Source organism: Streptomyces sp. NPDC020983 (genome assembly GCF_044333485.1).
Taxonomy (GTDB): domain Bacteria; phylum Actinomycetota; class Actinomycetes; order Streptomycetales; family Streptomycetaceae; genus Actinacidiphila.
Map to the genome: position 1 here is coordinate 514,499 of NZ_JBIRRA010000004.1, position 109,858 is coordinate 624,356.

The window sequence follows — 109,858 nt, forward strand, 5'->3', positions numbered from 1 at the left end:
CGGGCACCACGTGCGCGGCCACGCCGTCCGCGCTGACGTACCTCCCGCCGAGCAGCGCGAGGATGTCGGCGAGCTGCTCGTCGTAGGGCTGGGACTCGGCGCCCGGCAGCGTCAGCAGCTTCTGGTGCAGGAGGAAGCGGGGCGAGGAGAGCAGGCCGGCGGGGGAGAAGCGGGCCGGTATGCGCAGGCCGTTGGGTGTGCGGCCGTCGACGACGGGGGTGCCGCCGCCGGCCGGAACGGGCACCTTCGGCTCGGCTCCCGGCTTGCCGCGGCCCCCCGAGCGGCCGAGGCCCAGGTCGAAGCGGCCCGGGTGCAGGGCGTCCAGCAGCCCGAACTCCTCGACGGTCGCGAGCGCGGTGCGGTGCCCGAGCTGAACGGCGCCGGAACCGAGCCGGATGGTGCGGGTCGCGGCGGCGGTGAGGGCGAGCAGGACCGCCGGGGAGGTGCCGGCCACCCCGGGGTTGAGGTGGTGCTCGGCGAACCAGTAGCGGGCGTAGCCGGACTCCTCCGCCCGCCGCGCGAGGTCGATGCTGTTGCGCAGCGCCTGCGGGGCGGTGGAGCCGGACGGGATCGGGACGAGGTCGAGGACGGCGAGCGGGGTGGGTGCCACGGGCGGCGCTCCTTGTCGGTCAGGCGGCGGGGGCCGCTGCGGTGGCGGGGCCGGGATCGGGGGCGGTGGCGGGATCGGGGGCGTCCGGGAGCCCGGCCGGGGCCCAGGGCCACGGCGGGTCGGGGATCTCCTTGCGCAGCACGGGCGCGATCTCCGCCTGGAAGAGCTCCAGCGCGTCGCGGTGCTGCGTCTCGGTGAGGCCGCCCGCGTCGGCGTGCAGGTGCAGCACGGTGTGGCCGAACTGCTCGTGGTAGCGGTGCACCTTCTCGATGACCTGCTGCGGGCTGCCGATGAGGGCGGAGCTGCGCTCCACGTAGTCCTCCAGCGTCGCGAAGACCGGTTCGACGCCCAGCCGCTTCTGGAAGGCCAGTTGGCCCTCGAAGACCGGCCGGTAGGCGGCGACCGCCTCCTGCGAGGTGCGGGCGGCGTAGTAGCCGGCGGTCCCGGCGCCGACGGTGGCGAGCGCCGGGTCGTGCCCGTAGTGCGCCCAGCGCTCCCGGTAGTACCGGACCAGCTCGGCGTACGGCTCGATGGGGTTGGTGACGTTCGCCGAGAACAGCGGGTCGCCGTAGCGCGCGGCGAGGTCGACGGACTCGCGGCTGGTGGCGCTGCCGTGCCAGACGCGGACGGGCTGCTGGTACGGCTCCGGCCACACCTCGGCCTCGACCAGCGCGGGGCGGAAGCGCGGCTGCGCGGTGACCTTGCGCTCGCGCCAGATCCGCCGGAAGAGCTCGTAGCCCTCGGCGTTGCGGGCCCACTGGTCCTGCGTCGTGACGTGGAACAGCTCGCGCTGCGCGCTCCCGTTGCCCTTGCCGACGATCAGCTCCAGCCGCCCGCCGGACAGGTGGTCGAGCGTGGCGTAGTCCTCGTAGGCGCGCACGGGGTCGAGCAGGCTCAGCGTCGTGACCGCGGTGAAGAGCCGGATGCGGGAGGTGAGGGCGGCCAGGTGGCTGAGCACCACCGGCGGGGAGGAGGAGATGAAGGGCCGCTCGTGCCGCTCGCCCACGCCGAAGCCGTCGAAGCCCAGCTCCTCGGCCAGCAGGGCGTTGCCGACGACCTCGCGGAAGCGGTCCTGGGTGGACTTCAGTTCGCCGGTGACGGGGTGCGGGGCGTGCACGACGAGGGTGACGAGGAGGAATTTCACGACGCCGCCTCCGCGTGCGCGAGACCGCCCGGCGCGGGGGCCAGCGGTGGCAGCCCCAGGTGGTCGCGCAGCGTCTCGCCCTCGTACTCGGTGCGGAAGACGCCGCGTTCCTGGAGCAGCGGCACCACCGTGTCGGCGAAGTCGTCGAGGCCGCCGGGGATGAGGTGGGGGACGAGGATGAAGCCGTCGCTCGCGTCGGCCTGCACGAAGTCGTCGAGCTGGGCGGCGACCTGCTGCGGGGTGCCGACGAAGGACTGCCGGCCGGTCTCGGCGATGACCAGCTCGCGGATGGAGAGCTTGTCGCGCTCGGCGGTCTCCCGCCACCGTTGCACGGTCTCCAGCAGCTGCCGGCCGCGCGCGTCGGCGCGCCCGCGGGCGATGGGTTCGCCCTCGTACAGCGGCTCGACGTCCGGCAGCGGGCCCTCCGGGTCGTAGCCGCTCAGGTCGCGGTTCCAGACCCGCTCCAGGTAGGCGATCGCGGTGGCCCCGCTGACCTGCTGGTGGCGGATGACGTCCGCCTTCTCGGCGGCGTCCGCCGGGGTGTCGCCGAGCACGTAGGTGACCCCGGGCAGGATCAGCAGCTCCCCGGGGGAGCGGCCGTACTTCGCCAGCCGGCCCTTGACGTCGGCGTAGAAGGCCTTGCCCGCCTCCAGCGTGCCGTGCCGGGTGAAGATCGCGTCGGCGGCGGAGGCCGCGAACTCCCGGCCCTGCTCGGAGTCGCCCGCCTGGAAGATCACCGGCCGCCCCTGGGGGCTGCGCGGCACGTTGAAACGCCCGCGGATGTCGAACTGGCTCACCCGGTGCGCGAACCGCCCGGCGTCCGGATCGCGCAGGAAGGTGCCGGACTCCTTGTCGGCGGCGATCTCGTCGCCGCGCCAGGAGTCCAGCAGCACCTTGACGGCGGTCAGGAACTGCGACGCCCGCTCGTAGCGGTCCTCGGCGGCCAGGTAGCCGCCGCGGCGGAAGTTCTCGCCGGTGAACGCGTCCCAGGACGTGACGACGTTCCAGGCGGCGCGCCCCGCCGAGAGGTGGTCGAGGGACGCGAACTGCCGTGCCACCTCGTACGGTTCGTTGAAGGTCGAGTTGATCGTGCCGGCCAGGCCGAGCCGGTCGGTGACGGCGGCGAGCGCGGCCAGCACCGTGAAGGTGTCGGGGCGGCCGACGACGTCCAGGTCGTAGATCTTCCCGGCCTGCTCGCGCAGCCGCAGGCCCTCGGCGAGGAAGAGGAAGTCGAACTTGGCGCGTTCGGCGGTACGGGCGAGGTGGACGAAGGAGGCGAAGTCGATCTGGCTGCCGGCTGCCGGGTCGCTCCACACGGTGGTGCTGTTCACACCGGGGAAGTGCACGGCGAGATGGAGCTGTTTGCGGGGCTTGCCGGACTGGTCGCGGCTGCTGACGGGCGCGGTGCTCATGGCGGGTGGCCCTCCTGGGGATGGCGCGGACGGTGCGGGTGGCGGGGACGCCGGGCGTGCGGCCGGCGGTCAGGCGGCGGCGTAGCGGCTCGCCGGGCGCGGCAGCCCCAGCCGGTCGCGCAGGGTGCCGGCCGTGTACTCGGTGCGGAAGACGCCGCGCCGCTGGAGCTCGGGCACCAGGCCGCCGGTGATCGCCTCCAGGTCGTACGGCAGTTCCGCCGGGCGCAGCCGGAAGCCGGTGAGCCCGGCGGTGGCGAAGTCCTGCAGCACGTCGGCGAGTTCGGCGGGCGTCCCGGCGAAGACCAGGGCGTCGCTCTGGTACGGGGCGTCGAGCGCCGCGTCCAGCCGCGCCCGGCGCTCGGCGGCCCGTCCCGGTTCGGCGTCCAGGAGGACGACGAGGTCGGCGAAGACGTGCACGGTCTCACCGCCGCGCCCGGCGCGCTCCTGCTCGGTGCGGATCACCTCGACGGTCCGCGCGGCCTGCGCGGTGTCGTGCGGGGTCGTGAAGGCCAGGTCGGCGGAGGTGCCGACGAGTTCGAAGGGGACGGCGGAGTGCGCCAGCGCCGCCACGACCGGCTGGCCCTGCGGCGGGCGCGGCGTGATGGAGGGGCCCTTGACGCTGAAGTGCCCGCCCGCGAAGTCGATGTAGTGCAGCTTGTCGCGGTCCACGAAGCGGCCGGTCACCACGTCGCGGATCACCGCGTCGTCCTCCCAGCTGTCCCACAGCCGCCGCACCACCTCCACCGCGTCGGCCGCCTCCCCGAACAGCTCGCGGAACAGCGCCCGGCCGCCCTCGGAGTCCAGCCGCCCGCCCGGCACGCGGGGCAGCTCGCGGCGGCCGAAGTGCGCGGCCTCGTCCGGCCGCGCCGACACCCTCACCTGCACGCCCGCCCGCCCGCCGCTGACGTGGTCCAGCGTGGCGACGGCCTTCGACAGGTGGAAGGGCTCGGTGTGGGTGACCACCGCGGTCGGCACCAGCCCCAGGTGCCGTGTCAGCGGCGCGATCCGGGCCGCGGTCAGCACCGCGTCGAGCCGCCCGCGCACGAGGTCGGTGCGGTCGTCGGGGCCGGTGAACGAGGTGGACTGCGGCCCGAGGGAGTCCTCGATCGTCACGAGGTCCAGCAGGCCGCGCTCGGCGCGCGCGGCCAGGTCGGCCCAGTAGCCGGCGCTGAAGAGGTCGGCGGGCCGCGCGCCGGGCTCGCGCCAGGCGGCGGGGTGCCAGCCGGCGCCGTCCAGGGCGGCGGCGAGGTGGAGGTGGGCGGGGTTCCGGGGCATGGGCGGCTACCGCTTCCTGCTCGGAGGGGCGCGCGGGGCGCGAAGGGACCGGCCGCGCGGGGTCGCCCGCGGGTACCGGGCGGCGCGTCGTGCGCCGGTGCCGGGTACGCGGGGGCGGGGCCGTGCGGGGCCGGGAACGGGATGGTGCGGGGTGGGGCGGGCGCGCGGGCACGGGGCCCGGTGCGCGGCGGTCCGGTGGTCAGGCCCCGGGGCGGCCGTTCGCCAGGCCCGGACACAGGGCGGTGGCGACGCGCTGGAGGTCGATGTGGCGCCGGGAGTACGTGACGAGAGCGGGCAGCATGCGCCGGTTGGACCGCATCGCTCCCGCCTCCCTTCCCGCCCGGACGGGCCTCGCGCCGCGTCCGGTGCACATCGTGGGGCCCGCTCCGCACCCCGGTGGGGCCGGCGGCACTCGTGGCCTCCGTCCGCACCGTAACTCCGCCGTACGGCCCGGCACAATCCCCATCGGCCGCACGTGACGTGCGTCGCTTCCCGACTCCGCTGCCCCCCAAGGGGATTGTCCGAACGGCGCCCGCCGGTTAACGTGCTGGCCCACAGGCCCCGTACGGCGTACGGGGCGATGCGCGCCGAGACGAGGAAGCGAGGGGAAGGCCATGACCGCCGCAGCGCAGCGCCACCGCACGACGCACCCCCGCGGCTCCTTCGCGGTCCGGGTGGAGCGGCGGCACGTCGACCTCCTCCGGGTCAGCAGCGCCCTGTGTCCGGCGGCCCGCGCGGCCCTCTGAGCCGCACCTTTCCCCTTCGCAGGGCCGGTTCCACCGGTGTGCGCCCGCGTTCGTGACGGCGCCGCCTGACCGCGCCCTCCTCCTTCCGGCCTCCCGGCTCCCCGGGCGGCGCCGCGGCCGCGGCGCCGCCTCCCGCCCCGCGCCGCCTCTCCCTGCCGCATGTCCGGCAGCGCGCACGCCCGTACACCGCCGTACGCGGCCCGGCGCCGCCGTGCTCCCGACCAGACGGGACCCGCCATGCCCCAGCACGACACCCCCGCGCCCTCGCTCCGGAAGGACCCGGCCCCCGCCGGCACCGACCCCGGCCACCCGCCGCCCGGCGGGGACGCACCGCCCTCCCTGTCCGCCCTCGACCACCGGCCCGCCGACCGGGAGCTGCTCACCGCGCGGCTCGTCCCCCTGCGCCATCCCGGCCAGTGGGTCTCGGCGGCGGCGCTGCTCGTCCTGCTCGCGATGGCCGGCCACACCCTGGTGGCCAACAAGCGCTTCCAGTGGGGCATCGTCGGCGACTACTTCCTCAGCCACGACATCCTGCACGGCCTGGAACTCACGCTGTGGCTCACCGCCGCCGTGATGACGAGCGGCTACCTGCTGGGCATCGCCGTCGCCGCGATGCGGCTGTCCGGCAACCCCGTGCTGCGCGCGGTGAGTTTCGGCTACGTGTGGCTCATCCGCTCGGTGCCGCCGCTCGTGCAGCTGCTCTTCTGGTTCGAACTGGCCTCGCTCTACCCGCGGTTGTCGGTCGGCGTGCCCTTCGGCCCGGAATTTGTGCACTTCCGCACCGCGCACCTCTTCAGCGGCGTCCTGGCCGCCTACGTCGGACTCACCCTGGACGTCGCCGCCTTCAGCAGCGAGATCGTCCGCGGCGGCATCCTCGCCGTCGACCCCGGGCAGCGCGAGGCCGCCAAGGCGCTGGGCCTGGGTGAGGCGCGGATCTTCCGCCGGATCGTGCTGCCGCAGGCGATGCCCGCGATCGTGCCCGCCTCCGGCAACCTGCTGATCGGCATGCTCAAGGCCACCTCGATCGTGAGCGTCATCGCGGTGGAGGACCTGCTCTACTCCGCGCAGCTGATCTACAACCAGAACTTCCTGATCATCCCGCTGCTGCTCGTCGCGACGGTCTGGTACATCATCCTCACCACCGTGCTGTCGATCGGGCAGTTCTACGTCGAGCGCCACTACGCCCGCGGCTCGCGGCGCGGCGGCCGGGCCCGGTCCGGCCCCTCCGCACGCGGGTTCTGGCAGCTCACCCGGGCCAACCTGCCGCTGTTCGGGCGCACCAGGACCGACCTGGCGGGGCTGTCATGAGCGGCGGCAGCCCGCTGGTGCGGGTGCGCGGTCTGCGCAAGGGCTACGGCGGCACCACCGTCCTGGACGGCATCGACCTCGACGTGCGCGAGGGCGAGGTCACCGTGCTGCTCGGGCCCTCCGGCTCCGGCAAGTCCACGCTGCTGCGCTGCGTCAACCACCTGGAGAAGCCGGACGCGGGCTTCGTCGAGATCGCCGGCGACGTCGTCGGCTACCGCCGCGACGGCGCCCGGCTGCGCGAGCTGCCCCCGCGCGTGGTGACCCGGCAGCGCGCCCAGGTGGGCATGGTCTTCCAGCAGTTCAACCTCTTCCCGCACCTCACCGTGCTGGAGAACGTCACCGAGGCGCCCGTCGCCGTCCGCGGCAGCTCCCGCCCGCAGGCGGCCGCCCGGGCCCGCGAGCTGCTGGAGCGCGTCGGCCTCGGCGGCCGGGAGGGCGCCTACCCGCGGCAGCTGTCCGGTGGCCAGCAGCAGCGCGTGGCCATCGCCCGCGCGCTGGCCATGGAGCCACGGCTGATGCTCTTCGACGAGCCGACGAGCGCCCTCGACCCGGAACTGGTCGGCGAGGTGCTCGGCGTCATGCAGGACCTGGCCCTCAGCGGCATGACGATGATCGTCGTCACGCACGAGATCGGCTTCGCCCGCAAGGTCGCCGACACCGTGGTCTTCCTCGACGGCGGCCGGATCGTCGAGTCCGGCGCCCCCGCGGACGTCCTGACCGCCCCGCGCCACGAGCGCGCCCGCGCCTTCCTCTCGGCGGTCCTGTGAGCCCGCCGCGGCCCGCCCCCCTCCGCCGTACCCGCACCGCCGCACCGCATCCCGCCCCGTCCGCCAGCTCCCGCCGTACGAAAGGCACGCCCGTGACCAGCGCCCGCACCCGCCGCCACCCCGCCCGACCGCCCCTCACCGGGCGCGGACCCCTCGCGGCCCTCGCCGCATCGACCGCGGCCCTGCTGCTGCTCGCCGGCTGCGGTTCCTCCGGCTCCGACGGGGGCTCCGGCAAGGGCTCCGGCACGGGCGGGGCCTCCGGGGGCACCCAGGCCGCGCCCGCCAAGCCCGGCGACTCCGGGGCGGTCCCGGCCCAGGACGTGGTGTCGGCGATCGCCACCGATCCCACCCTCGCCGCCGAACTCCCCGCGCAGACACGGCAGTCCGGCAAGCTCACCCTCGGCACCACCCGCGCGCCCGGCACGACCGGCCTGCCGCACGTCGGCGAGGTGGACGGCAAGCCGGTCGGCCTCGACGTGGACCTGCGCAACGCCGTCGCCAAGGTGCTCGGCGTGGAGTGGGACATCCAGTACGGCACCTTCCCCACGGTCATCCCCGGTGTGCAGAACGGGCGTTACGACGTCGGGCAGGACAACTTCGGCGTCACCAGGGCCCGCGAGCAGGTCGTCGACTTCGCCACGTATCTCAACGACGGCCAGGCCTTCCTCGGTTCGAAGGACTCCGACCTGAAGGCGGTCTCGCAGATCACCGACGTGTGCGGCCTGACCGTCGCCACCGGATCCGGCTCGACCTTCCAGCAGATCCTCGACAGCAACAAGGACAAGTGCGCCGCGGCCGGCAAGAAGCCGTACACCGTGCAGTACGTCACGGACCAGGCCGCCTCGCTGCTCGGTCTGCGCAACGGCCGGGTGGACGTGGTGTTCGGCCCCACGCTCGGCATCAGGTACGAGGCCGCGCACATCCCCGGGACCCGCTTCCTGGGCGAGGTCTCCAGCACCACGGTCGGCTTCGTCACCGCCCGCAACTCGCCGGTGGCCAAGGCGCTCAGCGACGCGGTGAACAAGCTCATCGCGAGCGGCGACTACGCGAGGATCTTCGCCAAGTGGGGCCTGACCGGCAGCGGCATCCCGCGGTCCCAGGTCAACCCGGCCGCCACGCTCTGAGCCCGCGCCGGACGCCGCCCGCGGCCCGCGGGCGGCGTCCGCTCAGCGTCCGGCGCGGGCCGGGATCGCCCGGTCCAGCACGCTCATCAGCAGCACCAGCACCCCGAGCCCCGCGATGACGTACGACACCTCGTGCAGGCCCGAATCCGTCGCGGTGCGGCCGAAGGCGATGGCGATCAGGCTGGAGGAGAAGATCGCGCCGACGTAGGAGAAGGTCCGGTAGAGGCCGGACGCGACGGCTATCTCGTCGGCGGGCGCCTGCACGTACAGCGCGGCCTGGTTGGCGAAGCCGGAGAAACCGTTCGCCAGGCCGAAGAGCGCCGACATGCCCAGCAGCACCGGCACCGGCGAGGCGTGCGTGACGAACAGCATCACCGCGCCGGTGGCGACCAGCGACGCCCCCGTCAGCACGAGCGGCGTCCGCACCCACCCGCGCCCCGACACCAGCCGGGCCACCACGATGCTGATGCCCGACAGCGGCAGCATGATCAGGCCCACCTGCGAGGCGCTGTAGCCCGCGCTCTCCTCCATCCACTGGCTCAGCCCGTACAGCGCGGTGTACGTGCCGAGCGCCACGACCGCCTGCCGGATGTACGTGCGCAGCAGCCGCCGGTTGCGGCCCAGCATCCGCACGTCGATGAGCGGCCGCTCCGTCCGACGCTCCCACACCGTCAGCGCCGCGCCCAGCAGCACGACGACCGGGGCCAGCCACCAGACCGGCGACGTCAGGTCGGACAGGAAGAGCAGCAGGCCCACGACGGTCGCGGAGAAGAGCACGATACCCGGCACGTCGACCGCGGTGAACAGCGACGCGCGCGACCGCTTCGCCACCGGCTCGTCCGGTGCCACGCCGGCGAAGGTGGCGACCAGCGTGACGAGCGCCAGCGGCACGTTCACCAGGAAGAGCGCCCGCCACCCCCACGCCCCCGCGAGCAGCCCGCCGAGCGGCAGCCCGACGACGATCGTGACCTGCGAGGCGATCGAGAAGTTGCCCAGCACGCGGCTCGGCACCCCCGTGCCCGTCTCGTCCGCGCGCCTCCTGACCAGCGCCATCGCCGTCGGATACGCCGCCGAGGTGCCGATGCCGATGAGCGCGCGCGACACCACGAGGAAGCCGAAGGCGGGCGCGGCCGCCCCGACGACGCCCGCGAGCAGCAGGATCGCCACGCCGCCCACGAAGACCCTGCGCGCCCCGAGGATCGTCGCGAGCTTGCCCATCGTGGGCTGCGCGATCGCGCTGCACAGATACAGCACGGAGATCAGCGAGGCGGTGGTGCCCGCGCCCTTGTGGAAGTCCAGCCCGATACCGACCAGCCCGGTCGCGATCATCGAGCTGTTGATCGGGTTCAGGGTCGAGCCCAGCAGCAGGGGGCTCACGAAGCGGGCGCCGAACGGCCTGCCGCCGCCGGGCGCCTGCGGCGGGGTCGTCGTGGTGCGGGACGCGGCGCTCACGGCCGGCCGGCAGCGGGGCCGCTCACCGGCAGCGAGGCGAGCGCGTCCAGGACGTCCTGGGTGGTGCCGGTCTCGGCGATCCGCGGGAAGACCTGGAGCACGCTGTGGTCGTGCCGTTCGGGGCTCCGGTCGGTCATGGCGTCGGCCGGCAGTGTGACGTGGAAGCCCAGCTCGTGCGCGGCCCGCGCGGTCGACTCGACTCCGCCGCTGGTCGCGATGCCGGTCACCACCACCTGCGTCACACCCCGCTCGCGCAGGGTGCCGTCGAGCCCGGTCCCGGTGAAGGCGCTGCGCGCGTGCTTGGTGACGAGGATGTCGCCCGGCTGCTGCTCCAGCTCCGGTATCAGCTCCGTCCACCCCTCGGGCCGGTCCAGCACGACCGGCCCGGCGTCCGTCCGCCCCTGCGGGGTCCCGGCGACGTTGACCAGCACGACGGGCAGTCCGCGGTCGCGGAAGGCCCGCGCCAGCTTCGCCGAACGCGCCACGACGTCCTCGACGGGATGGGCGAGGGGCATCGTGACGACACCCTTCTGGAGATCGATGACGACGAGCGCGGTGGCCTCGTCGAGCGTGGTGACGGGCATGCGGAATCCTTCGGTCGATCGGTGTGTGGGAAGCGCGTACGCGCCGGGCGCCCGCAGCGGCGTCAGGGGAACTGGGCGAGCCGCCGCAGCAGATCCGTGACCGACGCCAGCCGGTCGATCTCCTCGGCCGTCAGCGTCGTGTCGAGCGCCCTGGCCAGCCAGTCCTGCTTGGCCAGCCGCCCGGTGCGGTACTCCTCGCGGGCGGCCTCGGTGATGCTCAGCAGCGTCTTGCGCCCGTCCTTCGGATCGGGCGCACCGCCGACCAGTCCCGCCGCCTCCAGGGCCTGCACGATCTTGGCCATCGACTGCGGCCGCATCCCCTCGGCCCGCGCCAGCGCGGTGGCCGTCGCCGGTCCCTCCCGCTCCAGCCGCAGCAGCACCGACGACTGCGACCGCGTGAGGTCCATCCCGCCCGCCTGCTCCCGCAGCCGCCGCACCAGCGCGGCCAGTGCCACCCGCAGCTCCCCGGCCAGCTCACTGGTGTCGGCGTGCGGGGGCGGTGTGCTCATGGCTCCACGGTAGCACTTGGACAGCCAGCTGTGCAGCTGGCTGTCTATTTCCCGCCCTCCCGCCCCTCCCGTCTCTTCCGTCCCTCCCGCGGCTCAGGGCTCCAGCACGATCCAGGTGTGCCCCGGCCTGAGCGGCAGCGGGGCGCCGTCGAGCGTGTAGGACGTGCCCGCGCCGGGGGAGGGGCGGTCCCAGGTGGCCGCGTACGAACGGCCGTCGCGCAGGATTTGGGCCCGGCCGTGGCCCACCGTCCGTGTGAAGGGGACGAAGCCGGTGCGGCTGTGGTAGCGGGACTCCTGGACGTCGACGTGCTGGATGATCACGTTGTCCGCCGACCACGGGGACGCCCTGCCGTCCATCGAGACGCGGTAGCGCCCGCCCTCGTAAGTGAAGGAGAAGCGCGCGGACGGCATCCTCGCCGACGCCGTGGTACCGGCCGCGCCGCCGGGCGGGACGGCGGCCGCGAAGCGCAGGCCGATGTCCTTCGCGGTGCCGCCCTTCGCGGCGGGGCCCGCGGGGTGCAGGTACTCGTTGTGCGGGGCGCGGCGGGCGGAGTCGCGGAAGAAGTCGCGCGTGCCCGTCACCGCCGTCAGGTCGCCGCTCGCCCGCAGCACCGGCAGCAGCCTGCTCTGCGCGCCGGAGAAGGCCAGCGCGGGGTGGTCGTACTGCGCGAGCAGCTGGAGGTCCGTCTCGCGCGCGCTGCGCACCGGCCCGACCTTCCCCGGCAGGTGCCGGTCGTCGTAGACGGCCATCAGCCGGGACAGCCCGCCCTCGACCTCGATGGCGTACACGACCGCCGCGTCGTCCAGCCCGGTCGCGGGCCTGGCCGCCGCGACGTTGTCGATCTTCACGGCCAGCACGTGCCCGGCCGCCCCCGGCTCCCCGGTCAGATACGACGTGGCCGCGGGCGCGCCCGAGCGCGCCCCCTGCCCGTCCGACGCCCCGCCCTTGTCCGGCGGCTGACACCCCGCCAGCCCCACGAGCACGGCGGCCACCACCCCCGCGCCCACCGCCCGCCGTCTGCCGCTCATCGCCGTACCCCCCGTCCGCCGAGAACCCGCTCCCTCCATAGTGCGCCCGCCCGCCGTGAATGGGCCCGGCCGTGGAACGGTCCGCGGCGGCAGGACGTCCATGTCGTGTGGGGCCTGGTACTTGGATAGTCTCGGGCGTCACACGAAACGGGGCCGTGGACCGAGTGCGCGGGGGGAGTGCGCCGTTGTGCCCGGTTCGGCCGCCCTTCGCCGAACGAACGGGGAGTCTGTTGACCATGCGCGCACCGCTCGCGCTCGCCGCCACCTGTGTGGCCGTCTCTGCCGCGCTTGCGCTCTCGGCCTGCGGCGGCTCGAAGAAGAGCGACGACAAGATCAAGGACCAGGGTACGGACGTCTCCACGTCCGCGCCCGCGCCGACGACGACGTCCGCCGCGCCGTCGCCGACGGCGCCGGGGGTGAAGCGGCCGGTGATCACCCTTCCGTCCGACGCGAAGGACGTCTTCGAGGACGAGCACACGGGTGACCCCGTGAAGGACGCGGTCCTCGCCGACAACGCCGGGTACGTCCTGGCCACGGACGAAGGGATCTTCAAGGGGAAGACGACGGAGAACCTCGGGTTCTACGCCACCGAGAAGGGCCTCGCGAACGCCATCACCTACGTCCAGGGCGTCCATGCCAAGGGTCTCGTGTGGACCGGGACGGTGCGGTTCTTCGACCGCAAGGTCACGATGGAGGGCACCGGCGACGCGTCGGTGGTCTACTGCTCCGACGAGAGCAAGGCGTTCCCCAAGCACGTGAAGACCGGAAAGGTCGATAACGTCGCCACGACGTCCGAGAGCTACGTCCTGTACAGCACCCACGCGAAGAAGAACGCGCAGGGCGTGTGGCAGACGACCGACATCGTCTCCGATCGGGGGTCGAAGCAGTGCCAGCCCTGATACGGCGGCTGCGCCGCACCGCGCTCGCGGCCTCGACGGCCGTCCTGGCGACCGCCCTGCTCCAGGCCCCCGCGTCCGCGGGCGGCCTCGGTGACCTCGGCCCGTCGGTCGGCGGGGGCGGCGACGGCGCGAACATCACCGCCACTGCCGGTGTCCAGTACAACAAGAGCAACAACGGGACCCCGTCGTCCGGCCACCCCGCGGGTCCGCTCAAGCCGGTCGGCAACTGGAAGCCGCCGGCGTGCTGGTACGAGCCGTACTACACCCCCGCGCAGCTCAAGGCGGAGCGGGAGGGCGTGTGGGCCCAGCCGTCGGTCGGCAACGAGTGGGTCGTGGGCCAGCGGGACCACTACGTGAACGGGCAGCCGTACACGGACTTCAACATGGACAAGACCGGCAAGGGCTACTGGTGGTACGGCTACGTGCCGAACCCCGGGGCGCCCGGCTGGGACCAGTGCCAGGACCCGCCCTTCTGGGTCGACAAGGGCGACACCCCGCCCGCCGCGCACCACAACGTGATCACGCCCGAGGTGCTGGCGGAACTGGCGTACAACCAGATCCTCATCCCCACCGGCGACGCGACGATCAACCCCGCGGGAGACCAGGGTGTGAACATCCCCACCTGGGTGTGGATGGACCCCACCGTCTTCCACCCGGTCTCCGTCACCGCCTACCTCCCCGACTACAACGTCTCGGCGACGACGACCGCGAAGCCGGTCGGCATCCGGATCGAGCCCCACACCCCGTACGCGCAGACGTACCCCGCCTCGGGGAACTGCGCGGGCACCGGGAGGGCCTGGAAGCCGGGGGCGGGCAACGTGCCGCCGTGCGGCGTGGTCTTCCTCAAGGACTCCGGCAACGGCACGTACACGATGGACGTCACCGTCAGGTGGCAGATCAGCTGGACGGGCACCGGGCACCCGAACCCCACGGCGCTGCCCACGGGCACGTTCACCAGCCACCAGACCGTCACCGTCCGGGAGATCCAGTCCGTCAACCGCTGAGCGGAAGGCCGGGCACGGTGGGGCCGGGTAGTCTCCGGTGTCCGGCCTGACGGCGCGTCAGGATGATGGAAGGCGTACGGGGAGAGGCAGTTGAGGGCGCTCGAGAGCGGGGACGGGAGGCGGGTCGGGCCGTACCGGGTCTGGTCCGAGGTGGGGCGCGGCGGGATGGGGCGCGTGCTGCTGGGGACGGGGCCGGACGGGCGGTGCGTCGCCGTCAAGGTGGTGCGCGCGCAGTTCGTGGAGGACGAGGGCTTCCGGGCGCGCTTCCGGCGGGAGGTCGCCGCGTCGCGGCGGGTGTCGGGGGGCGGGCCCGCGGTCGCGGTGCTGGACGCCGACGCGGACGCGCCGCTGCCGTGGATGGCCACCGAGTTCGTGCCGGGGCCCTCGCTGCGGGAGGTCGCCGACGCGCTCGGCGCGCTGCCGGAGGACGCGGTACGGCGGCTCGCCGCGGGGCTGGCGGCGGCGCTGGAGGAGATCCACCGGGCCGGGCTCGTCCACCGGGACCTCAAGCCGTCGAACGTGCTGCTGGCCGCGGGCGGCCCGCGGGTCATCGACTTCGGCATCGCGCGGGCCACCGACAGCGAGGGCGGCACGGAGATCACCCACACCGGGTGGCTCGTCGGCTCGCCCGGCTTCATGTCGCCGGAGCAGGCGGAGGGGCGGCCGGTCGGCCCGGAGAGCGACGTCTTCTCGCTCGGCGCGGTCCTGGTGCTGGCGTGCACCGGGCGCAGCCCGTTCGCGGGGGCGTCGACCCCGCAGACCCTCTACAACGTCGTCCACACCACGCCGGACCTGTCCGGCGTCCCGTCCGGCCTGCGGGAGCTGGTCGGCGCGTGCCTGGCCAAGGACCCGGCGCAGCGGCCCGCCCCGGCCCGGGTACGCGAACTCGCCGGGGAGCCGGCGGCGGCCTGGCCCGCGGGCGTGGACGAGCTGATCGCCCGGCGGCAGGCGGAGGTCGGGGAGGCGCTGCGGGAGGCGGGGGTGGCGGCGGCCTTCCACGAGTCCACGACCGTCTCCGCCCCGCCCCGTCCCCTCGCCCCGCCGCCGGGACCGCCGGTGCCGCCGCCGGGACCGCCGCCCGCGCCCCACGGGGGGACGCCGGGCCCGCCGGCCCCGGCGCCCGCGCCGCGGCCCGGCCGCCGGGCGCTGCTGCTGGGCGGAGCCGCCGTCGCCGTGGCCGCCGCGGTCGGCATCCCGCTGGCCCTGCGGGACGACGGCTCGGACACGCCGTCCGCCGCGGGTGACGACGCGCCGAGCACGTCCCCGACGCCGGACGCCGAGCCGGGCACGTCGGCCCCCGGCACCACGTCCCCGGCGCCCACCACCCCCTCCGGACCCCAGGCGAAGATCAGCCTCGAACAGCAGGGCACCGTGCAGGCGGTGGCCTTCAGCCCGGACGGCAGACTCCTGGCCAGCGGCGGCGGCAACGGCGCCCTGATCGTGTGGGACCCGGCCGCGATGCGCGAGCTGCACGTCCTCCACCCCGGGTCGGAGGACGACCTCGACGGCGTCGGCGCCGTCGCCTTCAGCCCCGACGGCAGGATCCTGGCCAGCGCGGAGAAGGTCTCCACGACGCTGTGGAACACCGCGACCTGGAAGCGGATCGTGACGCTCACCGACAGCCAGGTCGATCCGGTCACGGTGCACTCGCTGTCGTTCAGCCCGAACGGGAAGGTCCTGGCCTGCGGCAACGCGCACGCGACCATCACCTTGTGGGACACCCGCAGCCACCGGAGGCTGGCCACCCTGGTCGACCCGATCGGCTACACCGACGACGACAGGAAGTCGGTGGAGGGAGTGGCGTTCCGCAAGGACGGCACCACGCTCGCGGCCGCGGTCGAGAACGACAGGATCCGGCTGTGGAACACCACCACGCACAAGATCGCCGCCACGATCACCACCGACACGATGGTGCACCAGCTCGCCTACAGCCCCGACGGCCGGCTGCTGGCCGGCCCCGCCGCCGACGAGGTCCTCCTGTGGGACGCGCGCACCCGCAAGCACCTCGTGACGCTGACGTCCGGCGCCATCGGCGGCAGCGACGCCCTCGACTCGTACGTCGACACGGCCGTCTTCAGCCCGGACGGCAGGAGCGTGGCCGCCTCCGTCGCCAACGGGAAGATCGTCGTCTGGGACACCGGGACCTACGAGCAGACCCTCGTCCTGGACGGCAACGACCCCGAGGCCCCTCCCGGCAGTTCCACGATGGCCGGGTCGGTGTGCTTCAGCCCGGACGGGAAGAAGATCGCCGCGGCCCTGCTGAAACAGGTCGCGGTCTGGACGCTGCCCTGACGCACGGGCCGCCGGAGGTGCCGGCCGCCGGCGGCCCGTGCGGACGGCTCAGTCCACCTCCGCGACCGCCTGCGCGAACTGCGCCGCGTACAGCCGGGCGTACGCGCCCTGTGCCGCGAGCAGCTCCTCGTGCGTGCCCTGCTCGACGATGGCGCCGGACTCCATCACCAGGATGACGTCCGCGTCGCGGATCGTGGAGAGCCGGTGGGCGATCACGAAGCTCGTACGGCCGTGGCTGAGCCGGGCCATCGCGCGCTGGATGAGCACCTCGGTGCGGGTGTCGACGGAGCTGGTGGCCTCGTCGAGGACCAGGATCACCGGGTCGGACAGGAAGGCCCGGGCGATCGTGATGAGCTGCTTCTCGCCCGCGCTGACGCCCGAGCCCTCGTCGTCGAGGACGGTGTCGTAGCCGTCCGGGAGGGTGCGGATGAAGCGGTCGGCGTGCGCGGCCCGGGCGGCCGCCTCGATGTCCTCGCGGGTGGCGTCCTCGTGGCCGTAGCCGATGTTCTCCGCGATCGTGCCGCCGAAGAGCCAGGTGTCCTGGAGCACCATGCCGATGGACGCCCGCAGGTCCTCACGGGACATCGCCGCGATGTCCACGTCGTCGAGGGTGATGCGGCCGCCCGTCACCTCGTAGAAGCGCATGAGCAGGTTGACCAGGGTGGTCTTGCCCGCGCCCGTGGGGCCGACGATGGCGACGGTCTGGCCGGGCCGGACGCTCAGCGACAGGTCGTCGATGAGCGGCTTGTCCGGGTCGTAGCGGAAGGAGACCTTCTCCAGCGCCATCCGCCCGGTCAGCTCCACGGGGTGCGCGGGGACGGCCGGCTCCGGGGACTGCTCCTCCGCGTCCAGCAGCTCGAAGACGCGCTCGGCGGAGGCGACACCGGACTGGATCATGTTCGCCATGCTCGCGACCTGCGTCAGCGGCTGGCTGAACTGCCGCGAGTACTGGATGAAGGCCTGCACGTCGCCGATCGACAGCGCCCCGGACGCGACCCGCAGGCCGCCGACGACGGCGATCAGCACGTACTGCAGGTTGCCGATGAACATCATCAGCGGCTGGATCGTCCCGGACAGGAACTGCGCCTTGAAGCCGGCCTCGTACAGCGCCTCGTTCTCCTGCCGGAAGGTTTCGGCGGACTCCTGCTGGCGGCCGAAGACCTTCACCAGGCTGTGGCCGGTGTACATCTCCTCGATGTGCGCGTTCAGCGAGCCGGTCGTCTTCCACTGCTTGACGAACTGCGGCTGCGCGCGCTTGCCGACGCGCGTCGCGACCAGCAGCGTCACCGGCACGGTCGCGAGCGCGACCAGGGCCAGCAGCCACGAGATCCAGAACATCATGGCCAGCACGCCGACGATGGTCAGCAGCGAGTTGATCAGCTGGCCCATGGTCTGCTGCATGGTCTGGCCGATGTTGTCGATGTCGTTCGTGGCGCGGCTGAGGACCTCGCCGCGCGGCTGCCTGTCGAAGTACGACAGCGGCAGCCGGGAGATCTTCGCCTCGACGTCGCGGCGCAGCCGGAAGACCGTGCGGTTGATGACGGTCGTCGCCGTCCGCATCTGGACGACGCTGAGCAGCGCCGCCGCCAGGTACACCGCGAGGGCGAGCAGCAGGACGGAGCCGATCGCGCCGAAGTCCATGCCCTGGCCGGGGGTGAAGTCGATACCGGAGAGCATGTCCGCGACGCCGCCCTTGCCGTGGGCGCGCAGGTAGTCGAGGGCCTGCTCCTTCGAGCCGCCCTTGAGCTGCTTGCCGACGACGCCGGCGAAGATCAGGTCGGTCGCGCGGCCGAGGATCCGGGGGCCGGTCACGGCGAGGGCGACGCTGACCGCGCCGACCGAGAGGACGGCCCAGAGCAGGGCGCGGTCGGGGCGCATGAGGCCGACCAGGCGCTTGAAGGAGCCCTTGAAGTCCATGGAGCGCTCGATGGGGCCGCCGCCCATGAAGCGCGCGGGGCCGCCCATGGGACGGGGGCCGCGCTGGGCGGAGGCCATGACGCCCTTGCCGCCGGGCGCCCCCTTGCCGGGACCGCCGGGACCGCCCTTGCCGCCGGGGCCGCCGGGCCTGCCCGGTGCGCCGCTGGGACCGCCGCTCATGCCGCCGCCTCCTGCTCGGTCAGCTGGGACAACACGATCTCCCGGTAGGTCTCGTTGGTGGCCATGAGCTCGGCGTGGGTGCCGGTGCCGACGACCCGCCCCTCGTCGAGGACGACGATCCGGTCCGCGTCACGGATCGTGGACACCCGCTGGGCCACGATCACCACCGTCGCGTCCGCCGTCTCCGCGGCGAGCGCACGCCGCAGCGCCGCGTCCGTCGCGTAGTCCAGCGCGGAGAAGGAGTCGTCGAAGAGGTAGATCTCGGGGCGCCGCACGAGCACCCGGGCGATCGCGAGCCGCTGCCGCTGCCCGCCGGAGACGTTGCTGCCGCCCTGGGCGATCTCCGCGTCGAGGCCGCCCTCCAGCCGCTCGACGAAATCCTTGGCCTGCGCCACCTCCAGCGCGTGCCACAGCTCCTCGTCCGTCGCGTCCGGCTTCCCGTAGCGCAGGTTGGAGGCGACCGTGCCGGAGAACAGGTACGGCTTCTGCGGCACCAGGCCGACGGTCTCCGCGAGCAGTGCCGGATCCAGCTCCGCCACGTCCTCGCCGTCGATGAGCACCCGGCCGCCCGTCGCGTCGTACAGCCGCGGGATCAGGCCGAGGAGGGTGGACTTCCCGCTGCCCGTCGAACCGATCACGGCCGTCGTCTCGCCGGGGCGGGCGATCAGGTCGATGCCGCGCAGCACGGCGGCCTCGGCGCCGGGGTAGGCGAAGTCGACGTCGAAGAGCTCCAGCTCCCCGCGCCGCCCCAGCGACGTGATCGGCGCCTTCGGCGGGACGACGCTGGACTGCGTCCCCAGCACCTCCTGGATGCGCTCGGCGCACACCTCGGCGCGCGGCACCATCATGAACATGAAGGTGGCCATCATGACCGACATGAGGATCTGCATCAGGTAGCTCAGGAAGGCCGTGAGCGCGCCGATCTGCATGCCGCCGCTGTCGATGCGGTGGGCGCCGAACCACAGCACGGCCACGCTCGACAGGTTCACGATCGCCATCACGGTCGGGAACATCAGCGCGAGCAGCCGCCCGGAGGCCAGCGAGACCTCGGTGACCTCCTCGTTGGCCCGGCCGAAGCGGCGCTGCTCGTAGCCGTCCTTGACGAAGGCGCGGATGACGCGGATGCCGGTGATCTGCTCGCGCAGCACCCGGTTCACGGTGTCGACGCGCTTCTGCATCGTCCGGAAGATCGGGCGCAGCTTGCGGATGATCAGGCTCACGGCGATGCCCAGCACCGGCACGACGGCCAGCAGCAGCGACGACAGCGGCACGTCCTGGCCGAGCGCCATGACGATGCCGCCGACGCACATGATCGGCGCGGACACCATCATCGTGAACGTCATCAGCACCAGCATCTGGACCTGCTGGACGTCGTTGGTGGTGCGGGTGATCAGCGAGGGCGCGCCGAACTGCCCGACCTCGCGCGCGGAGAAGCTCTGCACCTGGTCGAAGACCGCCGCGCGGATGTCCCGCCCGATCGCCATCGACGTCCGCGCTCCGAAGTACACCGCGCAGATCGCGCACAGCACCTGCACGACGGTCACGCCGAGCATGGTCGCGCCCATGCCCATGATGTAGCCCGTGTCACCCTTGACCACGCCGTTGTCGATGATGTCGGCGTTGAGGGTGGGCAGGAAGAGGGCGGCCAGGGTCGAGACGAACTGCAGGGTCACCAGCGCGCCGATGGGGCGCTTGTACGGTCCCAGGCGGGACCGCAGGAGTCGGATCAGCACACTGACTACCTCGGGTCGGTCGGTACGGATACGGGCGGCGGCCCGGGCTCCGTCGTCGGACGGTCCAGCGGTCTGACGTCCGGAGCCGCGGTGGTGTGACGGGGCGGCCCGGCACCGGCGTGTGACGACGGCACCTTGCCTTTTCCCCTGGGGACGCCGTACCGCCCGCGCAGGGTTGAGCGGCCGCCCCCGCGGCGGCGCGCAACCTTATCGTCGGTCATCGCGCCGCCGCATCCGGTTAAGGAGAGGCAAAAGCTCCCGCGTCGCGGGGGTCACGCGGGTCGCACCGGTCGCACGGACCGCGCCCGGGAGGCCGCCGGCGAGCCGTGGGCGCCCCCGCCGGGCCCCATGCGAGCCGCGGGCACGCCCCGGCCGCCCGGCCCCTCACAGCGCGGCGAAAGCCCCCGGATGGGTCTGCTCGCGCACCGCGATGAACTGCTGCCGCACCGCCGAGCCGACCGCCGGCCCGCCTCCGCCGTGCCCGGGCTCGCCCGGCCCCGTACCGTCCTGGCCCGGCCCGTCCGGCTCCACGGCGTCCTCCGGGTCGAGCACCTTGGTGCCCGCGGGCTGCGGCCAGGCCGGCGGCTCACCGTGCGTGTGCGAGCCCAGCACCGCGCCCAGCGACCACGCCGCCTGCCGGGCCGCGCCGATCGCCGCGTACTCCGCCGCCGGCGGCACCACCACGAGGGTGCCGAAGATCGACGGCGCCAGCGCCTGGACGGCCGGCAGCTCCGCCGCCGCTCCCAGCAGCACCACCCGGCGGATCTCCACGCCCTTGCCGCGCAGCACGTCCAGCGCGTCGGCGAGCCCGCACAGCATGCCCTCGAAGGCGGCCCGGGCCAGGTGCTCGGGCTTCATCGACTCGCGCCGCAGCCCGGCCAGCGTGCCCGCCGTGTGCGGCAGGTCGGGGGTGCGCTCGCCCTCCAGGTAGGGCAGCAGGACGAGGCCGTACGCGCCGGGTGTCGAGGCCAGCGCCAGCTCCGAGAGCCCGGCGAGATCGGTGCCGAGCAGCTCGGCGGTGCCGCGCAGCGTCCGTACCGCGTTGCGCACCTGGAGGACGGGCAGGTGGTGGCCGGTCGCGTCGGCGAAGGCGGTGACGGTGCCGGTCGGGTCCTTCAGCGCCTCGTGGTGGACGGCGAAGACGCTGCCGCCCGCGCCCAGCGACACCACCGCGTCGCCGGGGCCCACGCCCAGGCCCAGGGCGGCGGCCATCGTGTCGCCGGTGCCGGCCGAGATCAGCAGGCCCTCGGGCGTCTGGCCCGCGGGTTCGGCGGGACCGAGCACGTCGGGCAGCGCCGCGGCATGGCCGAGGGCGCGCTCGACGAGGTCGGTGCGGTACTCGCCGGTGGCCGCCGACCAGTAGCCGGTGCCCGACGCGTCGCCGCGGTCGGTGGTGCGGCGGGCGGGCTGGCCGAGCAGCTGCCAGACCAGCCAGTCGTGCGGCAGCATCACCGCCGCGACCCGCGCGGCCGCGGCCGGCTCGTGCTGGGCCAGCCAGCGCAGCTTCGCCACCGGATAGGCCGCCTGCGGCTGCGTGCCCACCGCATCCGCCCAGCCCGCGGGCCCGCCCAGCTCCTGGAGCAGGTCCGCGGCCTGCGTCTGCGCGCGGTTGTCGCCCCGCAGCATCGCGGGCCGCACGGTCACACCGCCCGCGTCCAGCGCGACCAGCCCGTGCTGCTGGCCGCAGACCCCGATCGCCTGCACACCTTCGAGCACCCCGCCCTTGGCCGCCTCGCCCAGCGACAGCAGCCAGGCCTGCGGGTCCAGCTCGGACGGCTTGCCGCCGTCCGGCACCTCGTGGGGTGCGTAACCCTGCCGCAGGATCTCACCGGTGTCCGTGTCGCAGACGACGACGGTGGTACCCGCGGAGGAGTTGTCTATACCGGCCACTTTGCCCATAGGGCCGATGATGCCGCACCGGGCGGCCCGCGCGCCGCGCGGCCCGCCGTCCGGTGCGACGGGGCACGCCTCAGGTGTTCGAGGTGCCCCAGTCGTCGTCGGGCGCGCTGCCGTTGCGCATCGCGCGCACCTTGTGCGCGAGCGGCTCCGGCAGGCGCGGCCCGACCTTGACGACGACCGTGTCCGCGGCCCGGACCGCCGCCGTACGGCTCTGCTGCGCGGCGGTCTCGGCGGCGTTGCGCACCGCCGGGTTGTGGACGAAGGCCTGCCCGGCCTTCACCAGCTGCTCGTACCGCTCACGGCCCGCCCTGGCACCGATCACGAACCCGACAGCGGCTCCCGCGATGAACGTCAGCTTGTAGCGCATGGCTCCACCATCCTCGCTGCGGCCGTACGCCCTGGCGGCCGCGTTGCTCGACATTGCTGGTCGTGCTCGTCGTGGCTGGGCGCCTACCCTCCGCACCCGAGCCGCAACCCGGCAGACAAGGGTTGGCGGAGCACCCCCCCACTTGCGCTAATGTATGTGTCGCACCGAACGCGCGCCTTCCGGGAAGCCTCCGGCAGGTGCATTCGGTGCACGCGAGGCGATCCCCTGTAGCTCAATTGGCAGAGCAGCCGGCTGTTAACCGGCAGGTTACTGGTTCGAGTCCAGTCGGGGGAGCTTCGGTCCCCTGTAGCTCAATTGGCAGAGCAGCCGGCTGTTAACCGGCAGGTTACTGGTTCGAGTCCAGTCGGGGGAGCGCAGGACCCGGGACCCCGTTGGGGTCCTTTTTCGTGCCCGCGGGAACCATCCGCCCGCCCCGGGGAGTCCACCTGTTGCCGCGTCTGTGACCCACGAGGGCGACAGATCGTATGAGCAGCTATGCTGCGGCAGACGGCGCACGCCACGCCGTACGGGGCGGTAGCTCAGCCGGTTAGAGCAGCGGACTCATAATCCGCCGGTCCTGGGTTCGAGTCCCAGCCGCCCCACCGAAGAAGGGTCGAGGACAGGTTCCCGACCTGCATCGGAGCCCATCAGGGAACCATCCCCCTGGTGGGCTCTTCGTCTGAGTGATCGCTAGCTGGCCCGCTGCTGGCCCGAACGGATAGCGATCATGGTTCGTGCTTCCTACCAACCTTCGGCGATGCCAGTGCGGGCACAGCGCCGTCCCGCGACCGGACGGGCCGCCAAGGGTCAGCACGATCTGCTGACCAGCGCCCGCGCGTGGGGCGGACCTGCTTTCGGTCTGGGCGAAACCAGCCTGGTCACCGTCTCGCCCCGCGCGGGGCGGACCTGACCAGGCTTTTTCCCGGAGTCAGGAAAGTTTCGGCTCCCGTGGGCCGAGCCGTCTCGACTACCGACTTAGCCGCCAGGCCGCGTACCTCGTCGCGGTGAATGGCCCCTGCCCACACGGGGCGGACGATTTGCCAGGTCCCCGAAGGACCTCGCAAAACCCCTGGTCCCTGCCCGCGCGGGGCGGGCCCTTCGAGAGCGGGCATGCCGAAGGCCCCGGTCGCCGCGGTGTTCGCGACGGCCGGGGCCGGGTGCTGCTGGGGGTCAGCGGCTGCTGGTTGGGGCGGTGAGAATGAAGCCCCGCACCGGGCGGTCGTCACCCCGCTGCGCGCGCAGTTCCCGAGCCGCCTTCAGGCGCTCCATCAGGTCCGCATACCGGGGGTCGATCCACTCCACGGCAAGCCCCTCTCCTACGCCGCGCCGGCGAGGACGACGTCGCTGGGCTCGATCGGCCCGCACCGCGGCGAGTGCCCGCAGCTCGCCGCCACCGGCACGCTCGTGTCCGAAGGGGGCATCCACAGGTCCGGGTCTGGCGCGTAGCCCTCCGCGGCCAGGAGCGCCACCGTCCGCTCGATGACGTCGTGCCCCTGCCGGGCTGTGTCCGGGCGCTCCGGGTAGTGGTGCACGAACGCCCCCAGGCGGTCGCACAGCCGCGCGTACACGGCGGTGTGGAGGACCAGGGCGTGCCAGCCCTCGTCGACCGTCCGGGACGGTGCGATCGGCACCAGCGGGTTGCGGGCCGCGGTGGCGACGAACGCGAGGGCCTGGTCGAGGATCCGGCCGGCGGTGTCCTCGGTCATGCCGGGGTTGTTGTCCATCACCGTGGCGGTGACGGCCGCGTGGTCGGCCGCGGGCAGCAGGGCGGACGGTTCCGCTACGAGCATGTACTTCTCCTCAGGGGTTGGTGACGTCGGCCCAGTTGGGCGGCCTGCTATCGGATTTGGGCGTTGGGCCAGCGGTCGTTGAATCGCTGGTGGTCCTCGGCTACCTGCTCTGGCGTCGGTGTGGCGTCGGCCTCGGGCTCCTCGGGCTCGCTGGACTCCTGCGTGGGCGTGGGCATGCTTGTCTCCTCGGTGTGGCGGCAGGCGGTAGGGGCCCTGCATGGGGGCGCTGGGCCGCACAGGCGGTAGGGGCCCGGCGGCCACCGTCGCGCCGGACCCCGCATGGGGTGGGCTAGCTCGAGGTGCGCGCCCGGGCCGCCCGCGGGTTGCACAGCTCGCGGTGCAGCAGGACGTCGGGCGACGCGCTCGTTGCCTGCTCCACGGGCAGGCGCGCCTCGTCGCCTGCGCGTATCGGCTGCTGGCAGCGGTGGCACAGGCCGCGCGTCGCGGCGCCCCGTTCGGCGGCCATCAGGGGCGTCCCAGGGCCACGGACTCGGCGGCCTCGCGAGCGAGCATGCAGTCCTCCGGGTCGCGGCACCACGTCACGGTGATCTCCCCGTCGTCGCTATCCGGGTCCGGCTCTACGGAGATCGTCCAGTCGGCCGTCTCGCGCCTGCACAGCTCGCAGCGGCGCACCTCCAGCGTCACGACCCGGCCTCCGGGGGCAGCAGCCGCACCAGGTGCTCGACCAGCGCGGCGGGGAGCGGCGGCACGTAGACGTACTCTTCCGACTCGCTCCAGTTCGTCCAGCGCGTGATGCGGCGCACCAGGTCGGGGTCCGCGCCGAGCGCCGTAAGGGCGTCCTGAAGGTCCGCCGCGGCCTTGCGGCCGGCCGTCATCTCAGCGCTGTCGGAGGATAAGGTCTGCATGCTGCGCCCCTTCCGGCGTGGCCACACCCCGGGCCGGTCGCACGGCCGCGGGGCATTTTGCTGCCCGCCCCGATCGGCAACAGGGCGGCCAGCCCCTCGACGCTAGGGCTCCTATTTGCGGGGCGGCGAGCGATGTGCAGTTCTTTGCAGATGTTCACTCCCACGTCGGCGGGAAGCCCTGTGCGGCCTTGACCGAGGACGACTTCGCCTGGACCGTGGGGCAAAGGACTGCACACGACTGGGGATGGAGCACGCTGTGTCGTTACTGTTCGTTGGGATCGATCCCGACACCGGCAAGACCAACAGCCCGACGGTATGGGTTGACCAGGACAGGCAGGAACTCGTCCTCCAGGGATGGGACCCCGACGGGCAGACACTGGCCGAGTGCGCTGCCTTCGAGGTCCCCGGCCACGCAGTGGGCATTCCTGACGGCGAGTCCGTGATCCGTATCCCCGCCAGGATGGTGCACATGATCAGGAAGGCGTGCGATGTCCTCGACGGACACCCCGACGTTCGATGAGCTGATCGAAGCGTGCACGCGCTCGGCCGTGCACCTGGAGATGCGCGACGCCTATGGGGTCGCCGATGAAGCTGCTGACTTCGAGCGCTGGCGGGCCACCGGAGAACGGGACACTGACCCGGCTTCCGAATACTGGGCGCCGTGGGTGGACCTGATCAGCCGGACCCGCGCCCGGGGAGTTGTGGTGCGCCGGGCCCGCATTGTGTCCGAGCCGGTCACCGACTACATCCGCTACGAGCACGCTGGGACGACCGTCAACGTCGCAGCTGGCGAGCAGGTCCGGTGGCTGCCCCGCCGACAGGCCAGCGACGTCGCCCTGCCGGGCAACGACTTCTGGCTGTTCGACGGGCAGGTCGTCCACTGGAATCACTTCACGGGTGATGGCGCATCCGCAGGCGCGGAGATCACGGACGCCAAGGAGGCCGCCAAGCTCTGCGCCAGCGCGTTCGAGGCGGTCTGGGACCGTGCCATCCCGCACGACCAGTACAAGCTCTGACGAGACGCACCGGTAGCCAGCCCATGCCCACATCCCCGTCCTCCTCCGCGCAAGCCGCACGCATCGCGGTAGCTCAGCGCCTGCGCGAGCTACGGAAAGAGGCGGGCTTGACGATCGTGGAGCTGGCTACCGCGTGCGGCTGGCACTACTCCAAGACCTCACGTGTCGAGAACGGCCAGACCGGTCCCTCGGCGAAAGACATCCGCCTGTGGTGTGCAGCCACCAAGGCGGAGGAAGCCGATGCCACCGACCTGATCGCCCAGTCTCTCAATGCAGAGGCCATGTACCGGGAGTGGCGTCAGCAGATGCGGGTGGGCCTCAGGGCGGTCCAGGAGAGCATCGTCACCCTCTTCCACGAGACGCACCGGTTCCGCGTCTACTCCTCCACCGTCGTGCCGGGCCTCCTCCAAACTGAGGGATACGCCCAGGGCGTGCTCGCCATCGCATCAGCAGTGCACGATCTTCCGGCCGAGGACATCGCGGACGCCGCCCAAGCCCGGCTTGAGCGGTCCCGGATCATCCACGCGCCGGGCCGCCGCGTTGCGGTAGTCATCGAGGAGAGCGTCCTCCGCCACCAGATGGCCGACGAGGATGCGATGGCTGCACAACTCGGCTCGCTCCTGGCCGCCGGCGCGCTGCCGGCCGTGTCGCTCGGGGTCATCCCCATGTCCACGCGACGGCGCACGCAGTGGCCTGAAGAGACGTTCGCTGTCTACGACGACAAGCTGGTGACGGTTGAGCTTGTCTCGGCTGAGGTGTCGGTGACCCAGCCGAGCGAGGTCGACCAGTACCTCAAGACCTTCGAGCGGCTGCGGAGCATGGCGGTGTACGGGGCGGATGCACGGGCTCTGATCGTGGCCGCCATTGACGCGCTCGGCTGATCCCGGACATGACGAAGCGCCCCGCCCGGCACACGGCCAGACGGGGCGCTTCCCCCAGTCAGCGGCGCTTCTGCGCCCGGATCACCATCCATGTCCGCTGCACCAGCAGCCCTGCCAGGCCGAGGACCACCACCACCCGGGCCACCCGCAGAACCGTCGCGGCCGTCCCGTCCGGCCACAGCGTCACCGCCACCGTGTACGCCCCCAGCGCACCCACCGCGGCGGAGAACGTCATCACGTGCCGGCCCGTCGCGCTGGCACGCCACGGCGCGAGCGCGTGGTACGTGGCCACGAACGCCACCGCGGCCAGCGCCACCGCCCCCGACGCCACCGCGTTGGCCACCTCTGCCCAGCTCATCCCTGCCCCCCACGTAGTGCAGCGGAGATCATCTCCGCGAAGTGGTTCCGCTCCCTCAGCTCGCGCAGCCTCCCCGTGACGGCGGCCACCTCCGGCCGCCGCTCCCGCGCCTCCTGCCGTGCAACCTGCGTCCGCGCGAGCGCGAACTCCGCCTGCTGTGTCCGCGCCGCCCGCCTACCGCGCCGCGTCCGCATCCGCGCCAGCCACCCCATGACCCACCTCCCCCGGCCGGGGCAGAGACGTCAGCACGTGGTCGGCGACCCGCGCCACCTCGAGCAGTTCGCGCGTCTGCGCCCGCTCCTCCGCACGTGCGGCCTCCGATTCGCGGTGCGCCTCCTGCCAGGTGTCCCGCTGGTGCTGCACGTCCCGCAGGACGGACAGGGGCACGAGCCGGCCGGTGAGGACGAGCATCACGGCGGCCGCGAGGATCCCGGCGGCGCCGCCCTGGATGGCTATCAGCCCGTCCATGCGCTCACCTCCAGCCCGCTTCGTGCCCTACCCATCAGGCCCCCGGCATCGCGGACGGCGGGACCACCGCGGGGGCAGGGGTCGCCTTGGCCGGGTACTGGGGCGGCCGGGCCAGCCCGAGCAGCCAGCCCCACCGGCTGGAGACGTGGGCCTCCAGGACGCGGAAGAAGGCGTAGTAGGCGGCACCGAACGCGCTACCGAGCCACACCGTGGCGGCCGCGGAGTCGACGCCGATCCCGGCGTGCGCGAGAGCCGCGACGAGCGCGCCCACGATCATCGGCACCACGGTGCGCCAGAGACTGGCCAGCGTGTCGTACAGGGTCATGGTGAAGATCCGTTTCTGCTGGTAGGGATGAGGGTTGTCAGGGGCGCCAGGTCAGGGCGCGCAGCACGCGGTAGGCCACAGTCGCCGGCGAGGCCGCGAAGAGCTCGACCTTCAGCTGCTCGTTCTTGTCGAGTGCGCCCGGCCGGCTGAGCGCGGCGTTGAGGATGCCGTCCGCGCCGATGACGCCCAGGTCCACGGGCAGGTCGGAGCTGTGCCGCTTCGTGGCCAGCGGCAGGTCGTAGAAGCGCCCGGTGATCCGGGTGCCCGGGGTGCCCTTGACCGTGACGTAGGCGGTCAGCTGGTACGTGCACGGGCCCTGGAGCAGCGCGGTGTCCGCGGCCATCGCGATCGTCGTCCACTCGCCCGCGGGCACGGGGGTGTCCTTGTCACTGGACTCGGTGAGCAGGGTCGGCGGCATGTCGTCCTCCCGAACGGTGGTGGTGTGCGCGGCCGGGACGACGCTGGTGGGCTCGGTCGCGGGCGGATGCCCCGGCGTCCACTGGCCGTAGTCGGCGGCCATCGCGGTGTCCTTGTCGCAGCTCACGCCTGCGATCGTCACCGTGCTCGCGTACTGCCGGATGTGCGCCCGCGCGTCCCACCGGCCGCCGGACCAGGCGACCGTCTGCCACGCCCACGACGCGAGCTTGTGGTCGAGGAGGTAGTCGACGACGCGGTACCCGCCGTACACCCCCGTCCGCGCGAGGCCGAGCACGCTGACGACGCCGCCGAAGTACGCCGCGACCGCGCTCGGGCTGGCGTCGTAGTCCACCGCGAAGTAGATCGGGCGCGACTTCGGCATGCCGCACGCCGCCGCCTGCTGCGCGGCCGCCTTGGCGTCCGCGATGCCCGCGGCCCGGCCCGCGCCCGCGCGCTGCGCGGTCGTCTCCCAGACCACCACGCAGGACACGCCGTGCGCCGCGAGGTCGTCAGCCTCCGCCCGCGTCAGATTCTTGCCCTCGCTGTGCGAGAGATAGCGGGCCGCGAAGCGTGCGCCCGCCTTCGCGAGCGCGGCGCCGCCAGGCCGCCCATACGAGTAGTCCAGGCCGTCCGTCATGCTGTGCCCTCCGGGCATGCGAAAGCCCCGGCCAACGGGCGCGGGGCGGGTGAAGATCAGTTGGTGCCGTCGAGGAAGTCGGCTCCGACGATGAGCCGGATGATCCCCTGCATCTGCCGGGTCAGGGCTGGCACCTGGGCGATGTGCGTGGCTGTCGTCGCGGTCCCCGCGTTGACAGCGGCGAGGTACGTGGTGTTGGTGGCGTAGGCGTTGCGGGCCTGGGTGAGCAGCGTCGCTTCGTTGGTGTCCCGTGTCTGCTGGGTGATGGCGGCGGTCACGTCGGCGTTCTCGGCGTCGGTGAAGGGCCGCTCTTCGAGCAGGGTGCCGTTTTCGTAGCAGCGGTAGGTGCGGGTGGTGATGTCCCACTGCTGGGTCATGGTCGCGTCTCGCAGCTCGACGATGTTGTCGGCGCTGTTGTCCGGTGGGGTCGTCATCAGAAGTAGGTGGTGACGATGACGATGCCCGCGGCGCCGTTGCCGCCGGAGCGCTGGGCCTGGGACGCGGTGTTGGCGGCGCCGGATCCGCCGCCGCCGTAGGTGCCGCCGGCGACGCCGACGCCGTTGGTGGCGACACCGCGGGCACCGCCGCCCATGTGGCTGGCCCCGCCGTGGCCGCCCGCCGCGCCGGCCGCACCGAACTTCACCCCGGCGCCGCCGCCTTGGCCCTGGTGGGCGATGTCGCCGACGATCGTCTGCGTGGCCCCACCCCCGGCGACCGCGGTGGCGGTCCCGTCCGCGCCGCTCGTGGCGCCACCAGCACCCCCGCCCGCTGTCACGTAGCTGCCGAAGCTGCTGTCGCCGCCGGCGCCGCCGCCCGCCACGCCCCCGGCGCCGACGGTAACGGACACGGTGCTGCTGACGGCTGAGGCGAGCAGCAGGGACTCGCCGTACCCGCCGCCCTGCCCGCCGCCGCCGCACGAGGTCTGGCTGGTGCTGGTCGCCGCCGCCACGTGTCCGGCGCCGCCCCCGGCCTGCACCTGCACACGCAGCCACTTGGCGTTCGCAGGCATCGACCAGCTGCCCGAGCTGGTGAAGATCTGCCTGCTGGGTGCGCCGAGCTGGGGGTCGATGGCGTTGGCGAGGGACTCGAAGTGCTCCCAGAGCCTCGTGCTGTCGGTCTCCTCCGGGTACGGGATCCCGTTGGGGGTGGTCTGTGTCACGGGCTCTCCTCAGGAGCGGCGCCAGTAGAGGGTGAGGGTCCAGGCGGCGGACCAGGAGCCGCGCCCGGCGAGGCGGATGTACGGGGTGTCGCCGCTGATGACCATGCCGATGCCGCCGCGTGTGCCGTCGATCAGGGCCTGGCCCCATGACGTGGGCAGCGTGAACGTGGCCTCACTGGGCGAGACCTGGCCCTGCACGCCGAGGGACGGTCCGGCTGTGGATTCGTTCAGAGTCGGGGCGCCGGACGGTCTGGTGGTCTGGGTGACAAGGCGGAGGGTGGGGGCCCGCAGCCCGTAGTCGCCGGACGACAACCGCCGGAGCTTCACCGTGGCTTTCGTGCAGGTCGCACCCGACAGCGTGTGAGGCTTACTGCCATAGAAGACGTACCCGGACGACGACCCATAGCTGCTTCCGGAGTAGCGGCCCTGGATGGTGTCTGCGGAGGTGGACGGGCCGATGTCGGTGCGCCAGTGCCCGTCGCGGTAGGAGCTTGTCGCGACCGGCGCGACCACCAGGGAGCCGGTGGTGGTGACCGGTTTCGGCGGCGGCGCCGCGTCCCCGGAGTCGCCGTCCGGAGGGGTGGCCGTCGCCGGAGGCACGCTCGGGGCGGCCGCCGCGGCGGCGACCGCCCACCACGACGACCCGACCCGTTGCAGCATCAGCGGTGTCCCCGACGCCACACCCGACAGGCCCGCGACCGCGCGTGCCGTGATCAGCACGCCGCTGACGTACACCGGGACAGCCCCGGAGGCGACGGGGCCACCGGCCATGCCCATGAGCGCCCCACGCCCCGCCAGGCGCACTTTGCGATCGCGCCAGTCGGCCATTTCAGCCCCCCGCCAGGATGCGGACCGTCATGGTCATCTGGCCCGGCGCATACGGGAGTTCCAGCGTCTCGATACTCGCGAGCGCCCCCGCGAGGCCGTTGTCGGCGCTGGTGACGGAGACGATGTCGCCGGGGACCAGCCCCGGGTGCGGGTGGCAGGTCACGTCCAGGGTGCGTGACGCGGTGCGCCGCAGCGTCGTCAGCCGGGTTGACGCAGCGGCCCGGCACTGGGCCACGGTGGTCAGCAGGCTGCTGGAGTAGAAGTACGGCACCATCAGCGGACTGAACGGCCCGCCGATCCGGTACGGGCTGTTGCCGTCCGTGTCATAGGCGACCCCGGTGATCTGGGCACCAGTCGCGTCCTCGCCCTGGGCCACGACCGCGGTGAACGCGCCATCCCTCGTCGTGGACCCGGACCAGCGGACCACCGTCCCGCCGACACCGTCCGTCAGCGCCAGGACCGGGGAGCCGGGAGTGCCGTCCGTGACCGGCTCGACCAGCAGCAGCCCGTCCTCGGTGACCCGGGCGGCGGCCGGCCACGCCGTCAGCACCTCCTGCAGCGCGGCCATGCGGTCGTCGTCCCACTCCAGGCCCAGCGGCACGGTGCGGTCGGTCAGTGCCCCGTCTACCTGCACGGTCAGGGCGGGCTCGACGAGCGCACGGACGGTGCTGGCCAGAGTCCCGCTGGGCTGGAACGGGGCCGCGAGCCGCGCCTCGTTGATCAGCGACAGCAGGCCCTCACACGCCACCGACACGGTCATGTCGTCCGCGCTGGAGTCGGTGATCAGAAAAACGCCGCGACGGATCCACTCGAAGTGCCCGCCGACGTCCACCCCGTAGTCCACATGCAGCTGCTGCCCGTAGGCGGCGAGCGGGTCGGTGGGCTGTACCGGTTCCCACGACACCCCGTTGTCGCGGCGGGGCACAGACAGGGTCAGCTGCTCGGGTACGGCCAGGGACCGGTCACGGGTCTCGGTGCCATCCGCGATAGGGATCACGTCCGCGAGGAGCTCGTCACCCAGCCAGCTACTGACCCGCATCTCCATGGTGTACGACCCGGTGACGACCTCCAGGGCCTCGGTGGACATGTCCAGCACGGTGCCCCCTTACGCGCCGAAGTCGTACTGGGCGAGGTCGAGCAGCGTCTGGCCGGAGAACGCGGCCGCCAGGTCGGCGAGGGTGCCGGGGAACGCGGCCGCCAGGTCGCCCAACGTGAATCCCGTCGCCTCCAGCCCCGCCGGCCACGACGTCGACTCAGCTGTGGTCAGGTCCCACCAGGTGTACTCGTCGTACCAGTGGGGCCGCTCGGTGTCGTCGGTGACGGCGTAGTAGCCGTCGACCCGCGACATGGTGACCTGCTTGCGGATCTGCAGCACGCCCTCGGTCGCCCCCTGGAGCACCTGGTGCATGGCGTCGGATTCGGCGTCGGATTCGGTCCGCACGGTGATCGTGGCGGTGGCGCCGCCGCGGCGGCGGCTGACCGTGATCAACCTTCCGGCGATGTTCGACGTGGAGGCGTCCCGGGAGCGGGTCTTCTCCCATCCGGCCTCGATGACGCACAGCGCCCCGATGCCCTGCACGGCGTCGGAGATGACGTCACCGCCGACCGTCGAGGTGATCGAGCTGGTGGTGGTCACCGTCCACGTGGCCCCGTTCACATCGGTGAGGTCTGCCGCGTAGGCGACCGGCACCCCGAGGGGCTGTTCGGCGTCAACGCGGAGGGCCACGTCGTGTCCGGTGACGTCCACGCTGGTCCCGGCCCGCACCGCGGTGCGGGTGTCGCCGACGACCTGGTAGATGCTCGCGGTGACGATGTTGTCCGCCGCCAAGCCGCCCACGGTGACGAGGTTGCGGGGAGGGAACGTCGTCTGCGCGGCCGCGCTGATGGTCGCGGACGCCTCCCGAACCCGCAGCACCCCCGCCACACCGGTCGCGGCGGCCGCGAGAGTCGCCGTGATTGTCGGCGTCTGCGTGCCCGCACCGGACGACACTGTGCAGGTGGCGAGGGCACGCCGGGCAGCATCACCCGTCGCTACCGCGTCGTCAGCCCGCTCGGTGACCGTGCCGTAAGTGATGCCCGTCGCCGCCACAGCCTCCGCCGTGAGGGACGCCGTGGACGCGCCGAGGGCGTACCCGAGCAGGGCCATGTCCCCCGCCGCCCAGGTGAGCGCAGCACCGCCCACCGCGGAGAATCCGGTGCCGCTGGACGTGTCGGCGCCGACGCTGACCGCCCACCGCCACCCCGTGCCTGCCGACCGGGTCAGGACGTGGATGCGGCCGGAGATCAGCGACCCGGACGACCCGGAAGGGATCGCCGTCGTCGGCGCCGTGTCCCCGCCGGCCGCGACGCGCACGAACCACGTCAGGCGCCGCGGGCCGACGCCTGCCCCGAAGGATCCGCCGCCGCCGGATGTGGAGTCCACGAGCGTCCACCCGGACGGGGTGGACGGCGTCGGATCGTCCGTATGCCCCGACGTGACGACCAGTACAAGCAGTTGCCCCACGGTCGGGGTGGCCGGGTACGCGGGGGTGATGCTGGACGCCGCCGAGCTCAGCGCACCCGCCGCGCTGTACGAGATCGTCACGACGTCCCCACCTTCGCCCGGAACGCCGACCGGGTCTCCCGGGCCCTCGTTCGCGCCTCGGATGCCTGCACTACGGGTTCGATCTCCACCCGGATGAGGTCCCGCAGCCGTGGATCGTCCGTGTGGATGTGGATGACCGGCTGCACCACCACTGCGCTGCCCCCGCCGGCCGGAAGGCCACCGGCGACGTTGCGGGCCCGTACCGCCGCGGCGGTGTCGGCCATGCGCTGGGCTTCCCGCTCAACATGCGGGGTGTACGCCCGCATGCCGCTGACGACGCCGAGCGCGGTCTGCTTGCCGACCTGCTCGTGCATCACCCGGCTGGGGCTGTGGATGCCCAGCCGCCGCTTGATGGTCGACACCATCCCGGCTGCGAGGCGGTTCATCTCCGCCTGGAGCGCCTTCTCCTGCGCCTGGAGCCCGCTCAGGAAGCCCTTCCCGGCCTGGGCGCCGGAGTCGTACATCGCGTCGGCCATCGTCTTGCCGAAGCTGGTCGTGAGCGCCGACTGCGAGGCCGCCAGCTTGTTCAGGGCCTTGATGTCGCTGGACGAGGCGCCTGAAAGGATCTTCGCGAGCTGACTGCCCGGCCCCGCATCCGCCAGTTGCGTCAACAGGGTCTTGTTCAGCCCGCGCTTCGACAGGCTCGCGGTTTCCTTCGCGAACGCGGACGCCCCGGCCTGCCCCTGCCGCATCTGGGCGATGAGACCACTGATGCTGGTCGCCGACGTGTCGGTGACGCTCAGCAGGTCAGCGAGGCTCTGCGCCTGGTCCGTCACGGCCTGCCGCGCCTGGGTGATCTGCGCCGCGATCGACGCCCGCCGGTTGGCCAGGCCCTGCATCCGTGTGGACGTCCGAAGGTTGCCCGCGACCAGCCCCCCCGCCCCAGCGTGCTGGAGCTTGGTGTTCATGGACTTGATCGCCGACGCGACTCCCGACGCGGTCCCGGTCTCCAACGCCTTCAAAAACCCGTTGGACAGGGCACCGCGCACCGCTGCTGCCAGGTCACGCGCGATCGTGCTGGACTTCGAGGTGCCGCTCGCGTACCCCGGCAGCTTCGTGCCCGTGGTGCCAGCCAGTGCCATCGAGTCGGCGTGGTTGTAGATGCGGGTGCCGGTCGAGCCGACCCGCATCAGCTCCGGGCCCTTCTCACCCACCCACGCCAGGGTCCCGGGGCGGGCCACACCGCCGGACGCGAAGCCGGCGACCTTCCCACCGAGAGCACCAGCGGAGCCACCAGAGCTCCCAGTCGTCGCCCGTTTCACGGTGCCGAGGAAGTCCTTGACGCCCTTGAAACCGGCCCGCAGCCCCGACAGCAGCCCGGACATGACGTCCTTGCCCTTGCCGTACAGCCAGTCGCCGGCGCCATCGAAAGCACCCTTGATCGGGGAGACGAGGTGGCCGTACAGCCACTTCCCGATTCCCGCGACAGCCGAAGAGATGCCGGACAGCAGCCCACGCACCAAATCCCCACCGATCGACGCGAACACCGTGGAGGGGCTGTGGATCCCGAACAGGGACTTCACCGCCCCCACGATCGGGGAGACCATGTGCGAGTACAGCCACTTGCCGACCCCGAGCAGGCTGGTGCCGACACCGTGGAGCAACCCGTTGACGAGCGCGGCACCCGCAGCCACCAGCCACGTGCCAGACCGCATGAACGGCTTCACCAGGTTCCCCGCAAGCCGGCCGATCGCGGTACCGACGTACACGCCACCACGGACGATGCCGTTGCCGAGGCCCTGCACGAAGCGGATCCCGGCGGCACCGGCCCGCGCGCCGTACCCGAAGACCTTGAGCACGAGCTCGTCCAACTTCGCCAACAGGGTCCGGCTGGCCTCCGGGAAGACCCGCTCGAAGCCCAGGACGAAACCGCGCCCGACACCGCGGACCACCGCACCCACCCCCTTCAGGATCCCGCCGAGGGGCTTCTCGACAAGCTTCCCGAGCCCGCCGAGGCTCTTCAGGAGAGGGGCGAACATCTTCAGGACGGGGATCTTCTCGAACACCTTCGCCAACGCCCCGCCGATACGGCCGACCGGCACCAGCGAAACCACCGCAACGATGGTGTCCAGCCAGTGCTTCCGCCAGAAGTCCGCGGTGAACAGCGGGTCGAACAGCGACCGGACGAACCCGATGGACAGCGGAATCGCCATCTTCCCGAAAGACTTGCCGATCTTGACGTAGTCGAGTTTCCCGAGAGCCTTGATGACTCGCGTGGTGAGATCCGACAGGTGCTGCCCAACCCAGCCGATGGCCGTAGCCAGGCCTGCGCCGATCTGGCGTCCGAGCTTGCCCCAGTCGACGCCCTTCACGGCGTCACCGATGCCGCCGGAGATGAGCTTCCGCAGCTGCTCGCCGAACTGCCGCGCTTCCGACTTCTGCGGCTTCGGACGCGCAATCATGCTCGGAATCGTCGGGGCCTTGATCTGCGGCGACGGCATCCTAGGTGCCTTCTTCGGGGTGAGCCCGTCGAAGAAGTCCGACACCAGGCCACTCGCCGTCGTGAAGCTGCTCTTGATCTGGTCGACCGGCACGAACTTCGTCACCAGCTCGTGCCCGAACCGGTCGACCGCAGGTAGCGCCGTCTTCGTGATGTACGTGACGAAGCCGGTCAGCGGCGGCAGCAATACGTTGCCGGTCTTGATCGCGAACACTTCGAGGTTCGACCGGATGATTTTGAGCTGTGCTGCCGCGGTCTTCCGCTGGGCCTCCACCGCAGGCCCGTACTTGCCCATCGAGCTATTGATCTGGACCTGCTTCTTCTCCAGCACGTCCAAGTTGTTGACCATGGACAGGATCGCGGAGCTGGACTTCCCGCCGCCGAACGCGCGCGACAGCAGGGCCGCCTGGTGGGTGGCGTCCAGCCCCGACTTGCCCAGGTGCTCGGACAGCAGCTTGATCGCGCCGATGATGCCGTCCTTGGACCGCATCGCCTTGCCCAGCATGTTGCCGGTCAAGCCGATCTTCTTGAGCTGCTTCTCCGCCGCCTTGGACGGAGCCGCCAGCAGCGAGATCGACATGCGCAGCCTCGTCGCCGCACTCGCACTGTCGATACCCTCGTCCGTGAACAGCGCCAAAGCGCCACCCACCTGCGCAAAGGTGAGCCCGAAGGTCTTCGCGGTCGGCAGGATTCCGGTGCCGAGCGCGGCGACCATGTCCTCCATGCGCATGTTGCCGGCGCCGATGATGGCGTTGACAGTGGCCGCGGTCTTGCCGAAGTTGTCAGCGCCCTTGATGCCGGTCCGCCACGCGCCGGCCAGCGCGTTGGTGGTGGCTTCGAGGTCGCTGCCTCCGACCGCCGCCAGATCCGAGGCGGTCTTCAGCGCCGTCATCGCCTCGACGTTGTCCATACCGACGCTCTTGAGGTGGTACAGGCTTTCGGCGAGCTTCTGCGGGCCCTGCTGGGTGGACTTGCCGAGTTCCAGCACCTGCTTGGAGAGGGTTCCGACGTCCTTAGCGCTGGCCCCGGCCTGCGTCTGGATCTTCTTCATCTCAGCCTCGAAGGCGACAGCCTTCTTGGTGCCCTCGGCGAGACCGACCGCGACGCCCGCAGCCAGGGCGGCGCCCGTGGCGAGCCCGGCCTTCGCGAGCTTGCCCAGCCTGCGCTCCAGCTTGGAGGCTGAGCCGCCCACGCGGCTGAAAGTCCGGGACGCGGAGTCTCGGGCGATGAGGTCGTACCGGACACCCGACGTGCGGATCGCCACAGCACCCACCCCCTTGCCTGTGCCGGCCGGGCGGGACCCGGGATGGAAGAGGGGGTGCTACGTGTCGGCTTCTGCGGCGCGTTCGGCGGCCTCAATGCGGTAGAGCGCCATCCAGTCGGTCAGCTCCTGGGAGCTGATCCGGGCGAGCATCTCCGCCCGGGTCATGCCTCCGAGGTCTCGGGCGAGGACGAAGGTGAACCGTCGGAAGGCTCCTTCGTCTCCTCGGAGTTTCCCTCCGCGTCCTCGGCCGCCTCGTCGGTCATGCCGGACAGGCGCGCGGCCACGTCGTAGAGACGCTCCAGGACCGCGGCGTTCTTCTTGCCGAGGGCCATAGCGTCCTGGTCGGCGAAGATCCTGGTGCCGTTCTCGTTGACGAGGACCCGCACGAGCAGCCGGGCCCTCGCGTTCCGCAGGTCGAGCTGCCCCTTCTTGCGCAGCCCGTTCTCGTACTCGTCTCGCTCGGCGCCGGTCATCGAGCGGATGTTGACGTCACCACCCCACTCGGGGCACGGCACCGTCTCGGTACGGGAGTCGACCGCGGCGATGATGGCGTCACGGGACAGGGTCATGTGTGGTGCTCGCTTCCTAGGTGATGTCCTTGCTGACCTGGTCGATGACCCGGTTCACGGCGACGCGCGCCCGGGGGCCGGAGGCCCGCATGACGGTGAAGAAGTACGGGTGCGGGGACTGCTGCACGATGACCTTGCGGTTGCCGTACACCGGGTGCCGCCAGCGCGGTTTGGTGCCCTCCATGTACGCCTGGAGGCTCTTCGCCTTGGTCGGCATCTTGCGGCCGTCGACCCGGATGATGACCGCCGCCTGACGGCCCGTGGTCTTGGCTTCCAGCCCGGTGGCCCGGCTGAGCTGCCCGCGCAGCCCCGCCGCGGTGTAGGGGCGGCTGGAGGGGATGGCCCGGATGGATGCCCGCACGGCCGGCACCAGCGGTTTGGCTGCGGCCCGCAGTTCGCGGCGGAACCGCTTGAGCAGCTCCTTGTCGTCCATCCTGCGGAGCTCGCGGCTGATGCGTGTCAAGTCCCGGCCGTGCCGCAGCTCGACGCTCACGGCTCAGGCGGGGATGACGACGTTCTCGGCCGGCTCGCGCAGCGTCGCGAAGTTCACCATGATCTCGGCGACCGCGGTGATGTCGCGCTGCTTCGGTACGCCGGTGACCTGCACGGGGAAGATGTCCATGAGGTACCCGGCGACGTCGCCCTCGTCCATCCACACGATGTTGCCGAAGTCGCCGCGCAGCAGGACCGCGCGGACGTCGACACTGGTGGCGTCCGCGAAGAACGTCAGGCTGGAGTCGCCGGCCTCGGTGTTGCTGGGGACCTTGCCCGTGAAGCGCGAGCCCAGCGCGTTGACGTCCTCGGTGTTGCCGGTGACCTCCCACCCCGACGTCGCGCTGATCTCCGGGGACAGGTCGATGCCTGCGTTGATCTCCGACCGCGTCGGCGCCGACAGGGTCGCGATCGAGGGCACCCACAGCACCTTCGAGATGCCCTGGCGGTAGTAGCGGGTGGACTGGCTGATCGGGGTCGCGCTCATGACGGCGTCGCCTCCTTGTCGGACGTGGAGCGCCGCCTCTTGGGCGAGTCGGGCTCAGGGGTGGGCTCGGGTGCCTGCGGCTCGCCGGAGGACTCCGGTGCGGAGGCTGCCTTCGCGGGCACGGGACGCGCCGGAGCTGCGGGGGCGTCGGTCTCGACCCAGCCCGCGGCGGCGTAGTGCGGGACCTGCAACCGGCCCACCTGGATCGGCGGGCTGTCGGGCAGCTCCGGGTGGCTCATCCACACGCGGTCGCTCATGACGCCGCCACCCGCACCACGGCCACCGACACGGAGGTGACACCGTCGTAGGTGATGGCGGCCCGCCCCGTCGCCGGGTCGCGGTACCGGTCGGTTACCGGGATCAGCTCCGTCTTACCGGCGGCCACCGACACCGTGCGGTCGGAGACCGTCAGGTCCCCGTCGACGGTCTGCGGCGTCGCCAGCGTCACCGTGTGGCTCGACGCGTCCGCGTTCTTGATCGCGAGGAAAACACCAGCGCCGGTCTGGCAGGTGTCACCGCCGGACGTAGCCGCGACCAACTGCGCGTCCAGCTGCAGCCCCTGCAAAGGGACCACGTGGGTGGTCAAGGCGGCCATGAAATCTCCGTTCGTGGAGTCGTGGGAGGGTTGTGGTGCGACCATCGGCCCGACCAGGGACAGGGAGATGGCAATGAACTTGAAAGACGCCCGCGATCAGGTCGAGCGCGAGCACCCGGAGCTGAAGGGGACCGCGCGCATGCTGGCCATCAAGGCGCTGCGCGACCAGTCCGACGCCGTTGCAGGGGCGAAAGAGGATCCGCAAGCTGCGACGAAGTCATCCCAGGGCGACGTGTATTGCCAGAACTGCGACCAGCCTGTCCGCCCAGTCGTCCGAAACGGCTGGGGCAAGCTCGCCACGTTCATCGCGCTGCTTCAGTTGGCCGCCGTCGTCGTGTCGGTAGTCGCCTGCTTCACGGACGTGGAGCCCGACGGGGGCGCGTTGCGGAGCCTCGCGGCGTGGCCGGCCGCAGTCCACCCTGTCGGGGTGGGCGTCATCACTGCCCTCGTCGCCTTCTTCGTAGCCGTAGGAATCGCGGGGACCCTCACTCGGCGGGCCGAGCGCAACGGCACGTGCCCGAAGTGCAAGAGCACCCTCGCGGACCAGGCAGCCGGCTAGCGGCGGGTGAAGGCATCGATCTCGACGGCGAATGCGACGGTGGCTGCGGCCCCGGTCTCGTCCTGGACCTGCGTGAGGGTGCTGGTCCCGAGCCGGGCCATCATCACGACCCCACCGAGGCGCTGGTCAGCAGCGAGGACGCCGCCGACCTCCCCGAGCAGCTGGTAGACGCGACGGCGGGCGGCGGGCATGTTCCCCGCACCGTTCAGGACGAGCGCCGCGCACCGGATCGTGTACTGCTCCCGGTCGGGCATGGGCGCCAGGCCCTCGCGAGCGTTCTGCCCCTCGACCGCCGTCGGGTCCTCCTCGTCCCCGGCGCCGACCGTGATGGCCTCCACCTGCCCAGAGGCTGTCACCACGGGCCCGTCGAAGACCGTCACGTCCGCCAGACCGGGCGCGGCACGCAACGCCGCCACGAGGGCGTCCAGGGCGTCCGGGACCGTCGACTGCCAGACCATCAGCCCACCACCGGCCGCGAGGCGCCCAACCATTCAAGGGCCTTGCGCGGGATGGTGTAGGACCAGCGCGGGTCGTAGGTCTCCTCCGGGCCGACCACGCCTGCCCGCCGGCCGCCGACACCGCGCTGCGTCTCCCAGGTGTGCTGCAGCACCACCGCGGCCCCCCGCTTGTAGTGGTCCGGGATCACCTCGTACCCGGCCTCGTACACCGCCTCGGCCAGGCAGGTCAGCGGGGGCCCGGACAGGACGCGCACCAGTCCGGTGTCGCGGGTCACCCGCAGGCCTGCCGGGTCCCACGTCTGCCCCCCAGCCACCGCGGTCAGGGACGTGATGGAGATGACCGGCACCGACCACAGCCGGAACCGGCGCCCGCCCTGCGACACCCACTCGATGTCCTCGGTGACCGTCCGCTGCACGATCACCTCGCGCTTGTAGTCCTCGATGACGGGCGTGATGCCATCGCAGTACGCCTGGATCTCCGTGTCGGCACTGGTGTCGTCAGCGGGGATACGCAACTGCCGCTTGGCCTCGTCCAGCGTCAGGATGGAGGGCACGTCACGCCCCCTGGTGGGCCGCCACGTATGCGTCCGTGACGTCCTGCGGGACGGCGCCGCGAACGGGCACCTCGATGCCCTGTTCCTTCGCCCACGCCCGGACGTCCTTCGCTGCGGGCTGTTCCACCGGCGCGTTCTTCTCCTGCTTCTCGGGTGCGGGGGTCTGCCCGTCCTCACCGTCGACCTCGAAGTGAACGAAGACCGGCTGGAACATCTCGCCGGCCGCGTCGAGGATCGGGTGGCCCTCGCGGGCCATCGTGGACCCTTCCTCGATGAACACGGTCTTCCCGGCGAAGACCAGCGCCGCCGACTTCCGTGCGACGTAGATGCCGCCTGCCACGGCGACCTCCTCTCTGTGGTTGGCGCCCCGCCCGTTGGAGCGGGGCGCCGGTCGGGTCAGGCCGGGGAGACCACGTTCAGGACGCGGAACGCGTTCGGGACGAGGATCTTGCAGTTGTTCGACCAGTACGCGTAGATGCCGCGCTGACCGGTCGGACGCCCGTTCGCGCCGAACAGGTGCGGCACCAGCTCGATGCTCATGCCGATCCGGTCCACGATGAGGAAGCCGCGCTTGAAGTCGCCCAGGACGGCGACGTAGTTGGCGACGGCCCCGGAGGAGGCGATGGCTCCGTCCATCGCGGACGCCTCGTAGGCGGGGTAGCCGATCAGCTCCGGCGGCATGCCGGGCTGGAGCCGCGCCCACAGGTCGCCGGCCAGACCGCCCTTGGACTCCGCGGCGCCGCGGACCTTGTTGTAGATGGCCTTGTTCGCCATCCACGTTGCGTTCCTGCGGAACCGCGGGCCGAGGGCGTTCTCGACGGCGAACAGGTCGTCGGGGACGGTCAGGGCGCCCGCGCTGCCGGTCTGGCCGACGCGGGAGCCGGACGGCATGGTGCCGATCAGGCCGTTCGGGTTGTCGCCGGTGCCGTCACCGAGGATGAAGCTGGACGCCTCCTCGTTGTCCTTGGCGTCCTGCAGCAGCATGGTGACCTCGCCGCGCATCGCGTTCCAGGAGGCCTCCAGCTCGACGGTGAAGGGCACGAAGCCCTGCACGCGCTGGGTGTCCACGGACGGCTGCGCCAGGGTCGGGGTGGAGTCGGGGGCCTCGTCACCCTCCGCACCGCGGGTCACCGTGACCCCGGCGGAGGTGACGCCCTCCCACTTCTTCCCGACGACCTGCACCTGCCGGGCGACCTCCCGCAGCGGGTTGATCGACCCGTCCGAGGTGAGGATGACGGTCGGGTCCAGCTGCATCGGGACTGCGAAGCCGCCGGCCGCGTCCACGCCCAGCGACAGGGCGCGGGACTCCTCCGAGGTCAGGCCGTCCCGGGAGAACTGCGTGAGCATCTTCCCGAACGCCCGGTTGTAGATCGGGCTGCCGGTGGCGAGCATGCGGCGGGCCAGGGTGCCCTCCTCGTCGTCCACGCGGGTCAGCAGCTGCTCGGCCCGCTCCTGCGCGGCCTCGCGGCTCTCGACGCCGGGAAACTCGCTGGTCTCGATCGCGCGCATCGCGCGGTCCCGGTACAGGTCGGCCATGTCGTCGATGCTGCGGGCCTGCTGGCGGACCTCGGCCAGGTTGTAGATGTCGTCCGGGCGCCGGATCAGCGCGGGCGCCTGCCGCCCGTACCCGCCGGCGCGGGTGGCCCCGCCCACGGTGGCGCGCTCGGTCCCGCCCGGCACCGCGGCCAGCTGCCGCAGGCGCTCGGCGCGCTCGGCCGTCGCGGCGATGGCCGCCTCGTGCCGGTCGTGCTCGCCGTTGAGGTCGTCCCACTCGGCCTGCACGTCCTCGGGCAGCGTCGCACCGCTGAACTCGGTGTCGATCTCCTGCAGCCGCACACTGATCTCGCCGAGCCGCGCGGTGCGCTCCTCGACGGTCATGCGCTCGTCGGTCTCTCGGGCCATGCCCGTACTCCTTGTCTGGTCGGTGTGGTCCGAGTGCGTGCGCGGCTCGGTTGCGGCTCCGGGGCCGGGCGCGGGCGTGGGGGCGGCTGCAGTGCCCTGGGGGGCGGCTGGAGTGCCCGCGGCCGGTGCGCGGCTCGAAGTGCTCGTGCTCGTGAGGGTGATGCTCTCCCGTGGCGCAGGGGTCTCGGCCGCCGCGGGCTCGGGCGCCTGCGGGGTCTGCTCCTCCTCGGAGCGGACCCCGAGGATCGCGGCGTCGGAGTAGGCCGGGATCGGGGTCGGCCCGTACTCCAGCAGCGCGATCTCCTGCCGCGTCACCAGCGTGCGTGCCCCGGAGCGGGCCGGTACGTAGGGGCCCTTCGGGTCGGACTTGATGAACCGCCCGCTGAAGGACTGGCCCTTGATGTCGCCGTTCTTGATGGACTCCAGCACCGCATCGGCCAGCGCCGAGCGGTTGTACCGGGTCACGGTCAGTAGGCCGCGCCCGTCCGCCCGCGGCGGCTCGACCGGCGTACCGATCGGTACCGACCCCAGGTCCGAGGGTGACCCGTGCAACGTGCGGGCGTGGTGGTAGAACACCCCGATCCGGCCCGCCCGCTCGCGCAGCGTCTTGTCGAACGCGGTCCGCGCGATCTGCTCGTCGTACTCGCCGTCCTGGTCGACGATGTGCGTCGGGGAGTCGAAGACCGCGGCGTAGGCGGTGACGGTGCGACCGTCGCCGCCGGCGCGAATCTCGATGTCGTCGAGCGCGAACACGCGCTGATACAGCTCACCGGTCACTGCCCGGCTCCTTCCGCTGGGGTCTGGCCAGGCGCGGCGCCGGCTGCCGGGGGCGCCTGGCCGCTGTTCTCGCCGCTGATCGGCTCCTGGCCGTCGGTTGGCGGCTGCAGCTGCACCGACGTCAGGCCGGTGTGGACCAGCAGGGACATGTCGTTGTTCATGACCGCGGCTGTCGCCGACTTCGCGGTGAACCCGTCGCGGACCAGGGCGGTGATGGTCTGCGCCTGTGTCTGCTGGATCCGCGCGAGAACCTCCGCGTCTTCCCGCATGAACGCCACAGACCGGGTCGTGTACCAGAGGCTCGACCCGGAGTCCGGTGGGGTCAGCAGCACCTCCAGGGAGGCCGCCGCGTTTGACCACAGGTGCTCCAGCGTTCCGTCCGACAGCCGGCGGCGGGCGGAGGAGAAGTTCCCGGCGTTCAGCGCGCTGCCCTGGAGTCCCTCGGAGAAACCCACCCAGGACGGCGGCACGCCCGCGGCCGCGGCAAGCCGTGACTCGCCCTTGCCCTGTGTGGCTGCGAAGTCCAGCTGGCGCATGTCCGCGCCGATCACCTTCGGGTCCGCACCGCCGCCCATGTACAGCGTCCGGTACGCGTTCGCGACCCCGGTGTGCTCTTCCTCCATCAGGGCCTTGAAGGCCTTGACCTGCTCCAAGCTCACCGACGGGTCGTACTTGATCGCCAGATTCGGTGTCGCAGCGTTCTGGAAGAACCGGTACTTGTGCTCGGTGGCCATGCCGTCGGCCTGCAACTCCCGCAGCACCGGGGTGATCCACGACATGCCGAGGAAGTGGAAGTCCGGGTCGGGGATCGGCGCAAAGTGCGCGATCCTGCCGTTCGAACCGTCAGCGGGGTAGAACTGCATGCGCCCCGACGGCGGGTCGTACACATGCCCGGCGACCTCGACGTCCGGGGCCTCCGCCGGATGCTCGGCGTCGGTCTGCGACCCGAGCACGATGATCACCCAGTGCGGGTGCAGCACGTTCAGCCGGTCCGCGGCCGTGCGCCGCACGTAGGCGTTGCCGGCCGTGGAGACGTTCCACTCCATCCGCCCCAGCAGGTCCCCTGTCGTGCCGCCCGGCCATGGGCGCTCCAGCACACCCAGCTCGGACGAGCCGAACAGGTCCGTCGGGGCACCGGCCTGGAACCGGGTCCACTGGAACCGCGCCTGGGAGAAGATCTGCTGCCGCGCCAGAACCAGCGAGAAGATCGGCCCATTCGACTTCGCCGCCGCCGTCGCGGTCAGCGCGACAGCCTCCTCGTCGATGTTGCCCATCGTGGTCTGCACGATCGGGTAGTCCAGGCCGCCGAACTGGAAATACTGCGCCCACTGACCCAGGCCCAGCGCCGCGTCACGGCGGCTCGGGCCGGGCTGGGTGGCCCGTGCGGCGTTAATGCGGTCGATCAGTCCCACGCCGCGCCTCCCGCCATCCCATCTGCGCCGCCGTCGCCATCCAGGCGACCGCCAGCCACACCAGCGCGCACGCCTTCGCCGCGACCCAGCCCGCCCCGAACAACAGCCCCGCCAGGGCCGTCAGGACCGTCCGCCAGAACCGCACCTGCCGGGCCCGGGCGGTGATCCGATCCAGCGGAATCTCCACACTCGGCACCGCCACAGCACCCACCTCCCTCACCCGAACAGCACGAAAGGCGCCACCGGCTCCACCACCCCGAACGTGGCGTGCCCATGCCGCGCCAACGTCACCGCGACCAGCGGAGCGATCGTCGCCCCGCTCTTCGGACGGGACCACGCCCACGCCTCCGCCAGCGGCCGGGTCTGCACCCCGTCCACCGCCGTATCCAGCGGCGCCTGCCCGATGTGCCGGAACTCGCCGTTCGCGACGTCGTCGGCCAGCGCCCCGCATGCCTGCGCGTACTCGCGGGAGCCGACGAAGTGCAGCCGCCACTTCCCCCCCGGCACGTCCTTGTCGGTGACGAAGCCCCGCTCCAGCAGCTTCTTCTCCAAGCTGCCTGCCGGCCCTGCGGGATCGATCACCAGCGCCACCGGTGTCGGCTGGACCGTCCGGAACAACTCGACCAGGCGCTCGATGACCCATCCGGTGCCAGCCCGGTGCTCGATCACCTCGCCGTGCACCAAGCCGTCCGCCCGGCGCCCGGCCACCGCGATGCTGGAAACCGACCGGTCCGGGGTGATGTCCACCGCCAGCGCGACGGGTCCCGTCCGCCGGGACTCCTCGTCCAGGCACGCCGTCCAGTCGCCGGGCTTGATCGGGACCTCGCCGCCGATCGGGTCGTCCCACCAGCCCATGCGCTCCCGGGCGTACTCAGCCGGCGGCAGCGCCCGGCGCTCGCCCATCACGTAGTCCAGGCTGATGCGCTTGCCGACCGCGGGGTTGGCTGCCTTCACCAGTTCCAGGTTGTCGCACCCGCAGCCCTCGACATCCAGCGCGTGCGTGCACGACTCCCCGTCCGCACACACCTCCTTCGGCGGCGGCGCGCACCACTCGAAGTACGCCAACCGCCGCTCACCGCCGGGCCGACCCCGGTCCCGCACGCCCCGCAGCACGCCGGACTCGACCTTGCCCGCGCTGGAGGCGTACACCACCTGCGGATCCGGCCGGGCCGCCAGCGTGGGGAAGAGACTGCCCATGTGGCTGGGCTGGAGCGCGAACCCCTCATCAAGAATGATCTTGTCGCCGGTGAGCCCACGACCGCCGGACTTCGTCCGGGCCTTGAACATCAACCGGCGGTCGCCATGAAGCTCAATCGCCTCGTCACCGTTCCCGCGGTGAATGTCCTTCACCCGCCTCGCGAACTGCGGCGTCCCCATGATCAGCTCTTCCATGTCCCGGAACGCTTCCTGACTGGTCCGGAACTCGTGCGCGCTCCACACCACCAGGCGCTGATCCGTCAGGAACAACCAGCCCAGCACGGCCATCTTCAGCAGGCCCGTCTTCATGTTCTGCCTGCCGACGATGACCGCCGACTCCAGCGCCACCGCCCGGTCGGCCTCATCGACAGCGAACAGTGCGTCGAGGATCAGCTGCTGCTCGGGATCCGGGGCGAACTTCGCCAACCGACAGAGCTCGGCGACCTGCGGGCCGTAGGTGTCCACATGCTCCGGCACCCAGGAGAACGACGGCTCAACCAGCCCGGCCACGCCGCTTCTCCTCCCGCTGCCGCCTCAGCCGGTCGATGTCGTCGGACTGCTCGGCGCCCGCCACCGCGGCCGCCAGCGACGCCCGCAACTCCTTCGTCAGCGCCGCGAAACCGGACCCGGTGTCGTCCGGGCCGGCCTGGTCGATCCGGCGGGCCAAGGCCAGCACCACGCCGCCGGCGAGCGTCTCCGCCCGCCCGACCGCCTCCAGTTCCGCCAGCGCTGCCGACTCCAGCGGCCCCCGCTCCGGGGCTCGCTCCGACGGTGGCGGCACGGCCGCGAGCCCGAACGCGATGACCGTGCCGTCACCGCTACCGGCACGGCGCTGTGCCTGTACGCGGCACCGGTCGGAGCAGTATTTCGCTGTGCTGCGCTTTGCTTCGAACGGGTCCCCGCAGGTCGCACAGTTCTTTTTCATTTCGACCCCCGGAGCCCTTGACGTCCGGCCTGACCTGCGGGAACCTTCAGACAGGCGAGAGAAGCCCGAAGACGAGCAAACCGCCGAATGCGAAATCCCGAAGCCCTTCTGCCGGATATCCGGTCGAGGGGCTTTCTGGCGTGTGCCGCTACGAAAAACGTCGGGGAGGGATTTTTGACTGTGGGGCGGGGTCCGGGCATGATCGTTTTCCCGTGCCCGACCCGCCCCCCTATCCCCTGTCTGCCCATCTATGTCCGTTTTGCCTGGCTCACCAGGTTTCCGAGGTTCGCAGGGCCTGTGACCTGCGGCGACGCGCGTTACCGCGCCGTGCACCGTCGCGACGGTTGCAGCTGGCGTGAGCGAACCCGCGGTATCCGGCGCGGTCAGCTGTGTGGTCGAGATCGAGAGCTTGACCTTCCAGCATCGGGTGACCGCAGTGGTGGCAGGGCTGGCCGTAGGCCTCACCGATCGTGGCCTTCCGCAGGGCCTGGTGGTCGGCGCCGTAGCCGCGGTCGCTGGTGCTGGCCATGATCACCTCGCAGTCGCCCTGGACGCCTGGCGGGTCAGACCCGCGGCGGCCAGGTCCAGAAGCCGGGGCCGTCGCCCTCGGTTCGGCTGGTGGCCCAGTAGGTGTCGTTGCCGTCGAGGAAGACCTGGAGGTTCGTGGCCGGGCCGCCGAAGGTGGCGACGATCATGGCGGGCAGGTAGTCGCCCGCCGTGGCGTGGTTGCCGACGTGGATCTGCGGGCCGAGCTCCTGGCTGGCCAGGGTCACTCCGGCGGCGTTGAGGTTCTTCGCGTCGGCGCGGCGCTTGTTGATGGCGTTGGCGTCGGCCTGGGTGAGCGCGTAGTGGACGATGCGGCCGATGGTGGGCTGCACGGTGGCCTCCTGGTGGTCGGCGGCAGGGGTGGCTGGGCCCGGACATGCCGCAGGCCCCGGACCGTGGTGGTCTCGGGGCCTGCGGTGTGGCTTGTGCCCGGGCATACCGGGTCTGCTGCAGTGAGTGTTACAGCACGTGATGGTGCTGGTCAAGCGGCTCTGTTGTGGGCGTGGTTCTGGACTTCGGTGAGGTCGACGAGGGCGCGGCCGCGGCGGTCGTGTCCGTGGTGGGTGAGCTTGCCGCGGTGGAGCAAGACGCGGATGGTGGCGGGCTTGATGCCGGTGGCGGCCGACGCGGCGTAGGCGTCAATGAGGGTCAGCGCGGGAGCGGTGCTCATGTCCCCATGATGCCGCGGCGGCCCGCCGGGGTCTGCCCGGCGGGCCGTGGTGTTACCGGTTGCCGCCTTGGCAGCCGTGGCCGATGGGCATCCAGGTGCCGCACGCGGCGCAGTAGGTGGTGGTGTAGGGGCGGAGGTCGGCGGCGAGGATGCCGAGCCGGGCGAGCGTGCGGCGGATCATCGGCGGGCCTCCTGGCGGATCGCGGGGCCGTGCGTGGTGGTCCACGCCCCTTGCCCGATCGGGGTCTTGGTCGGGGTGTTGTCGCTGTTGTTGTTGCCGTGTTGACCTGCGGCAACAACCCCAACAGGGGCGCCCGGAAGGGGCTGGGGGAGCGGGGGCAGGTCGCGCCGGTGGATGCCGGTGGTGACGGCGGGGTCGGCGCCGGGCACCCGTACAGCCCGCGTGGGGATACCGGCGGCGCGGCACAGCGCGAGGACGTCCCACTGCCGACCCGTCTCGGCGGCGAGCTGCGCGCCGATGGCGGTGAGGTGGACGTTGCCGCCAGCTGCAACGTGGTGGAGGAGCTCGGCGAAGTCCTCGGCGTCGAGCAGCTGCTCGTCGTCCGGCTCGCTGCCGTCCTCGGTGGGCTCGTCGTCCGCGTCGTCCTGGTCCTCGTCGGCCTCGGCCTCGGGGGCTCCGGCGACGAGGACGGACAGGACGGCGAGCGCGCCGGCGCTCCCCCACGCGATCGGGCCCAGTTCGTAGGCCACTCCCCCGACCACCCATGCGGCGATGCCGCCGCCGATGGCGCGGCCGAGGGCGGCGCGTGTGCGGTGCTCTTTGACGTCGGCGGCGCCGAGCCAGGCCGCGCCGGAGCGGGCGAGCTGGTCGATGCCGCGGGCGATGCGGGTTTCTGCGGGGCTGAGGTCGGTGTCGGTCATCAGGCCATCGCCTTCGTGAAGGCGGCGCCGAGGGTGTTGACGCCGTCGCCGAGCGGGACGGCGGCGGCTCCAGCGACGGTGCCGGACAGGGCCAGGCAGATGCCGGCGACCAGGCCGACGGCGAGCTTCCATGAGCGGAGCTTCTTCGCCCACTTCCACAAGCAGATCAGGACGACGGTGACGAGTAGGACGACGACGTGGCCGCCGGGGTCGAGGACGAGTGCGCGGGCGCGGGTGACGTCCATGGTGGTGCCGCCGACGCCGTACTTGAGGGTCTTGTCGCCGACCTGGTTGGCGCCCCAGAGGGTGGTGCGGGCAGCCCAGCCGAGCAGGCCGCCGCCGGAGAGGGTGAGGAGCATCCCGTAGGCGGCGGCGAGGATGAACGGGACGAGGGCCCCGCCTTTGTGGCTCTCGCGGAACCACCAGTACACGGTGTAGGCGGCCACGCAGGAGGAGCCGACGGTGACGCCGCCGAGGGTGACGATGTGCGGAATGGTCATGGTGGGTGCGTCCTTAGAGCGCGAAGAGGAAGGCCACGTAGCCGCCGGCGACCAGGACGAGCGCGGCCGTGGTGAGCACGGGCGGGAGCGCGTGGCGGTCGACGCGGAGCAGCCCGAGGGCGGCTCCGGCCATGACGGCGAGGAACAGGGCGAGACACAGGGCGTTGCCGGTGTCCATGGCTGTCTCCGGGGTGGTGTGGCGGGTGGCGCTCGCGGTCTGCTCGCCGGGTCTGCACGTGGTGCTCGCCGGGTCTGCTCGCGGTCTGCGGGCTGCTCGGGCAGCCTCGGCCGTCGCCGCGCCGGGTGGGCGGCGGCGACCGAGGCGGTCCGTCAGCGGGCGGCGGTGCCGTCTTCCTCGCGGGACATCAGGTCGCCCCAGGCCCGCCGTACACGCTCCTCGGACCCGACGTACCCGGCGTCACGGAAGGCCGTGACGGCGGCGCGGTACGAGCGGGGCGGGTCCTCCTGGTACCGCAGCCATCGCAGCACTACGACGAGCTGCTCGGCGGCGAGCTGGTCGCCGGGGGCGGGCGTGGGCACGCCCGCGACCACGGCCAGCTCGGCAAGATCGGCGGCGGGCGGCTCCGGCTCGCTGGCCTGCGTGACGGCGCCGGGCATGGGTGTGCTGGTCTCGCCCTCGTCGGGCCGCTCGGTGTCCGCCCCGGGCCCGGCGGCGTGGGCGGGCGGCACGGTGGCCGTCACGGCGTCACGCTCGACCGTGCCGGGCGTGACGGCCCACGGCGCGGGCAGCGACATCGAGGCGAGGTCGGCGGCCCCGCGGTACGCGGCCAGGCGGTCGAGGAGTACCGCCCGCTGCTCGGGGAGCACGCCCGCATCGGTGCGGTCTACCGCGGTCGCGAGGCGACGGCGGGCCCGGGCGACGCGGCGAGGGCCCGCGCCGGCGGCGATGAGGTCGGCCAGGCGTGCGGCGCGGCGGGTCGCGGTCCGGGTCCACCGGTCGCGGGTGATCTGCGCGGCGTCGCGGCCCCGGCGGGACAGACCGAGGTACGACAGCAGTCGCTCCCGCGCTTCCCTGACCAGGACTGCGGGCAGGGACCGCGACTCCTCGCCCGGCTTGTGGTGGCGCAGCTCGATACCCATGGCCAGGTGCCACAGCAGGGCCGCGAGGCCGGGACCGACGAACGCACGGACTGTACCCGCGACGATCCCGGACTCGGAGTACGCGGGGATCACCTGTACCCCGGTGATCAGCCAGACGAGCGTGCCCGGTGTTCCCGGGGCACCGGTGGTGCCGAGGTTCTGCCGGGCCATGAGGGCGACGGCGAAGAGGGCCAGCTCGGCGGCGGCGAACATCACCGCACGTTCGGCCACGCCGTGCATGGCGAGGTGGTCGCGGGCGAAGTTCCAGGACGTGTCGCCGGAGTACGCGGTGCACAGCAGGGCACCCAGGGCGGCCACGATTACGGCGGCCGGGGTGCGCCTGCGGGCACGCCGCACCCGGCGCAGTACCAAGGCGGCGAGGGCGAGCAGCGCGGCGAGGGCGGCGGCTGTGGTGCGGGGGTCGGTCATGGTGGTCACTGGCCACCGTCCCGGGGCTGCTGCAGGGCGAGCACGTTGGAGAAGGTGCGGATCTGCCGGGCGGCGTCGTACATGGCGTCGGCAAGCTGGTCGAGGCCGGCCACGTCGAGGTCGACGGCGTCGTTGCTGACCAGGGTCGCGACGGCGTACACGCGGGTGCCGTGCGACCAGTTCGGGTCGGGGAAGATGTCCTGCCACAGCGCCAGCTCCACCAGGACCTCGGTCCCGGCGGGGGTGGTGACGGTGACGTTGACGGGGGCGCCCTGGTGGGTGAGTTCGGACCGGCGCGGCCGCGCGTCGAGGCCGGCCGTGGGCGGGGGCGGGGTGTGGGACCCGCGGGTGCACCAGGCGGGCTCGGGGAAGGTGACCTCGCCGTGGTCGGCCGTTTCAACGGTGATGGTCTTCACGCGGCGGCCCCCAGGGTGGGCAGGGCCGGGGCGTAGCCGACGAGCTCCACGGTGGCGCGGGCGAACGTCGTCCGGGCCTTGAGGACCATGTGGGTGCTGCGGGGGCGCTGCTGGTGGTCGACGTCGCCCTCGGCGATACCGAGGGCGGTCCGCCACTGCTCGAACGCGGCGAGGTCGTCGTGCACGGACAGGACGATCTCGCCGGGGTAGATCGGGCTGAGGTTGATGGTGATGGCGGGCAGGTGCGCGAAGGTCCGGCCGATGACGATGAGGGCTTCCAGGGCGGGCAGCTGCTCGGCGGTGGTCTTGGCGGTCACTGGGAGGCCTCCGCGGTGGCGTAGTCGGCCAGCGTCTCGGCGCGGTAGGCGTGCAGGGCCGAGGCCGTGTCCCGGGCCTTCCTGGCGGTCACGCCGAGCAGGCCGGTAAGGGCTTCGACGACGTCCGCGACGCGCAGGGCCTGCATGTCGGCCCACGCCTGGCGGGCGGTCTCGTCGCCCTCGGCGTAGAGCGGGAGGTTGAGGTGATCGCGGATCGCGGTGAGCAGCTCGACGGCCTCGGGCTGCAGCACGCCCGGGGCGGGCAGCGGGCGGGAGGTCACTGGGCCACCGCCAGTCCGCGGTCGCGGCGGAGGCGGCGCAGGGCCTCGTCCATGTCCGGGTCCGAGTCGCCGTCGTGCGCGGTGACGTACTTCAGGGTGCCGCCGGCGGCGGGGGCGAGGGCGCGGTTGGCGTAGGCCCAGTGGCCGGTGTCGGCGGGCACCTCGCGGGTGTTGCGCAGGACGGAGTAGTACCGACCGACGGACTGGCGGGCCATGAGGCGGAGCAGGCCGCTGATGCGCGGGCCGAACTCGATGCGGTCCCGGAGGCGGTACAGCTTGAGGAACGTCTCCTGCGTCAGGTCGTCGGCGAGCTGCGGGTCGCGCCCGCCGAGCTTGTCGAGGATCGTCCAGCGGACCATGTTCCGGTACTGGGCGTAGACCGCGGTGAACACGTCGTCGACGCTGGGCGCGGGGGTCAGGGCGCTCATGCGGCGGCCCCCCTGACGATCAGGTCGCGGCGACCGGCCGACACGATCCGAGCGATAGGGGTTTCGGTCTGGGCGAAACCCTTCGGCGCGGGCTCGGGCAGGTCGAACGGGTACGGCAGCGCCGGGCCGCCCTCGTAGCGGAACTCGTACTGGATCCACGCCTCACGGGTGCGGTCCAGGGCCCGCCGGTACGCGGCCGCCTCCGGCACCGCCCACTCCGGGGCGTCCGCGAGCATCGCCACCACCCGGGGCCGCCACTCCGCGAGGACCATCAGCAGCGACTGCACGTACCGCTGTGCGTCGTCGCAGTCCCCGCTGGCCTCCAGGTCGAACAGAACGTCGGAGTCCAGGGCCGCGAACCGCGCCGCGTAGTCCACCATGGGGTCCTGCTTCGCGACTCCGGGGGTCGGAGTCGCGAGCAGGGCGGCCGCCGAGGATTCGCACTTCCGCCGGGCGCGGTCAAGGCGGCACTGGCGGCACTGGCGGCCTCCGGTGTCCGGCCGCACGTAGGTATTGGCCTCGTCGAAGGGGTGGCCGTTTCGGCAGTGGGTCTTGGCCAAGTTCGCCGACGCGAACGTCTGCGTCGACTTGCGCTGGTTTTCCCCCGCCGTGACGAGCTGCAAGTGGTACGGGTTGATGCACCTCCGGTGCAGGCAGCCGTCCCCGTCACCGCACGTCGGGTCGTCGTTGTGGCACTGGTGGTCGACCATCATTCCTGCGGTGATCGCGCCAACGAACAGCTCGTAGGAGACCCGGTGCGCGTACACCGTGCGGCCATCCTTGCCGCCCGAGCCGATGGTGCCGTAGCCCCTGTTGTTGGTGTGGGCGGTCCAGATGATGCAACCGTTCGGGCCGGCGGCGGTCTTGTCGAGCAAGCGGTCGCGCAGGGGGACCGACCTGTCCAACTTTTCGAAGGTCCCGGCCTTGATGGCCTGCTTGCGGGTGCGGCGGTAGCACCTGCCGCACATTCCGCGAGCGTGCGCCGAGTCGAGGGGCGTGCTGCATGCGGCGCAGGTCGAATTTGCGGGCGCGCTAGGGTGCCCGAGATGATTGGTCATGCCGACTCCTGGCGTCATCAGGTGTTCGGTGAAGGGGGTCGGGCGGCGCGCGCGCCTCGGGTGTTCCACCACCCGGGAGCTGCCGTCCGGCCCTCGCTGCTATTCGGTTGTGTCTTGGGCCGTTGACCCGTTCTTCCGGATCGCCTTGTCGACGGCGTTCCAGCTCTTGCCCAGTTCGCGGGCAACTTCCGCCACTGAACCAAGCTCTGCAACGCCTTCGAGCAAGGCTTCTGCTCGACGTTTGGCGGACTCGGAGACCTGGAGTTGAAGCTGTTCCACCAGCTTGTCCTCCCGTCGCACCCGGTCCCGCCAGGGCGTGGCTTCCATCCCGAGAACCATATCCAACCCTGGGTTAGATCGCAAGTGGTCCACACGGTCAACTCGCTTTGGCAGTGGGGGAGAACACTGCGAGCTGCTCTCTCTTGAGGGCGAGCCACGTGCCGGGCGGGAAGCGGCTGCTGCACCACTGGCAGCGCACCACCGACTCGCGATCCGGCAGCAGCAACGGCGCCCCGCACGGCCTACCGTCCACCAGCGTCGGACACGGGCCCATACGGGCCGCGAGGTCCGGCTCGCCCACCACCGTCCGCATGCCGTTGAACAGGTCCCGCACCTCACCCGCGAAGTCCCCCGCCGCCGGCCACTCCTTCGCCACCCACCCGAGGTGCTTCCGCAGCACCCGCACCGCCTCCACTACCCGGGCCCCCAGATCCCCGGTGACGACCGGCTCGGTGCGCTGCATCGCGTCGAGCAGGGCGTTGCGCCACGACGGCAACACCGCGAACTCGGAGCGCAGGTGCATACCCGCCAGGTTCGGTGTCGGCGGCTCCACCGCCCGGGCCCGCGGCCCATCGTCGGCCGGCCGCTGCCTGGTCCGGAACAGCATCAGCGTCAGCTCCTCGTACATCACCGGAAGCCGCTCCAGGCGATCGCCGGTGTCCAGGCGGCAGTTTTCGCACAAGTACGCGTCGAGGACCGTGACGCGCTCACACAGGGCGCAAGTGGCGTTCACCGGTCCTCCTGCGGGCGCTTGGCGGTGACGGCCCGCACGCGGCCGTCCAGCGCCTCCAGCCGGGCCATAGCTCGGCGGGCTTCTGCGGTGGACCGGCGGGACCGGCGGACGTCCGCGAAGGCCTGCGCGAGCACGCCGATCGTGACGCCGCACATGGCGGCGATGATGAGCGACCAGATCACGACCGGTCTCCTTCGATCTTCGGTTCGGGTGTAGCTACACCTGGTGTCGGCCACTGGCAGCCGACTAGGGCGCTCGCGTTCTTCTCGGGCACGGGTGCCAGTGGGTGGCCGAGCCAGTCCAGGCCCATTGCGAGAAGGGCATAGGCGTCGGCCTCGTCGTACCGGGCGCGACCTTCGAACTCGATGCCGTATCGCTCCGTGACGGATGTGCGGACTTCGCCCTTGGCGGCGTTGCCGCGGCCCGCCGCATACAAAGCGCGGCACGACGGAGGGACAACGGCGTACCGGATGGTGTGGGACCAGCACCACTGGCGGACCATCACCCGCAGGCCGGCGAGGTCTTCGTGCCGGTGTTTTACGCCCCCGCCGAACGACGGGCCCTCGATGACGACGAGGTCGGCGCGGCGGATGAACGTGCCGACCTCGTCGAGGAGGAAGGCCAGGCGGTCGTGACCCAGCAGGTTCTTGGGGCGGATGCTGTCGGCCCAGCCGACCCCGGCCACGCCAGTGCAGGTGAGCGACAGGTCGAGGCCTATGACGAGTGGAGTGGTCATGCTGCTGCCACCTTGGGTCGGTCCAGGCGCAGGGATGCCTGGTGGATTTCCATGGCGTCGGACGCGTCGCCCTGGGTGGCGCCCGGAGAGAGCAGGATCTTGTTGAACCGGCAGAAGCCGAGCTGCTTACTGGACGCCGGCCGGGACCGCCACGAGGCCCCCCTTCCGACCAGCGGCCTCGGGGCGAACCGCCGGGCCTGCCGCTCCGCCCACAGCATGGCGGCGGACAGCGGGCGCTCCGTGTCCGGATTGGGCGCAACTGCGCCGCGGACCGCGTCCCAGCGGCGGACCCGGAAATGCCCGGTCATGCGCCCTCTGGCGAGGAACATCAGGTAGTCGCCGCAGGGGACGAACCATGTGCCGTCGTAGGTGCGCAGCCACCGCACCGAGGAGTTGTTGAAGAGGTCGATGTCCTCCCACTCCACGGCCCGGGCGACGCGCGCCTCGGCCTCCTCCTTCTGCTTCGCCGACGCCTCACGCAGGGTCTGGTCCTCGTCCGGCTCCGCCAGGTCCCGATTGGTGAGGTCGACGATGGAGGCGAGCTTGTGGCGGGTGGATGCGCCCATCACGTCGAGCAGCAGGGCGTCCTTCTTCCCCGGGTGCAGGCGCAGCGCCCGGCCGGCCATCTGGCAGTACAGGCTCGCGCTCTTCGTCGGGCGGGCGATGACCGCGCATGACGTCCACGGCGCGTCGAAGCCTTCCGTAAGGACCATGCAGTTCGTAAGAACCTGGAGGTCACCGGCCTTGTAGCGGCCAAGGGTCGCCGCGCGGTCATCCTTCGGCATGTCACCCCACACCGGGGCGGCCGCGATTCCGACGGCGTTGAACGCGCCGGCCATGGACTTCGCGGTGTCTACCGTCGGCGCGAAGACGACGCCCGCCCGGTCGGAGGCGAACTGCTTGTAGGCGTCGGCCACGACTGCCGCAGCGCCCGAGTCGTCCAGGGCCTGGCCGAGCTGTCCGTCTTGCAGGTCGCCGCGGCTCGTCTTGACCTCGTCGAGGTCCAGGCCCTCGACGACGACGCGCTTGCCGCGGACATCGACGAGGTACCCGGCGTCGATCATCTCCAGGATGTCGAGGGTGAACACGACATCGGTCCAGACGTCGGCGAGTCCACCGTCGGCGCGGGTCATCGTGGCGGTGAAGCCGGCGACTGGGAGGCCCCGCCATGCACCGAAGTGCTCCAGCACTGTGATGTAGCTGGGCGCGGCAGCGTGGTGGCACTCGTCCACGATGATCAGGCCGACGTCCTGGATGGCGTTACGGCGGCGCTCAACGGCCAGGGTCTGAATGCTCGCGACGATGACGTCCGCGTCCTGGTGCTCGTCCCTCTCGGCCTTGACGACACCGACGCGCAGCTGAGGGCAGACCGCCTTGATCTTGTCGGCGGCCTGCGTGATCAGTTCCTCGCGGTGTGCGATGACCAGGGCGCGGCGCCCGCCGAGCTCAGGCAGGGTCATGGCGATCAGGTTCGAGAACACGACGGTCTTGCCCGCGCCCGTCGGCAGGACCACGGCGAGGCGGTTGTGCCTGGCTGCCTGCCACCCGGCGCGGAGGGCTTCGATGGCCTCGGTCTGGTAGGGGCGCGGCTTGAAAGTCTCAGGCGGTTCGGACATGGGTCACCTCGGTCCAGGCGTTTTGCAGGGAAGCAGGGAAGTGGTGGTGCTCGTGCAGGGAAGCGCTGCGGCAACGAGAAACGCGTTGACCTGTGGTTTTGCAGGGAAGCAGGGAAGTGCAGGAGAGAGTGAGAACCTCAACGCTGCTGGAGATCTCCGAACCCTCTGTGTTTGCGTCGTGCGGTACATGCGATGCGACGTGCGTTGTGCGATGCGCGCTACGTAAGACGTCTGGCGCGACTCGCCTGCACTCGCCTGCATCCCGGCAAAAGTCCAGGTGGGAGTAGTTGCAGGGGAGTTGAAAGACGCCTGCGCGCTTCCCTGCTGCTCCCCTGCATCGCCTGCAAACGGCCAGTTCGCGATCACAGGGCAGCCCCCTTGTCGCGGGCTTCCTCGACCCGCCAGAGGTTCTGACACTTGTGGCTGTCGTAGACCCGGACCGGCTTCAGCCGGCCGAAGAAGCGGCCGTCGCGCGCCTTGAGCCAGTGGCCCAGCGTCGCAGCCGTCGGAGCGTCACCGCTCTTCGGGTGCTTGGGCACGGCGTCGCCGACGCTCTTAAGGATGGTGCTGGTGGTGACCGCCGCGCCGTTGGGGATGGCCTCTCGCCAGGCGATGAGGAACGCCGCCCACTCGACCATCTCGTCGTCCTGCTCCATGGTCCGGTCCCGGTCAGCCATCCATCCGGGCACGCCCAGGTGGTCGAGCAGGCCGGCCAACATTGAGGCCCACTCGGAGTAGTCGCCCTTCCGGGTACGAATGCTGGGCGATCCGGCGGCCAGCCAAGAGCGGACCATCGTGACGAGGGAGGCGACGACGGTGGAGGCGTTGCCGCGCAGCCACGGCCGGAGGTCGCCGACGGCGAACCCGTCGCGCTGGTCCGGGTCGGGGCACTGCGGGTCAAGCCGCACCCAGAGCGCGCGGCGCGCGTTGTCGCCGCCGGTGCGCAGCCCGTTGCCGGTCACGATCCACACCCGGTCGTTGGGCATTCTCACCGCAGAGGTGGCGCCGAGGATCCGGTCGCCCCACGTTTCCGCCGTGAGGACGGAGGACAGGACGGGGCTCTTGATGACGTGCCCGTTGGGGAGGTTGTCCAGGACGATGATGGGCTGGCCGCTGGTGTAGAGCTGGGTGGTGATGCTCTTGCGCAGCTCGGTGTCGTTCTCCGGCCACGCGGTGTCCGACACCCCGTAGCAGTAGGCGAGGATGTCTTTGAGCAGCGTTTTTCCGCTGCCCTGTGTGGTTGCGGAGATGATGAACATCGGGGTCGGGCCGTGGAAGTACGGGCGCAGGATCGGGGTGAGGAGTGCCCCGAGGAAGTGCGCCCGGTCGGAGTCCTCCACCCACGGGAAGTCGTTGAGCATCTGGTCCAGGACGACCTGCTTGGCGCGGCGGACCTGTGCTTCGTCGAGCGGGCCGAGGCGACGCACCGGCACCCGGGGGTGCAGGTAGAGGCCGGTGGCGCGGTCGTATCCGGGGGCCTGGATGAGGGTTCCGTCGGGGCGGACGACGGGAGAGGTGACGATCCCGCGCAGGGGCGGCAGGGGCCACTCCTTGCGGCCGAGGATGGTGGAGCATGTCTTCGGTGCGAGCAGTTCGCGGACGGGCTCGGTCAGCTCCGTGAGGGGGTTCCGCACCATCTGGTAGCTGTCGACGTGCTCCGCGAGGTAGGCGCGGAGGTTGTCGGTGCCCAGCTGCTGCATCACGGGGTCGCCCATGTCGTCGGAGTGGACCCAGGTGGGGCCTCCGGCACGCTTGTACATGTCGGGGAGCCGCTCGTCGGCCATCAGCGCGAGGACCCCTTCGATCGCCTCGGGCTCGTTGCTGATGTCGAGTTCGGGTCGCGACACCACGAGTTGCAGGCGTGGTGCGGCCTCGGGCCGTTCGGTGTCCTGGTCGGGTTCGACATCGAGGGCGGACGACCCGTCGCTGAAGGTGCGGCGAGAGGCAGGGGGTTGCGCGGGGCGGCTGCGGGGCTGGGTGCCGTAGCCGCGGGCGCGCAGGTCGGCGGCGGCCTGCTTGAACGCCTCGGCGTGGGTTCCGCCTTGGGTGAGGTGCGTGTACGCGGCGAACTTGTTGTAGGGCACCTCGGCGTCGAACGTGGTGGAGGTGGAGAAGACGTACAGCCGGTCTCGGTCGGCGGCGCGTCCGGTGGTGGCGGAGATCCCCATCTTCTTGCCCTTGCGCCGCCAGTAGGTGGTGCGGCCGCGGTTGAAGATCGGGTCGAACTCTCCGCCGATGATCTCTTCCCAGGTGGCGCGGTCTTCGAAGTCGTCGCCCGGGCGGATGAAGTCCGAGGGGAGTTCGCGCTTGGGGGGCGGTGCGGTCTTGGCCCGTTCCTCGGTCGGCATCGCGTCGACCGCGCGGCAGAGGGCGTAGATGGCTTCGAGTTCATCCGGTCCGACCGTGGCCATGGTGGAGGGGCCGCCGGCCAGGCGGACATACGGCTTGCCGCTGGGGTGCACGGTTCCGTGGGACGGGGCGATGACGACGAAGCCGCCCTCGCCGCGGGTCTCGATCAATACCCGAATGATCTTGCTGTTGGGTTTCTCGGCGACGCGCTGCCGCTCTTCCGGCGTGTACTCGTCCTCGCGGGCGAGCCGCCGGGCGAGCTTGGTGTTCGGGGTCGCGGGCCGTCCTTCGACGATGACCTTGTAGTGGACACCACCTGAGGGGGACTGGTCGGCCCAGCCGGTCGTCACCGCCAGCCAGAGGTCCCCGAGCCCGCTGTTGTTGGCGAGCTCGGTGACCTCGTCGAGGACGCCTTCTTCTACGGCCAGGCCCTCGAACTCGATGAGTTCGATGTTGCCGGAGACTGCCCCGGTGACGATGCCGATGCCGGTGCGCCGGCCGTCTCCGAACCACTGGTCGTGCTCCTCGGGCGTGGAGCGGGCGACCTTGTACTGCATCCAACTGCGGACGTCCGGCTGCTTGGTGCCGTTGCCCTTCACGGGCAGGACGCAGAGACCGGCCGCATCAAGCTCGGCGGCGGTGGCCCGCAGGTTGGGCTGCGCGTCTGGGGTGCCCGGTGTCTGATTCACGAACTAGTCCTTGGTGCTCGTGCTGACAGGTCGATCGGAGTGATCCGGTGACGGCTTTCATGCCGCCGGACCGCCGGTCTTGCCGGACTCCGACGTCACCCGTCCGTCACGTATCGCTGGCAGGTCTTGACGGCGTCGTTCACGCGCACGGCCGGGCGGCCGGGGACATCCCCGGCCGCCGTGGTGGTGGCAGTGGTCACCGGCCGCCGCCCTTCCGGGCCCAGGCGGCGCGGGCCGCGATGAGCTGCGGGACGACGCGGTACTCGACGTCGTCGAGGTGGTCGCGGATCAGCCTGAGGAGCGCGAGCAGCTCCTCCGGGCCGAGCTCGTCCGCCATCTCGTCCTCCAGCAGCTCCAGCGTGGCGAAGGGCTGCCGGCGGCGCGGGTTGTCGCTGTACGGGTCCAGCCGGATCTGCACCCGCAGGGCCTCGACCGGCTCGGCGGTCGGCTCACCCGTGCGGAAGCTGCGAATGGTCAGGTGTACGGCCGTGTCGTCGCCGGAGTGGACGAGGTCGTCGAGGAAGCCGACCCGGTCGGCGTCGTGCGAGAACGTGCAGAATTCGGGGCATACCTCGGTGGTCTGGCCGCCGGTGACGATGTCCCGGACCCAGGTGCGGGGCTCGGTGGGCGACGGCTCGGGCACGTTCAGGACCGCGCTCTGCGGGATCCGGAAGCGGCGGGGCTTACGCGTGGGCGAGGTCTTTCCGGACTCCGAGAAGCTGGCGGTGAGGTCGGTGGGCGGCACCGTGGCCGTGTCGTGTTCTACCCTGGTCATGGGTGTAGTCCGTTCTTCACTTAGCGGTGGGTGCGGAGGTGCGCTCAACCGACGCCGGGGTAGCCGCCCCGGCGTCGCTGTCGTTGGGGTCGATTCCGAGGCTGCGCAGGAGATCGGCGCGAGCCACGCGGTAGACCGCGCCGATCTTGATGAGCCGACACGGGTACGCGCCGAGCTTGGCCAGCTGGAACCCCTTGGTGCGCCCCATGCCGTAGGCGCGGTTGGCGGTCTCCAGGTCGAAGGTCACGGGGAGTTCGAGAAGCTCGCTGAGCCGCATACCGCGCTCGGAGCCCGGCTTCTGGATGGTCTCTGTCGTCATTCGTGCCTCATCGGGGCTCGCTACAACGGGACGTCGGAGGCGGCCCTGGTGCAGCCGGGCCCCTCGCACCAGTCCCCAACCGCTCGAAATTTCGTGCCGTTCTGGACTGATGTGATGACGGTACTCCCACAGGGGGCGCTGTCAAGTTGCTGGCGTGCCGAGATTGTTAGTCCGTGACGGACTATCCGGGATCCAAGGTGGCTCATGCTGAGCGATGCCAAGTCGCTAGGAGACTGCTACGTTCAGTCCATGACGAACTATGACGACGAGTCCGTCGAGCGCGAGCTGGCGGAGCGCGCCCGCAGGCTGAGCCGGGAGCTAGCCGTGGAGGTCAGACTCGATGCCGCGATGCCGCCGCCACCGCCCGAGGACGGCCAGATCTTGGACGAACTCGACATGGAGACCCGTGCAAGCTGGAACCTGAAGCGGATCCGTCAGGCGTTGGGTCTTTCTCAGCAGCAAATCTCAGACAGGCTTGCGGAGCTAGGTCTTGGTATTCGGCTTAGCCAGTCACAGATCGCCAAGATCGAGCGGGGTGAGCGGCCGTGGAGACTCAACGAGTTGTACGCCATCGCGGAGGCGATGGGTGTGGATGCGATGGAGTTCTACGCAGATCAGAACTACAAGGACGATCCAGAACTCACTGTCGAGGCTGCGCGGCTGCGACTCCTTAGGGCGAGTGAAGAAGAGGAGCGAGCAAAAGAGGCATGGCTCGCGGCGGCCAGGAAGACCTATGAAGCTGAGGAGATCGTGGTGCGGGCAGCCGCTGACCTGGGCATTCCACATCCGGCGGCGATGGGGGTACTGGCAGAGCGCTACCAGTCGGAGGCCCTCTTCCAAGAAGAGATGGCGGGGCTCACCGGGCCCGTTCCCACTCGCGAAGAGATTGAAAAGTTCAGAAGCGAGCGTGAGCGTAAACACCGCGAGGAGGCAGAGGGCAGGAGGCAATACGTAGAAGCGCAGTGGAGGGAATACCTCCAAAGAGCAGCGGAGAAGGCGGAGAAAGCACTTGAGTATGAGCGGGCGGAGCGCGAGGGGCGAGGGGAGGACGGACTCGCTCGGTAGCCTCGCTGATTGGAGAATTGACGGTCCTGTGGGGGAGGAGTAGAGATGCCCATGTCCCGCCGCGGTGGCGGTGTCTCGAAGCGGTGTGAGTGCCGCGGCCTGGATGGCAAGCTGCTGGGCACCGCGTGTCCGCAGCTCACGAAGAAGAATCACGGCGCGCCCTTTGTGCGGCAGGAGCTCCCGCCCGACGCGGAGGGCAAGCGTCGCCAGTTCCGCCGTACCGGCTACGGGGGTGTGAAGGACGCCCAGGCCGACCTCGACCGCGTGCGAGCACTGCTCGACCTCGCGGGAAGCGACGAGACCGCACAGCGCCGCGTCGGCGATCTGCTCCAGGCCGTACAGAAGACCCGTGCCGACCTGCCCGACGCAGCCGAGGTGCGACGCAAGCTCGGCGCCGGCGTCGTCCTCGACAGCGGCCTCACGGTGGGGGACTGGCTCGACGAGTGGGTCGACGGCAAGAAGACACGGCCCAGCACTACCAAGAACTACCGGTCGCACATTCGCGTCCACCTGCGCCCAGGCATCGGGCACTACCTCCTGGACAAGTTCACGGTCAGCCAGTGCCAGGAGTTCTTCGACTCGATCGACGACGCCAATGAGGTGATCGCGGCCGAGAACGCGGCGCGCCGCGAGCAGGAAGCACGGGCGAAGTGGGGGAAGCGGTCCCGGCCCCCGACCTACGAGCGCGAGCGCCTGGCCGCAGAGCGCCAGAAGCTGGCCGCGATGCCTCCGTACCGAGACATCACCGGGCCGGCCACGAAGCAGCGCATACGGGCGACGCTGCGGACCGCCTTGAATGCGGCGATCCGGCGGCAGCTCATCACGTTCAATCCGGCGAGCTGGGTCGAGTTGGAGAGCGGGAAGCGGCCGAAGGCCGTGCTGTGGACGGACCAGCACGTGGCCCGCTGGCGCGAGACGGGCGAGAAGCCCTCGGCGGTGATGGTGTGGACGCCCACGCAGATCGGCGCCTTCCTCGATGCTGCCGAGGACGACCGCCTCTACGCCTTCTTCCACCTGATCGCGTTCCGCGGCCTGCGCCGCGGTGAGGGCGTAGGTGCCGACTGGGCGAGCGTCGACCTACAGGCCGAGACGATCACTATCGCGAAGGCGATCACGGTCGACGGGTGGACGCCCGTCGAGGGCCTGCCGAAGACGGACGGGGCCGCGGCAACGATTGCGCTCGGCCCGGCGACCGCTCAGGTGCTGCGGGAGCACAGGGCTCGGCAGGGGAAGGAGCGGAAGCAGGTCGGCGAGACGTGGGTGGAGACCGGCAAGGTGTTCACCACGGAGACGGGTGAATGGCTGCACCCGGAAAAGGTGAGCGACGCCTTCCGGGCGATCTGCCGGAGCGCGGACCTGCCGCCGATCAACCTCCGCGACCTGAGGCACTGCGCCGCCACCCTGATCCACGCCGGCGGCGGCGACATCCACACGATCAAGGAGGTGCTGCGGCATTCCACGATCAAGCTCGCCAGCGACACCTACACCTCGCTGCTCGCGGAGGTGGACCAGGAGATCGCGGCGAAGGCCGAGGGGATGGTGCCGCGGGCGCGGAAAGCCCCAGGGGTCCTGCCCAAAGAGGGCGTGAAGGCGTAGACTTCTAGCGGTTGGTCAGGCTCTCGTCACCGCAGGTGGCGGGGGCCTTTCTGCTGGCCCGCTGCTGGCCCGAACGCTTCGGAACGATGCGATAGAGAACGTCACGCTCCGGCATGCATCATCAGATGCTCAGCCGTGCTGAGCTGGGCTGATCGTCAGTGGGCGGCACGGCCCGACACAGCGAGGAACCGGGCGATACGGGACGCATGGCGCTCGACGGAGACTCATAATCCGCCGGTCCTGGGTTCGAGTCCCAGCCGCCCCACCACACTTCCCCTGGGGAAGCATTGGGCGTGACCTGCGCACCAGAGGTCACCCGACCGGCCCCGCCGGAATGGCCCCTCACGGGCCTTCAGGGCCCTGCGTGAGCGATGCGTGAGCGGCGTCCGGGAAGACTCCTCCGGGGCCGCAGCGGGGGCCTGGGCACCAGCAGCGCCGCCTTCTCCGCCAATGCCCGGTCCACGTCCTTGAAGAGGCTCGTGCACGTGTCCGAGGTGAGCTGGATCGTGGCGTGCCGCAGCGTCTCCTTCACTGAGTGGATGTCTCCCCGCCCGACGCGTGGATCAGCGTGGCCGCGCAGTGCCGGGCGTCCCGCAGGTTGATCGGCGGCAGCCCGGTCCGGGTGTAGATCCGCAGAAACTCCTCCGAGACCGCGTCCGGGTGCAGCCACCCGCCCAGCTCATCCGTGAAGACCTTCCCCGTCTCGGTCCACGCGTCGCCGGCCTTCGCGCGCTCGGTGTCCTGGCGGGCCCTGTGCTCGCGCAGCGCCGCCACGGTCAGCGAGTCCAGGCCGATGGTCGCCGCGGACTCCTCGGTCTTCGGGTCCTCCGCGACGGGCGTCCAGCCGTCCACGATGATCTCGCGGTGACGTCAGGTCAGGCAGGGTGCGACGCTTTCTCCGCACACGTATGCCCACAGGTCCACACAGGACTGGGGCTTGCGTCGCTTCGGGAGAACGCCCCATCACTGCCCGTCTTCTGCAAGGGCCTGCGACAGCAGGCGCCCAGACGCCAAGATGACGCGGGTGAGCGCCCTGGAATTCATCGTCGCTATCAAGTGGCCCGCCACCATCCTGACCATGGCAGTCGTCCTCCTTGCGATCCTCAGGTGGAGCAGCGGCACCCGACAGGCGATCAGCATCTGGCTTGGTCAGCGCAACGTGCGTGTTAACCTCGCCGGCCAAGAGATTGAAGCCACTCTCGCTGAAACCCAAGGCAGCATGGACTTGGCAGCTGGCAATGACAACGAACTCGCAGGCACGGTGGCCTTGGCCGAGCCCATTTCCGACGGGACGGACCAGCTTGCCCCGTTCGCCCCCGAAGCCGTCGAGCTGCTTCGTCGCGCCGCGGTTGAGAACATTGTCAACAGCGCGGTACGTCTGGGATGGCAGTGGTCGCGGCAAGGGGGCGCCGAGCCGGAGGTCACAGTGTCGTGGACCTCAGAAGGGCACCCCACAGTAAGCCTCGCCCCCACTTCGCCCAGTTCTTCCAGCCCAGGGCCAAACGCGCTGACCCTGCGGGCAACCGGGGTCACCTCGGAAGCGGATGCACGGGTTGCGGTCAGAATCCTGCTCAATGCTTTCAACCGTCACAACGACGAAGTGGTCTCGCAAAACCAGGAGATGTGGGCCGCGATCGGCCGGCGGCTGCGGCGTGCCCGTGGTGGAGAGTCCAGTGGCGAAGTATCTGTCGGAGAGACGGAACGCGGGTAGCCACTCCTTCCTCGACACGCCGCCCAGGCGCCGCGAAAAGCCCAGACCGAACCGTCACAGATCCGTCACAACCCCCTCACGAACGGGCGTGCGGTGCGAAGCTGCCGCCCAACCGGTCAAGGGGACACATTCTCAGCGCCAAGGGCAGCAACGGCACCATCCACTTCGACGGCCAGACCGTCACGATCGAGCGCACCGGATTCAGCGCCCGCGTGCTCGTGGGCGGCGGCGAAAAGCGCATCTCCGTCGCCAGCATCACCGCCGTCCAGTGGCGCAAAGCCAGCCTCGCCACGGGCTTCATCCAGTTCACCCTCGCCGGCGGCGTCGATCGCCGTAGCAAGCCTGGGCAGAGCGGATCCGATGCCAAGCGGGACGAGAATACCGTCACCTTCGGCGCCCGCCAGCAGTCGAGCCGATCCGGCAGGCCATCGACGACGCGATCGCCGCACGCCACGCGCCGCAACAGCCCGCCGTCGGCGGCTCCATCGCCGAGGAACTCGGCAAGCTCGCGGCACCTCGCCAGCGAAGCATCATCAGCGACGCCGACTTCGAGCAGGTCCAAGGCCCGGCTCATCGGCAGCTGACACAGAGGTCCCGTACCGGCGTCCTGCTCTCCCGAAGCCGGTGCACCCCGGACGTACGGCGGGATGCGGTATCCGCAAGGACCGTGGCGGCGCCCCGACCCCGGGCAAACGGGGCGCCGATCAGCTGGGTGCCCATCGGCCACGGCTGCCAAGGCGGCAACGGGCGGTAGCCCCCGCACGGCCCGCCGGGTACCACCCGGCGGGCCGTACCCACTCCTTCCAACTTCGCCGTGGTGCAGGATGCGTACCATGACCGTGCTGGAGTTCATCTCCTCATTGAAGTGGCCAGTGGCCCTACTGGCAGTGTTCTTCTGGATAGCCCGCGCGCTGAAGAAGAACCCCGGCTTTCGTAACTGGCTCAAGCGCTGGTTGGAAAACCGCGACGTTCGGGGCAAGATCGGTTTCGCGGAGCTTGAGGCGCTTCATCGGGGATCCGAGGTCGTCCAGGCGGCGGTAGCCACTGACGAAGAGCTCGCAGAACTGGCTAGGTCTGACCAGTCGGGGGCGGACGATAATGCGACGACGGACACCACGTCTGCTGTCACAGCGCTTCGCCGGGAAGTCGTGGAGGAGGTCATCCGGACGTCAGCCCAATGGGGCTGGGACACGGCGCACATGGGGTTCCGGAATCCCCCCGACCCTCAAGTAGAGTGGACGGACGATGGACGGCCTGTGATCCGGTTCGGGATGGGAGCACCGGATCCGATCTCACGAACGATCGTCATGGACAACCAGCACGTCACCGACATCTCCAGGAGGGCGGCGGACCGCCAGGGCGCCATCCGTAGGCTCCTCGATGAGCGCGGGCGTACGGACGGAACGTAGAGCATGGAGCCCCTGTACGTTGCCGCCGGCCACATGACCGCCCGGCAGGTCGTCGCCCACGGCCGCGCGTTCGAAGTCTTCGCCGAGCACGACCAGGACACCAACGACAAGTAGGGAGGCGGGCGGGCGGAGCCCCCCGCCCGCCTCCCTAGCCAGCCCCCCCGAGCCCACCTGTGGTAACCGCAGGTTCGGGAGGCAGGGAGGTAGGACCAGGGGCGTCCGGCGAATCCCCGACAGAGGCTCCAACGCCCGCCGCCCGCCAAGGAAGCGCTGAGTCAGACCCTGCCGGTGGCCGACCAAATGCAGATGACGCTGTCGTTATTCCTCCGCAGGCACAAATCGATGTGCACAGGGGTCTCTTCATAGAGGTCCTTGGCTGTCGACTGGCACACGCCGTCAGGGACGCCGTCGTAAACCCACTCAAGTACCTCGCCGGTGTTAGCGTTGCTGAGCTCCGCGTAAGCCCCGTAGCCGTCCCCATTCTTTTGGTCGCAGACAACGAGTTTGTCGCCTAGGGAAATGAACTCCGCCGACCCACCGATGTAACCGTCACCCACGTAAAACGTCGGAATGTCCTGCGAGGCGGCCTGCGCAGGCCCGGTCCCCAGAAGCAGTCCCCCCACCGAGAGCACCGCGATGATCGCGGCCCCCACCCTCTTCCGCATGCATCCTCCTGATGGTCGACGAGCCCTGGAGTCGTGGTCCCGTCATGTACATCGGATGATCGTTCACCCGCACACTCCAGGTCGACCATGCGTAACCCGCACAATGGGGGGCATGGAGCCCCTGTACGTCCCCGCCGGCCACATGAGCGCCCACCAGGCCGCGGCCACTCTCCGCACCGACCTCGCGGGCATCCGCTGCCCGGTCCGCCACGGGCGCCTCGCCCGCGCTGGCGGCAGCCCTCGACAGCCGTACTACGACAGCGAGCAGGTGCTCGCCCCACCGGCGGAGCACAAGGCCGCTTGACTCCACGTCACAGCCGGTGCACGATCTTTCCGAAGACGTATGTTCGCAGGCCCCCGCTCGGTGAGCGCGGGGCCTGCTGCCTTTCCGGAGGGAGCCGCTATGCAGCCCAGCGTCGGCCGCATCGTCCACTACAACGAGCGAGGCGAGTGTCGAGCCGCGATTATCACTGACACGGACGGCAAGCGGGCCAGCCTCACCGTGTTCACGCTCTTCGGCACCGATCCACATCCGCTCCCTCTCGCTGAGGGCACCGAGCCCGGCACCTGGCACTGGCCCGAGCACACCTAATCGTCACGGGTCCGTGACACCGCCTCCACAGCCGCGCCCGATACGACACGCTGACCCGATGCGTATCCGTATCGCCGCCGTGGCCCTCGCCGCCGCCGCACTCCTAGCCCTGGCCGCATGCAACGACGACGACACCAGCAGCAAGGCCCCCGCCAAGGCGCCCGTCACGACGCCCACCGCCGTGGACACCGCACGCATGGAAGCCAACCTCGGCATCCCGCCCAAGCCCACCGGCGCGGCCCTCACGCGCTACCTCGCCGCGGTCACGGCGGTAGACCCGAGCCTCAAGCTCGACACAGACCGCAGCCTGGTCGACGCCGGCCGCAACCAGTGCATGGCACTCCACGGCGGCGCCGCGAACCCGGACCATCTCGCGGCCCAGCGATTCGGCAACGACGTGCACCCGCTGAGCGACATCAAAGGCAAAGCGCTCAACGCGGCACTGCGCGCGACCCTCTGCCCCAAGTAGCCCCGGGGGGATGCTCATGCCGACCCGGCCTCCGTCTCGGTGCGCCGAGCCTGGGTGCCGGGCGCTGACCACGACCGGCCGGTGCGACGAGCACAAGCGAAAGCCGTGGGCCGGTCGGGATGACAAGGCGGCCCGGTACGAAGGCATCAGCTCCGGCGAGTGGCGAGCACTCAAGGCCCGCGTCGCCCGGCGCGACCACGGCTGCTGCTACCTCTGCGGCACCGAGCCGGACCCGGAAGACCCCGACGCCGAGGCCTTCGTCCCCGACCACAAGACACCCATGGCCGAAGGCGGGTCGGCCCGTGACCTCGACAACCTCGGCCTGCTCTGCCCCGAGTGTGACCGCGTCAAGAGCGCCGCAGAGGCTGAGCGCGGGCGACAGCGGTATCTCGCCCGCCGCCGAGGAGGCACACCCCCCGGGCTGACCTGACGCACCCCCCGGGGAGGACATCCCCCGGGCATGCACCCCGCTGACCTGCGGCTTTATGCAACTCTCCGCAAAATCGCAGGTCAGAGACTTGCAGTCAGGCCAGGTGTCAGCGGGGGCAGAGCGCGGGCCGCACGCGAGCCTCTGACCTGCACATTTACGCCGAGCTGTGCGAAAGTGCAGGTCAGATTGTTGCAAGCCCTGTGAGACTTCGTGCATGTCGAGCACGGCGCCCCCGATACGTACGGGCCGAACCGACACCACAAACGTGCAGGTCAGAAACTCGCGGCGCGACGACTCAACCCACCCGATCCCCGCCCCCCGAGGGAAGGGGAGCCGCCGGATGCCCCGGACTGGCTGTCGGACGAGGCTCGCGCCGAGTGGGAGCGCATCGTTCCCGGCTTGTCGCGCCTCGATCTGCTAAAGCCCGAGGACGGCGCCGCGCCGGCTGCCTACTGCGAGGCCTGGGCCACCTTCCGCGAGGCGACCGAGACGGTGCAGCGAGAGGGGCTGACGACCGAGGCGAGGCAGGGGATGCTCCCGCACCCGGCGGTCGGCACCGCGCGGCCGGCCGGCCGCGAGCTGCGGGCGTGGGCGGGGCGCTCCGGGTTGACGCCCTCGACGGGGCAGGCCCTGGCGAGGGGGTCGGAGAATGAGCCGGACCTCGACAACCCGTTCGGGTAGGACGAAGACCCCGCCGCCGGCCGCGTACCTCGACGAGGAGCCGCTGGCCCGACTGAAGATCTCGCCCGAGGTTTGCCTGGTAGCTGACCCAGCGGGTCCCGCTGCCGGGCTGCCCGCCGCTGATCAAGACGCCGGAGCCGAGGGACGAACCCGGGGCGGTGTTCGACGCCGAGCGCGTCGACCGCGTGCCGCGGGCATTCGAGAAGCTGAGGCACACCCAGGGCGCCCCTGCTGGACAGCCGCGGCGCGCGGACCCCTGGCGGGTCGCCTACATCCTGGCGCCGATCTTCGGGTGGGTGCACCGGGACTCCGACGCCGACATGTACGTGCGGATCATCCGCGAGGTCTACGTCGACGTGCCGCGCAAGAACGGCAAGACGACGCTCGGTGGCGGCATCGCGCTGTACATGATGGGCGGGGACAAGGAGCCCGGTGTGCAGGCCATCACGGCGGCCGTGACGAAGGAGCAGGCGGGGCTGCTGTTCGGCCCGGTCAAGGCGATCGTGGAGAAGTCCCCGGCCCTGAAGCGGGTCGTGCAGCCGCTCGGCTGGGTGATCCTCCATGCGAAGCCCGACAGCTACTTCAAACCGGTGTCGTCCCTCGCGGGCGCGCAGCACGGCCTGAACCTCCACTGCGGCCTGGTCGACGAGCTGCACGAGCACAAGAGCCCGGAGCTGGTCGAGACGATCGAGTCGGGCACTGGCTCCCGCAGGAAGCCGCTGATCTTCATCATCACGACCGCGGACGCCGGTAAGAAGGAGTCGGTCTACGGGCGGAAGCGGGAGCGGATCGAGCAGCTGGCCCGCGGCGTGTTCCGGGCGCCCGCGGTGTACGGAGTGGTGTTCGCTGCGGAGAAGGACGACACCCGTTCGCCGAGGAGACGTAAGAAGAAGGCGAACCCAGGCTAGGGCATCAGCCCGACCCGGGCGTATTTGCGGACCGCGGCGGACAAGGCGAAGCAGTCCCCGGCCGAACTGGCCTCGTTCCTGCGGCTGCACCTCGGCATCCGTACCAAGCAGGTCACGAAGTACCTGACGCTGGAGTCGTGGACGGCCAACGGCGCCCTGGTCGACGAGGAAAGCTCGCGGGCAGGGAGGCGTACGGAGGCCTTGACCTCGGGGCCGTGTCCGACCTCAACGCGCTCGCCTGGCTGTTCCCTGACGACAGCGTTGACCTGGTGGTCCGGTTCTGGACGCCCGAGGACAACATCAAGGATCTGGACCGGCGCACCGCGGGGAACGCCTCGGTGTGGGTCCGCGAGGGCTGGCTGAAGACGACGCCGGGCAACGTCACAGACTACGACGTGATCGCGGCCCAGATCCGCGCCGATCTCGACGCCTTCGACGTGAAGTCGCTCGGCTTCGACCGGTGGTCGTCCACCCCGCTGACCGACGACCTGGAAAGCGAGCGAGCCCCGCTGGTCGGCGTCGGCCAGGGGTACAAGAGCATCGCCCGCGCTGAAGGCCGTGAAGCGGCTGCTGCTCCAGGGCGAGAAGCAGGTCCGCGCGGGCGGGCGGCCGATGCTTCGGCACGGCGGCAACCCGGTCATGGCGTGGATGGTCGACAACCTCGCGGTCGCGATGGACATCGCGGGAAACGTGAAGCCGGACAAGTCCCACGGCGGCGACAAGATCGACGAGTCCCAGCCGCCCCACCGAAGCGCCCGCGAAAGCGGCGGACGCGCTCCGCAACGGGCCCCCGCCGGGGGCCCGTTGCGTTTGCGGCCCTGCCCCTTTCCGCCGCCTCCGGGGCCGCCCCGTTCCCCCTTCCGCCGCCCTGCGGGGGCCTGCCGCGGCGGGCACGTCCGCACCCGTTCACGCGCACCGGTGCCGGCGCCCCGGTCCCGGACCGCGGGGTACCCCCGCTGGGCGGGTGCCCCCCACCCCTTCCGCCGGCCTTCGCCGCGTACCTCCGCCCGGGGGCACCCGGCGGCCCGCTCGGACGGGGCCGGCCGAACCGCCGGCGCCGTGGCCGACGAGCCGCGGTACGAAGTACGCGGTGGGAAGCCGGGCGGACGGGCGGCTCACCGCCCAGGGCGCCGCGCCGGGGAGGCAGCCGTCGAGGAGCGGTGGCGGCCAGGAGGACGGCGGACGTGGCGACGGACCCGGAGGGCCCGGCGCCGGTGGACCCGGCCCCGGTGCCCGCGGGCGTCAGGCGGGCTGGCCCGTGGGCATGATCGTGACCTGCTGGAAGTTCACCCGCGGCGGCTGCGACGCGATGAAGCCGACGGTCCGCGCGACGTCCTGCGCCGTCAGCCACTCGATGCTCTCCCGCGAGCCCTCCAGCCAGTCGAGGGCGCCCTGGTCGGTGACGTGGTTCTGCAGTTCGGTGCCGACGATGCCGGGCTCGAGCGCCGAGACGCGGACGTTCTTCGCGCCCAGTTCGGCCCGCAGGTGGCGGGACAGGTGGGTGACGTACGCCTTGGTGCCTGAGTAGACGGCGAAGTTGGGGAAGATGTTCTGCGCCGCGATCGAGGAGGTGTTGACCAGGTCGGCCACCCCGCGCTCGGCGGCGGCCGCGACCAGTTGCGGGACGAACGCGCCGATCGCGTTCATCAGCCCGGTGACGTTCAGGTCGATCTGGTGCTTCCACTGGTCCGCCGCGAGCTCCTCGATCGGGGCCGGCAGCATCACGCCGGCGTTGTTCAGGAGGAGGTCGGCGCCGCCGAACTCGGCCGCCACCCGCTCGGCGGCGGCCCGCACCGCGGCGGCGTCGGTCACGTCGGCGGCGACGGCCGTCGCCGTGCCGCCGTCCTTCCCGATCCGGGCGACGAGGTCCGCCAGCCGGTCGGCCCGCCGCGCCAGGACGACGACGCGGGCGCCCAGGGACGCCAGGTGCTCGGCGGACGCCGCACCGATGCCGCTGGACGCGCCGGTGACGACGGCGACACGGCCGGACAGGGGCAGGGAGGTGGTGCTCGTGGACATGAGGGGTGCCTTTCGGGAGGTGGGTGCGGCCGGTGCCGCCGGCCGCGTATCCAGCTCACCACCGGGACGGGCCCGCCGGGACGCCGTAGCCGGCCCCGCCCGGACAGGTACCGGCAGGGCCACCCTGGGACGGCCGCGGTGCCGTCCGTGCGCGCACACTTGAGCCATGGACCGTGCCAAGGAGATCTCCGGCTTCCTGCGTTCCCGGCGTGCGCGCCTGACCCCGCAGGAGGCCGGGCTGCCCTCCGACGGGCGTGTGCGCCGGGTCCCGGGCCTGCGCAGGGACGAGGCGGCCCGGCTGGCCGGCGTCAGCACCGAGTACTACACGCGGCTGGAACAGGGGCGGGCGGGCAACCCCTCCGCCGAGGTCGTGGACGCGCTCGCCCGCGCGCTGCGGCTGGACGATTCCGAACGCGAGCACCTCACCGACCTCCTGAGGTCCCGCGGCAGGTCCCAGCGCTCCGCCCCGGTGCGGGCCCAGCGGGTCCGGCCGGGCCTGCACCTGATGCTCCAGACCCTCGACCACGTACCGGCGTTCGTCGTCGGCCGGCGCACCGACGTGCTGGCGTCCAACCGGCTCGGCCGTGAAGTCCTCACCGACTTCGAGGCGTTGCCGGCGCCCCGCCGCAACCTGGCCCGCTACTACCTCCTGGACCCCGAGGCCCGCGAGCGGGTCGGCGACTGGGAACGCATCGCGGCCGAAACCGTCGCCATGCTCCGGCTGGACGCGGGCCGCCACCCGCACGACCGGCTCCTCGCCGACCTCGTGGGCGAACTCACCCTGAAGTCCCCGGAATTCTCCACCTGGTGGAACGACCACCGGGTGCTGCGCCGCACCCACGGCGCCAAGCACTACCACCATCCCCTCGTCGGGGACCTGCACTTCTCCTACGAGTCCTTCCAGGTGCCCGGCGACACCGACCAGACGCTGTGCGTCTACACCGTCGAACCCGGCTCCGACACCGACCGTGCGCTGCGGCTCCTCACCAGCTGGACGGCACCCGCCGCTCCCGTCCGCGAGCGGGGGTAGGGCCGCCGGACCGGGGTGGCGCTGCCGGGCCCCGGGCGGGGCACGCGGAGCCGGCCGCCGGGGACCGGGGGCGGCGGCCGGTCGCACGCGTGCGTCAGAGGGAGGGCTCGCAGAGGAGGGCGCTGAGGGCGGCGTTGATCGCGGTGCCCTGGGCGTCGGTCAGGGGGTGGCCGGGGGAGCCGAAGCGCTGGGCGGCCTCGTGGCCGCTCCTGTCGCCGTTGCCCGAGAGGGTCCGGCACTGGGTGCGCGCGGAGTCGATCGTCCTGTCCGGGTCGTCGGCGAGCGCGGGGTCGATCTTCTTCAGGGAGCTGACGACCAGGTCCTGGGTGGCCGCGTCCGGCGCGCCGGGCAGTCCCGCACCGCCGGTGGAGTCGCCGGGGGTGCCGGACGGGGACGGGCTCGCGGTGGGTGGGGCGGTCGTGGCCGGGGTGGTGGACGGGCTGCCGGTGCCGCTGTCCTTGTCGTCGGACGAGCACGCGGTGAGGCTGAGGAGCGCGGCTGCTGCGACGGCCGCGGCGGCGATACGGATACGCATCGGCCCAGCCTCGCCGGGCCGCGGGCGCCGGGCGGCCGCAGTGACGCAGCTGTGACGGGGCCGGGACGGAACGGCGGATTCAGCGGGGCGACCCCGCGACGCGGCTCCGCGGTGGTGTGGCGGCGGCCCGCGGGGACGCGTCAGCGCAGGCCCGGCGTCCCGGGCGCGCCGGTCCCCGGTGGGCGGGTCACCAGGACGCGGCCGCCGGTCGCCGTGTCGTGCGGCTCCAGTTCGACCTGGACGCGGTGCGTCGTGCCGCTGTCCACCGAGCCGCCCAGCTCCGCCGTCACGACGCCGATCCGCAGGCCGCCGCCCGCGCGGCCGGTGCGGTGGACCTGCACGGTGAACTCCAGGCTGACCCTGTCCACGGTGAAGCCGATCCGCTCGCCCTCCGCGGTGTCGCGCGCCTGCTGCAGCTCGGTGCGGATCTGCGTGATGACCTCGGCCAGCCCGACGAAGGACGGCTCTTCCACGACGGCCCCCCGGGAGGTGGTTCTGCGGTGCGAGCGCCCAATTGTAGGGCTTTTCCCGCGACATGACGTGGCGTCAGGCGTATGGTGCACGGCATGGTGGCCGACGGGGGAAACGCCGACGGGGAGAGAAGCGGCGCGAGCGCTGTCCGGCCCAGCCTCGTGGCGACACCGACCTGGGCCGTACGGATCCGCCGGGCCGACGGGGAGATCGCGGGCAGCGGCATCCTGCTGGGCCCCGACCGGGTGCTGACGGCCGCGCACGTGCTGGGCCGCGGCGAGGAGGTCGTCGCGGAGTTCGTCGGCGCCGGGGGCTCGCACGTGCCGCGGGTCGCGGCCCGGGTCGCCGGGGACGCCTACCGGCCCGAGGAGCGGGACGAGGACGGCGACCCCAGCGGCGACGTCGCCCTGCTCGCACTGGACCGGCCGCGCCCGCCCGGCGAGGCGACGACGCTGCACCGGCTGTCCGCGCCGGGCCGCGAGGTGCTGATGTACGGCTTCCCCGCCGACTTCAACGGCGGCCTGTGGCTGCCCGCGACGATCATCGGCGGCTGCGGCCGCGACGGGCAGGTCCAGCTGCGCCCGCCCAGCCCCGCCGAGGCGGCGCGGCCGGGCTTCAGCGGCGGCCCGGTCGTGGACCTCGCCACCTCGCAGGTCGTGGGCATGGTGCTGGCCGGGCCCTCCGAGCCCGTCGGCGGCTACTCCTTCATGAGCCCGGCCGAGACCGTCGTCCAGCACCTGCCGGAGGTCGCCGAGTGGACCCGCGGACCGGCCGCCGTCGACAAGGAGCTGCGGGCGCCGGAGTCGGGGGCCGACGTGGCCCTGCTGGACCAGCCGTTCGCCGAGCGGCTGGCCCGCTGGCTGCGCGGCGACGCGGCCTCACGCGGCGACGGTGCCGCGCCGCAGGTGAAGATCACCCTGGTGCCGGAGGGCGACGCCGCCCGCGCCGCCACGCTGCGCCGCGCGATCACCCTCGCCGACCGCGAACTGCGCACGAGCCTGTCGACCCGGCGCGCGACCCTCGACGCACCCGGGACCGTACCGGCGGCCGGCGGCCTGGATCTCGCGCTGTACGTCGCGGGCAGCGACACCGCCTCGGTCGCCGAACGCATCGCGCTGCGCATGGGTCTCGGCCGGCACCGCGACGTGCCGCCCGCGGAGCGGATCGCCACCGCCCGGGTGACGATCACGCTGGTCGTCGTGGGGGTGGACGCGGCCGCCGACCCGGGCTCGCTGCTCGACCTGATGGCGGTGCTGGTCGCGGGCGGCAGCCGGGTGCTGCTCGCCTTCCGCACCGCCGGGGAGCACTTCGCGCGGGCCCGCGACGAGCTGCTGCTGCGCCCGGCCGTGCAGCGCCGGCAGCGGCTCGCCGCGCGCTACGCGGAGATCTGCGAGACGTCCGCGCCCGAGCTGGACGCCCTCATGGCGCGCGTGACGGGGGACGCGGAGGCCGACGACCTCGCCGACAGGGCCGTCCGCGCGCTCGTCCACGTCGTCGCCGCCCGCGCCGAACTCACCGCCGGGCGGGGGCCGTTCGCCCTCCCGCCGGACCAGGCGCCGGACCTGGGCCACTACGAGCGCGTCGCCGCCCGCGCCGAGCGCCGTATCCCGCCCGCGGTGGCGGCGCTGGCCGGACTCCTCGACCGCCGCAACGAGCTGCGCGGCCGCCTGGTGCCCTACCGGCGGCTGTACGAGGAGGCGGCGGCCCGCACGGAGGACCTGGTGGCCGACGAGCTGTACCTCACCGCCCACCGGCTGCTGCAGGAGCGCCCCTGCGACGTCCCGGCGGCCGAGGCGGCCACCCGCGCCTTCCTGGCCTTCGTCGACGGGGGAGCGGACCGCCCGCCCGTACCGCCCGCCCCCCGTCCACCCGGCGGACAGGAGGGCCACGACCGAAGGGGCACCCCGCAGTGACCGCACCCGCCGCGGCCGGCGCCGCAGCCGCCCGCCCCTGCCCGTACCCCGGCTGCTCCGGCGCCGTCGGCCCCACCGGCTTCTGCTCCCTGTGCCGGCGCAGCGCCGCGGGCGCCCCCGCCCCCGTCCCCGCCCCGGCGCCGCGGCCACCGGCCGACGCCGAGCCGCCGCAGCCCCCCGGCCGGCCCCGCCCCGCGCCCGGCGGGCTCGACCGCGACGGCCTCGTCCAGCTCCCGGACGTCCCGCCGCCCCCCGACGAGGAGGCCGTCCGGCGCACCGCCCGGCGCCCCGAGGGCGGGCGGCCGTGCGGCACCCCGGAGTGCCCGGGCACGATCGGCGTCGCGTACGACGACGGCCCGGCCCCCGACCACGGCTTCTGCCCCGACTGCGGCACCCCGTACGACCTGCGCCCGCAGCTCGGCCCGGGGGACGTGGTCGCCGGGCAGTACGAGGTGCTGGGCTACCTCGCCCCCGGCGGCACCGGCTGGGTCTACCTCGCCCGGGACGTGGCGCTGCCGGACCAGCGGGTCGTGCTCAAGGCCCTGCTCAACACCTCGGACGCGGCAGCCCGGCGCAAGGCCGTCGAGGAGATGCGCTCGCTCACCAGCCTGCACCACCGCGACATCGTGCGGATCGTCAGCTCCACGCGGCACCAGGCCGAGGGGCACGACGAGCCCGCGGACTACATCGTCATGGAGTACGTCGCGGGCCGGCCGCTGGACCAGCTGCTGCGGATGCCGGACGACGCGCTCGCGGAGCTGTTCGGCGAGCCCTTCGCGCTCGACCACGTGCTCACCTACGGCTGCAAGATCCTCGGCGCGCTGGAGTACCTGCACGACCAGGGGCTGCTCTACTGCGACATGAAGCCGGAGAACGTCATCCACTACGGCCGCGAGATCAAGGTCATCGACCTCGGCGCGGTCCGCCGGGCCGACGACCGGACCAGCGCGCTCGTCTACACGCCGTGGTACGCCCCGCACAAACGCGAGCGCGACGGGCGGGGCTTCCTCGTCGACACCGACCTCTTCACCGTGGGCCGCACCCTCGAAGCGCTCGCCCGCCGGGCCGCGCCGGGCGCCGGGCTCGCGGCGCGCTCGTTCGACCGGCTCGTCGGCCGTGCCACGCACGACGAGCCCGCCGCCCGCTTCACCTCGGCCGCGCAGATGTCCCGCCAGCTGTGGGAGGTGCTGCGCGAGCACCGGGCGCTCGGCCGCGGCGAGCGCTACCCGGAGCGCTCCACGCGCTTCGAGCCCGCCGCGGTGCTGTTCGGCGCGGGGCTCGGCGGCGTCCCCCCGCTCAGCCACTGGACCGGCCGCCCCGCGGGCGCGCCGCCGCCCGACCTGGACGTGGGCCCGCCCACCCCCCAGGAGACCGCCCGCGCGCTGCCCCGCCCGGTCGCCGACCCCGCCGACCCGGCGTCGGTGCTGCTCGGCGGCCTCGCCGGGGACGCGCCCGAGCGCACCGCCGAACTGGTGCGGGAGGACCCGCGGCTGCGCACGGTCGAGATGGCGCTGTGGCTGTGCCGGTCGTACCTGCTGCGCGACACCACCGGCACGGCGCAGGCGGAGCGGTGGCTCGTGGAGGCGGAGCGGCTGCTCGGCCCGGACGTCGCGGGCTACGACTGGCGGCCGCCGTGGCACCGCGGGCTGCTGCACCTGGTGCGCGGCGAAGTCCGCAGGGCCGAGGGGGAGTTCGCCGCCGTCTACGCGACGGTGCCGGGGGAGTCGGCGCCCAAACTGGCCCTCGGCTACTGCGCCGAGTACCTGCGCGGGCGGCCGGGCCCGGACGTGCCGCCACCCGCGGACGACGCGGAGAGGGCCGTCGCCGCAGCCGCCGAGGCCCGCGCGGAGGAGGAGAGCACGGCCTACTACGAGGCCGTCTGGGAGCGCGACCGGGCGCAGGCGAGCGCCGCGTTCGGGCTCGCCCGGCTGCGGCTGCGGCACGGCGACCGGGCGGGCGCGGTCCGCCACCTCGACCAGGTGCCGGCGACCTCCCGGAACTACGACGCCGCCCGCGTCGCCGCCCTGCGCGTCCTCGCCGGCCGTCTCGCCGGGCAGGCGCCCACCACCGACGACCTGCGGCGGGCCGGGGAGCGCCTGGCCCGGCTGCCGCACGACGACGCCCGCGAGCGGCTGGTCGCCGAGATCCGCGAGAACGTCCTCGCCGGGCGCCGCCCCCCGGACCGCCCCGCGCTGTGGCGGTACGCGCTCGGCCGCCGGACGCACGGCCCGGACTTCCCCGCGCTGCCGCCCGGCGAGCTGTTCGCGGGCACCGACAGCCTCGCCGGGCTCGCCGACCTGCTGTACGGGTCGCTGCGCGCCCTCGCCGGGCAGGCCCCGCCCGCCCTGCGCGCCGAACTGCTCGACCGCGCCTACGCCGTACGCCCCGAAAGCCTGGTCTGACCGTGCGCCCGCCCGTAAGAAACCCCGCAGCCCCCGCGGTTGCAGCGCTCAGCGGTGAGGAGTCGCAGCGACAGTGAACCCCGCGAACCCCGTGAACCCCGACAGGCCCGAGCACCCGCAGGGCCCGGCCGAACCGGCGATCGGACTCGGCCTCACCGTCAGCCAGCAGAAGTACCTGCCCGCGGGCGGCGGCGCGCAGGAGCTGCACGCCGTCGTGACGGTCCAGGTCACCGGGGCGGCGGGCGCCGCGCCCGGACCCGCGCTCGCCGAGGTCCTCGTCGTCGACTGCTCCAGCTCCATGGACCGGCCCCCGGAGAAATTCCGCGAGGCCAAGAAGGCGGCCGTCGCCGCGCTCCAGCTCCTGCCGGACGGGACGCCGTTCACCGTCGTCGCCGGCACCCACGAGGCCGTGGCCGCCTACCCGCCCGGCGGTGCCATGGCGGTCGCCGACGCCACCACCCGGGCAGCGGCGACGGCCGCCGTGCACGAGCTGGTCGCCGCGGGCGGTACGTGCCTGGGCCGCTGGCTGGACCTCGCGCGGCGGGAGCTGGCCGCGCAGTCCGCGCCGATCCGGCACGCCCTGCTGCTCACCGACGGGCGCGACGAGCACGGCCACTTCCTGCCGCTGGCCGGCGTACTCGCCGACTGCGCGGGGCAGTTCGTGTGCGACGCGTGGGGCATCGGCACCGACTGGGACGCCCATCTGCTGCTGGACGTGGCCGCCGCCCTGCACGGCAGCGCCGACGCCGTACGCGTCGAGTCCGACCTCGCCGCCGGGTACCGGCGGCTGGTGCGCGCCCTGCTGGCCAAGACCGTGCCCGAACTGACCCTCACCGTCGACTCGCTGGCACCCGGCGCGCGGCTGCGGTACGTCAAGCAGACCTTCCCCCACGAGCGGCCCATGACGCCCGAGCCCGACCGGCCCGGCACGTACGTGACCCGGGCCTGGGGTGAGGAACTGCGCCGCTTCCACGTCTGCCTCACCGTCGACCCCGAGGGCGAACTGCGCGACCAGGACCTGCTCGCCGCCGCCGTCGGCGTACACGCCCCCGCCGGGACCGGCATCGCGCCGCCCGCGCCGCAGCCGCTCGTCGTCCACTGGACCAACGACCCGGCCCTCTCCGGCCTCACGGACGGGCAGGTGGCGCACGCCCGGGTGTGGGAGGAGCTGGGCACCGCCGTCGCCGACGCGACCGACGCCCACCACCACGGCCGGACCGACCGGGCCGAGGCACTCCTCGGCCGGGCCGTCGCCCTCGCCCATCGGGCCGGCGCCCGGCGGCTGCTGGCCGAACTCGCCCGGCTCGTGGAGATCCACGACCCCGCGGCCGGGCGCGTCACCCTCCGCTCGCCCGTCGACCCCGTCGACTTCCAGCTCCTGATGACCGCGAGCAGCCACACCACACAGGGCCCGGACGGCTCCGCGCCCGCCGCTCTCCCCAGGCAGGGCGGCGAACTGGCCGCCTGCCCGGTGTGCCACCGCCGCTACCCCGCCCGCTCCCGCTACTGCGGCAACTGCGGTGCGGCGATGGGGGCTTCGTCATGAGCGGGAGCCGCACCCCGGCCGGGATACGCGCGCGCCGCCGTACGGCACCCTCCGACGCGGGCGGTGCGCCCGACGCCCGCTCCGGCGGAACGCTGCGCGAACTGACCCGGCGGCGGCTCGCGCTGCTCGTCCTCGTCGTGCTCACGACCGCCGCGCTGTTCGAGGCCTTCCAGGGCGTGCACGCCGACGCCCGCCCGCTGCGTACGGCCGACGCGCCCGGTGTCCTCGCCGTCGACACCGCGATGGACGCGCTCCGGCAGGCCCGGCAGGACGTCAAGGCCGCCCAGGCCAACGCCCGCGAGGAGGCCGGGAGCACCGCCGGCCAGGGCGCGGGCAGCACCGCCTTCCACACCCGCATCTCCGTCGCCAACCAGAGCCTCGCACGCGCGGCGGCCGCCGACGTGACCGGCGGCCAGGGGCGGCTGTCCATCCAGACCGTCACCGGCCTCGTCGCCACCTACTCCGGCTGGATCGAGGACGCCCAAGCCCTGCCGCCCGGCTCCCTGTTGCAGGAGGCGTACATCTCCTACGCCGACAGCATCCTCGGCGAGGACGACGGCACGGACGTCCCGGACGAGGCCACCATCCTCGGCCGGCTGCGCGACCTCCAGGCCGCGCAGCAGGAAAGGGTGCGCCGCCACAGCGACTTCGGGCCGCTGCTGTGGGCGGGGTGGAGCCTCGCCGTGCTGCTCGCGCTCGCCACCCTGGTGCTGCTCGGCGAGGCCGCCCGCTTCAGCAGCCGGCGCTTCCGCCGGCGCTGGAACGTCCCGCTGCTCGCCGCACGCCTGCTGCTCGCGGGCGGCCTGGCCACGCTCGTCGCCTTCACCGTCCTGACGCACGCGGCACTGCACGACGCGCAGCAGGTGCTGGCCCCGTCCCTGCGGGACGACGCGATCGCCGCCACCGGGGCGCAGGTCACCCGGCGGCTGGCCGGGACCGGCTTCCGCGCCGCCGCCGCGGACTGGATCGCCGCGGGCGGCCTCGTGCTCGCCGCGCTCGTCCTGCTCGCGCTGCAACCGCGCATCAGCGAATACCGCGTCCGCGTCACCGCCTGGCGCCCGCCGCGCCCGCGCACCCTCGGGGCCGTCGCGATCAGCCTCGCCCTGCTCGCGACCGTCGGGGTCGTCGCCGTCCGGGCCACCGGGTGGAAGGGCTCGGTGACGCTGCTCGCCAACTGGACCGGCACACAGGAGCAGCAGTTCAAGGACAAGATCATCGACGACTTCCAGAAGCGGTACCGCATCCGCGTGGACTACGAGGGCAGTTCGGCCGAGAGCGCCGTCCTCGCCGCCGAGGTCGAGTCCGGCACCCCGCCGGACGTCGCCGTCCTGCCCGACCCCGGCGAGCTCGCCGGATACGCCGCGAACGGCCGGCTCACCCCGCTCGACGGCATCGTGCGCGCCGCCGACTTCGCGGCGACCTGGGTGCCGGAGGTCGGCGGGCACGCGTACTGGGTCCCGATCAAGACCGACCTCAAGAGCATGGTGTGGTACCCCACGGCCAGGCAGGACGGCATCACCGCCGCCGCCGCACAGCCCGCCTCCTGGTGCCTCGGGCTCGCGGACGGCGCCACCTCCGGCTGGCCCGGCTCCGACTGGATCGAGGACATCCTGCTCCAGCGCAGCGGCGAGGACGTCTACGAGCGGTGGGCGACCGGCGGGCTGCCGTGGACCGACCCACGGGTCAGGGACGCCTGGACGACCTGGCACTCGCTCGTCCGCGTCACCGGCCGCGCGGCCACCCGGAACGCCCTCATCACCCCCTTCGGACAGGCCGCGAAGGGGGTCGCCGACACGCCGCCCACCTGCGAGCTGGAGCACCAGGCGTCCTTCGCCCGCGGCGACGAGGGCTGGAACACGACCCCCGCCTCCTTCGTCCACTCCGCCCGGCTCATCCCGCACCCCCGCGGTGGCCCCCGCCGCTGGGAGGTCTCCGGCGACCTCGCGGCCGTCCTGCACGACACCCCCGCCTCGCACCAGCTGATCACCTACCTCGCCTCCGACCGCGCCCAACGCGCCTGGGCCAGCACGCAGTCCGGCTTCTCCGTCCGCCGGTCCGTCCTGGCCGGCACCCCGTCCGACCCGCTCGCCGCCCGCATCACCGAGGACCTGCGCGACCCCGCGGCCGTCCACTGCTACGACGCCTCCGACGCCATGCCCGCGACCGAGCGCGACGCCTTCGCGCTGGCCGTCCTCCGCTACCTCGCGGACCCGACGGACGCGACGCTGGACGCCCAGCTCGCCGCCCTGCAGCACATCCGCGCGCAGGAGGGACCGACGGGGCTCGCCGGCGTCTGCACGACGGGTTGACCCAATGCCCTGCGCGGGCCGCGGGTGTGGGGTGCCGGGGTGCCGTGGGCCGGGCGCGCCCGCGCGGGGGCGGTTGCCATGGCGTGGGCGGGCGGTGACGCGCTGGGGGGGCGTGGGGAGTCCGGGCCGCGGGCGCCGGAGGCCGGGGTGCCGTGGGCCGGGCGCGCCCGCGCGGGGCCGGTTGCCATGACGCGGGGTCTGGCGGCGGGGGCACGGTACCGGCCGTACTGACGTCCGCGGGGAACATCGGGCGGTCTGTCGCGAACGGGACACTCCGTGGGAGGTGTCCCACCTGCGGCGATTCGTCGGCGGCGGACCGGTGGGACCTTCCCGGCAAAGGCGGGGCAAGCGGAACCCGGGGGTTTCGTCACGCCACACGAGTCCCATAAGGTCCTTGCGCCATGGATTACTGCTACGCGTGCCGGCGCCACCTGAACGGCGCATACTCCTGCCCGGGGTGCGGTACGCCGGCGGACCAGCTCCAACTGCCGCAGCTCGGGGAGACGGCCCAACTCCCGCTCGTCCCCGCGGACGACGAGCCGCCGCCCGCCGCCCGGCCCGGGCGGGCCGCCGCCCGCAACAGCGCCCGCAACCGCAAGCGGCGGCGCAGCCGCGACCGGCAGCAGCGGGCCGCCGTCTACGGCGTCGGGGCGGTCGCCGTCGCCGGTGCACTCGCCATGCTCTCCATGGCGGCGCTGTCCGGGGGCGAGTCGGCGCCGGCTCCGTCCGCGCCGGAAGTACCCGACGGGACGTCGCCGGCGGCGCCCGCGACCTCACCGTCCGCGTCCGAGCCGCCGTCCGCGCCCTCGGACGCGCCGACGTCGTCGGCGCCGTCGGCGAGCCGCTCGCGGCCGCCGGCCACGACGGCGTCGCCCACGGCGTCCTCCCCGACCGCGACTGCGTCCCGCCCCACGGTGCCCGTCACCCACCGCCCGACGACGGCGGCGCCGTCCGCCACGACGACCGCGCCGCCCCCCACGCACCGGCCGTCGCCGTCGCCGTCCGCGACGTGCAAGCAGGTGCTGTGGTGGTGTGACTAGCGGGCTTGGCGCGGATCCCTGGTCGGGTGACCGATCTTCCGTTTCGACGAGGGGGAGTTCGAGGCGCTGGACCCACGATGGAGCGGGGCCGCCCCAGGGTGATCAGCGGCCAGGTGCGTGAGTACGTCTGCCTGGTCGCCCGGACGTTCCCCGCCGGCTGGAAGATCTCCGCGTTCTCCGCCTGGAGTCTGACCCCGCTCCCGTCCGGGCTGATCCCCACCAATCCGTCCCCCGGGTCCCTGACAGGCAGCTCACCAGGGAACCGGGCCGTGCTCGTCGAAGAAGCCGCCGGTCGGCCCGTCGTCGGGCAGCGTGGCGAGCCGGACGACCACGGCCGCGCCGTCGGCCGCGGTGCGGGTGAGGCCGGGGAACGCGGTGGTGAGGTCGGTCGCACACGGCCCCGGATCGGCGGCGTTGACCAGGATGTTGCGGCTGCGCAGTTCCTTGGCGTACTGCACGGTCAGCGAGTTGAGCGCGGTCTTGGACGGGACGTACGCGGCCAACGGGGGCCGGGTCGTGAAGTAGTCCTCGGGATCGGTCATCCGGGCGATGGAGCCCAGTCCACTGCTGACATTGACGATCCGGGCGGCGGGGGAGCGGGCGAGCAGCGGCAGCATCGTGGTGGTCACGCTGATCACGCCGAACACGTTGGTCTCGAACACCTCGCGTACAGCGGACAGTTCGACACTGCCCGGGCTCTGGGCGGCGAGGTCGCCGGAGATGCCGGCGTTGTTGACCAGGATGTCCAGCCGGCCGAAGCGCTCCTCGATCCAGCGGGCGGCGGACAGGACGCCGGCGTGGTCGGTGACGTCCAGGGTGACCGGATACACCCGCGGGCCCAGCTCGGCTGCGGCTGCCGCACCGCGGTGCGGGTCGCGCGAGGCCAGCAGGACGTTCGAACCGAGCGAGGCGAGCCGGGCTGCGACCTCGCGCCCGATGCCCTTGTTGGCACCGGTGACCAGGGCAGTCGTGGTTTCTGTCATGCGTTCAGCCAACCACCGGGGCGGCCGGGGGTTCCAACACCGTTCAGGTACGCAGCGATACCGTGCGGGTATGGAAAGACCGGAGGTCCGCGAGCTCGTCTACTTCACCGCTGTCGCCGAAGAACTGCACTTCGGCCGGGCGGCCGCCCGGCTGGGGATGACCCAACCGCCGCTCTCCCGCGCCATTCAGCAGCTCGAACGACGGCTGGGCGTAGCCCTGCTGGAACGTGGCGGTCGCCGGGTCGCGCTGACCGAGGCGGGGGCCGTCCTGCTCCGCGAGAGCCGTACGGTGCTCGACGCCGCGTCGGCCGCGGCGCACCGCACCCGGCGGGCCGGCCGCGACGACCCGCGTCTGGTCCTGGTCATCAAGCCGGGCGGCGACGGTGGCCTGCTGCCCGCGATCCTCGACGCCTACCAGGCTGAGCCGGGTGCGCTGCCGGTCGAGCTGGTGTGCAGCTTCGGCGAGCGTGAGATCCTCCTGCGGGAGGGGCGTGCCGACGCCGCCCTGCTTCACCGCCCCCACCACGACTTCACCGGCCTGGACACCCAGGACCTCCTGACCGAGACCCAACTTCTCGTGGTGCCGCGTTCGCATCGCCTCGCGGGCCGTAGCCGGGTCTGCCTGAACGACCTCGCCGGGGAGACCCTGCCGCGCTGGCCGGGCGCATCCGAGGGCGGCTCGCACGGACCCGAGGTCCACGACCTTGCGCAGCTTCTCCACCTCATCGCCTTGCGCCGTACGGTCGCCGTCCTCCCCTCCTCCATCCGCGACCAGCTCCGCGACGACCTGGTCGCTGTCCCAGTCGACGATGCCGAGCCCACCACGCTCGTCCTCGCCTGGCCCGAGCACGCCACCTCCCCGGCCCTGGCCGCCTTCGTCCGCGCGGCCGCCGCCGTGGCGGGCCGGGCGACGGGCCACGGCGGGTAGAGCGGGGAGACCCGCGGGGGCGGCCCGGGGTGTCAGGACGGTGGCCGCGAGGCGATCCCGGCGAGGAGGGCGGCCAGTTCGTGCTGGCCCCGGGGACTGGGGTGGAACCAGTCCCACGTGCTGAGCTGGTCCGCGGTGAAGGGGTAGCGGAAGACGGCGCCGCCGTCGTAGCGGCAGCGGTCGTACCGGGCGCACACCGCGCCCATCGCGGCGTTGTAGGCGACGACCCGCGCGCGGACCGCGTCCCGGCGGGTGCGGGCGGCGGGGGCGTCGGACGAGGGGGCGTCGAGCATCGTGGGGCACAGGCCGAGCTTCCAGAGCTGCTGGGCGAGCGCGTTGTCGCGGCCCACCGACCACAGGTGCCGGAGGTCGGGGATGGAGGCGACGAGCACCTGTGTGGCCGGCAGCGTCCGGTGCAGGTAGCCGAGCGTCTTCGCGAAGTCCGCGCGGAAGTCCGCGACGGACGTCATCGCCGCGGTCGAGGTGCGGCACGCGTCGTTGGCGCCGATGAGGATGGTGACCATGGCCGGTTTGTGCGCGGCGGCTTCCTCCGCCTGGGCGGGCAGGTCGGCGACCCGCGCGCCGGTGCGGGCGAGGTTCCAGCTGCCGCCCCCGGCGACGCGGCTGGCGACGCTGGCGACGGAGCCGCGCGAGCCGGTGGCCCAGGAGACGTCGGGGCAGTCCTGGAGCGGTTTGCACGCGTCGAAGCCGCGGGTGATGGAGTCGCCGAGGGCGGCGACGGACGCCGGGTGGACGTTCCAGGGGCGGGCGGGGGCGGCGGGCGCGGCCCTGGGAGCGGAATGCGAGGTGTGTGCGGAGGGCGACCCGGCCGGGGGGCTCTTGGCGGCCGGGGGCGCCCCGCCCGAGGAGCATCCGCCCAGCAGAGCGGCACCGGCGGCGAGCGCCAGGGAGTGTCGCAGGAGCGCGCGCATACGGGACTTCCCTCCGACGAGTGGGTGACATCCGCTACCAGCCCGACCGTACGTCACGCTCCGGGAGACGCCGCAAGGTAGCTTTTTCCCTGACACCCGGGCGATGTGACGGGAGGTCGGCATGACCGGGCGTCAAACGTCTGGTGTTGTCCTGTTTGTCGGGAATAGTGCAGAATGAGCCTGATGTTGCCCCGGGAGCAGCCGGTTCGGGTGGCGAGGCCGCTGGGGAAGGCGAACCTCGTCCCACACTGGAGGTACCGGTGACGACACGTGGTGTTCTGTACGTGCACGCCGCTCCGCGCGCGCTCTGCCCGCATGTCGAATGGGCCGTCGCGGGCGTCCTCGGCGTGCGCGTGAGCCTGGACTGGATCCGGCAGCCGGCCGCGCCCGGCACCTGGCGTGCCGAGTTCTCCTGGCAGGGTGAACCGGGCACCGCCTCCAAGCTCGCGTCCGCGCTGCGCGGGTGGCACCTGCTGCGCTTCGAGGTCACCGCGGAGCCGTCCGCGGGTGCGGAGGGCGAGCGCTACAGCGCCACGCCCGGGCTGGGCATCTTCCACGCCGTGATCGGCGTGCACGGGGACATCCTGATCCCGGAGGACCGGCTGCGCGCCGCCATGCAGCGCGCACGCAAGGGCGAGGCCGATCTGGAGGCGGAGCTCGCGCGCCTGCTCGGCAAGCCCTGGGACGACGAGCTGGAGCCCTTCCGCTACGCGGGTGAGGGCGCCCCGGTCCGCTGGCTCCACCAGGTCGTCTGAGGGCCGCACGCGCCCGCGTACGGCCCAGCGTGACCCGTTTGGGCCCTGCCGCGGCGGCGGCCCCGCACCGTAGCCTGCGCTCATGTCCGACAACCTCACCGTCGCGGTCCTCGGCACCGGCCTGATGGGCGCCGGGATGGCGCGCAACCTGCACGCCGCCGGCCATGACGTCCGCGTCTGGAACCGTACGGCCGCCAAGGCGCGGCCCCTCGCCGACGACGGCATCGGCGTCGCCACCGCCCCCGCGGACGCCGTGCGCGGCGCCGACGCGGTGCTGACGATGCTGCTGGACGGCCCGGCCACCCTGGAGGTGCTGACCGCCGCCGAGCCCGCGCTGCCCGCCGGGGCCGTGTGGCTCCAGACGGGCACGGTGGGGCCCGAGGCGCAGGCGCTGCTCGCCGCCCGGGCCGCCGCCCACGACTTGCTCTTCGTCGACGCGCCCGTGCTCGGTACGCGCTCGGTGGCCGACGCGGGGCAGCTCACCGTGCTCGCGGCCGGGCCCGACGCCGCCCGGCCGGTCGCCGACCGGGTCTTCGACGCGATCGGGCGCACGACCGTATGGCTGCCCGGCGCGCCCGAGGAGGGCCCGGCCAGCCGGCTGAAGCTCGTGCTCAACAACTGGGTGCTGGCCCTGACCGCCGCGACGGGCGAGACGCTCGCCCTGGCCAAGGCCCTGGACGTGGACCCGGACCGCTTCTTCGAGGCCATCGAGGGCGGCGCGATGGACTCGCCCTATCTGCGGATGAAGGCCGCGGCCATCCTCGGCGGCGACTTCAGCCCGAGCTTCACCGTCGAGGGCGCCGCCAAGGACCTGGACCTGATCGTCGCGGCGGGTGAGTCGGCGGGCGTGCGGATGGACGTCGCCACGGCCGGCGCCGCGCGTTTCCGCCGGGCGGCCGCCCAGGGGCACGCCGCCGAGGACATGGCGGCGGCCTATTTCGCGAGCTGGGACGCGTAGGGCCGCGGACAGCGGTGAACCCGGGGCGGGCACAGGGCCCGCCCCGGGTTCACCGGCGCCTCACGGGGCGGAGGTCAGCTGCTCCAGCTCCGCACGGCCAGGACGACGTTGTGGCCGCCGAAGCCGAAGGAGTCGTTGAGGGCCGCGATCGTGCCCTCGGGCAGCGTGCGGGGCCCGCCCGCCACGATGTCCGCGTCGGCGGCCGGGTCCTTGCTGGCCAGGTTGATGGTGGGCGGGGCCGTCCGGTGGTGCACGGCCAGCACGGTGGCGACGGTCTCGATACCGCCCGCGCCGCCCAGCAGGTGGCCGGTCATGGACTTGGTCGCGGAGACCGCCATGTGGTCCACGTCGTCGCCGAAGACGCTGCGCAGCGCCTTGATCTCCGCGATGTCGCCCTGCGGGGTGGACGTGGCGTGCGCGTTGACGTGCACGATCTCGGCCGGCTTGAGATCGGAGGTGTCCAGCAGGTGCTGGAGGGCCGCCGCGATACCGCGGCCGCTCGGCTCCGGCTGGGTGATGTGGTGGGCGTCGGCGGAGATGCCCTGCCCTATCACCTCGGCGTACACCCGGGCGCCGCGCGCCCGCGCGTGGTCCGCGGACTCCAGCACGACCACGCCCGCGCCCTCGCCCATGACGAAGCCGTTGCGGTCCGCGTCGAAGGGGCGGGAGGCGCCCTGCGGGTCGTCGTTGTTCTTGGACATCGCCATCATGTTGCCGAAGGCGACGATCGGCAGGGGGTGGATCGCCGCCTCCGTGCCGCCGGCCACCACGACGTCGGCGCGGCCGGTGCGGATCATCTCCACGGCGTAGCCGATGGCCTCGGCGCCCGAGGCGCACGCGCTGACCGGGGTGTGGACGCCGGCGCGCGCGTTGACCTCGATGCCGACGTTCGCGGCGGGGCTGTTGGGCATCAGCATCGGCACGGTGTGCGGGGAGACCTTGCGGACGCCCTGCTCCTTGAGGACGTCGTACTGCCCGAGCAGGGTCGTCACGCCGCCGATGCCGGAGGCGATGACCGCGCCGAGACGGTCCGGGTCGACCGCCTCGTCCTCTCCGGCCCTGGCGGTGTAGCCCGCGTCCGCCCACGCCTCGCGCGCGGCGATCAGCGCGAACTGCGCGCTGCGGTCCAGCTTGCGGGCGAGCGGCCGCGGCAGCACCTCCGCGGGCTCCACCGCGATCTGGGCGGCGATGCGGACCGGCAGGTCCGCGGCCCAGTCCTGTTCGATCAGGCGCACGCCGGACCGACCGGCCAGCAGCGCCTCCCAGGTCGACGCGCTGTCGCCACCCAGCGGTGTGGTTGCTCCGATACCGGTGACGACCACGGTGCGATTGGTCGGGCTCACAGGAATTGTCTCTCCACGTCTAGAAGGGCGGGCGACAGGCGCGTCGTCCCGGTGGCCGATCCCGGGCCGCAGGGCCGAGGGATCGTTTCGGCCCGGTTACGGGCGTCAGCCCTACTGGGCCTTGAGGATGTAGTCGGCGGCGTCGCCGACCGTCTTGAGGTTCTTGACGTCGTCGTCCGGGATCTTCACACCGAACCGCTCCTCGGCCGCCACGACGACCTCGACCATGGACAGCGAGTCGACGTCCAGGTCGTCGGTGAAGGACTTGTCGAGCTTGACGTCCTCGGTGGGGATGCCGGCGATCTCGTTCACGATCTCGGCGAGACCTTCGACGATCTCTTCCTGGGTGGCCATTGTCTTCGGGGCTCCTTGATGTGTGACCGAAAGCGACGGCGCGGGACTGCGGCGCCGCGGAGGGTGTGACTAGGGGAGAGTAACCACAGTCGCCGCGTACACCAGACCCGCCCCGAAGCCGATGACCAGCGCGGTGTCACCGCTCTTGGCCGCGCCGGTGGCGAGCAGCCGCTCCATGGCGAGCGGGATGGACGCGGCGGAGGTGTTGCCGGTGGTCTCGATGTCGCGGGCGACCGCGACGTGGTCGGGCAGTTTGAGCGCCTTGATCATCGAGTCGATGATGCGCATGTTCGCCTGGTGCGGGATGAAGGCGTCCAGCTGGTCGGCACTGACCCCGGCGGCGTCCAGCGCCTCCTGGGCCACCTTGGCCATCTCGAAGACCGCCCAGCGGAAGACCGCCTGGCCCTCCTGGGTGATGGCCGGGAACTTCACCTTGCCGGAGGAGTCCTGCGGCAGTCCGGCCTCCCCGGCGTTGCGGAAGTGCTCGTCCCACGACACGGTCTGCTTGATGGTCTCGGACTTGTCGCCCTCCGAGCCCCACACCGTCGGGCCTATCGCCGGCACCTCGGACGGGCCCACGATGACCGCACCGGCGCCGTCGCCGAAGAGGAAGGCCGTCGCGCGGTCCTCCAGGTCCGTCAGGTCGCTGAGCCGCTCGACGCCGATCACCAGCACGTACTTGGCGGTGCCGTCGGTGACCATGCCCTTGGCGAGGGTCAGCCCGTACGTGAAGCCCGCGCAGCCCGCGGAGATGTCGAACGCGGCCGGCTTGCCCGCGCCGATGCGGTGCGCGATGTCGGTGGCGACGGCCGGCGTCTGCTTGAAGTGCGACACGGTCGCGACGACGACGGCCTCGATCTCGGAGGCGCTGATCCCGGCGTCGGCGATGGCCTTGCCGCCGGCCGCCAGCGACATCTCCGCGACGGTCTCCTCCGGGCCCGCCCAGTGCCGGCTGGCGATGCCGGACCGCGACCGGATCCACTCGTCGCTGGAGTCGATGCGCTCCAGGATCACCTCGTTGGGCACCACCCGGCTGGGGCGGTAGCCGCCCACGCCGAGGATCCGCGCGTACGGGGAGCCCTTGCTGGGGCTGATCTTCGCTGTCATCGCTGCAACGGCTCCTGTTCGGCGGGTGCTTCGGGTGCGGCCGCGGCTCCGGCGTCCTCCGCGATCAGCTCGCGGGCCGCTTCCAGGTCCTCGGGGGTCTTCAGCGCCAGCGTCCGCACCCCGGGCAGTGCCCGCTTGGCGAGCCCCACGAGGGTGCCACCGGGCGAGACCTCGATGATCGCGGTGACGCCGCGCGCCGCGAACGTCTCCATGCACAGGTCCCAGCGCACCGGGTTGGACACCTGCGCCACGAGGCGGCGGACGACCTCGGCGCCACTGTCCACCGTCTGCCCGTCGGCGTTGGAAACATACGGGACGGCCGGGTCGCTCACGGTCAGCTTCGGCGCGAGCGCCTCCAGCGTGGCGACCGCGGGGGCCATGTGGGCGGTGTGGAAGGCGCCGGCCACCTTGAGCGCGATGACCCGCGCCTTCTCCGGCCGGTTCGCGGACAGTTCGGCGAGCTGCTCCAGGGTGCCGGCGGCGACGATCTGGCCGGCCCCGTTGATGTTCGCCGGGGTCAGGCCGAGCCCGTCGAGGTGCGCCAGCACCGTCGCGGGGTCACCGCCGAGGACCGCGGACATCCCGGTCTCGGTCACCGCGGCGGCCTCGGCCATCGCACGGCCGCGGGCGGCGGTGAAGGAGACCGCGTCGTCCGCGGAGATCACCCCGGCGAGCGCGGCGGCGGTGATCTCGCCGACGCTGTGTCCGGCGAGGACGTCCGGCGTGACGCCGAGGGCGCCCGCGGACAGCAGACCGGCGGCCACCAGCAGCGGCTGCGCCACCTTGGTGTCGCGGATCTCGTCCGCGTCGGCCTCGGTGCCGTAGTGGGCCAGGTCGAGTTCGGCCGCGTCGGACCACCCGGCGAGGCGGTCGGCGGCGCCGGGCAGTTCGAGCCAGGGGGCGAGGAAGCCGGGCGTCTGGGCGCCCTGGCCGGGAGCGACGAGTACGAGCACGTTCACACTCTCTCTCGCCGACGGGGTCCGACGCCCGTGGGGACAGGGACCAAGAACTGTGAGGTGATTTGTGGGTGTCCAACAAACCCTTACGCGCGCCGCTCGCTGTCCGAGAGCCGGCCGAGGATCAGGGCAATGCGCAGGGTGAACGCGGAACGCACATCGGAGGGTGACCAACCGGTGACATCGGTCACACGTCGCAGCCGGTAGCGAACGGTATTGGGGTGCACGAACAGCATCCGCGCGGCCCCCTCCAGCGAAGACGCCTGCTCCAGATAGACACTCAGCGTCTCCAGCAGCGCCGAACCCGCCTCTTCGAGCGGCCTGTAGATCTCCTCCACCAACTGCTCGCGGGCCGTCCGGTCGCCGGCCATCGCGCGCTCCGGCAGCAGATCGTCCGAGGACACCGGCCGCGGCGCGTCCGGCCACGCCTGGCAGGCCCGCAGCCCCGCGGCCGCGGCCTGCGCCGAGCGGGTCGCCGACAGCAGGTCGCCCACCACGGGGCCGGCCACCACCGGGCCCGGCGCGAACGGCCCGATCAGCGCCTTCGCGACCCGCAGCGGATCGTCCGAACCGCCCGCCACCACGACCAGCCGCTCGCCCAGCACCCCCGTCAGCACCTGGAGCTTCGCGTGCCGGGACGCCCGCCGGATCGCCTCGACCGTCAGCTCGCTGTCGCCGTTCGGCGCGGTGCCGAGCACCACCACGATCTTGTCCGGCGAATTCCAGCCCAGCGCCGCGGCCCGGGACAGCACGCCCTCGTCCGCCTCGCCGGAGAGCACCGCGTTGACCACCAGCGACTCCAGCCGGGCGTCCCACGCACCGCGCGCCTCCGCGGCCTGCGCGTAGACCTGCGCGGTAGCGAAGGCGATCTCCCGCGCGTACACGAGCAGCGCCTCGCGCAGCACCGTCTCGTCGCCGGGCGCCGCGACCTCGTCGATCGCGGCCTCCATGACCTCGATCGTGGTCCGCACCATCTCCACGGTCTGCCGCAGCGAGATCGCCCGGGTCAGCTCGCGCGGTGCGGTGCCGAAGACGTCCGTGCTGATCGCCTGCGGCGCCTCGGGGTGCCGGAACCACTCGGTGAAGGCCGCGATGCCCGCCTGGGCGACCAGGCCGATCCACGAGCGGTTCTCCGGCGGCATCGCGCGGTACCACGGCAGCGTCTCGTCCATCCGCGCGATGGCGTTGGCGGCCAGCCGCCCCGCCGACTTCTCCAGCCGGCGCAGCGTCGCGGAGTGGTCCCCGCGGCCGGGTTCGGCGGGGGGCTGCGGGGGCTGAGAGGCATGCGGCACGTGGCCAAGCCTATGGGGTCCGTTTTCCCGCCATTCGCCGGATGCCTGTTCGTGGGCTTTCGGTCCCGTTCGTCCGCGCTGCCGCTACGGTGGCGGCATGATCGACGTACGGCGGGCGGCGGACCGCTACCGCGGCGGTGACGCGGCCGCCGGGATCGACACCCGGCACGCCTTCTCCTTCTCCGGCTTCTACGACCCCGGCAACGTCTCCTTCGGGCTGCTCGTGGCCTGCAACGAGGAACGGCTCGCCCCGGGTGCCGGATTCGCCGAGCACGCGCACCGCGACACCGAGATCGTGACGTGGGTCGTCGAGGGCGAGCTGGAGCACCGCGGGGCGGACGGGGCCGCGGTACGGCTGCGGGCCGGGGACGCGCAGGCGATGAGCGCGGGCTCGGGCGTGCGGCACGTCGAGGCCAACGCCGGGGCGGGGCCCCTGCGCTTCCTCCAGATGTGGCTGCACCCCGGCGACTTCGGGGTGCCCCCGGGACACGCCACCGCGACCGCGCCGGTGCCGGAGGGGCCGGGCCTCACCCTCCTCGCGGGCTCAGCCCCGGACGCCCCGCTGCCCCTGCGCCAGCCCGCCGCGACGCTCTGGGCGGGCCGGCCCTGCGGCCCGGACGAGCTGACGCTGCCGCGCGCGCGGTTCGGGTACGTCCACGTGCTCCGCGGCACCGTCCACCTCGCCGGTGAGGCGCTGGGCCCCGGCGACGCGGCCCGCCTCACCGACGAGGCCTCCCCGGCCCTGAGCACGCCGGGTCCGGCGGAGTACGTCTACTGGGCGATGGACGCGGAGCCCTCCTTCGGCTGAGGCCCTTTCGGCCTTCCGGCCTTTCGGGCTGCCGCGTCGCGCTCCCGCGGGACCTTCCGCCGGTGGTGGGCTTGCCGCGCGGTTCCCCGCGCGCCTGGGGAAGCCGGCCGGCGCGGTGAGGCCCCGTCGCCGCGGCGCAGGGCGCCACGTCAGGGGCGCGGGGAGCCGCGCGATCAGCCCCCACGCGTCCGCACCCGCCCGGCAAGGGCACGAGGCCCTCTTCAGGCGACCCCGGCGCCCTCGGAGAGCACCGCGTCGGTGAGGGGCGGCCACGCCTCGACCGCCCACGGGCCGAAGGCGCGGTCGGTCAGGGCCGCGCAGGCCAGCCCGGCGGCCGGGTCGCACCACAGGAACGTGCCGGACTGGCCGAAGTGGCCGAAGGTGGCGGGGGAGGAGAGGGCGCCCGTCCAGTGGGGGGATTTCGCGGAGCGGATCTCGAAGCCGAGGCCCCAGTCGTTGGGGGACTGCATGCCGTAGCCGGGGAGGACGCCGCGCAGGCCGGGGAAGGCGATCTCGCCGGTCGCGGTGGCCACCGTCGTGGGGTGGAGGAGGCGGGGGGCCTGGACCTCCGCGGCGAAGCGGGCGAGGTCGCCCGCGGTGGAGACGGCGCCCGCGCCGGGGGAGCCCGTCAGGGCGGTCGCGGTCATGCCGAGCGGGCGCAGGACCGCCTCGTCCAGGTAGGAGGCGAAGGGCATCCCGGTGGCCTTCGCGACGGTCTCGCCGAGCACCTCGAAGCCCGCGTTGGAGTAGATCCGCCGGGTGCCGGGCGCGGCCATGACGCGGTGCTCGTCGAAGGCCAGTCCCGAGGTGTGGGCGAGCAGGTGGCGTACGGTCGAGCCGTCCGGCCCGGCGGGATCGTCCAGCTCGAAGGCGCCCTCCTCGTACGCGACGAGCGCCGCGTAGGCGGTGAGCGGCTTGGTCACCGAGGCCAGCGGGAAGGCGCGGTCCTGCGGGCCGTACGTGCCCGCGAGTGTGCCGTCCCTGCGTACGACGACCGCTGCCGCGTTCGGTACCGGCCACTGTTCGATCATCCGCAGGCTCTCCATGCGGCGAGCCTAACGGGCCGCACTTGCCTGGAGTGCACTCCAGGGTCTTAGCGTGAGGAGCATGACGGTCGTGCAGATGGTGAAGCAGGAAACGCCCCCGGCCGCGGTGTGCGCGCCGCCCCCGCCGTACCCGAGCCCGGACGGGCGCGACCAGTACACGATCAGCGAGGTGGCGGAGCTGACGGGGCTGAGCGCGCACACGCTGCGCTGGTACGAGCGGATCGGGCTCATGCCGCACGTGGACCGGTCGAACACCGGGCAGCGCCGTTTCCGGAACCGGGACCTGGACTGGCTGGCCTTCGTCGGGAAGCTGCGGCTCACCGGCATGCCGGTCGCCGACATGGTGACGTACGCGGAGATGGTGAGGGCCGGGGACCGGACCTTCGCGCAGCGCAAGGCGCTCCTGGAGGCGACGCGGGTGGACGTGGTCGCCCGGATCGTCGAGCTGCAGGACACCCTGACCGTGCTGGACCACAAGATCGCAACGTATGCGGGCGCCGAGTCGGCGCCGGAGAGGACAGGTGCGTGATGACCGCCGCACGGATCGAGACGGTACGGCTGGGCACGGACGGACCGCTGGTCGGCGTCCAGGGCCTGGGCTGCATGGGCATGAGCGAGTTCTACGGCGACACCGACGAGGGGGCCGCCCGCGAGACGCTGGAGACCGCGTTCGACGCGGGCGTGACGCTCTTCGACACCGCCGACATGTACGGCATGGGCGCCAACGAGGAGTTCCTCGCGCCCTTCGTGGCCGCGCACCGCGACGAGATCACCCTCGCCACGAAGTTCGCCAACGAGCGCCGTGCGGACGACCCCACCTACCGGGCCATCCGCAACGACCCGCCCTACATCCGGCAGGCCGTGGACGCGAGCCTGCGGCGCCTGGGCATCGACGTCATCGACGTCTACTACATGCACCGCCGCGACCCGCGGGTGCCGCTCGCCGAGTCGGTCGGCGCGATGGGCGAGCTGGTGGCCGCGGGCAAGGTGCGGTACCTGGGCCTGTCCGAGGTGACCGGGGCCGAGCTGCGCGAGGCGCACGCGGTGCACCCGATCGCCGCGGTGCAGTCGGAATGGTCGCTCTTCAGCCGCGACGTCGAGAAGTCGGTGGTCGGCGCGGCCGCCGAGCTGGGGGTGGCGTTCGTCCCGTACTCGCCGCTCGGCCGCGGCTTCCTGACCGGCTCCTTCCAGGACGCCGCAGCCGACCTGGCCGCGAACGACTTCCGCCGCCACCAGCCGCGTTTCACCGGCGACAACGCCCGGCGCAACGCGGAGCTGCTGGAGCCCGTCCGCCGGATCGCGAAGGCGCACGACGCGACGCCCGGGCAGATCGCGCTGGCGTGGGTGCACTCGCGGGCCCGGGCGCACGGTCTGACGGTCGTGCCGATCCCCGGCACCCGCAAGGCCTCCCGTGTGCTGGAGAACGTCGCGGCGGCCGGTATCACCCTCGACGGGGCCGAGCTCGCCGAGCTGGAGCCGATCGCCGCGCAGGTGGCGGGCGACCGCTACCCGGACATGAGCACCACGTCCGACGCGCGCGAGTAGCGGCCGCTACGGCCGGACGCGGGCGGCCCGGATCGCCGAGAGCACCGCGGCGGCGAAGGGCAGCGACTCCTGCACCGGGCCGTAGCCCAGGCCGAAGAGCACGGCGGCCGGGTCCTGGTCGGGTTCTCCCGGCTGGGGCCCGCCGTCGCGCCGCAGCAGCCGCAGGTAGCCGTGCAGCAGCTCCGGGGAGCGCCAGTCGACGCCGCGCAGCTCCTCCACCGGGAAGCTCTGGTCGCCGGCCTTCCACTTGGCCGTGGAGGCGCCCGTCCAGAACCAGCGGAAGCTGACCGTGCGGCCGTCGAACAGCGCCCGCGCGTCGTACGCCTTGAAGGCCAGCGGCGGGGCGGGGGCGTCCACCAGGAAGCGGGTGAGCGGCTCGCCCGGCCCGGCGATCACCGCGCGTAGCTCGTCGCGGTAGAACTCCGCGAGCGTCTCGGAGGAGTCCGGCAGGATCAGCCGGTAGGGGTCGGCGGTCTCCTTGAGCTGCCCGCCCGCCGCCTCGACCAGCGGATCGGCCCCGGCCCGCGGCACCGCCCGCAGCACCACGTGCCCGCGGCGGCCCGGCTCCAGCTCCACCGCCTCCAGCGCGGCGTGCGGGATCCGCCGCTCGCGCAGCGCCGGGAGCAGCCGCGCGTTGCGGCCCGCGCTCCGGCTGTACCGGATCACGACGGCGTCGGGCTCGAACTCCCATACGGCATTGCTTCCGGCCAGCACATCGCCCATACGCGTCACCCTATGCGTAATCGGTCCATCCCTCTGCCCCACGGTGCAGGCCCGTTACGCGGAAGGGCCCGCGTCCTCCAGGGTGACCGCGCGGTAGCAGGCCAGCGCGATACGGGCGAAGTTCGCAAGGCTCGCGGTGCCCGGGACGAAATATCCGGCGTGCCCCTCCGCACGCCCCGTCCGTACCACCCGCGCGCCGAACTCCGGGGCGACCGGATCCGTACCGTGGCCGAGGCCGGCGAATTCGACGTGCGGGACGTCGGCTATCCAGTCGCCGTCGTCCCGGGCCGCCCACACGTGCGCGGAGGTGTGCAGCTGCGACGCCCGCCCGACGTGCATTCCGGGGCTGCCGGACACCGCGATGTCGGTGACCTGGCCGCGCCGCAGCCGGGGAGCGGCCACGCCGCACAGCACCGAGCCGTAGGAGTGGCAGAAGAGCGCCACGTGCCGGCCGGGGGGCAGGGCGGCGAGCAGCCGCAGCAGCCGGGGCGCGCCGCGCTCGGCCAGCCGCGCGGTGGAGGCGTCCAGTCCGATGCCGCCGGGCGCGGTGTAATCGGCCCAGGCGATGACGGCGACCCTGGCGGCGGGGGCGAGGGCGCGCTCGCGCCGGTAGAGGGCGCGGGCCATGCCGGCGGGGGCGGCGTAGCGGCCGCGGGTGCGCTCGAAGGCGAGGACGTCCGTGCCGACGCCCGGCACGACGACCGCGATCCGGCTCGCGGCCGCCAGGTCGCCGAACACCTCGGCGGCCCGCCCGTCCCCGGAGGGGTCGAAGGCGAGGATCTGCCGGCCCGGGCGCAGCAGCGAGGCGTAGCGGTGGGCGAGCCGCCCGGCCCTCTCGCGGCCGGCCGGGGAGAGGGCGTCGCTGCGCGAGCGGGCCCGCTCGCGGTCGCGGGCGGCGCGCAGGGCCCAGCGGTTGGCCCGGTAGCGCAGGGGCAGGGGCGCGCCGTCGAGGTTGCCGACGACGAGGGCGTAGCGGTGGGCGAGGCCGAGCGCCTGCGGGCGGGTGAGGCCCGCGAAGAAGCGGGCGACGGCGCCGGGCGGCGCGGTGTCCGGGTCCGGCAGCCGGTGGCCCGCGACGGCGGCGCGGCGCCACGCGTCGACGGCGGCCGTCCGGGCGTCCCGCGGGCCGTGCTGGCGTACGGCCGCCCACCCGGTCGTGGCCAGCAGGGCGAACGCCACGGCGAGCGTCACCAGGACCCGCGCCGAGCCGGGCCCCCTGCCGCCGGGCAGGAGGACGCGGCCCGCCCGCGGCCGCGGCGGCGCCGCCCGGCGTGCCTGCGCGGGCACCCGGGGTGCCGCCGGCGGGGCCGGCAGCGGCGTCCCGGCCCGCACCGGGCGGTGCCCGGCAATCCCCGCCCGCGCCGCGGGCCCGGGGCCGGAGCGGGGTGGGCGCGGGGGCGGCGGGTATCCGGCGCGGTGCGGCTCCCCGGTGAGGAGCGGTCGGGGAAGGGGCGGCGCTGGAGGTGCGGACACTCGCGGTTGCCTCGGGACGGAGCGGGAGGGGGCCGTGCGGGGTGCGGGCGGCCCGGCCGGGGGTCAGGGGACGGCGGCGCGCCCGATCAGCCTAGGGGGTGCCGTGCGGATCTCCGTGGAGGAAAGGCCGGAGCCCCGGACGGCCGACGGCCGTCCGGGGCTCCGGAGGGGGTACGGGTCAGGCGTCGCCGCCAGCCGCGCCGGGGTCGGCGGCCGAGGCGTCGAGCAGCTGGTACCGGTCCACGGCCTGCTTGAGCACCGACCGGTCGACCTTGCCGTCGCGCGCCAGCTCGGTCAGCACGGCGAGCACGATCGACTCGGCGTCGATGTGGAAGAAACGCCGCGCCGCTCCGCGCGTGTCGGCGAAGCCGAAGCCGTCCGCGCCGAGCGAGGTGTAGCGGCCGGGTACCCAGCGGGCGATCTGGTCCGGCACCGAGCGCATCCAGTCCGAGACGGCCACGAAGGGCCCTTCGGCGCCGGTGAGCTTGCGCGTCACGTACGGCACCTGCTGCTCCTCCTCGGGGTGCAGCAGGTTGTGCTCCTCGACGTCGACGGCCTCGCGCCGCAGCTCGTTCCAGGAGGTCGCGGACCACACGTCGGCACGCACGTTCCACTGCTCGGCGAGGATGCGCTGCGCCTGGAGCGCCCACGGCACGGCCACGCCGGACGCCATGATCTGCGCCGGGATCGTTCCGGCCTGCCCGGCGCCGACCCGGTGGATGCCCTTGAGGATGCCCTCGACGTCCACGTCGGCGGGCTCGGCCGGGTGCTGGATCGGCTCGTTGTAGACGGTGAGGTAGTAGAAGACGTCCTCGCCGGGCTGCCCGTCCGCCGTCTCGCCGTACATCCGCCGCAGGCCGTCCTGGACGATGTACGCGATCTCGTACGCGTAGGCGGGGTCGTAGGCGACGCACGCCGGGTTGGTGGACGCCAGCAGCTGGGAGTGGCCGTCGGCGTGCTGCAGGCCCTCGCCGGTGAGCGTGGTGCGGCCGGCGGTGGCGCCGAGCACGAAGCCGCGCGCGAGCTGGTCGGCCATCTGCCAGAACTGGTCGCCGGTGCGCTGGAAGCCGAACATCGAGTAGAAGACGTAGACCGGGATGAGCGGCTCGCCGTGCGTGGCGTAGGCCGAGCCCGCGGCGACGAGCGAGGCGGTGCAGCCGGCCTCGGAGATGCCGTCGTGCAGCATCTGCCCGGTCGGCGACTCCTTGTAGGCGAGCAGCAGTTCGCGGTCCACCGACTCGTACTGCTGGCCCAGCGGGTTGTAGATCTTCGCGCTCGGGAAGAACGCGTCCATGCCGAAGGTGCGGTACTCGTCGGGCGCGATCAGCACGAAGCGCTTGCCGATCTCCTTGTCCCGCATGAGGTCCTTCAGTACCCGGACGAAGGCCATCGTGGTGGCGATCGACTGGGCGCCCGAGCCCTTCTTCGCCGCCGCGTACGTCTTGTCGGCCGGCTGCGGCAGCGGCTTGGCGCGCACCACCCGGGTCGGCACGTAGCCACCGCAGGCCTTGCGGTGGTCGTGCATGTACTGGATCTCCTCGGAGTCCCGGCCGGGGTGGTAGTACGGCGGGTAGCCCTCGTCGAGCTGCTTGTCGGTGATCGGCAGGTGCAGCCGGTCGCGGAAGCGCTTGAGGTCGTCGACGGTGAGCTTCTTCATCTGGTGGGTCGCGTTGCGGCCCTCGAAGTTCGGCCCGAGCGTCCAGCCCTTGATGGTCTGGGCGAGGATCACCGTCGGCTGGCCCTTGTGCGCCAGGGCGGCGGTGTAGGCGGCGAAGATCTTGCGGTGGTCGTGGCCGCCGCGTCCGAGGTGCAGGATCTGCTCGTCGGTGAGGTTCTCGACCATCTTGCGCAGCCGCTGGTCGCCGCCGAAGAAGTGCTCGCGGATGTAGGCGCCGGACTCGGTCGCGTACGTCTGGAACTGGCCGTCCGGCGTGGTGTTCATCTTGTTGACGAGCAGGCCGTCGCGGTCCTGGGCGAGCAGCGGGTCCCAGGAGCGGTCCCACACCAGCTTGATCACGTTCCAGCCGGCGCCGCGGAACTGGGACTCCAGCTCCTGGATGATCTTGCCGTTGCCGCGGACCGGGCCGTCGAGGCGCTGGAGGTTGCAGTTGACGACGAAGGTCAGGTTGTCCAGGCCCTCGCGGGCGGCGATGGACAGCTGGCCCAGCGACTCCGGCTCGTCCATCTCGCCGTCGCCGAGGAAGGCCCACACGTGCGACGCCGAGGTGTCGGCGATGCCGCGCGCCTGCATGTAGCGGTTCATCCGGGCCTGGTAGATCGCGCCGAGCGGGCCCAGGCCCATCGACACGGTCGGGAACTCCCAGAAGTCCGGCATCAGCCGCGGGTGCGGGTAGCTGGACAGCCCGTTCGGCGCCTTCGACTTCTCCTGGCGGAAGGCGTCGAGCTGCGCCTCGGTCAGCCGGTCGAGCAGGAAGGCGCGGGCGTAGATACCGGGCGAGGCGTGGCCCTGGAAGAAGATCTGGTCGCCGCCGGTGCCGTCGTCCTTGCCGCGGAAGAAGTGGTTGAAGCCCACGTCGTACAGCGAGGCCGAGGACGCGAAGGTCGCGATGTGGCCGCCGACGCCGATCCCGGGGCGCTGCGCGCGCGACACCATGACCGCGGCGTTCCACCGGGTGGCGTTGAGGATGCGGCGCTCGATCTCCTCGTTGCCGGGGAAGAACGGTTCGTCCCTGGTCGCGATCGTGTTGACGTAGTCGGTGCTGCGCATCTCGGGCACCGCGACCCGCTTCTCGCGGGCACGCTCGATGAGCCGCAGCATCAGGTAGCGGGCGCGCTCACGGCCGCGTTCGTCGATCGCCGCGTCCAGCGAGTCCAGCCATTCCGCCGTCTCCTCGGGATCGAAATCCGGGACCTGGCTCGGAAGGCCGCCAATGATGATCGGGTTGCGATCGGATGCGGAAGCCACGCTGTTCCTTTGCTGCTCGGTGGTGGTGCTCGTTAGCACCGCGGGGTCGCGCCGCATCCATCGTGGACCGCCCCGCGTCAAACGTCATCTCTACCCATTGGTAACCGCGGAACATCCGGGACTGCGGCGCTACGGGCCGGGTCCCACCCGCGGCCAAACCTGAACTCTACGCCCACTCGGACGTACGACCGACTGGCGGCGCCAATCGTGCCCAACACCGGCAAACCGTCGTGAGCTGCGTCACCATAGGGGGTACGGGTTGCGGCGACACGGTCGAATCGTCACCGTTTAGGCGGTCTCGTACGCCGGGTACTTGCGCGATCCGCCGCGCCCGTGTGGACTACCGCCAATAAGTCCGCGTGCGCGCGGGCTCACCCCATGACAGGAGGCAAAGCGTGAGCGCGACCGCGGACCACGCGGAGGAGCGGACCAACCCGGCGAGCCGGCTTGGTTTCGAGCCCGGACAGGTGGTCCAGGAGCTCGGGTACGACGAGGACACCGACCAGGAGCTCCGGGAGGCCATCGAGGAGCTCACGGGCGAGGAGCTCGCCGACGAGGACTACGACGACGTGCCCGACGCCGTCCTGCTGTGGTTCCGCGAGGACGACGGCGACCTCACCGACGCGCTCGTCGACGCGACGTCGACGATCGACCCCGGCGCCCCGATCTGGCTCATGACGCCCAAGACGGGCCGTGACGGCCACGTCGAACCCAGCGAGATCGGTGAAGCCGCTCAGACGGCCGGCCTCGCGCAGACCAGCAGCGTCAACGCTGCGAAGGACTGGACGGGGACGCGCCTGGTGACCCCGAAGGCCGCCAAGGCCGGCAAGCGCTAGCCTTCCCGGCCCACCCGGCGGTGCGGCTCCCCGCCGCCGGGGTTTTTCCCTTGCGCACAGTGCGCGTGAGCCGTATCCGGTCACGCGCTTCCCCGCGTTCGGCGACGGCCGCCCGGCGCCGCAGCCTCGGGCCCTCCGGGCCCCGCCCCCGCGGGAGAGGGGCGCGCGTCGCCCAGGGGCGCGGGGAGCCACGCGCCCACCCCGTCACCGGCGGGCGGCCGCGCGTGCCCCCGCGAGGGGCGGCCCGCGGCGCGAACGCCGCCAGGAGGAAGCATGAGCAGCACCGCGCCGAGGCCGGCACCTGACTTCGCACTGCCCGACCAGCACGGCCGGACGGTCACCCTCGGAGAGTTCCGCGGGCAAAGGAACGTGGTGCTCGTCTTCTACCCGTTCGCCTTCACGAGCGTGTGCAGCGGCGAGCTGCGCGCCCTCCAGGACGGGCTGGACGCCCTCCAGGGCGAGGACACCGCGCTGCTGGCCGTGTCGTGCGACTCCATGCACGCGCAGCGGGTGTTCTCCGACCAGGAGGGCTTCGCCTTCCCGCTGCTGTCCGACTTCTGGCCGCACGGCAACGCCTCGCGCGCCTACGGCGTCTTCGACGAGGACAAGGGCTGCGCGCTGCGCGGCTCGTTCGTGATCGACCGCGAAGGCGTGATCCGCTGGTCCGTGGTGAACGGGCTGCCGGACGCGCGGGACCTTCACGACTACGTCAAGGCGCTGGAAGCAGTGCGGTCGGCGGGGACGGGTCACTAAGCTCGCCTCGTCGGCCGGGTGCGTCATCCGGACGCACGAACGTACGGCACGAACGTATAGACACACGAACCGATGGGGAGGACTCGTGGGAGTCAGCCTGAGCAAGGGTGGCAACGTCTCGCTGACCAAGGAGGCGCCCAATCTCACGGCGGTCGTCGTCGGTCTGGGCTGGGACGCGCGCACGACCACCGGAGCCGACTTCGACCTCGACGCGAGCGCGCTGCTCACGAACGAGGCGGGCAAGGTGCTGTCGGACCAGCACTTCGTGTTCTTCAACAACCTGCGCAGCCCCGACGGCTCCGTCGAGCACACCGGCGACAACCTCACGGGTGAGGGCGAGGGCGACGACGAGGTCATCAACGTCAACCTCGCGGGCGTTCCGGCCGACGTCGTGAAGATCGTCTTCCCGGTGTCGATCTACGAGGCCGAGCAGCGCCAGCAGAGCTTCGGCCAGGTGCGCAACGCCTACATCCGCGTCCTCAACGCGGCCGACCAGCGCGAGCTGGCCCGCTACGACCTGACCGAGGACGCCTCGACCGAGACGGCGATGGTCTTCGGCGAGCTCTACCGGCACGGCGGCGAGTGGAAGTTCCGCGCCATCGGGCAGGGGTACGCCTCGGGTCTGCGCGGTATCGCGCAGGACTTCGGCGTCAACGTCTGATCCGGGGCCGAGCAGCAGCGACAGAGCACCGACCTAGGGGGAAGGACCACCATGGGCGTCACACTGGCCAAGGGAGGCAACGTCTCCCTCTCCAAGGCCGCGCCGAATCTCACCAGGGTGCAGATCGGCCTGGGCTGGAGGGCCCGCTCGACCACCGGCGCCGACTTCGACCTGGACGCCAGCGCGCTGCTGTGCGGAAACGGCCGGGTGCTGGGGGACGAGTTCTTCGTCTTCTACAACAACCTGAAGAGCCCGGAGGGCTCCGTCGAGCACACCGGTGACGACCTCACCGGCGGCAGCGGCGGTGACGACGAGACGATCCTGGTGGATCTGACGCTGGTCCCCGAGCGCGTCGACAAGATCGTCTTCCCGGTGTCGATCTACGACGCGGACGCCCGCGCGCAGACCTTCGGCCAGGTCAGCGACGCGTACATCCGGGTCGTCAACCAGAGTGACGGGGCCGAGCTCGCCCGCTACGACCTCACGGAGGACGCGTCGACCGAGACGGCGATGATCTTCGGCGAGCTCTACCGCTACGGCGGGGAGTGGAAGTTCCGGGCGGTGGGCCAGGGGTACGCCTCCGGTCTGCGCGGGATCGCCCTAGACTTCGGGGTCAACGTTTCGTAAAGCCCGCACCGTGCGGGGGACCTCGTGGTCACAGGTCACAAGGATTGGGTGGGAAGCACGTGCTCCTCAGAACATTCGGCTGGTCGTTCGGCATCACAGCCGCCGGCCTCGCCCTGGCCACCGTTCTCTGGGGGTGGCACGGACTCGCGATCGTCGCGATCCTGTCGGTCCTCGAGATCTCGCTCTCGTTCGACAACGCCGTCATCAACGCGGGCATCCTGCGGAAGATGAACGCCTTCTGGCAGAAGATGTTCCTGACGGTGGGCGTGCTCATCGCGGTCTTCGGCATGCGGCTGGTCTTCCCGATCATCATCGTGGCGATCACCGCGAAGCTGAGCCCGTGGGAGGCGGTCAGGGTCGCGGTCAACGACCACGACCGCTACGAGGCGCTGGTCACGGGGGCCCACCCGGCCATCGCGGCCTTCGGCGGGATCTTCCTGCTGATGATCTTCCTTGACTTCATCTTCGAGGAGCGCGAGATCACCTGGCTCGGCTGGCTGGAGCGCCCGCTGGCCAAGCTCGGCAAGCTGGACATGCTCTCGGTCGTCATCGCGCTCGTCGTGCTGGTGATCGCGGCCACCACGGTGGCCACCGGCGTACCGGTGCACGGCGGGCACGGTGAGATCGACAAGGCCGAGACGGTCCTTCTCTCCGGTGTCGGCGGCCTCATCACGTACCTGGTCGTGGGCGGCGTCTCGGGCTTCTTCGAGGAGCGTCTCGAAGAGGACGAGGACGACGATGACGACGACGGTGACGACGAGGCCGGCGACGAGCCGGAGGGCGCTGCCGGGCAGAAGAGCGGTGCCACCGCCGGGCAGGTCGCGGGGCTGGCGGGCAAGGCCGCGTTCTTCATGTTCCTCTACCTGGAGGTCATCGACGCGTCCTTCTCCTTCGACGGTGTCGTCGGCGCCTTCGCCATCAGCAACGACATCTTCGAGATCGCGCTCGGTCTCGGCATCGGCGCCATGTACATCCGGTCGCTGACCGTCTTCCTGGTCCGCAAGGGCACGCTGGACGACTACGTGTACCTGGAGCACGGCGCCCACTACGCGATCGGTGCGCTGGCGTTCATCCTGCTGGCCACCATCAAGTACGACATCAGCGAGGTCGTCACCGGTCTCGTCGGCGTCGTCCTGATCGGTGCGTCGTACTGGTCGTCGGTGGTACGCAACCGCCGTCTCGGGGAAGGTTCCCACTCGGCGGACGACGACAAGACGGAAGTCACGACCGGCGTGTGACCGGTCGCCCGTGACGTCCCGCTGCCCCCGCCGCCCGGCGGGGGCAGCGGCGCGTGCGGGGGGAGCTACGGCTACGGAGGGGTGGCGGCAATGGCGTGGCGGGACTTCTTCCGGCCCAGCGGCGCGGGGCAGTTCGACATGGCGAACGCGCACACGGTCGAACTGACCAAACGGCATCCGGTGGTGTCGCTCACCAAGCAGGGCGCCGCGGTCGGCAACATGCGGGTCAACCTGTCCTGGTCGATGCGCACCTCCGACACCGGCAGCTGGGCCACGGACGACCGCGGCTTCCTGCGCCGGCAGTTCGACGTCTTCCGCCCCCGGGTGGTGCAGGCCGCCGGCCCGGCGATGGTCAACGTCGACCTGGACCTGGCGTGCATGTACGAGCTGGCCGACGGCACCAAGGGCGTCGTGCAGCCGCTCGGCGAGTTCCACGGCGACCTGGACGCGCCGCCGTACATCCAGATGAGCGGCGACGACCGCTTCGGCGGCACCTCCGGCGAGACGCTCTACATCAACTTCGACAAGCGCGACGAGTTCAAGCGGCTGCTGGTCTTCGTCTACATCTACGACGGCACGCCCGCCTTCGACCGCGCGCACGCCAAAATCGAGATCTACCCCGGCTCCGGCCCGCGGATCGAGATCCCGCTCAACGAGCGCGAGCCGCAGGCCCGCTCCTGCGCCGTGGTGCTCATCGAGAACAACAAGGGCGAGCTGACCGTGCGCCGCGAGGTGAAGTACGTCTACGGCTTCCAGGCCGAGATCGACCGGCTCTACGGCTGGGGTCTCCAGTGGGGCCGCGGCTACAAGTCCAAGCTCTGAGCGCGGCCCCGGGCCCGCGGGTTCAGCGCTGCTGCTGGAACTGCGGGCCCTGCGGCGGCAGCACGAAGACCGGGCCGCCCACCGCGGAGGCCGCCACGGGCTGCGGGTAGCCGTACGCCGGGTAGCCGGGCTGCGGCTGCTGGTGCACGGGCGGCGCGGCGGGCGGCGGCGGGACCACCGGCGGTACGACGGGCGGGGCGGCGGCGACGGGCTGCGGGTAGCCGTACGCGGGCTGCGCGGGGACGTGCCCGGCGGCGGGTGCGGGCAGCGGGTAGCCGTACGCGCTGGACTGGTCGGGGGAGGGCGCGGGGTGCGGGCGGGTCTGCACCTGCGACGGGCTCGGCGGCTGCTGCGGGCGGTGCTGCGCGGGGGCGGGGGCCGGGGACGCGGCGGACGCGGTGTCGTCCCCCTGCGCCGCCCCGGACGGGGACGCCTCCTCCGCCGCGTCGTCGACGGTGATGCCGAACTCGGTCGCCAGCCCCACCAGGCCGGTCGCGTAGCCCTGTCCCACCGCGCGGAATTTCCAGCCGCCGTCCTTGCGGTAGAGCTCGCCGCAGTTGAGCGCGGTCTCGGCGCCGGTGTCGGGGCGCACGTCGAAGGTCAGCAGCGGCGGGCCGCCGGGCGCGGAGGTGTCGTAGAGCAGCACGCACAGGTCACGGACCAGCCGGAAGGGCCCGCCGTCGCAGGAGGCGGCGATGACCGCCCGCTGGACCGTGGGGTCCAGCGCGGCGAGGTCCACCTCGACGGTGTCGGTCAGGCCCTCGGCCACCCGGTGCTTGGGCAGGTGGCGGGCCACGCCCGAGGGGTGCCGGGGGGCGTTGTAGAAGACGAAGTCGGCGTCCGAGCGCACCTTGCCGCCGTGGCCGAGCAGCAGCACCGAGGCGTCCACGTCGGGCGTTCCGCTGCCGGGGCTCCAGCGCAGCACCGCGCGGATGCCGGGGGCGTCGAGGGGGACGTTCGAGCCCTTCACCATCACGTGCGTCATGCCCGCCATCCTGCCCTTCCGGCGGGCCGCCCCACAACGCCGGAAGGGCCCGCCGGGCGGCACGGCAGCGCTTCCGCCGGCCCGCCCGGCGCCGTACGGTGGACGGAATCCCTCAGGCCACCGCCCCGACCTGCGGTGGTTACGTGTTCTTCACGTGCCGAGGGAACGTCTGGTGCATGCTCGCTCGTACGATAATCGGCCAGATGTCCACAAGGCCCGTCACTTGACCCGAACCAGGAAGGGGGGCGCCATGCGACACTTCGGTCACCTCGCCGCCGAGACGCGGCAGGAGCTGTTCCACATCGAGCCGCGGGAATTCACTCCGGACTCGCCCGCGCCGTTGCTCGCGGCCGCCCTCGGCGCGACCCTCTACTCGCCCGCGACACGGCCCACGCTCGCCGACGACGTGCTGAAGCAGGCCGCCCGCGGGGTCGTCTCCATGGTGCTGTGCCTGGAGGACTCCATCGACGACCGCGACGTGGAGGCGGGCGAGGCCAACATCGTCCGGCACTTCCACGACCTCGCCGCCCGCCCCGGCACCGCGGACGCGCTGCCGCTGCTCTTCATCCGGGTCCGCACCCCCTGGCAGATCACCGACCTCACCACCCGGCTCGGCGACAGCGTGGCGCTGCTGTCCGGCTTCGTGCTGCCGAAGTTCACCGAGGAGAGCGGCGTCCCCTTCCTGGAGGCGCTCACCGCCGCCGAGGCCGCGTGCGGGCGCCGGCTGTTCGCCATGCCCGTGCTGGAGTCGCCCGAGCTGATGCACCTGGAGACCCGGGTCGAGGCCCTCAACGGCATCTCGCGCACCGTCGACAAGTACCGCGAGCGGGTGCTCGCGCTGCGACTCGGCGTCACCGACTTCTGCTCCTCCTACGGCATCCGCCGCGGGCCCGCCATGACCGCCTACGACGTGCGGATCGTCGCCTCGGTCATCGCCGACGTCGTCAACGTCCTCGGCCGCGCGGACGGCTCCGGCTTCACGGTGACCGGTCCCGTCTGGGAGTACTTCCGGCACCAGGAGCGCATCTTCAAGCCGCAGCTGCGCCGCAGCCCCTTCGCCGAGGGCGAGTCCGAGGACCTGCGCGCCGCGCTGCTGGAGCGGGACATGGACGGCCTGCTGCGCGAGATCGAGCTGGACCGCGCCAACGGCCTCCAGGGCAAGACCTGCATCCACCCCACCCACGTCCCGATCGTGCACGCGCTGAGCGTGGTCACGCACGAGGAGTACAGCGACGCCGCCGACATCCTCCGCGAGGACCGCAGCGGCGGCGGCGTGCTGCGCTCCGCCTACACGAACAAGATGAACGAGGTCAAACCGCACCGCGCCTGGGCCGAGCGGACCCTGCTGCGCGCCGAGGCCTTCGGGGTCGCACGCGAGGGCATCAGCTTCGTCGAACTCCTCGCGGCCTGTGTTCCCGCGGCCTGACCAGGCATCCTTGTACGAGACATGAAATTCACCGGAGAAGACCGCCACCGCCCCGCAGCGGACGCCACCACCTGGCCGGGCCAGTGGGTCGCCGACCGGCTCGGCATAGCCCTGCACGGCGAGGACCTGCCCGGCCTGCTCGGCCTCGCCCTGCGCCGCAACCCCAGGCGCGCCCACCTGCTCGTGTCCAACGTCCTCGGCAAGCACGTACCGCAGCGCCCCGGCACGGTCTACGGCCACGCGTACGGCCTGGGC

Annotated in this window: 122 protein-coding genes and 3 tRNA genes (2 of these 125 cut by a window edge); 45 read left to right on the forward strand and 80 right to left on the reverse strand. The window is 72.3% G+C overall.

Translation table 11 applies throughout. The annotated features are described in order from the left end of the window. The 5 genes from ACH4SE_RS11255 to ACH4SE_RS11275 form a co-directional block, all read right to left on the reverse strand. Nucleotides 1-610: the 5' portion of an LLM class flavin-dependent oxidoreductase gene (locus ACH4SE_RS11255; protein ID WP_398543062.1), read on the reverse strand. 530 nt of this gene lie to the left of the window's left edge; the window shows 610 of its 1,140 coding nt (coding positions 1-610); it begins with the start codon at nt 608-610; its stop codon lies off the left edge, out of view. A gap of 19 nt (nt 611-629) precedes the next feature. Continuing rightward, a complete protein-coding gene (locus ACH4SE_RS11260; RefSeq protein ID WP_398543063.1) occupies nt 630-1,754 on the reverse strand; it encodes an LLM class flavin-dependent oxidoreductase in 1,125 nt (374 codons plus the stop codon). Further along, the gene (locus tag ACH4SE_RS11265) at nt 1,751-3,166 is read right to left on the reverse strand and encodes an NtaA/DmoA family FMN-dependent monooxygenase (protein WP_398543064.1); all 1,416 of its coding nucleotides are present in this window, start codon (nt 3,164-3,166) and stop codon (nt 1,751-1,753) included. The genes ACH4SE_RS11260 and ACH4SE_RS11265 overlap by 4 nt, the downstream gene beginning before the upstream one ends. Nucleotides 3,167-3,235: 69 nt before the next feature. Next, on the reverse strand, nt 3,236-4,441 hold the full coding sequence (locus ACH4SE_RS11270; RefSeq protein ID WP_398543065.1) for an LLM class flavin-dependent oxidoreductase: 1,206 nt from the start codon (nt 4,439-4,441) through the stop codon (nt 3,236-3,238). Nucleotides 4,442-4,640: 199 nt separating this feature from the next. Continuing rightward, a complete protein-coding gene (locus ACH4SE_RS11275; protein WP_398543066.1) occupies nt 4,641-4,760 on the reverse strand; it encodes a putative leader peptide in 120 nt (39 codons plus the stop codon). A gap of 295 nt (nt 4,761-5,055) precedes the next feature. Between ACH4SE_RS11275 and ACH4SE_RS11280 the strand changes: the two genes are divergently transcribed. From ACH4SE_RS11280 to ACH4SE_RS11295, 4 genes are all read left to right on the forward strand, one after another. Then, on the forward strand, nt 5,056-5,187 hold the full coding sequence (locus ACH4SE_RS11280) for a putative leader peptide (protein WP_398543067.1): 132 nt from the start codon (nt 5,056-5,058) through the stop codon (nt 5,185-5,187). Between the two features lie 237 nt (nt 5,188-5,424). Beyond that, nucleotides 5,425-6,495 carry an amino acid ABC transporter permease gene (locus ACH4SE_RS11285; RefSeq protein WP_398543068.1) on the forward strand — a complete coding sequence of 357 codons (1,071 nt, stop codon included), beginning with the start codon at nt 5,425-5,427 and terminating at the stop codon, nt 6,493-6,495. Continuing rightward, complete coding sequence (locus ACH4SE_RS11290; protein ID WP_398543069.1) at nt 6,492-7,262, forward strand: amino acid ABC transporter ATP-binding protein; 771 nt, start codon at nt 6,492-6,494, stop codon at nt 7,260-7,262. Before ACH4SE_RS11285 ends, ACH4SE_RS11290 begins: the two co-directional genes overlap by 4 nt. 92 nt (nt 7,263-7,354) lie before the next feature. Then, nucleotides 7,355-8,386, forward strand: coding sequence for an ABC transporter substrate-binding protein (locus tag ACH4SE_RS11295; RefSeq protein ID WP_398543070.1), 1,032 nt, complete (start codon nt 7,355-7,357; stop codon nt 8,384-8,386). Between the two features lie 42 nt (nt 8,387-8,428). On the opposite strand, the gene ACH4SE_RS11300 is transcribed toward ACH4SE_RS11295, so the two are convergent. From ACH4SE_RS11300 to ACH4SE_RS11315, 4 genes are all read right to left on the reverse strand, one after another. Further along, nucleotides 8,429-9,838, reverse strand: a complete 1,410-nt coding sequence (locus ACH4SE_RS11300; protein WP_398543071.1) for an MFS transporter — start codon at nt 9,836-9,838, stop codon at nt 8,429-8,431. Continuing rightward, a complete protein-coding gene (locus ACH4SE_RS11305) occupies nt 9,835-10,422 on the reverse strand; it encodes an isochorismatase family protein (RefSeq protein WP_398543072.1) in 588 nt (195 codons plus the stop codon). The genes ACH4SE_RS11300 and ACH4SE_RS11305 overlap by 4 nt, the downstream gene beginning before the upstream one ends. Nucleotides 10,423-10,484: 62 nt before the next feature. Continuing rightward, entirely contained in the window at nt 10,485-10,931 is a 447-nt protein-coding gene (locus ACH4SE_RS11310) for a MarR family winged helix-turn-helix transcriptional regulator (protein ID WP_398543073.1), read from the reverse strand. A 93-nt stretch (nt 10,932-11,024) separates the two neighbouring features. Continuing rightward, on the reverse strand, nt 11,025-11,960 hold the full coding sequence (locus tag ACH4SE_RS11315) for a DUF3048 domain-containing protein (protein WP_398543074.1): 936 nt from the start codon (nt 11,958-11,960) through the stop codon (nt 11,025-11,027). Between the two features lie 236 nt (nt 11,961-12,196). Here ACH4SE_RS11315 and ACH4SE_RS11320 point away from each other — a divergent pair, with 236 nt between their 5' ends. The 3 genes from ACH4SE_RS11320 (at nt 12,197) to ACH4SE_RS11330 (ending at nt 16,155) form a co-directional block, all read left to right on the forward strand. Beyond that, the gene (locus ACH4SE_RS11320) at nt 12,197-12,859 is read left to right on the forward strand and encodes a hypothetical protein (protein WP_398543075.1); all 663 of its coding nucleotides are present in this window, start codon (nt 12,197-12,199) and stop codon (nt 12,857-12,859) included. After that, complete coding sequence (locus ACH4SE_RS11325; protein ID WP_398543076.1) at nt 12,847-13,863, forward strand: hypothetical protein; 1,017 nt, start codon at nt 12,847-12,849, stop codon at nt 13,861-13,863. The genes ACH4SE_RS11320 and ACH4SE_RS11325 overlap by 13 nt, the downstream gene beginning before the upstream one ends. Before the next feature lie 90 nt (nt 13,864-13,953). Then, complete coding sequence (locus tag ACH4SE_RS11330) at nt 13,954-16,155, forward strand: WD40 repeat domain-containing serine/threonine protein kinase (RefSeq protein ID WP_398543077.1); 2,202 nt, start codon at nt 13,954-13,956, stop codon at nt 16,153-16,155. Nucleotides 16,156-16,203: 48 nt separating this feature from the next. Here ACH4SE_RS11330 and ACH4SE_RS11335 read toward each other — a convergent pair whose 3' ends face one another. The 4 genes from ACH4SE_RS11335 to ACH4SE_RS11350 form a co-directional block, all read right to left on the reverse strand. Further along, nucleotides 16,204-18,120 (reverse strand): ABC transporter ATP-binding protein, encoded by a 1,917-nt coding sequence (locus ACH4SE_RS11335; protein ID WP_398543205.1) that lies wholly within the window; start codon nt 18,118-18,120, stop codon nt 16,204-16,206. 128 nt (nt 18,121-18,248) lie between these two features. Further along, nucleotides 18,249-19,985 (reverse strand): ABC transporter ATP-binding protein, encoded by a 1,737-nt coding sequence (locus tag ACH4SE_RS11340; protein WP_398543078.1) that lies wholly within the window; start codon nt 19,983-19,985, stop codon nt 18,249-18,251. Between the two features lie 384 nt (nt 19,986-20,369). Further along, nucleotides 20,370-21,884, reverse strand: a complete 1,515-nt coding sequence (locus tag ACH4SE_RS11345) for an FGGY family carbohydrate kinase (RefSeq protein ID WP_398543079.1) — start codon at nt 21,882-21,884, stop codon at nt 20,370-20,372. Nucleotides 21,885-21,954: 70 nt separating this feature from the next. Next, nucleotides 21,955-22,251, reverse strand: coding sequence for a YtxH domain-containing protein (locus ACH4SE_RS11350; RefSeq protein WP_398543206.1), 297 nt, complete (start codon nt 22,249-22,251; stop codon nt 21,955-21,957). Between the two features lie 221 nt (nt 22,252-22,472). Here ACH4SE_RS11350 and ACH4SE_RS11355 point away from each other — a divergent pair. The 3 genes from ACH4SE_RS11355 to ACH4SE_RS11365 all read left to right on the forward strand — a co-directional run bounded on the left by ACH4SE_RS11355 (nt 22,473) and on the right by ACH4SE_RS11365 (nt 22,853). Further along, nucleotides 22,473-22,545, forward strand: a tRNA-Asn gene (locus ACH4SE_RS11355). Between the two features lie 6 nt (nt 22,546-22,551). Further along, nucleotides 22,552-22,624 (forward strand) — tRNA-Asn (locus ACH4SE_RS11360). Nucleotides 22,625-22,779: 155 nt separating this feature from the next. After that, a tRNA-Ile gene (locus ACH4SE_RS11365) sits at nt 22,780-22,853 on the forward strand. Nucleotides 22,854-23,421: 568 nt separating this feature from the next. Here ACH4SE_RS11365 and ACH4SE_RS11370 read toward each other — a convergent pair. The 5 genes from ACH4SE_RS11370 to ACH4SE_RS11390 form a co-directional block, all read right to left on the reverse strand. Then, on the reverse strand, nt 23,422-23,553 hold the full coding sequence (locus tag ACH4SE_RS11370; RefSeq protein WP_398543080.1) for a hypothetical protein: 132 nt from the start codon (nt 23,551-23,553) through the stop codon (nt 23,422-23,424). A 14-nt stretch (nt 23,554-23,567) separates the two neighbouring features. Then, a complete protein-coding gene (locus ACH4SE_RS11375) occupies nt 23,568-24,041 on the reverse strand; it encodes a glycine-rich domain-containing protein (RefSeq protein ID WP_398543081.1) in 474 nt (157 codons plus the stop codon). A gap of 289 nt (nt 24,042-24,330) precedes the next feature. Further along, entirely contained in the window at nt 24,331-24,507 is a 177-nt protein-coding gene (locus ACH4SE_RS11380) for a hypothetical protein (RefSeq protein WP_398543082.1), read from the reverse strand. Next, entirely contained in the window at nt 24,507-24,686 is a 180-nt protein-coding gene (locus ACH4SE_RS11385; RefSeq protein WP_398543083.1) for a hypothetical protein, read from the reverse strand. Before ACH4SE_RS11385 ends, ACH4SE_RS11380 begins: the two co-directional genes overlap by 1 nt. Beyond that, nucleotides 24,683-24,907, reverse strand: coding sequence for a hypothetical protein (locus tag ACH4SE_RS11390; protein ID WP_398543084.1), 225 nt, complete (start codon nt 24,905-24,907; stop codon nt 24,683-24,685). The genes ACH4SE_RS11385 and ACH4SE_RS11390 overlap by 4 nt, the downstream gene beginning before the upstream one ends. Before the next feature lie 256 nt (nt 24,908-25,163). On the opposite strand from ACH4SE_RS11390, the gene ACH4SE_RS11395 reads away from it, so the two are divergent. Genes ACH4SE_RS11395 through ACH4SE_RS11405 form a run of 3 tightly spaced genes read left to right on the forward strand, consistent with a single transcriptional unit; the run spans nt 25,164 to nt 26,804 of the window. Next, nucleotides 25,164-25,427 carry a hypothetical protein gene (locus ACH4SE_RS11395; protein ID WP_398543085.1) on the forward strand — a complete coding sequence of 88 codons (264 nt, stop codon included), beginning with the start codon at nt 25,164-25,166 and terminating at the stop codon, nt 25,425-25,427. Further along, nucleotides 25,396-25,923, forward strand: a complete 528-nt coding sequence (locus ACH4SE_RS11400; RefSeq protein ID WP_398543086.1) for a DUF6879 family protein — start codon at nt 25,396-25,398, stop codon at nt 25,921-25,923. The genes ACH4SE_RS11395 and ACH4SE_RS11400 overlap by 32 nt, the downstream gene beginning before the upstream one ends. Nucleotides 25,924-25,946: 23 nt before the next feature. Then, nucleotides 25,947-26,804, forward strand: coding sequence for a helix-turn-helix domain-containing protein (locus ACH4SE_RS11405; protein WP_398543087.1), 858 nt, complete (start codon nt 25,947-25,949; stop codon nt 26,802-26,804). Between the two features lie 58 nt (nt 26,805-26,862). On the opposite strand, the gene ACH4SE_RS11410 is transcribed toward ACH4SE_RS11405, so the two are convergent. The 15 genes from ACH4SE_RS11410 to ACH4SE_RS11480 form a co-directional block, all read right to left on the reverse strand. Beyond that, complete coding sequence (locus tag ACH4SE_RS11410; RefSeq protein WP_398543088.1) at nt 26,863-27,162, reverse strand: hypothetical protein; 300 nt, start codon at nt 27,160-27,162, stop codon at nt 26,863-26,865. Between the two features lie 174 nt (nt 27,163-27,336). After that, nucleotides 27,337-27,630, reverse strand: a complete 294-nt coding sequence (locus tag ACH4SE_RS11415; RefSeq protein ID WP_398541010.1) for a hypothetical protein — start codon at nt 27,628-27,630, stop codon at nt 27,337-27,339. A gap of 34 nt (nt 27,631-27,664) precedes the next feature. Then, the gene (locus ACH4SE_RS11420) at nt 27,665-27,955 is read right to left on the reverse strand and encodes a hypothetical protein (protein WP_398543089.1); all 291 of its coding nucleotides are present in this window, start codon (nt 27,953-27,955) and stop codon (nt 27,665-27,667) included. 37 nt (nt 27,956-27,992) lie between these two features. Beyond that, nucleotides 27,993-29,009 (reverse strand): glycoside hydrolase domain-containing protein, encoded by a 1,017-nt coding sequence (locus ACH4SE_RS11425; protein WP_398543090.1) that lies wholly within the window; start codon nt 29,007-29,009, stop codon nt 27,993-27,995. A gap of 56 nt (nt 29,010-29,065) precedes the next feature. After that, nucleotides 29,066-29,443 (reverse strand): hypothetical protein, encoded by a 378-nt coding sequence (locus ACH4SE_RS11430; protein ID WP_398543091.1) that lies wholly within the window; start codon nt 29,441-29,443, stop codon nt 29,066-29,068. Further along, complete coding sequence (locus ACH4SE_RS11435; protein ID WP_398543092.1) at nt 29,443-30,168, reverse strand: hypothetical protein; 726 nt, start codon at nt 30,166-30,168, stop codon at nt 29,443-29,445. The genes ACH4SE_RS11430 and ACH4SE_RS11435 overlap by 1 nt, the downstream gene beginning before the upstream one ends. A 9-nt stretch (nt 30,169-30,177) precedes the next feature. Beyond that, nucleotides 30,178-30,939: a hypothetical protein gene (locus ACH4SE_RS11440; protein WP_398543093.1), complete on the reverse strand. Its 762-nt coding sequence runs from the start codon at nt 30,937-30,939 to the stop codon at nt 30,178-30,180. Between the two features lie 58 nt (nt 30,940-30,997). Next, nucleotides 30,998-32,083: a DUF5047 domain-containing protein gene (locus tag ACH4SE_RS11445; protein ID WP_398543094.1), complete on the reverse strand. Its 1,086-nt coding sequence runs from the start codon at nt 32,081-32,083 to the stop codon at nt 30,998-31,000. 18 nt (nt 32,084-32,101) lie between these two features. After that, complete coding sequence (locus ACH4SE_RS11450) at nt 32,102-33,580, reverse strand: hypothetical protein (protein WP_398543095.1); 1,479 nt, start codon at nt 33,578-33,580, stop codon at nt 32,102-32,104. Next, nucleotides 33,577-37,284, reverse strand: a complete 3,708-nt coding sequence (locus ACH4SE_RS11455; protein WP_398543096.1) for a phage tail tape measure protein — start codon at nt 37,282-37,284, stop codon at nt 33,577-33,579. The genes ACH4SE_RS11450 and ACH4SE_RS11455 overlap by 4 nt, the downstream gene beginning before the upstream one ends. A 161-nt stretch (nt 37,285-37,445) precedes the next feature. After that, nucleotides 37,446-37,853 carry a hypothetical protein gene (locus ACH4SE_RS11460; protein WP_398543097.1) on the reverse strand — a complete coding sequence of 136 codons (408 nt, stop codon included), beginning with the start codon at nt 37,851-37,853 and terminating at the stop codon, nt 37,446-37,448. 16 nt (nt 37,854-37,869) lie between these two features. Beyond that, a complete protein-coding gene (locus ACH4SE_RS11465) occupies nt 37,870-38,316 on the reverse strand; it encodes a hypothetical protein (RefSeq protein WP_398543098.1) in 447 nt (148 codons plus the stop codon). 33 nt (nt 38,317-38,349) lie between these two features. Next, nucleotides 38,350-38,832 (reverse strand): hypothetical protein, encoded by a 483-nt coding sequence (locus ACH4SE_RS11470; RefSeq protein ID WP_398543099.1) that lies wholly within the window; start codon nt 38,830-38,832, stop codon nt 38,350-38,352. Beyond that, nucleotides 38,829-39,089, reverse strand: coding sequence for a hypothetical protein (locus tag ACH4SE_RS11475; RefSeq protein WP_398543100.1), 261 nt, complete (start codon nt 39,087-39,089; stop codon nt 38,829-38,831). The genes ACH4SE_RS11470 and ACH4SE_RS11475 overlap by 4 nt, the downstream gene beginning before the upstream one ends. Further along, on the reverse strand, nt 39,086-39,427 hold the full coding sequence (locus ACH4SE_RS11480; RefSeq protein WP_398543101.1) for a hypothetical protein: 342 nt from the start codon (nt 39,425-39,427) through the stop codon (nt 39,086-39,088). Before ACH4SE_RS11480 ends, ACH4SE_RS11475 begins: the two co-directional genes overlap by 4 nt. Nucleotides 39,428-39,500: 73 nt before the next feature. On the opposite strand from ACH4SE_RS11480, the gene ACH4SE_RS11485 reads away from it, so the two are divergent. Then, the gene (locus tag ACH4SE_RS11485) at nt 39,501-39,986 is read left to right on the forward strand and encodes a hypothetical protein (RefSeq protein WP_398543102.1); all 486 of its coding nucleotides are present in this window, start codon (nt 39,501-39,503) and stop codon (nt 39,984-39,986) included. Here ACH4SE_RS11485 and ACH4SE_RS11490 read toward each other — a convergent pair. From ACH4SE_RS11490 to ACH4SE_RS11630, 29 genes are all read right to left on the reverse strand, one after another. Beyond that, nucleotides 39,983-40,444: a hypothetical protein gene (locus ACH4SE_RS11490; protein ID WP_398543103.1), complete on the reverse strand. Its 462-nt coding sequence runs from the start codon at nt 40,442-40,444 to the stop codon at nt 39,983-39,985. The two genes, ACH4SE_RS11485 and ACH4SE_RS11490, sit on opposite strands and share 4 nt — an antisense overlap. Next, nucleotides 40,444-40,998 carry a hypothetical protein gene (locus ACH4SE_RS11495; protein WP_398543104.1) on the reverse strand — a complete coding sequence of 185 codons (555 nt, stop codon included), beginning with the start codon at nt 40,996-40,998 and terminating at the stop codon, nt 40,444-40,446. The genes ACH4SE_RS11490 and ACH4SE_RS11495 overlap by 1 nt, the downstream gene beginning before the upstream one ends. A gap of 1 nt (nt 40,999) precedes the next feature. After that, the gene (locus ACH4SE_RS11500; RefSeq protein ID WP_398543105.1) at nt 41,000-41,338 is read right to left on the reverse strand and encodes a histone-like nucleoid-structuring protein Lsr2; all 339 of its coding nucleotides are present in this window, start codon (nt 41,336-41,338) and stop codon (nt 41,000-41,002) included. A 56-nt stretch (nt 41,339-41,394) separates the two neighbouring features. Then, the gene (locus tag ACH4SE_RS11505; protein ID WP_398543106.1) at nt 41,395-43,677 is read right to left on the reverse strand and encodes a phage major capsid protein; all 2,283 of its coding nucleotides are present in this window, start codon (nt 43,675-43,677) and stop codon (nt 41,395-41,397) included. Then, nucleotides 43,674-45,089, reverse strand: a complete 1,416-nt coding sequence (locus tag ACH4SE_RS11510; protein WP_398543107.1) for a phage portal protein — start codon at nt 45,087-45,089, stop codon at nt 43,674-43,676. The genes ACH4SE_RS11505 and ACH4SE_RS11510 overlap by 4 nt, the downstream gene beginning before the upstream one ends. Continuing rightward, the gene (locus ACH4SE_RS11515) at nt 45,067-45,276 is read right to left on the reverse strand and encodes a hypothetical protein (RefSeq protein ID WP_398543108.1); all 210 of its coding nucleotides are present in this window, start codon (nt 45,274-45,276) and stop codon (nt 45,067-45,069) included. The genes ACH4SE_RS11510 and ACH4SE_RS11515 overlap by 23 nt, the downstream gene beginning before the upstream one ends. 29 nt (nt 45,277-45,305) lie before the next feature. Then, the gene (locus ACH4SE_RS11520) at nt 45,306-46,796 is read right to left on the reverse strand and encodes a terminase (protein ID WP_398543109.1); all 1,491 of its coding nucleotides are present in this window, start codon (nt 46,794-46,796) and stop codon (nt 45,306-45,308) included. Beyond that, nucleotides 46,780-47,067: a hypothetical protein gene (locus tag ACH4SE_RS11525; protein WP_398543110.1), complete on the reverse strand. Its 288-nt coding sequence runs from the start codon at nt 47,065-47,067 to the stop codon at nt 46,780-46,782. Before ACH4SE_RS11525 ends, ACH4SE_RS11520 begins: the two co-directional genes overlap by 17 nt. Before the next feature lie 412 nt (nt 47,068-47,479). After that, a complete protein-coding gene (locus ACH4SE_RS11530) occupies nt 47,480-47,740 on the reverse strand; it encodes an endonuclease domain-containing protein (RefSeq protein WP_398543111.1) in 261 nt (86 codons plus the stop codon). A 34-nt stretch (nt 47,741-47,774) separates the two neighbouring features. After that, entirely contained in the window at nt 47,775-48,089 is a 315-nt protein-coding gene (locus ACH4SE_RS11535; RefSeq protein WP_398543112.1) for a hypothetical protein, read from the reverse strand. 149 nt (nt 48,090-48,238) lie between these two features. Next, the gene (locus ACH4SE_RS11540) at nt 48,239-48,427 is read right to left on the reverse strand and encodes a hypothetical protein (RefSeq protein WP_398543113.1); all 189 of its coding nucleotides are present in this window, start codon (nt 48,425-48,427) and stop codon (nt 48,239-48,241) included. 52 nt (nt 48,428-48,479) lie between these two features. After that, nucleotides 48,480-48,608: a hypothetical protein gene (locus ACH4SE_RS11545; protein ID WP_398543114.1), complete on the reverse strand. Its 129-nt coding sequence runs from the start codon at nt 48,606-48,608 to the stop codon at nt 48,480-48,482. Beyond that, nucleotides 48,605-49,309: a hypothetical protein gene (locus tag ACH4SE_RS11550; RefSeq protein ID WP_398543115.1), complete on the reverse strand. Its 705-nt coding sequence runs from the start codon at nt 49,307-49,309 to the stop codon at nt 48,605-48,607. The genes ACH4SE_RS11545 and ACH4SE_RS11550 overlap by 4 nt, the downstream gene beginning before the upstream one ends. After that, complete coding sequence (locus ACH4SE_RS11555; protein WP_398543116.1) at nt 49,309-49,809, reverse strand: hypothetical protein; 501 nt, start codon at nt 49,807-49,809, stop codon at nt 49,309-49,311. The genes ACH4SE_RS11550 and ACH4SE_RS11555 overlap by 1 nt, the downstream gene beginning before the upstream one ends. A gap of 13 nt (nt 49,810-49,822) precedes the next feature. Further along, nucleotides 49,823-49,987 (reverse strand): hypothetical protein, encoded by a 165-nt coding sequence (locus tag ACH4SE_RS11560; protein ID WP_398543117.1) that lies wholly within the window; start codon nt 49,985-49,987, stop codon nt 49,823-49,825. A gap of 152 nt (nt 49,988-50,139) precedes the next feature. Next, nucleotides 50,140-51,339, reverse strand: a complete 1,200-nt coding sequence (locus tag ACH4SE_RS11565; RefSeq protein WP_398543118.1) for a hypothetical protein — start codon at nt 51,337-51,339, stop codon at nt 50,140-50,142. A gap of 5 nt (nt 51,340-51,344) precedes the next feature. Beyond that, the gene (locus ACH4SE_RS11570) at nt 51,345-51,755 is read right to left on the reverse strand and encodes a DUF6907 domain-containing protein (protein ID WP_398543119.1); all 411 of its coding nucleotides are present in this window, start codon (nt 51,753-51,755) and stop codon (nt 51,345-51,347) included. Continuing rightward, a complete protein-coding gene (locus ACH4SE_RS11575) occupies nt 51,752-52,072 on the reverse strand; it encodes a hypothetical protein (protein WP_398543120.1) in 321 nt (106 codons plus the stop codon). The genes ACH4SE_RS11570 and ACH4SE_RS11575 overlap by 4 nt, the downstream gene beginning before the upstream one ends. Next, on the reverse strand, nt 52,069-52,353 hold the full coding sequence (locus tag ACH4SE_RS11580; RefSeq protein ID WP_398543121.1) for a hypothetical protein: 285 nt from the start codon (nt 52,351-52,353) through the stop codon (nt 52,069-52,071). Before ACH4SE_RS11580 ends, ACH4SE_RS11575 begins: the two co-directional genes overlap by 4 nt. Next, nucleotides 52,350-52,781, reverse strand: coding sequence for an RNA polymerase sigma factor (locus ACH4SE_RS11585; RefSeq protein WP_398543122.1), 432 nt, complete (start codon nt 52,779-52,781; stop codon nt 52,350-52,352). Before ACH4SE_RS11585 ends, ACH4SE_RS11580 begins: the two co-directional genes overlap by 4 nt. Further along, nucleotides 52,778-53,749, reverse strand: coding sequence for an HNH endonuclease signature motif containing protein (locus ACH4SE_RS11590; RefSeq protein ID WP_398543123.1), 972 nt, complete (start codon nt 53,747-53,749; stop codon nt 52,778-52,780). Before ACH4SE_RS11590 ends, ACH4SE_RS11585 begins: the two co-directional genes overlap by 4 nt. Nucleotides 53,750-53,938: 189 nt before the next feature. Further along, entirely contained in the window at nt 53,939-54,166 is a 228-nt protein-coding gene (locus ACH4SE_RS11595) for a hypothetical protein (protein WP_398543124.1), read from the reverse strand. 49 nt (nt 54,167-54,215) lie between these two features. Further along, a complete protein-coding gene (locus ACH4SE_RS11600; protein ID WP_398543125.1) occupies nt 54,216-54,851 on the reverse strand; it encodes a hypothetical protein in 636 nt (211 codons plus the stop codon). Next, entirely contained in the window at nt 54,848-55,033 is a 186-nt protein-coding gene (locus tag ACH4SE_RS11605) for a hypothetical protein (RefSeq protein ID WP_398543126.1), read from the reverse strand. The genes ACH4SE_RS11600 and ACH4SE_RS11605 overlap by 4 nt, the downstream gene beginning before the upstream one ends. Next, nucleotides 55,030-55,587: a hypothetical protein gene (locus ACH4SE_RS11610; protein ID WP_398543127.1), complete on the reverse strand. Its 558-nt coding sequence runs from the start codon at nt 55,585-55,587 to the stop codon at nt 55,030-55,032. Before ACH4SE_RS11610 ends, ACH4SE_RS11605 begins: the two co-directional genes overlap by 4 nt. Next, nucleotides 55,584-57,203, reverse strand: a complete 1,620-nt coding sequence (locus tag ACH4SE_RS11615; protein ID WP_398543128.1) for a DEAD/DEAH box helicase — start codon at nt 57,201-57,203, stop codon at nt 55,584-55,586. Before ACH4SE_RS11615 ends, ACH4SE_RS11610 begins: the two co-directional genes overlap by 4 nt. A gap of 362 nt (nt 57,204-57,565) precedes the next feature. Next, entirely contained in the window at nt 57,566-60,241 is a 2,676-nt protein-coding gene (locus tag ACH4SE_RS11620) for a bifunctional DNA primase/polymerase (RefSeq protein ID WP_398543129.1), read from the reverse strand. Nucleotides 60,242-60,437: 196 nt separating this feature from the next. Beyond that, the gene (locus ACH4SE_RS11625; protein ID WP_398543130.1) at nt 60,438-61,016 is read right to left on the reverse strand and encodes a DUF6907 domain-containing protein; all 579 of its coding nucleotides are present in this window, start codon (nt 61,014-61,016) and stop codon (nt 60,438-60,440) included. A 16-nt stretch (nt 61,017-61,032) separates the two neighbouring features. Continuing rightward, nucleotides 61,033-61,335, reverse strand: a complete 303-nt coding sequence (locus ACH4SE_RS11630; RefSeq protein WP_398543131.1) for a hypothetical protein — start codon at nt 61,333-61,335, stop codon at nt 61,033-61,035. Between the two features lie 249 nt (nt 61,336-61,584). Between ACH4SE_RS11630 and ACH4SE_RS11635 the strand changes: the two genes are divergently transcribed. Together ACH4SE_RS11635 and xerC are read left to right on the forward strand one after the other, a co-directional pair. After that, nucleotides 61,585-62,400, forward strand: a complete 816-nt coding sequence (locus ACH4SE_RS11635) for a helix-turn-helix domain-containing protein (RefSeq protein WP_398543132.1) — start codon at nt 61,585-61,587, stop codon at nt 62,398-62,400. A gap of 45 nt (nt 62,401-62,445) precedes the next feature. After that, the gene (xerC, locus tag ACH4SE_RS11640; protein ID WP_398543133.1) at nt 62,446-63,996 is read left to right on the forward strand and encodes a tyrosine recombinase XerC; all 1,551 of its coding nucleotides are present in this window, start codon (nt 62,446-62,448) and stop codon (nt 63,994-63,996) included. 528 nt (nt 63,997-64,524) lie between these two features. Here the strand turns inward: xerC and ACH4SE_RS11645 are convergent. Continuing rightward, complete coding sequence (locus tag ACH4SE_RS11645; RefSeq protein WP_398543134.1) at nt 64,525-64,848, reverse strand: hypothetical protein; 324 nt, start codon at nt 64,846-64,848, stop codon at nt 64,525-64,527. Nucleotides 64,849-65,020: 172 nt separating this feature from the next. On the opposite strand from ACH4SE_RS11645, the gene ACH4SE_RS11650 reads away from it, so the two are divergent. The 3 genes from ACH4SE_RS11650 (at nt 65,021) to ACH4SE_RS11660 (ending at nt 67,116) form a co-directional block, all read left to right on the forward strand. Beyond that, nucleotides 65,021-65,707, forward strand: coding sequence for a hypothetical protein (locus ACH4SE_RS11650; protein ID WP_398543135.1), 687 nt, complete (start codon nt 65,021-65,023; stop codon nt 65,705-65,707). 218 nt (nt 65,708-65,925) lie between these two features. Then, complete coding sequence (locus tag ACH4SE_RS11655; protein WP_398543207.1) at nt 65,926-66,291, forward strand: DUF4429 domain-containing protein; 366 nt, start codon at nt 65,926-65,928, stop codon at nt 66,289-66,291. Nucleotides 66,292-66,540: 249 nt separating this feature from the next. Beyond that, nucleotides 66,541-67,116 (forward strand): hypothetical protein, encoded by a 576-nt coding sequence (locus tag ACH4SE_RS11660; RefSeq protein WP_398543136.1) that lies wholly within the window; start codon nt 66,541-66,543, stop codon nt 67,114-67,116. A gap of 275 nt (nt 67,117-67,391) precedes the next feature. Here the strand turns inward: ACH4SE_RS11660 and ACH4SE_RS11665 are convergent, their stop codons facing one another. Further along, entirely contained in the window at nt 67,392-67,781 is a 390-nt protein-coding gene (locus ACH4SE_RS11665) for a hypothetical protein (protein ID WP_398543137.1), read from the reverse strand. A 112-nt stretch (nt 67,782-67,893) separates the two neighbouring features. Here ACH4SE_RS11665 and ACH4SE_RS11670 point away from each other — a divergent pair, with 112 nt between their 5' ends. From ACH4SE_RS11670 to ACH4SE_RS11700, 7 genes are all read left to right on the forward strand, one after another. Continuing rightward, nucleotides 67,894-68,085, forward strand: a complete 192-nt coding sequence (locus ACH4SE_RS11670; protein ID WP_398543138.1) for a hypothetical protein — start codon at nt 67,894-67,896, stop codon at nt 68,083-68,085. 99 nt (nt 68,086-68,184) lie between these two features. Further along, nucleotides 68,185-68,373 (forward strand): hypothetical protein, encoded by a 189-nt coding sequence (locus ACH4SE_RS11675; RefSeq protein WP_398543139.1) that lies wholly within the window; start codon nt 68,185-68,187, stop codon nt 68,371-68,373. A 58-nt stretch (nt 68,374-68,431) separates the two neighbouring features. After that, nucleotides 68,432-68,842, forward strand: coding sequence for a hypothetical protein (locus tag ACH4SE_RS11680; protein ID WP_398543140.1), 411 nt, complete (start codon nt 68,432-68,434; stop codon nt 68,840-68,842). A 10-nt stretch (nt 68,843-68,852) separates the two neighbouring features. Beyond that, nucleotides 68,853-69,272, forward strand: a complete 420-nt coding sequence (locus ACH4SE_RS11685) for an HNH endonuclease (protein WP_398543141.1) — start codon at nt 68,853-68,855, stop codon at nt 69,270-69,272. Between the two features lie 210 nt (nt 69,273-69,482). Further along, nucleotides 69,483-69,953 (forward strand): phage terminase small subunit P27 family, encoded by a 471-nt coding sequence (locus tag ACH4SE_RS11690; RefSeq protein WP_398543142.1) that lies wholly within the window; start codon nt 69,483-69,485, stop codon nt 69,951-69,953. Between the two features lie 158 nt (nt 69,954-70,111). After that, a complete protein-coding gene (locus ACH4SE_RS11695) occupies nt 70,112-70,861 on the forward strand; it encodes a terminase large subunit domain-containing protein (RefSeq protein WP_398543143.1) in 750 nt (249 codons plus the stop codon). A 215-nt stretch (nt 70,862-71,076) separates the two neighbouring features. Continuing rightward, a complete protein-coding gene (locus ACH4SE_RS11700; RefSeq protein WP_398543144.1) occupies nt 71,077-72,129 on the forward strand; it encodes a hypothetical protein in 1,053 nt (350 codons plus the stop codon). Here the strand turns inward: ACH4SE_RS11700 and ACH4SE_RS11705 are convergent. After that, nucleotides 72,104-72,880: an SDR family oxidoreductase gene (locus ACH4SE_RS11705; RefSeq protein WP_398543145.1), complete on the reverse strand. Its 777-nt coding sequence runs from the start codon at nt 72,878-72,880 to the stop codon at nt 72,104-72,106. The genes ACH4SE_RS11700 and ACH4SE_RS11705 overlap by 26 nt on opposite strands. A 166-nt stretch (nt 72,881-73,046) precedes the next feature. On the opposite strand from ACH4SE_RS11705, the gene ACH4SE_RS11710 reads away from it, so the two are divergent. Then, nucleotides 73,047-73,910, forward strand: a complete 864-nt coding sequence (locus tag ACH4SE_RS11710) for a helix-turn-helix transcriptional regulator (protein ID WP_398543146.1) — start codon at nt 73,047-73,049, stop codon at nt 73,908-73,910. Nucleotides 73,911-74,004: 94 nt separating this feature from the next. On the opposite strand, the gene ACH4SE_RS11715 is transcribed toward ACH4SE_RS11710, so the two are convergent. Next, the gene (locus tag ACH4SE_RS11715) at nt 74,005-74,445 is read right to left on the reverse strand and encodes a hypothetical protein (RefSeq protein WP_398543147.1); all 441 of its coding nucleotides are present in this window, start codon (nt 74,443-74,445) and stop codon (nt 74,005-74,007) included. A 140-nt stretch (nt 74,446-74,585) separates the two neighbouring features. After that, nucleotides 74,586-74,918, reverse strand: a complete 333-nt coding sequence (locus ACH4SE_RS11720; protein WP_398543148.1) for a trypco2 family protein — start codon at nt 74,916-74,918, stop codon at nt 74,586-74,588. Nucleotides 74,919-75,011: 93 nt separating this feature from the next. Between ACH4SE_RS11720 and ACH4SE_RS11725 the strand changes: the two genes are divergently transcribed. From ACH4SE_RS11725 to ACH4SE_RS11740, 4 genes are all read left to right on the forward strand, one after another. Continuing rightward, nucleotides 75,012-76,829, forward strand: a complete 1,818-nt coding sequence (locus tag ACH4SE_RS11725; protein WP_398543149.1) for a trypsin-like peptidase domain-containing protein — start codon at nt 75,012-75,014, stop codon at nt 76,827-76,829. Next, the gene (locus ACH4SE_RS11730) at nt 76,826-79,231 is read left to right on the forward strand and encodes a tetratricopeptide repeat protein (RefSeq protein ID WP_398543150.1); all 2,406 of its coding nucleotides are present in this window, start codon (nt 76,826-76,828) and stop codon (nt 79,229-79,231) included. Before ACH4SE_RS11725 ends, ACH4SE_RS11730 begins: the two co-directional genes overlap by 4 nt. Nucleotides 79,232-79,304: 73 nt before the next feature. Next, nucleotides 79,305-80,777, forward strand: coding sequence for a VWA domain-containing protein (locus ACH4SE_RS11735; protein ID WP_398543151.1), 1,473 nt, complete (start codon nt 79,305-79,307; stop codon nt 80,775-80,777). Next, nucleotides 80,774-83,086, forward strand: a complete 2,313-nt coding sequence (locus ACH4SE_RS11740; RefSeq protein WP_398543152.1) for an ABC transporter substrate-binding protein — start codon at nt 80,774-80,776, stop codon at nt 83,084-83,086. Before ACH4SE_RS11735 ends, ACH4SE_RS11740 begins: the two co-directional genes overlap by 4 nt. A gap of 637 nt (nt 83,087-83,723) precedes the next feature. Here ACH4SE_RS11740 and ACH4SE_RS11745 read toward each other — a convergent pair. Then, complete coding sequence (locus ACH4SE_RS11745) at nt 83,724-84,101, reverse strand: hypothetical protein (RefSeq protein WP_398543153.1); 378 nt, start codon at nt 84,099-84,101, stop codon at nt 83,724-83,726. A 276-nt stretch (nt 84,102-84,377) separates the two neighbouring features. Next, entirely contained in the window at nt 84,378-85,109 is a 732-nt protein-coding gene (locus ACH4SE_RS11750) for an SDR family oxidoreductase (RefSeq protein WP_398543154.1), read from the reverse strand. A gap of 70 nt (nt 85,110-85,179) precedes the next feature. On the opposite strand from ACH4SE_RS11750, the gene ACH4SE_RS11755 reads away from it, so the two are divergent. After that, nucleotides 85,180-86,037 (forward strand): LysR family transcriptional regulator, encoded by an 858-nt coding sequence (locus ACH4SE_RS11755; RefSeq protein ID WP_398543155.1) that lies wholly within the window; start codon nt 85,180-85,182, stop codon nt 86,035-86,037. A 32-nt stretch (nt 86,038-86,069) separates the two neighbouring features. Here ACH4SE_RS11755 and ACH4SE_RS11760 read toward each other — a convergent pair whose 3' ends face one another. Next, nucleotides 86,070-86,969 carry an SGNH/GDSL hydrolase family protein gene (locus tag ACH4SE_RS11760; protein ID WP_398543156.1) on the reverse strand — a complete coding sequence of 300 codons (900 nt, stop codon included), beginning with the start codon at nt 86,967-86,969 and terminating at the stop codon, nt 86,070-86,072. A 260-nt stretch (nt 86,970-87,229) separates the two neighbouring features. Between ACH4SE_RS11760 and ACH4SE_RS11765 the strand changes: the two genes are divergently transcribed. Next, entirely contained in the window at nt 87,230-87,724 is a 495-nt protein-coding gene (locus ACH4SE_RS11765) for a DUF3145 domain-containing protein (RefSeq protein WP_398543157.1), read from the forward strand. 82 nt (nt 87,725-87,806) lie between these two features. Continuing rightward, the gene (locus tag ACH4SE_RS11770; RefSeq protein ID WP_398543158.1) at nt 87,807-88,682 is read left to right on the forward strand and encodes an NAD(P)-dependent oxidoreductase; all 876 of its coding nucleotides are present in this window, start codon (nt 87,807-87,809) and stop codon (nt 88,680-88,682) included. 74 nt (nt 88,683-88,756) lie between these two features. Here ACH4SE_RS11770 and fabF read toward each other — a convergent pair whose 3' ends face one another. From fabF to ACH4SE_RS11795, 5 genes are all read right to left on the reverse strand, one after another. Further along, complete coding sequence (gene fabF, locus ACH4SE_RS11775; protein ID WP_398543159.1) at nt 88,757-90,025, reverse strand: beta-ketoacyl-ACP synthase II; 1,269 nt, start codon at nt 90,023-90,025, stop codon at nt 88,757-88,759. 111 nt (nt 90,026-90,136) lie between these two features. Next, entirely contained in the window at nt 90,137-90,379 is a 243-nt protein-coding gene (locus tag ACH4SE_RS11780; RefSeq protein WP_398543160.1) for an acyl carrier protein, read from the reverse strand. A 69-nt stretch (nt 90,380-90,448) separates the two neighbouring features. Beyond that, the gene (locus ACH4SE_RS11785) at nt 90,449-91,486 is read right to left on the reverse strand and encodes a ketoacyl-ACP synthase III (protein WP_398543161.1); all 1,038 of its coding nucleotides are present in this window, start codon (nt 91,484-91,486) and stop codon (nt 90,449-90,451) included. Further along, nucleotides 91,483-92,439 (reverse strand): ACP S-malonyltransferase, encoded by a 957-nt coding sequence (locus ACH4SE_RS11790; protein WP_398543162.1) that lies wholly within the window; start codon nt 92,437-92,439, stop codon nt 91,483-91,485. The genes ACH4SE_RS11785 and ACH4SE_RS11790 overlap by 4 nt, the downstream gene beginning before the upstream one ends. An 89-nt stretch (nt 92,440-92,528) precedes the next feature. Further along, complete coding sequence (locus ACH4SE_RS11795) at nt 92,529-93,734, reverse strand: PucR family transcriptional regulator (RefSeq protein WP_398543163.1); 1,206 nt, start codon at nt 93,732-93,734, stop codon at nt 92,529-92,531. 97 nt (nt 93,735-93,831) lie between these two features. Here ACH4SE_RS11795 and ACH4SE_RS11800 point away from each other — a divergent pair, with 97 nt between their 5' ends. Then, the gene (locus ACH4SE_RS11800; protein WP_398543164.1) at nt 93,832-94,542 is read left to right on the forward strand and encodes a pirin family protein; all 711 of its coding nucleotides are present in this window, start codon (nt 93,832-93,834) and stop codon (nt 94,540-94,542) included. Nucleotides 94,543-94,763: 221 nt separating this feature from the next. On the opposite strand, the gene ACH4SE_RS11805 is transcribed toward ACH4SE_RS11800, so the two are convergent. After that, nucleotides 94,764-95,588 (reverse strand): serine hydrolase domain-containing protein, encoded by an 825-nt coding sequence (locus tag ACH4SE_RS11805; protein WP_398543165.1) that lies wholly within the window; start codon nt 95,586-95,588, stop codon nt 94,764-94,766. Between the two features lie 61 nt (nt 95,589-95,649). Here ACH4SE_RS11805 and ACH4SE_RS11810 point away from each other — a divergent pair, with 61 nt between their 5' ends. Beyond that, complete coding sequence (locus tag ACH4SE_RS11810; RefSeq protein ID WP_398543166.1) at nt 95,650-96,117, forward strand: MerR family transcriptional regulator; 468 nt, start codon at nt 95,650-95,652, stop codon at nt 96,115-96,117. After that, nucleotides 96,117-97,133, forward strand: a complete 1,017-nt coding sequence (locus tag ACH4SE_RS11815) for an aldo/keto reductase (protein WP_398543167.1) — start codon at nt 96,117-96,119, stop codon at nt 97,131-97,133. The genes ACH4SE_RS11810 and ACH4SE_RS11815 overlap by 1 nt, the downstream gene beginning before the upstream one ends. Before the next feature lie 6 nt (nt 97,134-97,139). On the opposite strand, the gene ACH4SE_RS11820 is transcribed toward ACH4SE_RS11815, so the two are convergent. From ACH4SE_RS11820 to aceE, 3 genes are all read right to left on the reverse strand, one after another. Further along, nucleotides 97,140-97,856, reverse strand: coding sequence for a DUF4429 domain-containing protein (locus ACH4SE_RS11820; protein WP_398543168.1), 717 nt, complete (start codon nt 97,854-97,856; stop codon nt 97,140-97,142). Between the two features lie 54 nt (nt 97,857-97,910). Then, nucleotides 97,911-99,086, reverse strand: a complete 1,176-nt coding sequence (locus tag ACH4SE_RS11825; protein ID WP_398543208.1) for an alpha/beta hydrolase — start codon at nt 99,084-99,086, stop codon at nt 97,911-97,913. Nucleotides 99,087-99,507: 421 nt separating this feature from the next. After that, complete coding sequence (aceE, locus tag ACH4SE_RS11830) at nt 99,508-102,255, reverse strand: pyruvate dehydrogenase (acetyl-transferring), homodimeric type (protein ID WP_398543169.1); 2,748 nt, start codon at nt 102,253-102,255, stop codon at nt 99,508-99,510. A 395-nt stretch (nt 102,256-102,650) separates the two neighbouring features. Here aceE and ACH4SE_RS11835 point away from each other — a divergent pair, with 395 nt between their 5' ends. The 6 genes from ACH4SE_RS11835 to ACH4SE_RS11860 all read left to right on the forward strand — a co-directional run bounded on the left by ACH4SE_RS11835 (nt 102,651) and on the right by ACH4SE_RS11860 (nt 107,192). Further along, nucleotides 102,651-103,091, forward strand: coding sequence for a DUF3052 domain-containing protein (locus ACH4SE_RS11835; RefSeq protein WP_398543170.1), 441 nt, complete (start codon nt 102,651-102,653; stop codon nt 103,089-103,091). Nucleotides 103,092-103,364: 273 nt separating this feature from the next. Beyond that, nucleotides 103,365-103,844: a peroxiredoxin gene (locus ACH4SE_RS11840; RefSeq protein WP_398543171.1), complete on the forward strand. Its 480-nt coding sequence runs from the start codon at nt 103,365-103,367 to the stop codon at nt 103,842-103,844. A gap of 85 nt (nt 103,845-103,929) precedes the next feature. Further along, entirely contained in the window at nt 103,930-104,505 is a 576-nt protein-coding gene (locus tag ACH4SE_RS11845; protein ID WP_031523543.1) for a TerD family protein, read from the forward strand. A 51-nt stretch (nt 104,506-104,556) separates the two neighbouring features. After that, on the forward strand, nt 104,557-105,132 hold the full coding sequence (locus ACH4SE_RS11850) for a TerD family protein (protein WP_398543172.1): 576 nt from the start codon (nt 104,557-104,559) through the stop codon (nt 105,130-105,132). Between the two features lie 59 nt (nt 105,133-105,191). Then, the gene (locus ACH4SE_RS11855) at nt 105,192-106,370 is read left to right on the forward strand and encodes a DUF475 domain-containing protein (protein ID WP_398543173.1); all 1,179 of its coding nucleotides are present in this window, start codon (nt 105,192-105,194) and stop codon (nt 106,368-106,370) included. A gap of 90 nt (nt 106,371-106,460) precedes the next feature. Then, entirely contained in the window at nt 106,461-107,192 is a 732-nt protein-coding gene (locus tag ACH4SE_RS11860; RefSeq protein ID WP_398543174.1) for a Tellurium resistance, read from the forward strand. A 22-nt stretch (nt 107,193-107,214) separates the two neighbouring features. On the opposite strand, the gene ACH4SE_RS11865 is transcribed toward ACH4SE_RS11860, so the two are convergent. Further along, nucleotides 107,215-108,177, reverse strand: a complete 963-nt coding sequence (locus ACH4SE_RS11865) for a TerD family protein (RefSeq protein ID WP_398543175.1) — start codon at nt 108,175-108,177, stop codon at nt 107,215-107,217. Between the two features lie 250 nt (nt 108,178-108,427). Between ACH4SE_RS11865 and ACH4SE_RS11870 the strand changes: the two genes are divergently transcribed. After that, a complete protein-coding gene (locus ACH4SE_RS11870; RefSeq protein WP_398543176.1) occupies nt 108,428-109,603 on the forward strand; it encodes an HpcH/HpaI aldolase/citrate lyase family protein in 1,176 nt (391 codons plus the stop codon). A gap of 21 nt (nt 109,604-109,624) precedes the next feature. Beyond that, nucleotides 109,625-109,858, forward strand: partial view of a phosphoribosyltransferase gene (locus ACH4SE_RS11875; protein ID WP_398543177.1) — the 5' portion only. The gene runs 2,250 nt beyond the window's last position; 234 of the gene's 2,484 nt are visible here — the first part of the coding sequence; the start codon lies at nt 109,625-109,627; the stop codon falls past the right edge of the window.

Coding starts and splice junctions, on each gene's coding strand:
- ACH4SE_RS11265 (WP_398543064.1), bottom strand. CDS start 3,166: ATGAGCACCGCGCCCGTCAGCAGCCGCGACCAGTCCGGCAAGCCCCGC.
- ACH4SE_RS11270 (WP_398543065.1), bottom strand. CDS start 4,441: ATGCCCCGGAACCCCGCCCACCTCCACCTCGCCGCCGCCCTGGACGGC.
- ACH4SE_RS11275 (WP_398543066.1), bottom strand. CDS start 4,760: ATGCGGTCCAACCGGCGCATGCTGCCCGCTCTCGTCACGTACTCCCGG.
- ACH4SE_RS11280 (WP_398543067.1), top strand. CDS start 5,056: ATGACCGCCGCAGCGCAGCGCCACCGCACGACGCACCCCCGCGGCTCC.
- ACH4SE_RS11285 (WP_398543068.1), top strand. CDS start 5,425: ATGCCCCAGCACGACACCCCCGCGCCCTCGCTCCGGAAGGACCCGGCC.
- ACH4SE_RS11290 (WP_398543069.1), top strand. CDS start 6,492: ATGAGCGGCGGCAGCCCGCTGGTGCGGGTGCGCGGTCTGCGCAAGGGC.
- ACH4SE_RS11305 (WP_398543072.1), bottom strand. CDS start 10,422: ATGCCCGTCACCACGCTCGACGAGGCCACCGCGCTCGTCGTCATCGAT.
- ACH4SE_RS11310 (WP_398543073.1), bottom strand. CDS start 10,931: ATGAGCACACCGCCCCCGCACGCCGACACCAGTGAGCTGGCCGGGGAG.
- ACH4SE_RS11315 (WP_398543074.1), bottom strand. CDS start 11,960: ATGAGCGGCAGACGGCGGGCGGTGGGCGCGGGGGTGGTGGCCGCCGTG.
- ACH4SE_RS11320 (WP_398543075.1), top strand. CDS start 12,197: ATGCGCGCACCGCTCGCGCTCGCCGCCACCTGTGTGGCCGTCTCTGCC.
- ACH4SE_RS11335 (WP_398543205.1), bottom strand. CDS start 18,120: ATGGGCGGCCCCGCGCGCTTCATGGGCGGCGGCCCCATCGAGCGCTCC.
- ACH4SE_RS11345 (WP_398543079.1), bottom strand. CDS start 21,884: ATGGGCAAAGTGGCCGGTATAGACAACTCCTCCGCGGGTACCACCGTC.
- ACH4SE_RS11350 (WP_398543206.1), bottom strand. CDS start 22,251: ATGCGCTACAAGCTGACGTTCATCGCGGGAGCCGCTGTCGGGTTCGTG.
- ACH4SE_RS11375 (WP_398543081.1), bottom strand. CDS start 24,041: ATGCTCGTAGCGGAACCGTCCGCCCTGCTGCCCGCGGCCGACCACGCG.
- ACH4SE_RS11380 (WP_398543082.1), bottom strand. CDS start 24,507: ATGGCCGCCGAACGGGGCGCCGCGACGCGCGGCCTGTGCCACCGCTGC.
- ACH4SE_RS11390 (WP_398543084.1), bottom strand. CDS start 24,907: ATGCAGACCTTATCCTCCGACAGCGCTGAGATGACGGCCGGCCGCAAG.
- ACH4SE_RS11400 (WP_398543086.1), top strand. CDS start 25,396: ATGTCCTCGACGGACACCCCGACGTTCGATGAGCTGATCGAAGCGTGC.
- ACH4SE_RS11405 (WP_398543087.1), top strand. CDS start 25,947: ATGCCCACATCCCCGTCCTCCTCCGCGCAAGCCGCACGCATCGCGGTA.
- ACH4SE_RS11410 (WP_398543088.1), bottom strand. CDS start 27,162: ATGAGCTGGGCAGAGGTGGCCAACGCGGTGGCGTCGGGGGCGGTGGCG.
- ACH4SE_RS11415 (WP_398541010.1), bottom strand. CDS start 27,630: ATGGACGGGCTGATAGCCATCCAGGGCGGCGCCGCCGGGATCCTCGCG.
- ACH4SE_RS11420 (WP_398543089.1), bottom strand. CDS start 27,955: ATGACCCTGTACGACACGCTGGCCAGTCTCTGGCGCACCGTGGTGCCG.
- ACH4SE_RS11425 (WP_398543090.1), bottom strand. CDS start 29,009: ATGACGGACGGCCTGGACTACTCGTATGGGCGGCCTGGCGGCGCCGCG.
- ACH4SE_RS11430 (WP_398543091.1), bottom strand. CDS start 29,443: ATGACGACCCCACCGGACAACAGCGCCGACAACATCGTCGAGCTGCGA.
- ACH4SE_RS11440 (WP_398543093.1), bottom strand. CDS start 30,939: ATGGCCGGTGGCCCCGTCGCCTCCGGGGCTGTCCCGGTGTACGTCAGC.
- ACH4SE_RS11445 (WP_398543094.1), bottom strand. CDS start 32,083: ATGTCCACCGAGGCCCTGGAGGTCGTCACCGGGTCGTACACCATGGAG.
- ACH4SE_RS11460 (WP_398543097.1), bottom strand. CDS start 37,853: ATGACCCTGTCCCGTGACGCCATCATCGCCGCGGTCGACTCCCGTACC.
- ACH4SE_RS11470 (WP_398543099.1), bottom strand. CDS start 38,832: ATGAGCGCGACCCCGATCAGCCAGTCCACCCGCTACTACCGCCAGGGC.
- ACH4SE_RS11475 (WP_398543100.1), bottom strand. CDS start 39,089: ATGAGCGACCGCGTGTGGATGAGCCACCCGGAGCTGCCCGACAGCCCG.
- ACH4SE_RS11480 (WP_398543101.1), bottom strand. CDS start 39,427: ATGGCCGCCTTGACCACCCACGTGGTCCCTTTGCAGGGGCTGCAGCTG.
- ACH4SE_RS11485 (WP_398543102.1), top strand. CDS start 39,501: ATGAACTTGAAAGACGCCCGCGATCAGGTCGAGCGCGAGCACCCGGAG.
- ACH4SE_RS11490 (WP_398543103.1), bottom strand. CDS start 40,444: ATGGTCTGGCAGTCGACGGTCCCGGACGCCCTGGACGCCCTCGTGGCG.
- ACH4SE_RS11530 (WP_398543111.1), bottom strand. CDS start 47,740: ATGGCCAGCACCAGCGACCGCGGCTACGGCGCCGACCACCAGGCCCTG.
- ACH4SE_RS11540 (WP_398543113.1), bottom strand. CDS start 48,427: ATGAGCACCGCTCCCGCGCTGACCCTCATTGACGCCTACGCCGCGTCG.
- ACH4SE_RS11545 (WP_398543114.1), bottom strand. CDS start 48,608: ATGATCCGCCGCACGCTCGCCCGGCTCGGCATCCTCGCCGCCGACCTC.
- ACH4SE_RS11550 (WP_398543115.1), bottom strand. CDS start 49,309: ATGACCGACACCGACCTCAGCCCCGCAGAAACCCGCATCGCCCGCGGC.
- ACH4SE_RS11555 (WP_398543116.1), bottom strand. CDS start 49,809: ATGACCATTCCGCACATCGTCACCCTCGGCGGCGTCACCGTCGGCTCC.
- ACH4SE_RS11560 (WP_398543117.1), bottom strand. CDS start 49,987: ATGGACACCGGCAACGCCCTGTGTCTCGCCCTGTTCCTCGCCGTCATG.
- ACH4SE_RS11565 (WP_398543118.1), bottom strand. CDS start 51,339: ATGACCGACCCCCGCACCACAGCCGCCGCCCTCGCCGCGCTGCTCGCC.
- ACH4SE_RS11585 (WP_398543122.1), bottom strand. CDS start 52,781: ATGAGCGCCCTGACCCCCGCGCCCAGCGTCGACGACGTGTTCACCGCG.
- ACH4SE_RS11590 (WP_398543123.1), bottom strand. CDS start 53,749: ATGTGCGGCAGGTGCTACCGCCGCACCCGCAAGCAGGCCATCAAGGCC.
- ACH4SE_RS11595 (WP_398543124.1), bottom strand. CDS start 54,166: ATGGAAGCCACGCCCTGGCGGGACCGGGTGCGACGGGAGGACAAGCTG.
- ACH4SE_RS11610 (WP_398543127.1), bottom strand. CDS start 55,587: ATGACCACTCCACTCGTCATAGGCCTCGACCTGTCGCTCACCTGCACT.
- ACH4SE_RS11615 (WP_398543128.1), bottom strand. CDS start 57,203: ATGTCCGAACCGCCTGAGACTTTCAAGCCGCGCCCCTACCAGACCGAG.
- ACH4SE_RS11625 (WP_398543130.1), bottom strand. CDS start 61,016: ATGACCAGGGTAGAACACGACACGGCCACGGTGCCGCCCACCGACCTC.
- ACH4SE_RS11630 (WP_398543131.1), bottom strand. CDS start 61,335: ATGACGACAGAGACCATCCAGAAGCCGGGCTCCGAGCGCGGTATGCGG.
- ACH4SE_RS11635 (WP_398543132.1), top strand. CDS start 61,585: ATGACGAACTATGACGACGAGTCCGTCGAGCGCGAGCTGGCGGAGCGC.
- xerC (WP_398543133.1), top strand. CDS start 62,446: ATGCCCATGTCCCGCCGCGGTGGCGGTGTCTCGAAGCGGTGTGAGTGC.
- ACH4SE_RS11660 (WP_398543136.1), top strand. CDS start 66,541: ATGACCGTGCTGGAGTTCATCTCCTCATTGAAGTGGCCAGTGGCCCTA.
- ACH4SE_RS11665 (WP_398543137.1), bottom strand. CDS start 67,781: ATGCGGAAGAGGGTGGGGGCCGCGATCATCGCGGTGCTCTCGGTGGGG.
- ACH4SE_RS11670 (WP_398543138.1), top strand. CDS start 67,894: ATGGAGCCCCTGTACGTCCCCGCCGGCCACATGAGCGCCCACCAGGCC.
- ACH4SE_RS11675 (WP_398543139.1), top strand. CDS start 68,185: ATGCAGCCCAGCGTCGGCCGCATCGTCCACTACAACGAGCGAGGCGAG.
- ACH4SE_RS11680 (WP_398543140.1), top strand. CDS start 68,432: ATGCGTATCCGTATCGCCGCCGTGGCCCTCGCCGCCGCCGCACTCCTA.
- ACH4SE_RS11685 (WP_398543141.1), top strand. CDS start 68,853: ATGCTCATGCCGACCCGGCCTCCGTCTCGGTGCGCCGAGCCTGGGTGC.
- ACH4SE_RS11705 (WP_398543145.1), bottom strand. CDS start 72,880: ATGTCCACGAGCACCACCTCCCTGCCCCTGTCCGGCCGTGTCGCCGTC.
- ACH4SE_RS11710 (WP_398543146.1), top strand. CDS start 73,047: ATGGACCGTGCCAAGGAGATCTCCGGCTTCCTGCGTTCCCGGCGTGCG.
- ACH4SE_RS11715 (WP_398543147.1), bottom strand. CDS start 74,445: ATGCGTATCCGTATCGCCGCCGCGGCCGTCGCAGCAGCCGCGCTCCTC.
- ACH4SE_RS11725 (WP_398543149.1), top strand. CDS start 75,012: ATGGTGGCCGACGGGGGAAACGCCGACGGGGAGAGAAGCGGCGCGAGC.
- ACH4SE_RS11740 (WP_398543152.1), top strand. CDS start 80,774: ATGAGCGGGAGCCGCACCCCGGCCGGGATACGCGCGCGCCGCCGTACG.
- ACH4SE_RS11750 (WP_398543154.1), bottom strand. CDS start 85,109: ATGACAGAAACCACGACTGCCCTGGTCACCGGTGCCAACAAGGGCATC.
- ACH4SE_RS11755 (WP_398543155.1), top strand. CDS start 85,180: ATGGAAAGACCGGAGGTCCGCGAGCTCGTCTACTTCACCGCTGTCGCC.
- ACH4SE_RS11760 (WP_398543156.1), bottom strand. CDS start 86,969: ATGCGCGCGCTCCTGCGACACTCCCTGGCGCTCGCCGCCGGTGCCGCT.
- ACH4SE_RS11770 (WP_398543158.1), top strand. CDS start 87,807: ATGTCCGACAACCTCACCGTCGCGGTCCTCGGCACCGGCCTGATGGGC.
- ACH4SE_RS11780 (WP_398543160.1), bottom strand. CDS start 90,379: ATGGCCACCCAGGAAGAGATCGTCGAAGGTCTCGCCGAGATCGTGAAC.
- ACH4SE_RS11785 (WP_398543161.1), bottom strand. CDS start 91,486: ATGACAGCGAAGATCAGCCCCAGCAAGGGCTCCCCGTACGCGCGGATC.
- ACH4SE_RS11800 (WP_398543164.1), top strand. CDS start 93,832: ATGATCGACGTACGGCGGGCGGCGGACCGCTACCGCGGCGGTGACGCG.
- ACH4SE_RS11805 (WP_398543165.1), bottom strand. CDS start 95,588: ATGGAGAGCCTGCGGATGATCGAACAGTGGCCGGTACCGAACGCGGCA.
- ACH4SE_RS11810 (WP_398543166.1), top strand. CDS start 95,650: ATGACGGTCGTGCAGATGGTGAAGCAGGAAACGCCCCCGGCCGCGGTG.
- ACH4SE_RS11815 (WP_398543167.1), top strand. CDS start 96,117: ATGACCGCCGCACGGATCGAGACGGTACGGCTGGGCACGGACGGACCG.
- ACH4SE_RS11820 (WP_398543168.1), bottom strand. CDS start 97,856: ATGGGCGATGTGCTGGCCGGAAGCAATGCCGTATGGGAGTTCGAGCCC.
- ACH4SE_RS11840 (WP_398543171.1), top strand. CDS start 103,365: ATGAGCAGCACCGCGCCGAGGCCGGCACCTGACTTCGCACTGCCCGAC.
- ACH4SE_RS11850 (WP_398543172.1), top strand. CDS start 104,557: ATGGGCGTCACACTGGCCAAGGGAGGCAACGTCTCCCTCTCCAAGGCC.
- ACH4SE_RS11860 (WP_398543174.1), top strand. CDS start 106,461: ATGGCGTGGCGGGACTTCTTCCGGCCCAGCGGCGCGGGGCAGTTCGAC.
- ACH4SE_RS11865 (WP_398543175.1), bottom strand. CDS start 108,177: ATGACGCACGTGATGGTGAAGGGCTCGAACGTCCCCCTCGACGCCCCC.
- ACH4SE_RS11870 (WP_398543176.1), top strand. CDS start 108,428: ATGCGACACTTCGGTCACCTCGCCGCCGAGACGCGGCAGGAGCTGTTC.